We start from the raw sequence: 105,705 nt of genomic DNA on the forward strand, positions 1-105,705 counted from the left end.
CTGGTAGAGCAGCGTATCAGTGATCGGCGGGTGCTGAAACTGATTCGGCAATGGTTGAAAGCGGGTTTTGTGGAAGATGATCAGTTCCATAAGACGGAGATCGGATCACCGCAAGGGGGAGTGATTAGTCCTTTACTGGCGAATATCTACTTGAACTATTTGGACACAATCTGGGAAAAGAAGTTTACAGAAACAGGAACGCTGGTACGTTACGCCGATGACCTGGTCATCCTGTGTAAAACCAAAGAGCAAGCCCGTAGAGCGATTGATGTCCTAAAGGCAGTACTGGGAAAACTGGAACTGGAGATTAACAAGGAAAAATCGAAAGTGATCCACCTGTGGGGAGCCGAGGAAGGTTTCGATTTCCTAGGGATGCATCATCGAAAAATCCCGAAGAAGCTGAAAGGCAGCAGAGAAGTCCATGTCCTTCGCAGTTATCCAAGCCGGAAAGCGATGAAGAGAATGAGGGCGCGTGTTAAAGAAGTCACGGAGCCAAGGAGTCGTCTGTATTGGACCATGAATCAGATGATCCAAGAACTCAACCCGAAAATACAGGGTTGGAGGAACTACTACGGGTTCGATGTCTTTGCGACCAAGTTCCTGAACAAAATCGACTGGTATATCCGAAAGCGGTTGACCTTGTATTGGAATAAAAAACGAAACCGAAGTCATAAGCAGAGTCAGTCCCGACAGGCAGCAGCGATGGCTGAACGGGCAGGGCTCAAGAAACTGGCTGGATGAAGAAAAAAAAAATCCGTAATGCCGCAGGAAGAAGAACATCGGAAAGCCGTATGAGGGAAAACCTCACGTACGGTTTGATGAGGAGGGGCTGGGATTACCCAGCCTCTTACTCTACTATTTTTGCCGTTATTAATGACCAATTGGTTAATGTTTTGCTTTGACAAAACGTTGCGTAAAGCTTACCATCTAGGATAGAAAGGAGAGGTCGCCATGAATTGGCTCGGATCCTTGCAGCAGCTCGGACGAGCGGTAATGCTGCCTACAATGGTCCTGCCCGCCGCCGCAATTTTGCTCAGTGTTGGCAGTCTGCCTTGGGACGCCTGGGGATTGGGTATTGTCGGTGAAGTGTCTACTGTGGCCGGACACGGTATTTTTTATTTCTTACCGTATTTGTTCGCTGTCGGTGTAGCACTGGGACTCTCCAACCAGGCCGGACAAGCGGGACTTGCTGCTCTGGCTGGTATCGTGATATATGATCAGGTGACTCGGAACTTCGGGGATGGCACCGTTCAGCCCGCTTCCTTAATCGGAATCATACTCGGCGCGCTTGCCGGTGGGATGCATAATCGGTTTAAAAGCATTAAACTGCCTGAAATTTTACAATTTTTTGGAGGTTCAAGGTTTGTTTTGCTCATCGTCGGACTCTGTTCGGCATTGTTCTCCTGTTTTATGTTATGGCTCGCTCCGATCCTACAGCATGGATTGAACGGCATTGCTACTTGGGAATACAGTCTCGGGGGTTTTGGACTGTTCATTTACGGGGTGTTATACAGGGTGCTGGTCGCTTTCGGGCTTCATCACCTGCTTAATAATGTGTTTTGGTTCCAGTTAGGGACGTTTGAGACGCCTGATGGTAACATTGTGCAAGGGGATTTGCCCCGATTTTTTGCAGGTGATCCAACAGCAGGATTCTTTATGGCGGGTTTGTTTCCCATCATGATGTTTGCCATTCCGGCGATAGCCTTTGCTATTATTCAGGAAGCCAGGGAAGATCTGAAACCAAAAATCAAGAAAACTTTTCTGACATCGGCACTCGTTTGTTTTCTAACCGGGGTCTCGGAACAGATTGAGTTTGCTTTTTTGTTCGCGGCACCTTATCTGTTCATCGTGCATGCAGTGATGTCCGGCGTTGCCATGTGGATTAGTTACTGGCTCGATATCCGGCATGGATTTTCTTACTCCGCAGGTATTATTGATTACATACTCAATTTCCATCTATCGGAGAATGCTTGGAAGCTCATTCCGATTGGCATACTATATGGGCTGGTTTACTACTTCCTGTTCCGATGGGCGATTCGTACGTTCAAGATTCCAACACCAGGACGTGAAGAGGGCTCCATGCTGGAAGATTGGGTAGGTAACATTCCTTATCAGGCACCTTTAATCCTCGAAGCATTGGGTGGGAAGAGTAACATTGTACAGGTTGAAGCATGTATTACACGTCTTCGCCTGACTGTGCATGATGACCGCCTGATCGACACGGGTGCCATGAAGAGTATGGGGTCCGCCGGACTGATCAAGCTGGGTGGCGGTAACGTACAGGTGGTATTCGGGACCTACTCGGAATTGATTCGGGAAGAAATCGCGAAGCTGCTGGAAAGAGATCTGCAACAGGTACTGTTCTGTGCCCCCGTTCAGGGCAAAATGCTCCCGATTGAAGAGGTGCCAGATCAGATCTTTGCAGCCAAGCTTGTCGGTGATGGTGTAGCCTTTGTACCGGAAAAGGGAGAGCTGGTCTCACCCGTGTACGGAACGATTATGCACATGTACCCGACCATGCATGCCTTGGGTATTTCTACCCGTGAAGGGCTTGAGGTGTTACTGCATATCGGCATCGATACCTCTCAGTTGAAAGGCCATTTTGAAGCTTTTGTTCAGGAGGGCGATACGGTGGAGCCAGGGCAGTTGTTGATCAAATTTGATCTGGCAGTACTTCGCGATCAAGCGGCGTCACTGACAACACCCATGGTAATTACGAATCCGGATCGTATAAAATCATGGAGTTTTGCTCCATTTAAGCAAGTTAAGAAAGGTCAGGCATCCGTTATGTCCGTGGTGCTCTATGACAGGAACGTTGGAGGGGTAGAATGAAGATACAAGGCATCAACGCAGCTGCAGGCATAGCCATCGGCAAAGCATTTGTCCTGCCCAGTTGGGAATGGGATCTGCCGGATCAGAAGATGGATTCGGTGGATCTCGCCCAAGAGTTCGAACGGCTGTATGAGGGCATACGGACATCAAAGGATGAGATCGAATATATCAAAAATGAGTTCAAGGAAGTCGTTGGTCCAGAGGAGTCCAGTATCTTTGATGCACATCTGGCAATCCTGGAAGATCCGGTATTCATGAACGAGATTCGCGGCATTATCGAGCGTCAATATAAGGCAGCAGAAGTGGCGGTCAAAGAAGCCATTGATCACTTTGTCACAATGTTTGACTTGCTGGAAGACGAGTATATGAAGGAGCGGGCCATTGACATCAAGGATGTGGGTAACCGTCTGCTTAAGCATTTGCTTGGTGTACCGGAGATTACACTTCCTTCGGATACCCAGCCGTATGTACTCGTTGCCAAAGAACTGTCGCCATCTCAACTGGCGCATCTGAATCCCACCCATGTACTAGGTATTGTAACCTTGATTGGCGGGAAAACATCACATTCCGCGATTATGGCTCGTGCCCTTGGCATTCCTCTCGTTTCCGGTCTGGAAGCGAGTCTTGGCATGCCGGTAGAGACAGGGGATATGCTTGTGGTGGATGGTGACAATGGCTTGGTATTTACGGACCCGGATCGCAAGACGATTGAACGGTATACGATGCTTCGCAGCAAGCAGCTGAAGAAAAAGGAACAACTTCAAGTCCTTGCTACCGTGGATGCTGTAACCAAAGATGGGGCCGTTTTGCACTTGGCTTCCAATATCAGTTCGGTGAAGGAATTGGACCTTGCTTTGAAACAAGGAGCCAAAGGTGTGGGCTTGTTCCGAACAGAGTTTTTGTATATGGACAGGGCTACGTTCCCGGGTGAGCAAGAACAGTATGAGGTGTACCGTCTTGTGGCAGAGAAAACAGTAGGACAATCCGTTGTTATTCGTACACTGGATATCGGTGGTGACAAGCAACTCGATTACTTTGAACTGCCGGAGGAAGACAATCCGTTTCTGGGTTACCGAGCTATTCGGATTAGTCTCGACCGCAAGGATCTGTTCAAAACACAGCTTACAGCCATTCTGCGTGCCAGCGCTGCCGGAAATGTCAAAATCATGTACCCGATGATCTCTTCGGTGGAAGAACTTCAGCAGGCCAATGAGATTCTTCGTGAGGCGATGTCCGATCTGGACGAGCGGGGATTATCATACGACCCTCACATTCAGGTGGGAATTATGATTGAAGTTCCTGCAGCGGTGATGATTGCTGATCTGCTCGCAGAGGAAGCTGATTTCTTCAGTATTGGTACGAACGACCTGGTCCAATATGTACTGGCAGTAGATCGAATGAATGAGCAGATTGCTCATATGTATCACCCCTATCATCCGGCTGTTCTGCGGATGCTTCGTGCGACAGCAGATGCGGCTCATACGGCTGGAATTGATGTCAGTGTGTGCGGAGAGATGGCAGGGGACGAGCGTGCCATTCCGCTTTGGTTGGAGCTTGGCATTCGCCACTTGAGTATGTCTCCACAATCCCTGTTACGTGTGAAGCACAGAGTGCTGAACACAACAGCATCGGCTGCCAAAGAAGAAGCGCGAAAGTGCTTCACCCTTCGGACCAGCGGAGATATTGAGGAGCGACTGCAAGTCTTTAATGACTCTACGGGAAGTCCGGATGAACAAAGTGGTTCGAACGCATCGTGATTAGGGAAACTGGATATAAATACCTTTAAGTTAATATATTTACATTTGTGATAATTATTTAAGAAAAACTTGTTATATAAAACAACCCCACTGTGCATGAGAGCACAATGGGGTTGTTTTTACTTGTCAGCGAGTGCATCACAGAATGCCTTGCCATAAGGTGGAAGGTCAGGCGGACGACGTGCTGAGATGATATGTCCATCAACAACAACCGCTTCATCTTTCCAGATAGCACCTGCATTTTCCATGTCATCCCGAATGCCTGGTGTAGAGGTTACTGTAACCCCGTCCAGAATTTTGGCAGAAATCAGCACCCAGCCCGCATGACAGATCTGTCCAATCGGTTTCCGGTCTGCATTCATTTCCTTCACAAGCTCCAGTACTTTGGGATAACGACGCAGCTTGTCTGGCGCCCAGCCGCCTGGCACGAGAATGCCATCGTAATCTGCACTGTCGAGTTCATCGAAACTGTATTCGGCTTCAACAGGCACACCGTATTTGCCAATATAGGTTTTTCCTTTTTTCTCTCCAGCAAGATGCACTTCTGCACCTTCTTCACGAACCCGATGTACAGGGTACCACAATTCTAAATCCTCGAATTCTTCATCGACCAGAGCGATGACTTTTTTACCAGTTAATCTCATGTCCATCTCTCCTTTTTGCGGTGATTAGGGATGTTGCGTCTTTAATTGTAACAGATTCTCCAAGGGACTTCATGGAAGTGCATATTCAGTTTGGAGGAAGCGATTACAAGTCAGTGACTGCCTGCATTCGACAACCTTCATCTGGAGGGAGTGGTAATTTGTGCAACCTTTCGTTTATAGCAGGATTTGAGCCGAAATAGGTCGAATGGTACTTATATAGAGTATAGAACGAATGAGGTGATGGTGGTGCGCAAGTCGTGCAGATGTGGACATGTAATGGAGTTGGAATTAAGAACAGTGGTATACGCCAAAAAAGTGGAGATTCGAAACGTACCCGTATTTGCGTGTACAGACTGTGTATCATACGAAGTGCTTCCGCCGGTCAAGCCGGACTTAACAGAATGCATAAACACATTGGGTGAACAGCCCGTGAAGCAAGACGTATCTTTTGGTGAACGTAATGAATTGGCAGACCTGTTTCATGAGCTACTGCTGGCCTGGCCGGATGCGACTGATCGGGAGATGGAATATCGAATGCAGCAAGCAGTGGAGGAGCGTATCAATCTGCTGCTTGACATTATGGGTTACGCAACGAAGTCTGGTGATGCAGCGTGGATTGAGACCACGGAGCGTAGATTAAGTCAATTATCCGGATTTGTGTGGCAGGAGTACTTCTCAAATGCTGTCTAATTTTGACGTGTAAAATGCTTGTTTTCATGAAAATTGGCTTTTTCGCTCACTTTTTGTTAAGATATCGAAGAGTGAAAACGCTCAACATAGCGGTATTCTTGGTAAAGGGGGATGTATATCTAATGGCTGACATGACTAAAATGACAAGTATTGAACAGCTAAACTCCGCAGTGGAGGCTACCAAGGATCAACCCTTGCTCCTGTTTAAGCACAGCACGCGCTGTCCGATCAGCTCGAACGCTTATCAGGAGATGAACGATTATTTGCTTAACAATGCCAATGAACAAGTGAAATATGGCATTATCTATGTTGTGGAAGATCGCCCGGTATCGAATGAAGCAGCAGACAAGCTGGGTGTTAAGCACGAATCTCCACAGGCAATCCTGATCAAAAAGGGAATTCCTGTATGGCATACTTCCCATTCAGATATTACTAGCGCCACACTTACGAATGTTTTGAGTGAGTCCTAAAGCCTATTTTAATTGATTAATGCAAAAATTTGTCGTAATATAAATCTTAATGAAAATGGTATGAAAATTTACTGGTAATGGAGAGAAGTACTGTGACGGTAACCATTTATGATGTGGCACGTGAAGCTGGAGTGTCTATGGCAACGGTATCACGGGTAGTTAATAATAACCCTAATGTCAAACCGCAAACGCGGAAAAAAGTATATGAAGCCATCGAACGGTTGGGATATCGTCCGAATGCGGTAGCCAGAGGTCTGGCAAGCAAGAAGACAACCACGGTCGGGGTCGTTATTCCAGATATTTCGAATTCAACCTTCGCGGAGATTGCCCGCGGAATTGAAGATATTGCGAATATGTATCACTACAATATTATTTTGTGTAATGCAGATAAGAAGAAAGAAAAAGAAATTCGAGTTATTAACACCTTGCTCGAAAAACAAGTAGACGGACTGCTCTTCATGGGCGGAACAGTAACGGATGAACACATTCAGGCGTTCCAATCTGCGGCTGTGCCGATCGTACTTTGTGCAACGAGTGATGAGAAGGGCTCATTCCCTTCTGTGGATATTGACCATGAGGCGGCTGCGTTTGACGCCGTAAACACCTTGATTCGTCATGGACACAAGGAAATTGCGATGATCAGTGGAACACTGCAAGATCCGGCGAATGGATATGCCCGTTTCCAAGGATACAAAAAAGCACTGGAAGCAGCGGGGATTGAATACCAGGAGGATCTTGTTCGAATCGGTAACTATCGATATGAATCCGGTGTGGAAGCAATGAAATATTTCCTTGGACTCAAGAAAAAACCATCAGCTATCTTTGCTGCTACAGATGAAATGGCCATTGGTGCCATTCACAGCATTCAGGATGACGGTCTGAAAGTACCGGATGACTTCTCCATTATTAGTGTGGATAACATCCGTATGGCTTCCATGGTGCGTCCTCAGTTGACAACAGTGGCTCAGCCAATGTACGACCTTGGCGCAGTAGCTATGCGTTTGCTGACCAAGTTGATGAAGAAAGAAAATGTGGAGAACCCACGGGTTATATTGCCGCATGAAACGATTCTTCGTCTGTCTGTAAGTCACGCAGATGTAGTTTAATCGGGATTATATACAGTAAGGGAGAAGTCATTCTCTCTACATAGTGGATATGCGAAAGCTCCGGAGACGGAGCTTTTGTGCTGAATGAGGTTAAAAGTGAAAACAGGAGGTATCGGAAGATGCGTGAAACGATTGGGATTATCGGAGCGATGGATGAAGAAGTCGAGCTTTTGCTGGCAGGTATGAAGCAGCTTGAGACGGTCAAACAAACCGGGATTACATACGTTGCAGGCGAGTGGCTGGGCAAGCAAATTGTCGTGTGCAAATCCGGCGTAGGTAAAGTAAATGCAGCGGTTACGACGCAGATCTTGATTGATCGTTTTCAGGTTAATCGGATTATCTTCACAGGTGTTGCGGGTGCAGTTAACCCGGAGCTGAACATCGGAGATATGGTTATATCGTCTGTATGTGTTCAGCACGACATGGATGTAACGCCACTGGGGTTCGCACGCGGGGTTATTCCTTACCAGGAGACATCTGCATTTCCTGCCGAGGCTTCGCTTATTACACTGGCTGAAGAAGCGTGTAAAGCGCAGGGAGCCCATTACCTGATCGGTAAAGTGTTATCTGGAGACCAATTTATTGCGAATAAAGATACGGTTAACATGTTATATACCGAAATGGACGGTGCATGTGCTGAGATGGAAGGGGCAGCAGTTGCTCAGGTCTGTTACATGAATCGAGTACCATTTGTTGTCCTGCGTGGGATGTCAGATAAAGCGGATGGTTCGGCGCATGTTAACTTTGCTGAATTTACCGTGGAATCTTCTCAGCGTTCACATCGCATTGTGGAGCATATGTTAGAAAATATGTAATGGCAGTAACTTGAAAAACCGCCTTTCGATTAGCTGTTCCATGAAGTATGGAGCAACGCTGCTGGAGGCGGTTTTTGTTATGTATATCGTTTTTCGAATAGATCATCGAATTAGTACATAAACCGATGGCGGAAGCGTACACGATCAAACTGTTCTTCCGATGTGATCGGCACCTGACTTCCGATACGTACCATCAAACAGTTCGCAGGATGTGAACAGATTTCAGGGTCGTCTGTTGCATACCAGGTCATGTCGATTGTCTGCATCAGCCTCTCCATCATTTTGCGATAATCCCATACGTTTAGTCCGCTGCCCTTCAGATCCCAATGCCAATAATATTCTGTGGTGAAAATAATGTAGTTCTCCATATGTTTATCTTCCAGAGCCGTAAGCAACATTTCACGTCCAATGCCAAGCGAACGATAGTCGTCCGCAACCTCGATTGCCCCAAGCTCAATCAGATCAGTCATATTGCCCTCGGACCAGCGTTCACAATCATCTGCATAGTGAAAGGTTACATAGCCGATAATCGTTTCATTTTCGTGTGCAATGATAATTCGTCCTTCTGGCAATGCTGCGATCTCTGCGAGAGCTTCCTGCTGCTCCGTTGGGCGCCGAAAGGCATCCAGATCCGGATGGAAGGCTAGACGGGTTATCTCATCGGCCTGCACGGGACCTTCAACAGTAATTCGGTGGCCGGACTTGAAGATGGAACGCATATGATGTTCTTTGATATGTTCCATGGTTCATGCTCCTCTCTCCCCCTACTTATAGCAAAAATCCAAAAAATTGAAAAGCCATAGACGACGATTGAAAAGATTTGCTATAATTGCGTAGACAAAAAATGTTCACAATTCAATACAGTATAGTTAACATCTGTTTGGCCGAGCAAGTACATGATGAGAAGTTCTCTCTACTAATGTAAGCGCTAACTGGAAGTTCAGTCAACACAAAGGCAATGAGAAATGACCCCTAACGGGAATCAAAATGTCGAGTTGAAGGAGGCTGGCAAGCATGAGTCAAGCACATGGTGAGATGCTGCAAACGGTTGTGTCCGAATCTAACCTGGGCGATTACACGGAGGCGAGAAGCCGGTTCGATTGGGAATCGGTGGAAAGGCACTTTACGTGGCACGCCAGCGGAAAAGTGAACATGGCGCATGAAGCGATTGATCGTCATGTACTGGAAGGAAGGGGCGGAAAAACCGCTTTATTGTATAGCGATGCTTCACGTGAAGAGTCCTATACTTTCGCTGATCTGAGTGAACAGTCGAGTCGGTTCGGGAATGTTCTCCGCAAATATGGCATAGCCAAAGGGGAACGAGTATTTATTTTTATGCCTCGAAGTCCTGAGTTGTATTTTAGTCTCCTGGGTATATTGAAAGCTGGAGCCATCGCGGGCCCGTTGTTCGAAGCTTTTATGGAAACGGCTGTGAAGGATCGGCTGGAGGATAGCGGAGCAGTGGCACTCGTCACCACTCCGGAATTACTGAAACGCATCAAACGTTCCGAATTGCCCGAACTTAAACATATATTTATCGTGGGTGGGGGCGTGCAGACTGAAGAAGGACTCATCGATTTTGATGCAGAGATGTCTGCCGCTTCGGATGAGATGGAAGTAGAGTGGCTGAATCGTGAGGATGGTTTGCTTATTCATTATACCTCAGGCTCTACGGGTAAACCCAAAGGGGTGTACCATGTTCAAAATGCCATGATTCAGCACTATTATACAGGTAAGGTTGTTCTGGATTTACGTGAGGATGATGTGTACTGGTGCACTGCTGACCCAGGTTGGGTGACAGGGACTTCTTACGGTATCTTTGCTCCATGGCTCAACGGAGTGACCAATGTGATACGAGGCGGTCGTTTCAGCCCTCAAGATTGGTACAGCACCATCCAGAAGAACAAAGTCACGATCTGGTACAGTGCACCAACGGCCTTCCGTATGCTGATGGGAGCGGGTGAAGAGACCATTGCCCAGCATGATCTGAGCAGTCTGCGTCATGTCATGTCTGTCGGTGAACCGCTCAATCCGGAGGTTGTTCGTTGGGGGTGGAAAGCCTATGGTCAGCGAATTCATGATACATGGTGGATGACGGAAACAGGTGCACAGCTGATCTGTAACTATCCCGGAATGCCGATCAAGCCTGGCTCCATGGGACGTCCGTTGCCTGGCATCGAAGCAGCGATTATTGATGATCGTGGGCAGGAATTGCCGCCGTACAGTATGGGTAATCTGGCGATACGGGCACCTTGGCCATCCATGATGGCGAAGATCTGGAAACACCCTGCGAAATACGAGGAGTATTTCAGGCTTACGGGTTGGTATGTATCCGGTGACTCCGCTTATATGGATGAAGAAGGATATTTCTGGTTCCAGGGACGGATTGATGATGTGATTAATTCGTCAGGCGAGCGTATCGGCCCCTTTGAGGTGGAGAGCAAGCTTGTGGAGCATCCTGCGGTAGCAGAGGCGGGTGTAATCGGTAAACCGGATGTGACACGTGGGGAGATCATCAAGGCCTTTGTGGCGCTTCGTGAAGGATATGAGGCGACACCGGAGCTGAAAGAAGAGATCTATCGTTTTGTCAAAGAGGGCCTGTCTGCCCACGCTGCTCCGCGTGAGATTGAGTTTAAGGATAAACTGCCCAAGACACGTTCCGGCAAGATCATGCGGCGTGTCCTGAAAGCCTGGGAGCTTGATCTGCCAACAGGAGATCTATCCACCATTGAAGACTAACGCGACAGTGCTAGGATCATCAATGTGTCGGTATCGATGGTAATACAAATGACTGTGGGGAGAAGTTAATACTCTACGAAGCCAAATACAGTGACTCTACCCATTAAAAAAATGGATTGTAAAAGCCTGCTTTATGCCATTGGCATGAAGCAGGCTTTTTTAGCGGCTGCCTGCTGCACATGCAAATAAAAAGCCGCACCCTCAGATACAGTCTGAGGATGCGGCTTGTTTTGGAACGCTATGCATGAATCAGGGTTGAAAATGTAAGGCTGCAGAAGGTTCGGATTCACCCGCACTGTTGCTGGCAGATACCTTGAACCATCCACTGGTAGATGCGGGTACTCCATAATCCATCGTATTACCCGCTGTTGTTCCAATTTTGGTGTAAGGAGCCGAGCCTGTTTCGCTGTAATATACAGCATAACTATCTGCGCTTGGAGTTGACGCCCATTGTATACGCAGTCCTTGAGAGAGGGCAGATACGCTGACTTGACCAGGTGTGCCTGGGGCTGTCGTTGTTGCATTATCGGTCTGCGTTTCTCCCGGCGTAATGACTGTACCTGGAACTTCAATCGGCTCATCAATCTCTTCTTCCACAGGAGGAGCTACACCAGCACTATTTACTGTAGCGCTAGGAGCAGACTCTCTGCCGGCAACATCCACTGCGGTTACATAGAAGGAGAAGTTGCCACCTTGCGCTGCATATGCAGAGAATGATCTGGATTCACCCGTCAGGACAACTTGACCCTGGTTCTGGAATCCTCCACCGTTTACAGAACGGTACAGACGATAACCCACGACATCATTTTCAGGTGTGGCATTAAATGTAATGACTGCTCTGTCACCCGAGGTTGAGATGCGTACATTTCCTGGTGCATCAGGAGCTTTGCCGTTATCTGTTCTTGGATCAATCTGTGTTGGCATGTCTGCATCAGCATCTTCAGGAAGATAATAAGCAAGTGACTCATGTCGACTCATACGTGAGAATGCATTTTGCAATTCTTTGATGAGATCCGAGATTGGTTTTTTACGCTTAATTACTGTTTTTTCCTTCAACATGTCCGAAGGTGTTCCGTCACGCGGAATATAGTTTACACCATTGTAAGTAATGTACCTGGCTTTGGCGACACCATCATCGCTATCCTTCGGAACAAACTTGCTGTTGAAAATATCCGTAACAAATTTGTCAGTCATGGATGTTGGCAACTTGCCGCTGTAAGCCGATACCGTGCGCGTTTCGATGCCAGACGGTTTTTTGAACGAATCCGTGACGAACAGATCTTTTTGCGTATCGATCACTTCATTCAGGATTTTCGACCACAGTTGCTGCGCACGTTTTCTCTGTGATTTACTTTCCAGCGTATTCACTGGCTGTTTGTATCCAACCCACACGCCAAGTGTAACATCTGGTGTATAACCTTCAAACCAGACATCTGCGTAGTTTTGAGTGGAACCCGTTTTACCTACGATTGGCACACTCTTGGAATATTTGTAATTTTCACGTACTTTATCTGCCGTTCCTTCTGTAATAACGGTCCGCAGCATATCGGTCATCAGGTATGCTGTCTGCTCCGAGAAGGCTTGGACAGGTTCAGTATCATGTTTATAAACGATGTTTCCTTTGGAATCTACAATTTTGCTAATCATGTAAGAATCGTTATATACACCATTATTGGCGATAGCACCATAGGCACTGGTTAATTCTTCAACGGTTACACCGTATTGGAGACCTCCGAGAACACCGGTCTGAGCCTGATAGTCTTCCTTCTGAATGGTGGTAATCCCCAGTTTCTTGGCGAAGGTCCAAGCCTTCTCGATCCCTACTTCTTCATTAAACAACTTCAGAGCCGGTATATTAAGAGAATAATTCAGTGCTCTGCGGGCAGTGACCAGTCCCTGATACCGGTTGTTGGCATTCTTGGCAATGTGGTAGCCGCTCGGACCATTTTTGAGAATGATCGGTGAGTCATCAATAATTGAAGCTGGCTGAACAAGACCTTCATCTAGCGCAGGAAGATAAGCTGCAATAGGTTTCATCGTTGAACCTGGCTGACGTACCATCTGTGTTGCATAGTTCATCTGTTCATCCTGGAAATCCCGACCCTCAATCATACCTAGAATAGCACCGGTTTTGTGATTAATCAGCATAGCAGCAGTTTGTTCTTTTCCTTTGACAGGATCATCAGCTGAGAAATTGCTGTCATCTTCCGCAATGGTACGCATCGTTTTGTAGATACTTTTGTTGATGGTCGTGTATATACGATATCCACCTGTCCGCAGTTGCGTCTGAGCTTCCTCTAATAATGCACTGCTTTCCTTCTGAGGTGTGTCTGCATCCGTAGCTTTGTCTGTAGATTCAGCTGTGTCGGAATTCAACTGTTTCATCAAAATCTGTGCAGCTTGTCGTTCCGTTTCCATCATAAGATATGGATAAGTGTTGTAAGCCTTGATGGTCTTCGGAGCGAGTGAGCTTTTGATATCAAAAGCAAGGGCTTCGTCATACTCGGGCTGATTGATTTTGCCCAGTTCAAGCATACGGCGCAGTACCAGATGCTGACGGTTGATTGCGCGGTCAAAATTCTCCTCTACAAAATCACCTTTACCGTTAAAAGCGGAGTAAGAGGAGGGGAGTTGTGGCAATCCAGCAAGATAAGCAGCTTGAGCGATGTTGATTTTTTCCAGATCGTTAATATTGAACAATCCTTTGGCGGCCGCTTTGATTCCGTAAACGTTGTATCCGCTGGAACCATTACCAAAAGGAACTTTGTTCAGATAGGCTGTCATGATCTCGTCTTTGGTCAGGAAACGTTCGAGTCGGAGTGAGAGCAAAATTTCTTTCACTTTCCGATCTTCCGTGCGATCCAGATTCAAAAACACACGACGCGCCAATTGCTGAGTCAGTGTACTACCGCCGGTTTGTACTGATTCTTTCAGCACTTTCTGTTTCACGGCACGTAGGGTTCCGCTCATGTCTACACCTTTATGTTCGTAAAAATGATTGTCTTCAATCGAAATGACAGCATCAATAACCTTCTGTGGGATCTGGTCCGTAGTGACCGGACGCCTGTCTTCTTCCGTACGTAATTGACCGATCGGACTGCCGTCGGCAAAGTAAGCAAAGCCTGTGATGGAGTTTTCGCTGACTTTTTGTTCAATCAGGGCCCTTGAACGGACAGGCTCGTCTTTCACAATGGAACTGACGTATCCCATCAAAGCACCGCCTACAAATAGTGCCCCCATAAATCCAAGGACAACCATCCATTTGACGAAACTTCCCAGTCTGCGGGCAAAGCTACGTTTGCGTACAGGCTGTTCATCGGGCTTTTTCTTATTAACATCAACCATTCAGTGTCTTCCTCCTTTTAACAGCACTTATTATAGCATAAAAAGGCGGGTTTGCATGCCTGAGAAATACAAGTAATGGTCGAAATTTGCCATTCTGCCATGCATTATGCTATATATCATGCGATATTGAAGCACATTTCATGAGTTGTAAGCCAAAATAAGCAGGCCACCTCCATGCTGAGGTGCATAGGGTGGCCTGAATGATGTGTCGTATTGGAGGTCTTCTACATTAGGTTTTGAATCGTTGAATCAGCTCTAATAGTTCCTGGGTAAGATTAGCCAGTGAGGCAGATGCCGCCGTAATCTCTTCCATGGATGCGAGTTGTTCTTCAGAGGCAGAGGCTACACGAGTTGCGTGATCTGCTGTCTCATGACCAATGGTTTTGAGTTGCACTAACGTGGCATCAACCTGTTGTGATCCAGCTGACATCTGCTGCGCAATGGCTGAGACATGCTCAATCTGCTCATTAACATCTGAAATCTGTGATGAAATCGAGAGGAATAGTTCACCACTCTCATTAATCACTTCCGCTATATGGCTCACCTCGGCATTCCCATGTTCCATATTTCCAACGAGAGAAAGGACCTCTTGCTGAACGCTATGAATTAACGCTGCAATCTGCGCTGCTGATACTCTGGATTGTTCAGCCAGATTACGAATCTCAGAAGCAACAACACCGAACCCGCGCCCGTGTTCACCTGCTCGCGATGCTTCAATGGAAGCATTAAGTGCAAGTAGGTTGGTTTGACGGCTAACTTCCGTGATCATGCCTGTAATATGGCCAATCTCTTCCGAACGTTGGCGGAAATTCTCCAGTGCGGTCATCGACGTCTGCACAGAAGAAGTGGCACTATCGACCATACGCATAGCGGACTGAATCTTATCAGTTCCGATGGTTGTTCGTTCGGCTACAGTTCGCGATGAATCGGATACATCGGAGGCGGCCTTTGCAATTCTTCCGATCCCTGCAGATATTTCATTCATGGAACGGGAGGACTCTTGCAGCTCCTGCACCTGTTTACCTGCTTTATCTGCAAGTTCGACTCCTGTTAATGCAATCAGTTCGGCTGCTTTACCTGTTTCTTCGGCACCTGCGGTCAACTGTTGAGAGGTGGAGCCGACAGATAAAGCATGTTCAGATATAACCGATATGGTATGACGCAGGGTATCCATCATCTGATTCATATGACCCGCCATGATGCCAAATTCATCTTTGGATCGTACAGGTAACTTTTGTGTGAAATCTCCGCCAGCCAGCTGTCCAGCGACGATATTAACTTGATTCAACTGCCTTACAATGGAGACGATGGTGTAGGTAACCACACCTGCAAGCAGAAGTACTGCCAGTGCGGCAATCAGTATGGACCAGTTCAAGCTGTCATAGAAGGGTTGAAGGATATGGCTCTTTGGCAACGCCGATACAAGGTACCAGTTGGAATCTGTTCCTTGTAACCTGGCAGGCTCGGCAATAAATAGTTCTTCACCTACTTCAGGGTCTGTAGCGTAAAACTGAGACTCGCCAGACTGTATACGCTGAATGACTGTCTTCATTTCAGATGGAATTACGGCTCCTTCATGAGCCAACTCCGGTTTGGAGCCGTGTGCAGCAATCTGTCCTTCGCTAGTAATAAGCATGGCATAACCCTGATCCGGATTAAGTGATGCTATATTTTGCTGAAAACGATCAATGGTAAAGTCGGCCCCCACAATGCCCAGAAAAGTTTTGTTTTCATCTAATAGAGGGAGGACAATCGAAACGAGCAGTGTTTCTTTTCCACCAACCGTGTAGGTAACAGGCTCGGACCAATAGATGGATTTGGTTTTCTTTGGCTGCTGATAGTAAGTACTAGTTTCACCGCTTCCCTCATAAGTAGGCATAGGCTCAAAATGCAGGGAGTTGCCATCGCGTATAACGTATGGAACGAATCGACCCGTAGCATCATCATATTCTTTTTTGTTGATGTGCTCCGCATCGTTTCCATCAAAGGCATTCGGTTCCCAGCCCGTATAAAAGCCAAAAACTTTCTCGTCCTTCTTCAGATATTGTTCAAGGAGTCTGACGACTTCTTCACGGTTGAGTGATCCGTTCTGAGCGGCATCCAATAACGTGGTACTCATGGTGTCCAATGTGTTTTTAACCTGATTAATGTCAGTCATAAACTCATTCGTAGCCCGGTTTGCTGCCTGTCCAGCAACGGTTTCGCCGTACTGGAGGCTTTTGTCGTAAATGGATTTGGTATTAAATGCAATCAGGGCTCCAATACAACAGAGTAATACGATCCCGAGTAAAAGTCCAAGCTTAACAGCAAGCTTGCGATTGCGAAAAAAATGCATGTTTTAATCCCCCTCGATGTTATTCTTGTGATGTATATACGGATGTGTGCTTCTCCTGAAGGGAGTCTATATTTTATATCGTTATTTACGTTCCTATAATGAAGATAATTAAAAAAAAGCATAGAAAAACAGCTGCCGAGAAAATCTCGACAGCTGTTTGGAGTGAAACTTTAATGTGATTGCAACGATTAACGGTTGTAGAACTCGACGATTTGTTTTTCATCGATGTCTTGGGACAATTCAGCACGCTCAGGCAAGCGGATGAATTTACCTTCTACAGCTGCTTCGTTGTATTCAACGTATGCTGGAAGATGCGAACGGCCTTCCAAAGCTTCTTTAATGGAAGAAAGAGCGCGGCTCTTCTCACGCAAGCCGATTACATCGCCAGTGCTTACTTGGTAAGAAGCGATATCGACTTTTTTGCCGTTTACAGTTACGTGACCGTGTGCTACCAACTGACGCGCTCCAGCGCGGGAGTTAGCGAACCCAAGGCGGTAAACGAGGTTGTCAAGGCGGCACTCAAGCAAGAACATGAAGTTCTCACCGGCAATACCTTGCATTTTTTGAGCCTTAGAGAACAGTGTGCGGAATTGCTTCTCGCCCAAACCGTACATGTGGCGCAATTTTTGTTTTTCTTGCAATTGCATACCGTAGTTGCTGATTTTTCTGCGTTGGTTAGCTCCGTGCTGACCTGGAGGGAAAGGACGTTTCAATTCTTTGCCTGTTCCGCTAAGGGAAATGCCGAGGCGACGGCTCAATTTAAATTTAGGACCAGTGTAACGTGCCATGTTTAAAGTAGCTCCTTTTTAGTTAAAGTTCATATTAGGGCTCTGTTTGCGCTCCAATTTGTTGATGCGGGCTTGGCCTCGCATAGAACGATCAGGAAAGTTCAGCCGCTGTCCTGAAAGCAACAAAAAGAATGAGGGTGACACAACCGGTAATGCCCAAATTTAAAGACCCATTAGTAGTCTTCATCAACAATTTATATTACAGTTTAAGAGAAACAAAGTCAAGTGTAGAATAAAAGCAAAAAAACGTCTAAATTTGTCGATAGGTCATTGGGCCTAAAATAATGGGACAATTTTCTGAAATATGGATGCAAAAAAGGTTTAAACAGAGTAAAATAGATTGTATCTTAACTTTAAATCATCTTTATGTAGCAAGGTTATCGCAACGGATTTGCAGGTTTGCGATAACGTCTGCAGATTAATGCATCCTGGTGGATGCAAAAACGGTGCAAAGGAGCGCCTGACATGTTAGAACATCTAAGAAGTTTACCTGCCAGCTTGAATTCACGAAGTTCGGGCGATTCCGCATCTTTTGCCGCTCCTCGTTCTCATGAAGAGCATGTGTTGTGGATGCAAAAAATGGATATCACACCTTTTGATTTTTCATATTTGGGCAGCTTGCTAGAGCAGGCATACAGTGACTGGAACTCCAGAGTGGGTTCAAGGCTGGCCAGGACATCAACCTTTTACAGCGTGTGGAACACGGAAGGCGATTGCATAGGATACGATAGCGATCATGAAGCTGATCCGGGCGTAAATGCACGCAGACTGGTATTGGAATGTTTGGATAAGAGACAGGTCCTGTCCCTTAAAGGGACAAGCGAACACGGAGAATATCTTATAATAACACATCCCTTATTCTCCAGAACAAACGAGGATATGTTTGCTGTATTCACTGCTGTGATCTATGAATCCAATGGATATGAAACGTCTGAAGCTGTGGTTCAATCTGAGGCATTGCATTATCGCACCTGCTTTTACCGAAGATTTGAATACATATTTATGACGGACCTGTTACATGCTCATGAACAAACAGCCCGTGAGGAACACCGGAGGTCCATCCTCTTTCAGATTGTTCAGCGAATGCATGACAAAATGGATGTCGAGGCCATATTGGATGAGGTATTTGACAGTATGGATTACTTGTACCCGGCCACTTATATCAAATTGTATATGTCTCAGGATCAGAGCAACTCTGATCCACGGATTAAACCGTTGCTTGTCCACGAGCGAGGAGAAGATCTTTGTGTGCGTTCATTTATGGAAGGTAAGCTGATCGTTGCTCGCTCACATGATGCAGAGAACCGCATTGTAGATGTAGGGATTCCGCTGAAAGGCAAACAAGGCATATACGGTGTGTTCCATATCGAAATGAATGAAGAGATTATGGAAGAATCGGACTTGCAATTGATTACGATGATGGTAGACACTGCAGGAACGGCCTTTGAGAACGCCAAGTTGCATGAACAATCCAATATGTTAATTCAGGAACTTCGTTTAATTAATGATCTGACACAGCGGTTGAACAAAAGCCTGCATCTTTCGGAGATTTATCAACTATCCGAGCAAGAGTTAAAGGAAATATTCCAGGCTGAAACGTGTTGCATTCTTCAACTCAATGACAGTACCAATGACTTCGAAGTCATGTCATCTAACGTGAAAGATGTTTTTCACCAATCCTTTTCTGTAGACTACGGTATCGCAGGTTTGGTGTATCGAACAGAGGAACCACTTATTATAGCCAATTATGCGCAATTTGATAAAGTGTCCTCCTTTTTCATGGAAGATACGGGATCCATGTCACTGATTGCATCACCAATCAGAGTCAATGGTGAAGTGAAGGGTGCCATTTTGCTGGGACACAGTAGAGAGCACTACTTTTCATATGATAACTATAAGCTCTTACAGATGTTATCCATTCATATCGGGCTTGCCCTGTCAAATGCCACGCTGCATGCCGAGGTTCGGCGCTTGGCTAATCTGGATATGTTGACAGGTCTGTACGTGAGGCATTATCTGGATAGTGTGATTCACGAGCGACAGGCTCATGAATTCTGTGGCTCCCTCATTGTGGTGGATATTGATCAGTTCAAACAGGTGAATGATACATTCGGACACCAGACAGGGGATCAAGTACTGAAGCAAGTGAGTGAGATTGTCACCAGCTCTGTTCGCTCGGAGGATGTCTGCGCCAGATGGGGTGGAGAGGAACTGGCGATCTATATGCCACAGGTGAGTGTAAAGCAGGCGTTGGATTATGCGGAAGTGATTCGAAAGAGAGTCGCAGAAGAGACCAGACCGCCCGTTACGGTATCCAGTGGCATCGCAGAGTGGAGTTGGATGGATGAAAAGGTCAGTGTAGAGTCCTTGTTTTATCGGGCTGATATGGCTTTGTACAGCGCCAAGAATGGTGGTCGGAACAGAATCGTTGTAGAAGAACAGGATGTGACACGTTAAGAGAGAACAATTCCAGTTGCGGAGTCGTTCTCTTTTTTTTGTGCATGGGAGAATCAAGTTGTGTATAGAAGGAAGTATAAGCGTATACGGGCGGGGCAATCTATGGAGAAAGTTCACGGAAGGGTGAAGATAGACATGTTTAACCGCCATTCGGTACGTACATTATGGTTATTTGTGAGCATTGTGATTATTGGTGTTCCGGGTTGTGGATTAATCCAGCGAGATCGAACGCCTGAAGAGGTTTTTTCCTTGGCCTTATCCGGGATAGCGGGAAAAGAAACGTTGAGTTTTGAAGGAGAGGCAGGGCTTCGACGGGAGAACAGTGGGCTGTTCGAGAATCAGTTCAAATTCGAAGGCAAGCTGGAGAATCATGATCGTCTGACCCTTCAGACCCGATTACCTGGAGAAGTAACCGCTGTGGGCACAGGCATTCAAACAACTGCCGTAAAAAATAATGGACAGCCCAGTGGGTTTAGCGCCTCTTTCGAGCGGAAACAAGGACAATGGATGGCATTGTCAGCGCAGCATGAGCCGCTGCGTGGTTCTCTTTCCCGCTTTAATCCAATTGCCCAAATGGAGAAGATCGATAAGATGAACAAAACCATTCAATCCGAATATGGGGCCGGTCGTCGAACCAGAACATTACGGATTGAACTTGCACCGGAAGACGCCAAATCATGGGCTGTAACTCAGCTAAACGACGAGATGAACGCCATTCGGGCAGAATATATGCATAAGGCAGCTACGGTGAAAGGGGCGCGTAAGGAGAAGCTTGAGAAGGATCTGGAGAAAGTTTGGAAACAGGGTGAAACAACGATGCAACAGATGATGAAACAAGCGAGCGTGCAGACGGTATATCATCTCACGGTAGATCGGAAGAGCAGCCTGCCTCTTCGCTTATCCTCTGAAAGTCAGGTGAGTTACACGGACAACAACCGTAAAAGTAACAAAGAAGCTCTTGTCACCGATGTAAACTTCAAGTCATATCAATAAACGATGTGAGGGACTGCCTGCTGACGGGATGACTGTTCGCGTGCTACAATAGTATCGTAATTTACCGTTGTTCAATTCAAGTATGGCAGATGACAGGAGGATTTTACCAAGATGAAAGACCCAAGAATTCAGAAGCTTGCAGCAAACCTGGTGGGCTATTCAGTAGATGTACAGCCTGGTGAAAATGTATTGGTTGAGATGATTGGATCGGAACGTGATCTGATTAACGCCATTATTGAAGAGGTAGGCAAAAAAGGTGGTAACGTCTTTGTACAGTTGACTGATAAAACCGTACAGCGTGCGATGCTGAAAAATGCCACAGAAGAAATGATGAAAACATGGGCAGAGATTGATCTGAACCGTATGAAACAGATGGATTGTTATATCGGTATTCGTGCGGGAGAAAATGTGAATGATCTGTCCGATGTGCCGGAAGAAAAAATGAAAATGTACAATTCATTGTACTCCCACCCGGTACATAGTGAACAACGTGTCAAACGTACGAAATGGGTTGTACTTCGTTACCCTAACGCAAGTATGGCGCAACTCGCCAATACAAGTACAGAAGCGTTCGAAGATTTCTACTTCGACGTATGTAACCTGGATTACGCCAAAATGGACAAAGCGCAGGACTCGCTCGCTAACCTGATGAAGCGGACGGACAAAGTTCGTATCACCGGACCAGGAACAGAGCTGAGCTTCTCCATTAAAGATATCGGTGCAGAGAAATGTTCTGGCCAAAAAAATATCCCGGATGGCGAAGTGTACAGTGCCCCTGTGCGTAATTCCGTGAACGGAACGATTAGTTATAACTCGCCAACCCTGTACAATGGAGTGACTTTTGAAAATATCAAGTTCACGTTCAAGGATGGCAAAATTGTTGAAGCGACAAGTAACGATACAGAGCGTTTGAATGAAATCCTGAATTCGGATGAGGGTGCTCGTCATATTGGTGAATTCGCGATTGGATTTAACCCGCATATTCTGCATCCGATGAAAGATATCCTGTTTGATGAAAAAATCGCAGGCAGCTTGCACTTTACGCCAGGTCAGGCGTATGAAGAAACCGACAATGGCAACCGCTCGTCCATCCACTGGGATCTCGTATTGATCCAGCGTCCGGATTATGGCGGCGGGGAGATTTATTTTGACGATGTGCTGATTCGTAAAGACGGTATCTTTGTCATTCCTGAGCTGGAATGCTTGAATCCGGACCGTTTGAAGTAGGAACAGGATTTTGCTGTTGCTAGGAAAGCGGATTCACGGTATCATGTAGTGGTAATTAATAGATGATACCAATAGTAAAAAGACGGAGGGATTCCTATGTCGAGTAATAACGCGGCTGTAGTAGAAATTGCTCAAACAGCAGGCAAGTTTACTTCTTCAATCGTGCTTCATTCGGAGAACAAGTATATCGATGTAAAAAGTATTCTCGGATTGTTTACAACGCTGATCAGCACGCACAGCTATGAACTGCATGTTCATGGTCCAGATGCAGTTGAAGCAAAAGCAGCCATGTCAGAAGTATTTGCCAAGCATGGATTGAATGTAAGCATCGCATCTGAGTAATAGCTCTCAAGAAGCACCTTTGCCTTTTTTGGCAGGGGTGTTTTTTGGCATGGAATGCGCTGAATGCACATCTGAAGGTGACTGGAATAGGAGGATTAAGCTTCAACAAAAGGCTTAACTTTGCGGGCTTATTTTGGTCAGGTTCTTGTATTAGCTCTTCATTTCGTCTAATATTAGAGGTAGAACGTCTTTACGCGATTTTTGGGACATAGGGGGGAAAAATGCATGACTTCATCTGATCTGCAGGACCAGCTGAGTTTGAAAGCGATCAGTCTTCTTCAAGAAGATGCAGATAAAATACAGAAGCTTATTGAAGTACAGATGGAGAATCTGGCTACCCGCTACTGCCCTCTCTATGAGGAAGTATTGGATACACAGATGTATGGGTTCTCCAAAGAAGTTGATTTTGCTGTTCGTGCAGGGCTCCTTCCAGAAGGTGCAGGTAAGCAGCTGGTTAGCGCGCTTGAGCGGAATTTGGCAATTTTATATGAAGCCTTGAACAAGAAGAATGAGCAATAGCCTGCAAATGCGCGGGTCAGAATAGAAGGCATGCAGGCGTTTATGCATGCTTTTTTTGTGCATCTGAACGGGGGATGGAGATACAAGCCAGCCGGAAGGGCGTCTACAAGCAAAGAGACAGCTCCAAATGTATATTGGGGCTGCCTCCTGTGACTTGTTTATTTTAATGGTGACTACGTGAGGGCCTGGTTACACCAGGAAGAAGGATACACCGAGTATGATATATACCACGAGCAGGAGTAAACCTTCGTACCAATTCGTTGAACCATCTTGGGTAATGGACTTCGCAATAAATACGGATACGCCGATGGCGACCAGTTCAATCGTTGTAAATACGATATCCATGGTTCTGCCTGTGAAGTAGCTGACAAAAATCAGTACAGGAGCAACGAAGAGTGCGATCTGCAAGCTGCTGCCGACCGCAATTTCAACGGCGGCTCCAATTTTATTTTTCATGGCAAGCATGATGGCTGCACTGTGTTCGGCCGCATTACCGATGATGGCCACAAGGAATGCACCGACAAACAGTTCGCTAAGTCCAAATTCCGAAGTGAAGACTTCAAGCGTGCCGACCAGCCATTCACTGACGAAGGCAACCATGACTGTTGCGAGCACCAGGTAGAGAATAGATTTTTTCTTGGACCACGCCGGAGCATGCTCATGAGGTAGCTCTTCATCGCGATCCTCAGTGACGTCTGCAAGGTAGTTCTTATGCGTTACCATGGAGAATAGTAACCAGGCGATATACGCGAGAATGAGCAACCCGGCCACGATGAGACTAAGTGTATTGGTGTCTTTCTGTGTAATGGAATGTGTATTGAGAAAGACTGCCGGAATAAACAGGGCAATGATGGCAACAATCATCAGGGAACCATTCAGACCTGCGAGTGAAACATTATAATTCTGAATTTTGAACTTGAGTCCTCCGGCAAAAATACTTAACCCGAGCACTAACAGCAGATTTCCGATGATGGAACCTGTCAGACTTGCTTTGACCATGTCGAACAGCCCCTCTTTGACGAGGAAAATGGCGATGATCAATTCGGCGGCATTGCCGAAAGTCGCATTCAGGAATCCACCCAGCCGCTGTCCGGCATAGTGGGCAACATTTTCGGTGGCTTTGCCTAAAAAACCGGCCACAAAAATAACCGAAATGGCTGATATTACGAACTGTAGAATCGAATCCCATTTCATGAAGTGGGCGATGGCACTGAGTGCAAAGAACGCAATCAGCAAAATGGATGAAATCCGGTTTCTCACAACAAACACCTCGGTTATTAATTATTTTGTTTTGAATTACACTGTAAATCGCTTATGAGATTATTTCATATTTCAATATAACCAAATGGTGGTAGGTTGTAAACGCATCTTTTTGAGTTTTATTTGCTTTTTGGGGTGGAAAGGATTTAAAATACGAGTAACGAAGTGAAGGAGGATGTGGCATGGCAGAACAACTTCAACTGGAGAGCGGAAACATCCGGATTGCCGATGACGTGGTTGCAAAAATTGCCGGAATGGCTGCAATGGAAACACCCGGAATTGCCGCAATGTCTGGAGGATTGTCAGAGGGCTGGGGGAAGCGACTCAGCGGTAAAAACGTACAGAAAGGCGTGAGCGTTGAGGTCGGCCAGCTGGAAGCAGCCATTGACCTGCGCATCATCGTCCTGTACGAAACCCCGATTCATGAAGTTTCCCGTATGCTTCAGCAGAATGTAAGAGAAGCGGTAGAGACCATGACCGGATTACGCGTGGTTGAAGTCAATGTAAAGGTAGAAGGCGTATCTTTCAAAGGCGACGATCTGTAGAAATCGCAATCCGCAATGGAGGACAGAGCGATATTGACCTGTTCTTCATCTTGATAGACAGAGTTTATTCAGTACACAGAAAAAGGCTGCGCATCCATTGGGTGCACAGCCTTTTTTGTGTTGCTTTTTTTATCGAATCCGACGGATGGACTCCCGTGAACGAAGAGCAGGAGAGGTACGAGTCTGTGTCTGTACAGTCACGGACTTCGTTTTCTCTTCCTTGATCACGTCCAGATTGTTAGTACGTGAGATACTGAGCAGAATGCCCATAGCAACCATCATCACAAAGAGTGAGGTACCCCCATAACTGATAAATGGAAGCGTGACCCCCGTCACCGGAATGGTCTGAGTTACACCACCAATGTTGATAAATGCCTGAATCGCGATCAGTCCCATGATACCTATGCCAACCAATGTTCCGAATGGATCGGGACAGCGGAGAGAGACAATAATTCCGCGCCAGATGAAGTACAGGTAAACCAGCAGGAATAATGCACTTCCGATGAATCCGAGTTCTTCCCCAATTACGGAGAAAATAAAGTCATTATACGCGTTTGGCAAATAATGCAACTTCATCGTACCTTGTCCAATCCCGGAACCTGTTATGCCGCCATCACCAATGGCAACAAGGGAACGGTAAAGGTTAAGACTTCCGTCCGTGGGATCTGATAAAGGGTCCAAAAAAGCTTGAATTCGTCCGATTTTATAGTTCTGCTTGACTTCTGTAACAGAGACAGTTGAACTTGAGCTATCTGAAGGAGACATGGAAGAAAACAGGGAATTCGCTCCAAACGCCAGTGCCCCACCGAGTACAACCAGGAGAATCGAACCCAGGATATGTTTCATACTGGCTCCACCGGCATAGATCAAGAGACCACAGGTGGACACCAGAATGAAGGTGGTACCGAAGTCTGGTTGCAGCATAATCAGCCCTGCGATGAATCCAACGATGAACAAGACGGGAACGTACCCTGTCTTGAAAACCCTGAATTTCTCACCTTTTTTGGTAATAAGAGCAGAGAGATAGAGAATGATAGCAATTTTCGCGAACTCTGCAGGCTGAAGACTGAAACCAAAAATGTGAATCCAGCTTCGTGCACCGTTCAATACTGCACCTGAGATCAAAACAATCACCAGCATGACCGTAGTGAGCAGGAAAAAGGGTGCATAGAGCTTTTTGTACTTGTTGAAGCGGATATTCATGGCAAAAAACATGCCAAATAGACCGATAATCGCCCACATAAGTTGTTTTTTCGTGAAGTAAAGGGCATCATTGTTAAATTTATCGCTTGCGATTGCAATGCTGGAACTGGAGCTGAATACCATCACCAGTCCAAAGCCCACCAACAATAAAGTGAGGATTAGCAGTTGAAAATCCGGCGTGCCTCTCTTCGTTTTCGTTTGGGCCGTTTGTTGTTTCATCGTTGGCCCAGCCTATGCTTCCAGCAGTTCTTTAAGCTGCTGTAATTTTTGGGCTGCCAGCTTCACGACTGGTTGCGGAACGGAAGAGTCATAATCCAGGCCGTGAGGGAAAGTGGCTTTGCCAAGGTATACTGCTTCAACAGCAAGAACAGTATCCGGTTTTTCCAATTTGCCTTCCACAGCGCGGGTATTAATGCGTACAAAGTATTCTGAGTTGGTTAGTTCATCTTCAATTTTGTAGTCATATGTAGCACGGTAATATTCCCATTGCCACCGGACAAATCCGACTTTCTCGGCGCTCTCATCCAGGTATGCCAAGTCGCTCTTCAAGCCATCCAAGCCTGTATTCTCAAAAATCATAAGCGTTTGATCCTCCTCATAAGCTTCCGAGTATAATTTCTCGAGTATTTCTCTAGTTCATGATAGTATGTTTCCCCTTCCCGTGCAAGCTTTCCAAAGGCGTTTCGTATCGGTTTTCTTCCAATTCTGCTACAATATACAGCAATAGGTTTGAAGAGGAAGGTTCGGGCTTGATCCAAGTCCCGTTCAAGATTGAAAGGGTGGAGAGACATGACTAATAATATATGGTGGGAAGATCTGCAGATCCACATGGTGGAATGGCGGCGTCACCTTCATCGCAATCCCGAGGTTTCCTTTCATGAGGAGAAGACATCCTCTTTTGTAGCGGATATGTTGGAGAGTTTTGGCGTGGAAGTGAGGCGTCATGTTGGTGGTCACGGGGTCATCGGTACCATTCGTGGGGACAAGCCGGGTCCTGTCGTCATGCTGCGAGCTGATATGGACGCACTTCCAATTCAGGATGAGAAGAATATCGAGTATGCATCACAACAAGCAGGAGCGATGCATGCATGCGGCCACGATGGTCATATCTCAATCTTGCTCGGTACGGCATTGTATTTCAGCCGTCACAAGCAGGAGATCCAGGGCGAGATTCGCTTTTTGTTCCAGCCAGCAGAAGAACTGCTTCCGGGCGGTGCAGTTCAGGTCATTGCGGATGGTGCGCTCGAAGGCGTGGATGTCATATACGGTATTCATCTGTGGACCCCGCTACCTGTAGGAGTTGTTGCCAGTAAAGCAGGACCGATGATGGCGGCGGCGGACGATTTTTACATTGAGATCAAAGGCAAAGGTGGACATGGCGGGATGCCACAATCTACGATAGATAGTCTTATCGCGGGTTCTGCACTTGTGATGCAGCTTCAGACCGTTGTCAGTCGTTCGGTGGATCCATTGCAACCCGCGGTGCTGACCATTGGTACAATGCAGGCGGGCTCGGCTCAGAATGTAATTGCAGAGCAATGCAAAATGAGCGGTACGGTAAGAACGTTTGATGAAGAGACCCGAAACGGGATGAAAGAGCGTGTGCTTACGATGGTAGCCCAGACAGGGGCAGCTTATGGGGCAGAGACGCAAGTGAAATATATTATGGGATATCCGCCTGTGGTGAACGATGAACAGGAGACAGCACGTTTCTTCAGAGAAGCTACAGAATTATTTGGGGCAGAACGGGTGCAAGCATCCCCGATGCTGATGCCAGCGGAAGATTTTGCGTATTATCTGCAGAAGGTTCCAGGGTGCTTTATGTTTGTTGGAGCAGGCAACCTGGATAAAAATGCGATCTATCCGCATCATCATCCAATGTTTGATTTTGATGAAGACGCGATGCAGACGGCTGTAAAATTATTTATTGCGATGGCTAAGGGTTACACAGCCGAATGACTTTAGATGCAGTGGGGCATCCTGTTCATACCGAGGTATGGGCAGGATGTTTTTTTGTGGATTTTATAGATGTTGTTCAAAAAGTCCACTTTTCGGTACGGAAAAATAGACTTTTTGAACGTGCACTTAAAGTGGTTCATTTTCGGAAGCTGCCGGAACTGGACTTTTTTGTGATAGGAGGAAGGCTCGAATGGAAGGAACAGAACATGTGGTAAGGACAGATGCTTGTATCGTTCAGCGAGATTTTACAGTTTTGCTGGAAGTTGGCCACCCCGGATTCGAAAGAGCAAGAGAGCAGCTTGGGATGTATTCAGAACTGGTTAAGACACCGGCAGCGTTCCATACTTACCGGATCACTCCGTTATCGCTCTGGAATGCGGCTGCGCTGGGATGGAATGCAGATCAAGTCATCACAAGTTTGGAGCTGGTATCCCGCTGGAACGTGCCTGCTGCACTGATACAGGATGTTCGGAGAATCATGGATCAGTATGGCAAATTAAAGCTGCATTCCGAAGCAGATCACACTAGAATGCGCCTTTACAGTGAGGATGAGCGGTTGCTGGATGAATTAAGTGGATTGAAATCGATAGCTGCCTTTCGCATGGAACGCAAGGACGCTCATGAACTTCTGCTCCCAGGAGAACAGCGAGGGTTATTAAAAAGGGAATTAACACGGTTGGGTTACCCCGTACTTGATTACGTGGGGTATCGAGAGGGGACCAAGCTTTCATTTGATTGGCGGTCTAATGATCCAGGGGACCACTCTGAGCGGTTTGCGTTGCGTTCTTACCAGAGAGAAGCTGTGGATGCATTCGAAGGCAGTGAGGGCATGGGAGGAAGCGGTTTACTCGTACTTCCTTGCGGGGCAGGAAAAACGGTCATTGGCATGGCCGTGCTGGAGCGGCTTCAATGTGAATGCCTTATTTTGACGTCTAATACAACGTCTGTGCGACAGTGGATTCAGGAAATTCAAGACAAAACCACGATTACCAGCGAACAGATCGGTGAGTATTCCGGTCAGAAAAAACAGGTGAAACCTGTGACTGTAGCTACATATCAGATTCTTACACACCGGAAATCAAAGGATGCTGATTTTACCCACATCAAACTGCTCAGTGAGCGGCAATGGGGTCTGATCATATATGATGAAGTACATTTGCTGCCAGCGCCGGTGTTTCGTGCAACTGCAGATATTCAAGCTACGCGAAGACTGGGGTTAACGGCCACGTTGGTTCGAGAGGATGGCTGTGAACAGGATGTATTTTCGCTGATTGGTCCGAAGCTCTATGATATGCCGTGGAAGAAACTGGAGCAGCAAGGGTGGATTGCTGATGTACAATGTCAGGAGATACGTATCCCGTTCTCCCCGGAACTAAGATCAAATTATCTGCAAGCTGAGGTTAAGCACCAATTTCGATTGGCTGCCGAGAACCCGGCGAAGGTACGTGTAGTTAAACGTTTGCTGGAACGTCATCGAGATTTGCCTGCACTTGTGATTGGACAATATCTGGATCAGTTAGAGTTGATTGCCCGGGAAATTGAAGCACCTCTGATCTCGGGGACCATGTCACAGCAAGAGCGAATCAAGTGGTTTTCCGCTTTTCGACGAGGAGAGATTAAAACGATTGTTGTATCCAAGGTTGCCAATTTTGCTGTGGATTTGCCTGATGCTGCTGTTGCGCTTGAGATATCCGGGAGTTTCGGGTCAAGGCAGGAAGAGGCACAGCGTTTGGGGAGAATTCTAAGACCAAAAGCTGGTGAAAACAAAGCATATTTCTATGCGCTGGTATCAGAGGATAGTAAGGAACAGGAGTTTGCATTAAACCGTCAGATGTTCTTGGTGGAGCAGGGATATGAATATGCTATCGTTCATGAGAACGAATAGTCCATTTATACTCGCGAAAAGAGGAGGGATTGGGATATGTCTTCATTTGAACCAATAGATGAGCCTGTGGTACTGAACCTTGATTCATGGTCAAAGCTTGCTTTGGTCGAGCAAAAAGTGCTTGGTGCAATTTTTCACAAACATGCCGGTCAGCCCTTTTCCTCTCTCCTGCCGCGAGAACAGTGGGCCATCGAAGGACTAAGTGTCGCAGAAGCCAATTCTTCATTCGCCAGCCTTAGGCAGCAAAGATGGATTGAATCTGTATATAAGAGTTGGGGAGAGCGATTATTCTATATTCCTGCTTCGCTGATGGAGACATTGACGATTGCTTACGCACAAAGAGTGGGTATAACCGTTAAACAGATGGCACAGCATGCTCATGTATTACAGGAAGGAAAGCCGGATACTGCTGCGGAACTTCTTCATCTGATCGCGTGGATTGAAAGAGAAGGACTTCCTTTGACAGGGAAGGGCACTATACATAAGAAAAGTGTTCAAAAATTAAGTGTGATCACGGTGTTATCTTCGACAGACTTTGAAGGTCTGGGCATCCGATATGATCATTCGGATTTGTATCCGACCCACGTAGCTATCCTTCTCGATCTACTGCTCAGTCTGAATCTCGTTCAGAAGTCAGATGGCCAAATTCAGATTGTAGATCATCGATTACAAAAATGGTTGCAGCTCTCGTGGAGACAGATGCATCGGGAAATATATCAAGCGTGTATGGAAAGATACGGAGAAGCTGAACCCGCGTTGCAGCATTTCCGTTATCAATTGGCAGTGTTGGCTCCAGAAAAAAACATATGGTGCCATATAGAGAATTTGGAATTGAAACCACGGATCAGGGGCTGGCTATACGCACTGGCTGGCTGGGGTTATGGTGAAGTAGGAGAAGATCAGTCGGGAGCGCTGGCATTCCGTTGGCTGATCGAACCGCATAGCCTGTTATATCGAGAACAAGAGATGGTAAGTGAGGCGGAGCCGTGTGGATTTTACATGCAGCCTGATTTCGAAATGTTGGTGCCGCCCGAAGCAGGGCCTGATGTGATCTGGATGCTGGAGCAATGCGCAGAACGGGTGACGCGTGATCGAATGTCCATCTACCGTATGACAAGAGAGCGATTCATTTCGGCCTTAGCCAGAGGGTATGAATTACATGAAGTGATAGAGTGTCTGGATCAATATGCGCTGACAGGCATACCAGAGAATGTACGTATTGCGTTAGCAGATTGGGGCAAGGAGACGGATGCTGCACCGTTGACTGTAAATCGGAGTATGAAGGTAATGGAGGCAAGTACAGGCTCCGCAGATGATCCGAAGTTATTAGAAAAAGATGTGTTGAGCGGTGTATATTCTTCTTTCTACACTCCCGATAATCTAGGTCTGGTTGATGTCCCTGCTTCTCTGCATGGGTTGGAGCGTGATCATTCTGTCATTGAGAAGAAGTTCTCTCTGTTGGGATTTGAGGAGATACCGGAGACCTGGTACAAGGAGTGGCGTCGATATCATAGTTCAACCGCCCGACAGATTGCTGCCAAAGCCATTGAGTGGCAGACCAAGCTGGGGATACAACAGGAAAATCAAACGCAATACCTCATTCCACATCAGGTAGAGGGTCATGAACAATGGACTTTAAGCGGTTGGTGCATGTTGGATTCAAGTGAAAATACATCAGAGACGGAATGGCGTACATTCTCCCCGTCAGAGTGGGATACAATGCGTCTTATCCTGCCAGATGATGTCATAACCTGACTATTTCACGTGAATATCAGGTTGAAAGGCGAATTTTCGAGTTCCCCCTATTTCTAATTGCAGGAAAAACTCTTCTTAACTATTCATGGATATGCTATGATGAGGTAGTCTACGTTAAGTAGAACTTTATATATAGATAGGATGAATATTTCATGAGCGTAGCGGAAATGAACACGGTCGATATGGCCCAAGTGTTAACGGGCGCATATGAACTGGGCGACATGATTAACCAATCTGCCGAAGTATCGGATTATTTATATTGGAAGCAGCAAGTCGAGACTACCCCTGAGATTCAGATGGGGATTCGGAAGCTGAATGCCAAGAAGGAATTGTTTGAAGAAACACAGCGTTTCGGTCATTTTCACCCGGATTATCATGCAGCAAAAGACCAGGTGAAGGCTCTGGAACAGGAGTTGGAAAATTTCGAGGCGGTAATCCGCTTCAAACAGGCAGAGAAGTCCCTGGATGATATGTTATTCCAGATGTCAGAGACCATTGCATTTGCAGTGTCAACGACCATTAAAGTACCGAGCAATGACCCGAATCCGAAGGGCGGCTGCGGTAGTGGCGGCAAGTGTGGTTGCAGTTAAGTAATCATTATAGAAGGGCGGGGAACGATGATGTTTGCGGAAAGGACAGGATTCATTATTTGGGTCAGTGATTTGAAAGCTGCCCGTAATCTCGAAAAATATGGCACCGTGCATTATATCTCCCGCCGTATGCATTATGTAGTCATGTATGTTAATGCAGAACGGGCAGATGATACGATGAAAAATGTGAAGCGACTTTCCTATGTGCGCAAGATCGAACGCTCGTATCGTAATGAGATCAAAACCGAGTATGCCAGCAAAACGATGGACAAAACGAGCTTTTACGGAATATAGACGAGAAACTGGAGGGACCCTTTGGGGTCGCTCTTTTCTTGAATTATGCACAAATAGACTCTTATGAAAAAAAGTTAAACTTACGCCTTGAGGTTGCGGGACTAATGTTGTAATATATTTGGTAATAAATAGATAGAAAGTCCTATCTGGTGGAGAGTGATTCCCATGCGTGATAAGGTGATGCAACGTTGGAGCACCTACGAGCCGTTTTTCGTGGCTCTTGGAGACAAGAAAGTGGCTGACATCGTCATTACCCATCATGCCAAGATGCGGTATGCAGACCGTATTGAGCCTGCACGTAGTGATGATGACCATATTGCGGCATGGTTATGGGAGTGTCTGAAGCAGGACCGTATAACACCATACTACCGTAATGAACAGGACGTCTACCTGATTGATGAGGATCTGGTGGTGGTCGCCGAATTTTCCGAACTTGAAGGAGAATATGATATTGCGGGCAACCCGTTGCACAAAATGATTGTAGTTACGTTTCTGGGACGTATGTCGGAGACCATTGAATTAAGGGACCTGAAGTCATATTATTCATGGTTAAGACATTCAAGAAGAATGACGTTGGTCAAAAATAGCCGCAAGCATAAGTAAGTTGAGTAGATTCAATATGTTGAAATCATAGATTCAAGGAGTATCGCATGCAGACAAGCTGCATGCTTTTTTTGTTGCCAAGCGGGAAATCGGCTACAATGTAGAGAGTGTAATCGAAGAGGGGCGAAGATATGAATTTTCACCAATTGCATATTTTTTATACGGTAGCAGAGAAGGGGAGTTTCTCGGCTGCTGCACAAGCATTACATATGACTCAACCGGCAGTAACGATGCAGATTCAATCATTGGAGGACTATTTTGGCACCAAGTTACTGCATCGTTCCACCAAAAAAATAGAATTATCCGAGGCTGGCCGGACTTTATTACCTCATGCGAAACGGAGTGTAGAGCTGGTCAGACAGACGGACGAAGCGATGTCGGCGTTTACTCAGATGTTACAGGGCCGACTCCAGCTGGGAGCCAGCTTAACGATCGGGGAATATGTGCTTCCACGCATGCTCGGACCATTTGCACTTCAATATCCGGATATTTCAATTGTCATGAAAGTGATGAATACAACGCAAATTATGGATGATATATTGAAGCACCAGCTTAATTTTGGTCTGATTGAAGCGCCAGTGCACCACCCGGACATGATTGTGGAGCCTGTCATGCAGGATGAGCTGAAACTGATTGTACCTGCCGGGCATGATCTGGCGAAGCGTGGCAAAGTGAATCTTGAAGATGTAATGAATTATCCTTTTGTGCTGCGTGAGAAGGGTTCGGGTACTCGTCAGGTGATGGAAGACCAATTGCAAAAGAAAAAGATTGATCCGCAGGATATGAATGTTGTAATGGAACTTGGCAGTACAGGAGCGGTAAAATCGGCTGTGGAGGCAGGGGTAGGCATTACGATGTTATCTCCTTCTTCGGTGCAGCATGAACTGGCTCTGGGACTTGTTCATATTGTGGATATCCGCGGACTCGAATTCAAACGGCAGTTCTATGCCATCCATCTAAAATCGTCCTTGTTGCCTCTGTCAGCAGTCGCTTTCCTGAATTATCTGCGTCAGCAGGAGCAGCCTAAGTCGGTACATAAGACGGGGAAGGCATAATCGTTGGCAACATCAATGATAGATAAGATTAATCATAATCAATTTTACACAAAGGAGCTGTTGTTCATGGATCAGCGCCAAGGACGCTGTGATCTTCACACGCATAGTCAGGCTTCCGATGGAATGCAGCCACCTGCTGATAATGTGAAGCTTGCCAAACAAAAAGGGCTATCTGCGGTTGCCCTAACGGACCATGATACAGTAGCTGGTGTAGCCGAAGCACAACAAGCGGGAAAAGAGTACGATATTGATGTCGTTGCTGGAGTGGAGATCAGCACTCGGGCTGGTGGGAAAGATATTCATGTGCTTGGGTATTATGTGAATACAGAGGATGAGCAGTTCCTGCAACGGTTGCGCGGATTACGAGAAGCGCGAGATGAGCGGAATCATCTGATTATTGGCAAGCTGCAAGAACTCGGGCTTGATATAAGCTGGCAGGAGGTACTGGATGAGCTGGGACGGCCGTTAGAGCCGGATGAGAGTATTGGAAGACCTCATATGGCCGATGTGCTGGTGAAAAAAGGCTACGCTGTTGACATGCGGGATGCATTTGATCGATATCTTGCTGAAGGCAAGCCTGGCTTCGTGTCTGTACCCCGCGTTGCACCAGAGGATGCGTGCGAGTGGATCAGAGCCGCAGGTGGAGCCGCTGTGATTGCCCATCCGGGTCTCTATAATGATGATGAATTGGTGCGACGTATCATCGAAGACTCTCGTCCAGATGGCATTGAGGTGTTTCATTCGGACCATGGCCCGGAAGCGGAACGCAGGTATGGTGAGCTGGCCAAGGAATATGACCTCATTGAAACAGGTGGATCGGATTATCATGGCAAACGCCAAGGTGTTGTTTTCCACGGAGATCTTGGTAGCAAGACCGTAACGGTTGATGTGTTGGAAAGGCTGAAGGCAGCTGCTTCACAGCAAAAGGGAGAGTAAGCGAGACGTTGCAACGCTCTATCTGACTATAATAAATTCTGTATTACTGGATACATTCTAAGATCGAAGGAGTAAAGGACATGCAAGCATGATAGGGCTGAACCTTCATGTTTGCATGTCCTTTTTTTTGTGCTCAAAAGAGTCTACGTAATGGAATAGTTTACCCAAGCGCCACGTGTAGCCCCAAGACGCTCGAATAATTGCTGTGCCCGCTCATTGGTCACTGCTGTGATCCAGGACATATAAGCACAGCCATGATCACGCGTATACTGCTGACAGTGTGCAAATAATTTAGCTTCTGCTTCGCCTTCTCTGAATGTTTCCGTAACAAATAGGTCATTCATGATGGCGACACGCTCTGCTTTCATCGTGCTGTATGTAAAGAACAGGGTGGAAAATCCGATAAGCTTCCTGTCCTCTACTGCCACAAATTGAGCACCGATCTGCTGATTAAGCAGGTTGTTGATCAAAAGCTGGATGGATTGATCACCAGGCCAGGGGTTGTTGTAGAATCCCACCACATAGTCATGCATTAATGCCATCAGGGGTTTCAGATCATCAGGTTGAGTTTCTCTGATATGTATGGTCATGGTACACTTCCTTTAACTATAATTTTATTCATCGTAATTGAATTATTATACATATAAATGAATTAATATTCAATAAAATGATAAATAAGCTGAACTTCACCTACCACTCAAACAAATAATACAATAACTAAAATCCCCTGAACCGTTAATGCTCAGGGGATTTTTCTATTGTTACTGTTACATCTATATAAGTTGAACTAATCATTTATACGATAACGGAGAGGACAGAAAAAACCTGAAAAAGCGGAGCTAAAAGCTTTCTGCAAGAAAGCTACTTCGGAAGCATAAGCTTCGCCTTTATCACCGGATTTTCCCTTGAGAAAAGGGATCGAAAAAATCTGGGGATAACAGCGATTGGAAGGTTGTTCTGTCATCGTAGTATCAGTGTAAATAATCTTTAGTTCAACTTATATAGCCTTATCCATTTTTAATTGTGGATGGCAGACTCTTGATCAATTCATCATTTGGCGTGACAAACAACGTCTTCTGATGATCATAGATCACAAAACCGGGCTTCGCACCACTTGGTTTGCGTACATGACGGATAAACGTATAATCCACAGGTACACTGCTGGACTCCTTGGCTTGGCTGAAGTAGGCAGCAAGCTGTGCTGCTTCTTCCAATGTAGCTTCACCAAAGTCCGTACTGCGAATAACGACATGTGAACCTGGAATGTCTTTGGTATGCAGCCAAGTGTCGTTGGAAGAAGCAAGACGATTGGTTACATACTCATTTTGCAGGTTGTTTTTGCCCACAAGAATATCAATCCCCTCGGAGGAGGTGAACTGGTGTACGGTTGGACGGTCACTTTTCTTCTTCTTTTTACCCTTTTTGTTACGGTCACGAAGGTATCCTTGCTGTACAAGCTCGTCCCGTATTTCCTCAATATCGTTCATCGATGCAATAGAGAGCTGCTGTAACAGGTTATCGAGATAGTCGATCTCGTCTTTGGTTTTGCCAAGCTGCTCATGAATGACAGCCAGACTGTTCTTGTATTTGTTATACCGCTTGAAATAACGTTGTGCGTTGTCAGACGGTGTGAGCAGTGGATCAAGCTGAATGGTAATGTTGGCTTGGTCTTCATCGTAGAAGTTCACAAGCTCCACGCTCTTGTCCCCTTTGTGGACCTGATGCAGGGAGGCAAACAGCAACTCACCCCATAGTCTGAACTTGTCTGCATCGTCCGCTTCCAGCAGGTCCTTGTTCAGGTTGTCCAGCTTTTTGATGTTTTTGCTTCGCTCATTCTGCAGAAAACGGAGCAGATCACTTACTCTCTGTTTTACCGTGTCCCGTTCAGCCTTGTCTCCGTAGTAATCCTCCATGCACTTGCTCATCGTGTCATAGGTTTTCTCCAAGTCTTGAATGCTCTGAAGATGAACAGCGGAGAAAATCATTTTGCCTTTGGCGTTCATTCCGGTTACAGGCGTGTAGAGATGATCCCTGACAGGTCCCATCACGGCTTCAAAAGCGTTCCAGAGTGCACCCGCCTCAACTCGGCTCTCACCCTCAACCACAGCCTGAGTGCTCACTGTGCCTTCAGAAGCAATCCCACGGGCAGCAATCTCTCCCGCAATTAACGGGCTAAGACCGCTAAAGGAGTTCACAAGCCAGCGTGATGCCTCTTCTTCAGCGGCATGATAGCTGTCCTCGAATGCTGTACGACTCACTTCAAGCGGATTACTTTTATGTTGCTCGGGTGGGGCAGTATACGCGAATCCAGGCATAATTACCCGGTAACTGCTGATGGAAGGAGTCACATGATGAATGCCATCCAGAATCGTTCCAGTTACAGGATCAAGCAAAATAATATTACTGTGACGCCCCATCAATTCAATGATGATCCGTTTAACTGAAACATCCCCCAGCTCGTCGCGCTGGCGCACATTGATGTGGATAATACGTTCCATGCCAATCTGACGGATCTCCTCAATGATTGCACCTTCACAGTGTTTACGGAGCAGCATGCAGAACATGGGTGCTTCCGTAGGGTTAAGAAATGTCTTTTCCGTATAATGCACACGAGGATATGTCGGGCTTGCCGAAACAAGCAATTTACTATTTCCGCGCTGAGCACGCAGGGTGAGAACTACGTCATGGCCATTCGGCTGATGGATTTTGCTGATACGTCCACCAATGCAGCCTTGCAGTTCATGAACAATGGCCCGTGTTACGATGCCGTCCAATGCCATATTTTCCACTTCCTCTCTCTATCGAGCATCTGCATTTTATCATCATGACAAATGCTTCATCTATATAACTGAAATGAGCAACCAGGTTATGTAAAAAAACAAGGACTGGCTGCAGATTCTTCGTTGCTTGCCTGTTGAACGCTGGAATCGGTACTGCGCAGAACATCGCAGACTTTTATTTTAGCCTATTCTGTCCATCAGGGAAAGGATTCACCTTCCGGGTGCTAATCACAGACCTGTCCGAATACATATAGAGCAGGTAGTTTGTCCGGCATAGTGTACAGCCTGTCGACCAGCACGCCGGTGAAACATGTGAGCTTATTTTGCAGATGAAATACAGACTGGGAGGGAAACTTGAAGCATGGAACATACCAAGTGGCATCAACTTAGTGATGAAGAGCTTCGTAACACTCTTGGCGTCAGCCCGCAGGAAGGATTGACGGATGAAGCTGTAGCAGAGAAGAGGAAAGTGGTCGGTTCGAATGAACTGAGCGAGGGGAAACGCATTTCTCCAATTACATTGCTCTTGAATCAGTTTAAGGATTTTATGGTGCTGGTGTTGATGGGAGCAACGTTGGTATCCGGATTACTGGGTGAGTATCTGGATGCGGTAACGATTGTGGCTATTATCGTACTGAATGCGATTCTGGGGTTTGTACAGGAATTTCGGGCTGAACGATCTCTTCGTGCATTGAAACAGTTGTCTGCACCTCTTGCCAAAGTGCTTCGTTCAGGCCAGGAAGTACACCTTGCCGCCAAACAACTTGTCCCCGGGGATATTATCATGGTGGAGAGTGGGGACCGCATACCCGCTGATGTGCGCTGGCTGCAAACGAACAGTCTGGATGTCGAGGAGTCCGCACTTACCGGGGAATCGGTTCCTGTAAGCAAACATCGCCTTCCTATTGCGGACGAGGACGTTCCGCTGGGTGATCAGAAGAATATTGGTTTTATGGGTACCATGGTCACTCGTGGTACAGCCAAAGGTGTGGTTATCCGTACGGGGATGGAGACGGAGATGGGCAAAATCGCCGATCTGATCCAGAATACGGAGGAGCAAGAGACACCGTTACAGCACAGGCTGGAACAACTGGGCAAAATTCTGATTTTTGTCGCATTGGGATTAACCGTTATGGTTGTTGTCGCAGGGATATTGCACGGACAACCAGCCGTTGGCATGTTTCTGGCAGGGGTCAGCCTCGCGGTGGCTGCCATACCGGAGGGTCTGCCGGCCATTGTAACCATTGCACTCGCACTAGGCGTGCAGCGTATGATCAAACGTAAAGCCATTGTACGCAAACTGCCTTCTGTCGAGACCCTTGGTTGTGCATCCGTAATCTGTTCGGATAAGACTGGCACGCTCACCCAGAACAAGATGACGGTAACGGATGTGTGGCTGGAGGGGCGTAACATCAAGGTTACCGGGGATGGTTATGCACCTGAAGGGCAGATGTTGGAGAACGGTCGAATGGTGGAATTGAAGAGTGACCAGTCGCTACGCAGAATGCTTCAGATTAGCGCGCTTTGCAACAATGCCAGTATTGTGGAGAGTGTTGCAAGCGAGGTGGGGAGCAAGAAAAAGGGCAAGGATACCAAAAAGGAAAGCAAGAAAAACACGAAAAAGGATGGTTTCAAAGAAGAAACCGTTCAACGAGATAATGTATTCTGGGAGCTGAAAGGTGATCCGACGGAAGGGGCACTCGTCACGCTGGCCTCCAAAATGGGGCTTACTCCGACCGGACTCAAAGAGTTGTATGCCCGCCAGCAGGAATTCCCGTTTGATTCGGAGCGAAAACGCATGTCGGTTCTGGTTCATCATCAGGGGGGCCGCATGATTTATACCAAAGGTGCACCGGATGTGTTGATTGGACACTGCAGTTATATTTTGTGGGAAGGCAAGGTCGTGCCGTTCACTGGAACGCTGCGGCAGAAAGTGATGGCAGCCAACGAGAGCATGGCCGGAGCGGCACTGCGTGTCCTTGGAATGGCCTACCGTGAAGTGCGGCCGGAAGAAAAAGTGGCTGACGAACACGCCGCCGAAAGTCAGCTTGTATTCGTCGGGCTTGCAGGTATGATTGATCCACCGCGTCGTGAAGTGCGTGATGCGATTGCCACATGCCGCAAGGCGGGCATTCGTACCGTCATGATCACAGGTGATCATGGAACAACGGCAGAAGCCATTGCTTCTCAACTCGGGATTCTTCCACGTGGAGGTGCCTCGTTAAGTGGTCAGCAGCTGGCAGGCATGACGGACGACCAACTGGATAAACAGGTAGAGGGCATCTACGTGTTCTCAAGGGTAAGTCCTGAACATAAGCTTCGCATCGTAAAATCGTTGCAGCGCAAAGGGCATGTCGTCGCCATGACGGGCGATGGAGTAAATGATGCTCCTGCGATCAAGGCGGCTGATATCGGCATAGCGATGGGCATCACAGGCACAGATGTCACGAAGGAAGCTTCGGCGCTCATTCTGAGTGATGATAACTTCTCAACCATTGTGGCTGCGATTGAAGAAGGCCGTAATATTTATGAGAACATTCGCAAGTTTATCCGTTATTTGCTGGCATCGAACGTGGGCGAGATTCTAACAATGTTCTTTGCGATGATGATGGGGTTGCCACTGCCACTGGTACCTATACAGATTCTGTGGGTTAACCTCGTGACGGATGGTTTGCCTGCAATGGCGCTCGGGGTAGATCAGCCGGAAAAAGATTTGATGGAACACAAACCCCGTGGAGCCAAGGAAAATATTTTCGCGCGGAGACTGGGTTGGAAAATCGTCAGTCGGGGTGTATTAATTGGATTATGTACACTCGGAGCATTCTGGCTTACCCTTCAGGCTGCACCGGATAACCCGGGTCAACTGATCAAGGCACAGTCTGTGGCTTTTGCTACACTCGTATTGGCGCAGCTTATTCACGTCTTTGACTGCCGCAGTTCGCGGTCGATCTTCCACCGGAATCCACTACAGAACAAATATCTGGTTTTTGCCGTGATTTCATCGGTTGTACTGATGCTGGTTGTGATGTACGTTGAACCGTTGCAGCCGATCTTTAAAACCGTGCCACTTGGTTTGCGTGAATGGGCGCTCTCTATCGTTGCTGCAGGCATTCCAACGTTCCTTATGGGCGCAGGCAGCGTCTGGGGTGGTCGTCGTAACCGCCGCCGTATGGGTGGTACTGGCCGCTTCGTACCGAAAAGTACAAAGTTTTCGGCATAAAATCAATACCTTTTCCTTACCTATTTCGGTATGCTATCCTCAAAATGATTCAAAGCGGAAGCTTTGGCATTTTGCAGGATAGCTTTTTTGTGTAAATGCTGAATATGAATTTCTATGGTAATCCTGTAGAAGAGCAAGAATATAGCTTTGGCAGTAGACTGCCAAAAGGAGTGGGCAAGATTATGGAATTTACGAAAATGCATGGACTTGGTAACGATTTTATCGTTGTATTTGGTGAAAAGGAGCTTCCGGCAGATGCGGCAGAGTTGGCTGTGAAATGGTGCAACCGTTTCTTTGGCATCGGTGCGGACGGCCTGGTTTATATACTGCCTTCGGAGAAGGCGGACTATCAGATGCGTATCATGAATTCGGACGGTTCGGAAGCAGAGCAGTGCGGTAATGCCATTCGCTGTGTGTCCAAATATGTATACGATCATGGTCACGTGAACCAGGAGCAGATCACCATTGAAACGATTGGTGCAGGGGTACAACCTGTGAGTCTCAACATTCGTGATGGTAAAGTAGAGACGGTTCGTGTGGATATGGGCGAACCAATCCTGAATGGCCTTCAAGTGCCTACAACGGTGGATGCCAACCCAGTGGTTGATCACTACATTGAAGCAAATGGACATGCGTTCAAATTCACTGCCGTATCCATGGGTAACCCGCATGCGGTTATCTATGTAGATGACGCTGTAAATTTTGACCTCACAACTTGGGGACCCCTTCTTGAAGTGCATCCGATGTTTCCAAAAAAAATCAATGTGGAATTTGCCACAGTTCGTGACCGTGGATATGTGGACATGCGTGTATGGGAACGCGGAGCGGGTCCAACACTTGCTTGTGGAACCGGAGCTTGTGCGACACTGGTATCCTCTGTCCTGAATGGACATACAGATCGTACAGCAGTCATCAGCCTCAAGGGTGGGGATCTCCACATTGAGTGGAACGAAGCTGACAATCATGTGTACATGACTGGACCTGCTGAAGTTGTTTTTAAAGGAATCACTTCATAAGAAGTGGAAGGTTTAACCAAAGAGGCCTGCGGGCCTCTTTTTTTGTCAAAAAGGACAGGTCGTGTCTCCTGTACAGAGACATATTGGGGGCTGTATGGCAAGAACGTCCATATGAGCTGGATACTCATCAAAAACCTGTGTTTTTCTTCGTTTTATAGCGTTTTTTGTGTTACATTAGTATGTAAATGATCACAGCTAGGCGGGGGGAAATGGGATGAAGGCGGATTTGCGCAAAGTTATGCAGGAACGGGTTCTCGTTGGAGATGGGGCCATGGGAACATTTCTGTACCAAATGGGGTTCCCGGTGGGGATTTCATATGAAGAATTAAACTTGATTTCACCTGAAGTAGTGGCGGATGTACATCGCCGTTATCGGGATGCAGGTACAGAAATATTTGAAACAAATACGTATTCTGCCAATTACGACAAGTTGTCCAAGTTCGGTCTGGAGTCCAAGGTGGAGGACGTGAACCGTGCCGGTGTACGCATTGCCAAAGAGGTAGCTGGAGATACCGGTTATGTGCTTGGTGCAGTTGGTTCCATTCGAGGTGGCAAGCGGACAAACGTGTCAACGAGTGAACTGAAACGCTTTTATCAACAACAGATCTCTGCACTGCTAGATGAAGGCGTGGATGGCATTTTGCTTGAGACCTTCTATGATATCGAGGAAATGGATATTGCTCTTTTGCAAGCGCGCAAGCTAAGTGATCTGCCTGTGATTGGACAGTTCGCGGTAGAGGATGTAGGACACACACTGGACGGATATACGATGCCTGAAGCCTTCCGGATTATGCGGGAGCAGGGTGCGGATGTAATTGGTTTTAACTGTCGCTCAGGTCCTAACGGGATTATGCGTGCCATGGAAACCGTCTCGGGACGAATTGGTATTCCAATGTCCGTCTACCCGAACGCGGGTGCCGCAGATTATGTAGATGGTCAGTTCCGTTATGGTGCGACTCCGGAGTACTTTGGTCAGACGGCAGTGCAATTTGCTGAACTGGGAGCTCGTATTATCGGCGGTTGCTGTGGTACGACACCTGATCATATTACCGCTATGAAAGAGGCGCTTGCTGACTATGTGCCTTCGCCTATTCTGGAGCCTGATCCGTCAGAATCCAAACCGCGTATTGTGTTGCATGAAAATGTGGATGAGCGTTCCGGACGTGGCGGACAGCCTACGATCGTTGATCTGGTCAAGCATCGTCACACCGTTATCGTTGAACTTGACCCGCCACGTGACTTGGACATTGCCAAGTTCATGAAAGGTGCCGAGACACTGAAAGCAGCCGGAGCCGATGCCCTGACACTGGCCGATAATTCACTCGCGGTTACACGCATGAGCAACATGGCGCTGGGTCACCTCGTTCAGGATCGCACGGGCCTTCGTCCACTGGTGCATATTGCCTGCCGTGACCGGAATCTGATTGGAACACAGTCCCACATGATGGGATTTGATGCTTTGAGTATTAATCATGTACTGGCTGTAACAGGAGATCCTGCAAGGTTTGGTGATCTGCCTGGCTCGAGCTCGGTATACGATCTGACTTCTTTTGAAATCATACGCATGATCAAACAGTTGAACGATGGAGTGGCTTTCTCAGGTAAACCGCTGAAGCAAAAAGCTGGTTTTGTCATCGGAGCAGCATTTAATCCTAATGTGAAATATTTGGAGAAAGCTGTACAACGTCTGGAGAAGAAAATTGCCTCTGGCGCTGATTACATCATGACACAACCGATCTATGATCCTGAGTTGATTGTAGCAATGCACGAAGCGACCAAACATCTGGATGTGCCCATTTTTGTAGGTGTAATGCCGCTAGCGAGTGGACGGAATGCAGAGTATCTGCACAACGAGGTTCCCGGAATCCAGCTTTCGGATGAAGTGCGTTCCCGTATGGCAGGTCTGGAAGGCGAAGAAGGCCGTGCGATGGGAGTAAAAATTGCCAAAGAACTGCTGGACGTAGCAACAGCGCATTTCAAAGGCATCTATCTTATGACACCGTTTATGTTCTACGGCATGACGGCCGAACTGACTCAATACGTATGGGAGAAGTCAGAGCATCAATGTCCTACTTGTTTCAACCCTAATAATCAATTACAATAGTAAAACGGATGTGATGCCGATGTCATTCAGTATGACCGGATACGGTCAATCCGCCTTTCATTTTGGCGGCTATAAGGTACAATTAGAGATCAAATCTGTTAATCATCGTTATTGCGAAGTGATGATGCGTCTGCCAAGAGAGTGGACGTATTATGAAGACGGTTTGAGGAAGATCGTACAGAGTCGTTTGAAACGTGGGCGGATTGATGTTTATGTAATGAAAGAAAAAGAGGAAGACCAGGCTCTTCCCGCTGTTCTGAATGAACAGACGGTCAGGGCCTATCTGCAGGCTGCAGAGCAACTGGAGACCCAATATGGAATGCAGGGCAAACCAAGTATTGTGGATATGCTTGGGCTGCCGGACGTCATGGTTCATTCGGATGGGACAAGTTCCATTCCCGAAGAGCAGAAGGACGAATGGGAGCGAGTTCTGCAAGAAGGATTGAAAGAGGCTCTGTCCAGCCTTGAACAGATGCGCGCTCGCGAGGGTCTTCATCTGGCCAGTGATCTGGAACGGCGGATTACCCGTCTGGAGTCACTGCATACCGAGATGCTTGATCTTGCACCGACTGTGGTAAGTGATTACCGCAACAAGCTAAGACAAAGGCTTACGGAAATGCAGGAAGAAGGCTCTTTCCCTTTTGATGAGCATAAATTGGGTATGGAAATTGCAATGTTTGCCGATCGTTCTAACATAGAAGAGGAGCTTACGCGTCTACAGAGTCACTTTGGACAGAGCAGGGAACTGCTGAAGAGTGATGAGCCCGTAGGTCGTAAGTTGGACTTTCTAATTCAAGAGATGAATCGGGAAGTCAATACGATTGGATCAAAAGCCAACCATTTGGCTCTGGTGAATCGTGTTGTCGAGATGAAGGCGGAACTGGAGAAAATTCGTGAGCAAGCTGCGAATATCGAATGAACGGCCACATTTCGGCAAAAGAGTCGCATGTATAGGGGGAAGAACCTGATTATGGCAATCAAACTCATTAACATTGGATTCGGTAACATCGTATCGGCGAACCGGATTATATCCATCGTGAGTCCGGAATCGGCGCCGATCAAGAGAATTATACAAGAGGCAAGAGATCGTCACATGCTGATTGATGCAACTTACGGAAGACGTACTCGTGCCGTAATTATTACGGATAGCGATCATGTCATTTTGTCTGCAGTTCAGCCTGAGACGGTCGCCCATCGTCTTTCTTCGAAAGATGATGATAACGACGAATAAAATGGAGTGTAATATGTCTAAGGGATTACTGGTAGTGTTGTCCGGCCCATCTGGGGTCGGGAAGGGTACTGTATGCAGCGCTTTGCGCAAACGGGTGCCGGAATTGATCTATTCCGTATCGGCGACAACCCGTCAGCCTCGTCTGGGTGAAGAACATGGTGTGAACTATTTCTTCAGAAGTCATGAAGAGTTCTTGAACATGATTGCTGAAGATCAATTGTTGGAACATGCGGAGTATGTTGGTAATTATTACGGAACACCGCGTGATTTTGTGGAGAAAACGATTAACGAAGGCCGCGACATCATTCTGGAGATTGAGGTTCAAGGCGCGTTAAAAGTGAAAGAGAAATTCCCGGAAGGGATCTTTGTTTTCCTGCTTCCTCCTTCATTGGACGAGCTGAAAGATCGCATTCAGGGCCGTGGTACCGAAAGCCAAGCGACCATTGATCACCGGATGTCCGTGGCGGTTGATGAGATCAGTCTGCTGGAGCAGTATGATTACGCTGTTGTTAATGATGAAATTGATTTGGCGTGCAAGAGAATAGAAAGCATCATAATCGCCGAACATTGTAAGATCAATAAATAATCCCTTTTGCCGCTGCAGAGTTGCGATATAAGTGGGGCAGTTGTCATATCATATACTGAGCACTCCTTCTCGGAATGCCCGGGTGTGAAGACATGCCACATCAGTTCTGTCAGGCGGCAACTTGTGATTATACTAATGCGAAGAGGTGTTTGTTAATATGCTGTATCCTTCTATTGATGAAATGATGAACAAAGTCGACAGCAAGTATTCCCTTGTTGTTGCTGCTTCCCGCCGGGCTAGACAGCTACGTGAAGGTGAAAAAACGGATTTAAGAGGTGCGAGATCCCATAAACAAGTTGGCGTTGCACTGGAAGAAATCTATGGAGACCTGCTCGTTGTCATCAAAGGACAGGACGAAGAAGAAGAGTAAGCCGCCTGCGGCTGCTCTTCAACTGCATACGGCGCAAGCCGGATTAATTGACAACCGCGAGGTTGTTATTTTTTTACGAATCAATCAATTTCATAACTCATTAAATTATCGTTTTTGTAACTAAATATAGACAAATTGAATCGTTTTGATCTATATCTAGCCTTGATTGAAGCAACTAAAGGTATTATGATATTGATTCCAATAAGCATATTTTAACGGAATCTTCTTTAGACGTCGTATAAATATCGGGGGAAATAAACATGTTGAACGGTAAAAAAATCGTGCTTGGTGTGACTGGCGGCATAGCCGCTTACAAAGCGGCAACATTATGCAGCAGACTGGTGCAAAAGGGAGCGGATGTTCATGTGATCATGACAGCTTCCGCTACACAGTTTATTACCGAATTGACGCTGCAAACGTTGACCCGAAACACCGTATATACCGATACATTTGATGAGCGTGAGCCAGCAGTCGTATCTCATATTCATCTGGCCGATCTGGCTGATCTTGTTCTGGTTGCTCCGGCTACAGCCAATGTAATTGCCAAGATGGCGCATGGCATGGCAGATGATATGCTCTCAACAACTCTTCTTGCCACGACAGCCCCTGTCATGATTGCTCCAGCGATGAATGTACATATGTATGATCATCCAGCTGTAAAGCATAATATGAACCTGCTTGTTGAACGGGGCGCCATGATGATTGAACCGGGTGAAGGTCTGCTTGCGTGTGGATATGTGGGCAAGGGACGTCTGGAAGAACCGGAGAGCATTGTGGATGTGGTGGAACGTTTCTTTGAACAGCGCGAGTCTGCAGGCATTAGTCGGCAGGGACAAGCTCCATTGTTACAAGGCAAGAAGGTTGTTGTTACGGCTGGAGGTACGATTGAGCGCATTGATCCAGTACGATATATTACGAACGATTCATCTGGCAAAATGGGATTTGCCATAGCCGCAGCTGCGCGTGATCTGGGGGCAGATGTGAAATTGGTTATGGGCAATACCCAAGCCAAGCCACCGGAGAACGTTGAGTTGATCCCTGTACAGTCTGCCCAGGACATGTATGAAGCTGTCACACGCGAGTGGGACGATGCAGATATCGTGGTTAAGGCGGCGGCAGTTGCCGATTATCGTCCAAAGGAAGTTTACACCGAGAAGATCAAGAAGAAAGGCGACACGCTGTCGCTCGAACTGGTTAAAAATATAGATATTCTTGAAACGCTGGGCAAACAGAAAACCCATCAGTTTTTGATTGGTTTTGCTGCGGAGACTCAGTCGGTTGAGATGTATGCACGTGAGAAATTGGAACGGAAAAACTGTGATCTGATCGTAGCCAATGATGTAACCCGCACGGGTGCAGGATTTGGAACAGACACCAACGCGGTACATATCTATGACCGGGAAGGTTTGGTGGAGGAGCTTCCAGTGATAGCCAAGGACGATGTGGCTCATCGGTTGCTCCGGATTGCGGCGGAGCGCATTGCCGGGAGGAATTAGGATATGGAGATTGCCAAGGTCATAGTCGATGTTCCCGTGAAGGCAACAGACCGGCCGTTTGATTACCTGGTACCTGAATCGATGAGGGAATGGATCGAGATTGGCAGCCGGGTGGGTGTACCTTTTGGTCATCGGACGGTGCAGGGATTCGTGATTGATCTTGTGCCGCGTACCGGAGAGGAAACATTCAAGCTTAAGCAGATTCAGGAGTTACTGGACATTGTTCCCCCGTTGTCAAAGGATTTGGTTGAGTTGGCCGAATGGATGAGTGGACGTTATGCCAGTAACCGGATTTTGTCATTGCAGGTCATGGTGCCGACGGCATTGAAAGGGAAAGCAGAGCGATACATCTCGCTGGGAGATGCACTTGATGGACAGATGGCGGGTGCACAACCGGATGATGAGGTGTTATTTGTTTGGGGAGAAGAGTCTACGACTGAGAAAGTACAGCAGGATATCATCCGTTTTGTCAAAAGTCGGGGTCAGGTACCGCTGCAACAACTGAGTCGAAAATATCCCAATCATGCTGCACTAATTAAGAAATTATTGCTTGGTGGCGTGCTGCTGGAAAGTCAGGCCATCAAGGACAAGTTGAATAAAAAAACGATGAAGTCCGTTGATCTGGCTGTAGATATTGCTGCTGCTCAGGAAGCACTTGCTTCATTCCCGGCGAAAGCACAGCGGCAGAAGGAGATTCTGGCTTTTTTGCTGGAAATGAAAGAACTGCTGCCCATGCCGATGAAAGAAGTGTTATCTACACTACAGGTATCGGCCGCGACGATTAAGGGGCTTGAGGAAAAGGGACTGATCGTCACCGAGGACGTTGAGGTCTTTCGTGACCCTTACCAGGGCAGGACGTTCAAAGCGACTGAACCGCTGGTTCTGACCGATGAGCAAAAACTTGTCTACGACAATATCAATGGCCGATTGCAGGAACAACGTCATGGGGTATTTTTGTTACATGGTGTTACGGGAAGTGGCAAGACGGAAGTCTATCTTCAAACCATTCAACAATGCATCGAACAAGATCGCCAGGCTATCGTACTGGTGCCCGAGATTGCACTCACACCACAGATGGTAGAGCGTTTTAAAGGGCGATTTGGGGACCAAGTTGCTGTTATGCACAGTCGTCTGTCTGGCGGTGAACGTTATGATGAATGGCGCAAGATTCGTGAGGGTCAGGTGAAGGTTGCGATTGGGGCGCGTTCAGCCGTATTTGCTCCATTCAGTCGGCTTGGGTTGATCATTATGGATGAAGAACACGAGACTTCCTACAAACAGGAGGAAACTCCGAAATATCATGCTCGTGATGTTGCGGTAAAAAGAGCACAGCAGCATCAGGCGGTGGTTGTTCTGGGTTCAGCGACACCTTCGCTGGAAAGTTATTACGCGGCACGCTCGCAGAGTAATGATGATTTTGCACCACTGTTGCTGGAGATGCCAACACGGGCACTGGGTAACAAACTGCCTGAAGTGCGGATCGTAGATATGCGTGAAGAGTTGAAGGATGGCAACCGTTCCATGTTCAGCAGGGCTTTGCACAAAGGGCTGGAGGAGCGCTTGGAACGTGGTGAACAGACGGTACTTCTGCTGAATCGCCGTGGATATTCGACCTTTGTGATGTGCCGAAGTTGTGGATATGTGGCAGGTTGTCCCGAATGCGATATTTCATTGACGTACCATCAGCGCTCGAATAATCTCCGTTGTCATTACTGCGGGTATGCGGAAGCGGCTCCGGAAGTGTGTCCGGACTGTGGAAGTGAGCATATTCGATACTTCGGTACAGGTACACAGCGAGTCGAGGAAGAGCTTGCCAAGCTCTTTCCGGGTATTCGGGTCATTCGGATGGATGTGGATACAACAACGGAAAAAGGGGCGCACGAGAAGCTGCTGAAACAGTTTCGTGAGAAAAAGGCGGATGTATTGCTGGGCACCCAGATGGTTGCGAAGGGACTTGATTTCCCGGATGTAACCCTGGTTGGCGTGATAACAGCGGATTCAGCGTTGAATTTACCTGATTTCCGTGCTGCGGAAAAAACGTTTCAGTTATTAACACAGGTAGCTGGCCGAGCTGGTCGGCACCAATTGCCTGGTGAGGTGTTTGTTCAGTCCTATACGCCGGAGCACTACTCCATTGGCCATGCGAGTCAGCATGACTATGTATCGTTTGTACGTGAGGAACTATTGCACCGCCGCAATTTGCAATATCCGCCTTACTGTCGCCTGATTCTGGTGACCTTTTCGCATGAGCAACTTCCAGTATTGATTCGTCTTGCCGAGAACTATACGCGAATACTGAAAGAGAAGGCTAATGCGGCCGGATGGCTCGGCAGTCTGGATCGATTCAGCAATGATGCCTTTGATGTACTAGGGCCGGTAGCGTCTCCGATTCCTCGGATCAAGAATAGATACAGATTCCAATGTATGATAAAATGGCGGGGGGATGTAGACGCCATAGGACTCGCTCTGGCTACGGCCCGGCGCATGGACGATGATGTTCAGGCGCAAAAATTGCTTATTAGTCTGGATGTAGACCCGCAAATGTTAATGTAAGCATTTTGCAGCAATGCGGATGTAAACAAGCGGTATAAACATAGATTAAAATGAATACCCCAAAAATACAGATATCGTCCTGAAATTATGATGAGGATTAGGAAGGTGCTTACAACATGTCGATTCGCATTATCGTGCAAGAACCAGATGAGGTGCTCCACAAGAGAGCCAAAGAAGTAACCAAAATTACACCGAATGTACAAAAATTGCTGGATGATATGGCTGATACCATGTACGATGCGGAAGGTGTAGGTCTTGCTGCGCCGCAGGTTGGTATTTTGAAACGTCTGATTGTTATCGACGCAGGTGATGAGCAAGGGCTGATCAAGATGATTAACCCGGAGATCATTGCAAGTGAGGGAGAACAATTTGGACCTGAAGGTTGTCTGAGTATCCCTGGAATTAATGGTGATGTTCGCCGTTTCGAGACCGTTACGGTTAAAGGTCTGGATCGTGAAGGCAAAGAGCTGACTATTACGGGTAGTGGCTTGCTGTCCCGTGCATTCCAGCATGAGATTGATCATCTGGATGGTGTACTCTTTACGGATGTCGCCGAGAAAGTGTACGAAATTGCAGCCGATCAAACGGGACCGCGTCGTAATTAAGGAGTGATCGATTTGAATATTGTTTTTATGGGAACACCTGAATTTGCAGTTCCTTCTCTCGATATGCTGATGGCAGAGGGGTACAATGTGGTGGGTGTGGTGACTCAACCTGATAAACCACAGGGACGCAAAAAAATACTTACGCCAACACCGGTTAAGGCCGCGGCAGAACGCCACGGTCTGCCGGTGTTTCAACCTGTTAAATTGCGTGATCCGGAAGCGGTAGCCCGCTTGGCTGAATGGAAGCCGGATCTGATCGTGACCGCGGCCTTTGGACAGATTCTGCCCAAAGCTGTGCTGGATATGCCTGTTCGCGGCTGTGTGAACGTGCATGGCTCTCTTTTACCGAAATATCGGGGAGGAGCCCCGATTCAACGTTCCATTATTAACGGAGAATCCGTGACAGGAGTCACATTGATGTATATGGCTGAAGGCCTGGACACCGGGGATATGATCTCGCGTGTGGAACTGCCAATTACGGATGAAGATACATCAGGATCGATGTTTGATAAATTAAGTGAGGCTGGTTCCAAACTGCTTCAGGCAGAAATGCCACGATTGATTGCAGGCGAGACAATGGCGGTCCCTCAGGATGATGCCGAGGCTTCATATGCTCGCAATCTGACTCGGGATGACGAGAAAATGGACTGGAGTCGTACTTCACGCCAACTGTTCAATCAGATTCGTGGTCTTGTGCCGTTCTCCGGTGCATTTACGATGTGGGATGATCAGGTCTTCAAAGTCTGGGCAACGGCTAACCCCGATCAGGTGGATCTGGCAACTTCTTCGGATGCTGGACAAGCAGAGCCGGGAACGGTGCTGCAATTGAACAAGGCAGGGATTGAAGTCCGCACAGGCAATGGGTCTCTCTGGTTGACTGAAGTGCAGCCAGCAGGTAAAAAGGTGATGCAGGCCGCTGACTTTGCTCGCGGTGGTACACTGAAACCTGGAACGGTGCTGCGATGAGCGGTAACATACCAGGTCGTTCGTCAGGAAAAGGCCAGAAAGCTAATGGAAATTCATCCGGACGTGAAGGAAACCGTCGTCCGAATTCGGGTAAATCGGGTGGTGCATCGCGCTCCCAGCAACCCAAAACATCTGCTCGTACATTGGCAGTCAAGGTTCTGAGTGCTGTTGAGCAAGATGGAGCATACAGTAATCTGGAGTTGAACCGTCGTCTGAAAGAGGCGGATCTAAGCCCCGCAGATGCTGGACTAGCTACCGAATTGGTGTATGGAACAATCGCCAGATTGAATACACTTGATTATTTTCTGGAACGTTACGTCGCCAAAGGAGTATCCAAACTGCAGCCATGGGTTCGTAGCCTGCTGCGAATTAGCGTATATCAGATGATATACCTGGATCGTATTCCGGAGCATGCCGTGGTGAGCGAAGCGGTTAATCTGGCGAAGAAACTGGGCCATCAGGGAATCTCGGGCATGGTGAATGGTGTACTTCGCAATATGATCCGTAATCGGGAGGAACTTCGTATTCCAGAACATCTGCCCGTTGCCGAACGTATTTCACTGGAGCATTCCCACCCATTATGGATGGTTGAACGCTGGATTGCCCAGTACGGCGAGGAGACGGCAGAAGCGATCTGTCGTGCGAATAATGAGCCGCCAGCGGTGAGTGTCCGGGTCAACACAACAATGACCACACGGGAGAAACTGATGCATGAGATGACCAGTACAGGTGCAGTCGTTGAAGCTTCTCGCCTGAGTTCCGATGGAATTCTTGTACGTAGTGGCGGAAACATGGCTCTAACGTCCTGGTATCGGGACGGCCTGTTCTCTGTACAGGACGAAAGTTCCATGCTTGTCGCTGAAGCAGTTGCGCCAGAAGTAGACCAACTTGTATTGGATTGCTGCGCAGCTCCAGGTGGTAAAACAGCTCACATGGCTGAGAAAATGCAGGATCGCGGTCGTATTGTCGCGAATGATGTACATGCTCACAAGCGCCAGCTGATCCTGGATCAGGCGGAGCGTCTCGGTCTGACTTGTATCGATGCTGTAACTGGAGATGCGCTAGACCTGAATGAACGGTACCCGGAAGCGTCGTTTGACCGCATTTTGCTGGATGCACCATGTTCAGGTCTGGGTGTTATTCGCCGCAAGCCTGATGTGAAATGGACCAAAACCGTAAAAGATATCGAAGATATCGCAGGCTTGCAACGTGAATTGCTTGATCAGGTTGCGCCGTTGTTAAAACCAGGTGGTATTCTGGTGTATAGCACGTGTACGATTGAGCCTGCTGAGAATGAGGATATGGTTGCAGGCTTCTTGAATCGACATCCGGAATATAGTCCAGCAGAAGCATCCGTCTGGTCTGAATCGGAGACAGTGAACTTGAAGGTTGTGAACGGTGGTATTCAGATTTTGCCACAATACGCTCACAGCGACGGATTTTTCATCGCACGGTTGACAAAAACAGCGGAATAACAGTTTAATAGAGCACGGAAGCATGACCGCCGAGGGGAACTTCGGCGGATTTCTTTGTGATGGGACTTCGATATAATTGTCAGAGAATGTGATGACAGGGTGCGATGGCGGCATTGAGATGTTATAATGCATGAAGTACAGATATCAAGGGTATACATGGATGTAACGTGGTCTTTGTGATAGAATAGGACGAATGGAACGAAAAGAAGGAAGCCAACGAAAAGAAAAGAAGGAATAGGTGTTGACAACAAAATGAAACCTTTTATATATGATTATTCTCTGGAACAACTGCAGCAATGGGCTGTGGAGAATGGGGAGCCGGCGTTTCGCGGTGGCCAAATCTTTGACTGGATTTATGTAAAACGCGTGAATGATTTCAGTGAAATGACCAATCTGTCCAAGCCATTGCGTGAAAAGCTGACAGAGCAATTTGAATTTGTAACGCTTAAGGAAATCACCAAGTTTGAATCCAAAGATGGAACGGTTAAATTCCTCTTTGGTCTTCATGATGATCATGCCATTGAGACAGTAATCATGAAGCATAACTACGGGAACAGCATCTGTGTAACCACACAGGTTGGTTGTCGTATTGGTTGTACGTTCTGTGCATCCACATTGGGTGGACTCAAGCGTAACCTTACGGCTGGTGAGATTGTTGCCCAGGTTGTGCAGGCTCAGAAAATTTTGGATGAACGCAACGAGCGTGTCAGCAGCATTGTAATCATGGGTTCGGGTGAACCTTTCGAAAACTATGAAGCTACGATGACTTTCCTGCGCATTATGATTCATGAAAAAGGGCTGAACATCGGTCAGCGTCACATCACAGTATCCACGAGTGGAATCGTTCCGAACATCTACAAGTTTGCAGATGAAGATACACAGATTAACCTCGCCATTTCGATTCATGCACCAAATGATGCACTGCGTTCGAAATTGATGCCGGTTAACCGTCGTTTTCCTTTTGAAGATGTGATGGAGTCCCTTCGTTATTATCTGGCCAAAACAGGTCGGAGAATTACGTTCGAGTATGCACTTATTGGTGGGGTAAACGATCAGCCAGAGCATGCAGCAGAACTGGCAAGTGTGCTTAAGAACATGTTGTGCCACGTGAATCTGATCCCGGTTAACCATGTACCTGAACGCAAATACGTAAGAACATCGAGAAGCGACATTTTCAATTTTCAGAAGATTCTCTCGGAACAGGGTGTTAATGTAACCATTCGTCGTGAACAGGGACATGATATTGCTGCCGCTTGCGGTCAGCTTCGTGCAAAGCATATGGAGTTGAGGTGAGAACGTTTTGATCAAAACAGTTCATGTGAGCCATATCGGACGAGTGCGTTCGGTGAATGAAGATTCAGCCTGGATTCGTAATCTCGATACAGGATATATTCTGGGTATTGTTGCCGATGGCATGGGTGGACATCTTGCAGGGGATACGGCAAGCCGCTTGGCAGTAGAGACGTTGGTGAAAGATCTGGGAACACTGGAACCAGGTCTGTCACATGCGTCTCTGTCTGCGGCTCTCAGCGATGCTATTTTGCATGCCAACGAAGTTATCTTCCGCACGGCATCAACAGATGACAAGTATCACAACATGGGAACAACGGTGGTTGCGGCTTTATTGAACGATACGGAAGGTGTTATTGGACACATCGGTGATAGCAGAGCCTACAAAATTGCGAACAAAGCTGTGATCCAGCTAACCGAGGACCATACACTGGTGAATGAATTGTTCAAAAATGGTCAGATTAGCAAAGAGGATGTGTCCCATCATCCACGTCGCAACGTACTAACTCGTGCGCTTGGAACAGATGCCGAGGTGAAGGTAGATCTGGATACCGTCAAGCTGGAGGAAGGCGAAGTTCTTCTCCTGTGCAGTGATGGTCTCAGTAACCTGGTCAGCAATGAGCAGATTATTCAGGTTGCCGGCAATCTGGAACTGGCATTGGAAGATCGTGCAGACCGACTGCTTCAGTTGGCTTTACTTGCTGGGGGAGACGACAACATCACGCTTGCTTTGTTCGAGTTGCAGAGGGAAGGTTCCGTGGATACGGAAACGGGGTGTGAGTCATGATTGGGCACCAGCTAGGCGGACGCTATGAAGTGATTGAGCGTGTCGGCGGTGGCGGCATGGCTCTTGTGTACAAAGCCCAGGATCTTCTGTTGAACCGGAATGTAGCGATCAAAGTCCTTAGACAACAGTTTGTGCATGACGAAGAGTTTATTCGCCGTTTCCGCAGGGAAGCACAGTCGGCAGCATCGCTGTCTCATCCGAATGTAGTTAGCATTTATGACGTGGGGCAGGAAGATGACGTTCATTATATTGTCATGGAGTACGTGGAAGGCAAAAACCTGAATGAAATTATCAAAGAACGTGCCCCTCTGCAGGTGGACGAATCGGTGCGAATCGCTTCCCAGATTGCAGATGCTCTTGATCATGCACATCATAATCAAATCATTCATCGGGATATCAAACCCCACAATATATTAATTGGCCGGAATGGCCGCGTGAAAGTAACGGATTTCGGGATTGCCCGTGCGGTTACATCTACAACGATTACGCAGACCGGTTCCGTAGTTGGTTCTGTACATTACTTCTCACCGGAGCATGCCAAAGGCATCGTTACTGGTGAAAAATCGGACTTATATTCTCTTGGGATCGTACTTTACCAAATGCTTACCGGGCAACTTCCGTTTCTGGGTGAAAGTCCAATCAGTGTGGCATTGAAGCATTTGCAGGAAGAGTTCGATGAACCACGCAAATTCAATCCATTGATTCCGCAAAGTGTGGAAAATGTCATTTTAAAATCCATGCGTAAAAATCCGCAGGAACGTTATCAGTCGGCTAAAGAAATGCAGACCGATCTGGAAACTTGCCTGATGCCAGAGAGACGTAATGAAACGAAGATTGATTTTCCGGATGAGGATGATATAGACCAGACTCGCGTAATGCCAGCGATCAAGCCTGAACCGCGTGGAGTTACATCGACGGGTGCGGTGCCAGTGATGGAGTCTAACGAAGAAACTGGCAAGGGTAAGGCAAAAGCCAAGAGCTGGAAGAAGCCAGCACTACTCATCTCATTAACCGTTCTTATTCTAATCGCCATGGTGGGCGTTGTATGGTATGTCAAGGGTATGCTGGTTGTACCTGAAGTAACCGTGCCTAACGTGATCACCCAGACAGAAGAAAAAGCTCGGGAAATGCTTGAGGAGAAAGGACTCGTCGTCAGTGATGAGGTCATCCGTCTGTACCAGGAAGGTGTCGAACCCGGTATCGTCTATGAACAGAGCAGAAAAGAAGGCGATGTTGTCAAAGAAGGCTCCGAAGTGCAGATCAGTGTTGGTGCAGAAAAAGAACTGGTGAAGATGATTGATGTCAAACAAGTAACTTATGATGAGGCTGTCAAGAAGTTGACTGCGCTTGGCATTAAGGAAGATCAGATTCAGCGGAAAGATGACTTCTCCAATGATGTGGCCTCAGGTATTGTTATTTCCCAGACACCGGGTGTGAATGAGGAATTCGATCCTGTGACAGTTCAGATTGAGTTAACCGTAAGCAAAGGCACTGAAACGGTCAAAATGCCTGATCTGAAAAATCATACCCGCAGTGAAGCTGAAGAAAAACTGAAATCTGCTGGACTTGTGCTTGCTCAGGTGCAGGAAGAACAAAGTTATACGGTAGAAAAGGGCAAAGTGACGCAGCAATGGCCTGTGGAAGCGGGCGCAGATGTGAGTCCTGGCGATAAAATTACGATCTTTATCAGCACAGGGTATCCGCCTGAAGCGCTGCAATATCCTTTTGATATCAATGTATCACCCAAAGAAGAGGGCAAAAACAGTAAAATCCGTATCACATATGAAGACGCACGTGGCAAGAATCAGGAATGGGGAACTCGCACTGTAAATTCAACCCAAATGTTGACCATTCCGCTTGTGCTCGCTCCAAATGAAAATGGGGCTGTGTCCGTATATCGTGATGGACAATTCCTGGATACGTATCTTGTCTCCTACAGTGAAGCCAAAAACGGAACAGTAAACGTACCTTCCATTGACCCGGAACAAAGCACTGAGACACCGCCAGAAAATGAGCCTGATCCAGGTGAAGGTAGTGTTGATGAGGGAAGTGGAAGTGTTGATCCCAATCAGGAAGGTGAACCTGAGTCCACACCGGCAGACGGTGAGGGTGACAACGTAGATGAGGACACTTCTGCCATGAATAATGGTAAGGGGCACGGCAAGGAAAAAGAGAAGAAAAAGGAAGTCATTAACGCATCAAGCCGTCCATAAGGGCGGCTTATGCTGGCGTCTGGAGTAAATGTACCACCATCTAAAGGAGGGCGTCGGAGCTATGCCAGAAGGTATCATCGTTAAAGCGCTAAGCGGTTACTATTATGTCATGCCAGTGGAAGACAACGGGGTTCCTTCGGTTGAAGGTTCCGCCGTTCAATGTCGAGCCAGAGGTATCTTCAGAAAGCGGGGAACATCACCGCTTGTAGGTGACCGCGTCAGCTACATGTTGACTGAGAACGGAGAAGGAACGGTTGATGAAATTCGGAAGCGTGAGACGGAACTTATCCGTCCTCCTGTAGCCAATGTAAGTCTGGCTGTTCTCGTGTTTTCTGTGAAGGAACCGGATATGAACCTGAACCTGTTGGACAAGTTCCTTGTTCATATCGAGCAAGCGGGGCTGGATGCACTCATTGTGTTGACCAAACTGGATTTGGCTGATCCAGCCAAAGACACTGTTGCTGAAGTGAAAGCATTGTATGAGCAGGTTGGTTATGAAGTGATCTCCACAAGTTCACGTACCGGTGAAGGCAGTGAATTGCTCAGAGACCGACTGGCTGGTAAGATCAGCGTATTCTCCGGACAATCCGGTGTAGGCAAGTCTTCGATGTTAAATGCATTGATGCCGGGCCTGACGCTGGAGACAAATGCGATCAGCATGCGTCTAGGACGAGGGAAACACACCACCAGGCACGTGGAGCTTATTCCGTTGGATAATGGTGGATTTGTTGCAGATACGCCAGGATTCAGCCAACTGGACTTTCTGGAGATCGGTGTGGAGGAACTCTCCACTTGTTTCCGCGAATTCGCCCAGTTTGCAGATCAGTGCAAATTCCGAGGTTGTACCCATACACATGAACCAGGCTGTCGTGTGCTTGCGGCCAAGGAGGAAGGTCTGATCTCCCAAAGCCGATATCAGCACTATGTGCTGTTCCTGAACGAAATGAAAGATAAGAAGCGGAGGTATTAACATGATTAAAATTGCCCCATCGATATTATCAGCTGATTTTGCCCGCCTTGGTGCGGAAGTTGCAGAAGCCCAAGCTGCAGGAGGAGACTGGATTCATGTTGACGTTATGGACGGTCATTTCGTCCCTAATATTACGCTTGGACCTGCGATTGTGAAGGCAATCGCTCCACATACAAGCCTGCCGCTCGATGTGCATTTGATGATTGAGAATCCGGAGCGTTATGTTGAGGAATTTGCCAAAGCAGGTGCAGCGGTAATTACCGTTCATGCTGAGGCTTGTGTGCATTTGCACCGCGTTATTCATCTAATTAAGGAGCAAGGAGTGAAGGCAGGAGTTGCCCTTAATCCAGGAACGCCAGCGTCTGCCATTCTCGAAGTTCTGGATGATGTGGACATGGTTCTTGTTATGACGGTCAATCCTGGATTTGGCGGACAGGCTTTCATCTCGGGTACCATGAACAAAATCAAGCAGATTCGTACTTGGTTGAACGAAAAGGGACGCCATGATGTACATATCGAAGTAGATGGCGGAATTGCTGCCGATACAGCCCCTCTTGTGGTGGAAGCTGGAGCAGATGTGCTCGTTGCTGGGAGTGCCGTATTTGGACGTGAGGATCGTGCTGCCGCGATTACTGAAATTCGCCGTAGCTACGGAGGCTGATCTATGACCCTCAAGGAGACACTGTGGACGATGGCTGCGAGTCTCGTGACGGGACTTGTGCTTGCTTTGTTTGCGGTTATTCAATCCCCGTTTAATGCTATTACGTCATTAATCGGGGTAGGCGTTGTTATTATGTATTTCCGCAAATTTGATCGTACCGGACATCGGGTTACTTTTGTCATTTTCGGCATACTGTATTATTTACTGAGTGTTTTCATGATCGCTGCCTATCAATATATTCCTGCCCAAACGTAAATGACCTGATCTTCGGGCTTGTCATTGTGGAATAGGGATCGAAGGTTCCGCATAAATATGGTTACATGAGCAGGTTTCTCATGTAGCCTTTTTTGTCGTGTTTGAGGTAAAGAAGGCCTGAAGCATAGGATACGGCGGACGCATGAGCATGATGGGGAGGGTGAATTATGAAATTTTACACATTCAAACTGCCGAAGTTTTTGGGAGGGTTTGTAAAGGCGATTCTTAATACGTTTCAAAAGCACTGATCCGATTGATAAGGTAACAGGGAATACCGCCGCTTTGGCTCAGGCTTATCTGGAATTCGTACCTGCGAAGCGCCATGCGGCGGCCATTCACATGTTAATGAGCGTATTCAAGAATCCTTTTTTTGAATACCAAAAAAGCACCTGCAAGGAACAAGGTGCTTTTTGCTTACCCGATTTATAGTAGCTTTGCGTGATTATACGCGAGTCACTTTACCGGCTTTCAGTGCACGGGTGCTTACGTATACACGTTTTGGTTTGCCGTCAACGAGAATGCGGACCTTCTGAACGTTTACGCCCCAAGTACGACGGTTACGGTTGTTAGCGTGGGATACGTGGTTACCGGTGCCCGGTTTCTTACCTGTCACATAACATTTGCGAGACATAGATTACACCTCCTATCCTAAAATAACCAGTTGCCTTCAGAAACGAAAAGTCATTCCATAAGGACTAAATTGTTCTTCCTGATCATAAAGATCAGGTTTCAGTAGCTAATGGCGTTGTTTAAGCTGGCATGAACCGGATCATTTCCATTACTTAACCTGCATAAAACAATACTTGAATATAATATCATAATTAAAAAAGCTTCGTCAACTGATCCAAAAACTTTATTTATTTCTCCTGTCTAATATAGTACAATGTTGAGTAGTCCATAATACAGTGGTGAACAGGCTGTTGCCGCGAGGAAGTCGGAGAATAAACCGTACTTAGAGGTCGGTGGTCTGCTTTTTGGCAACGCTGTGAGCTGCGGCATTCCATCATTGGCACCAGTCTCCATGCGGCATTCATGCCGGCTCTTGATACCGGTGCATATCCGTATGCCCCGAAGTTAGGGGTGCAGAGAGTGCAGGATATTGGTAGCCCGGCCGCCCAGACCGTTAATCCGGCTGACATGTTGTATTGTATGCCTGTGCCGGACAAGGTATGGACGAAGAATAACGCAGTCCGCGTTAGCGCATGAACAGACCAGACACATCTTGGTGCAAGGTGTTCGTGTATCAAGCTAGGAAGGGGAATTCTCACTTGAGTATACGTTCTTTAAATGGAACAGATTTCACCGCAATGGTACTTGCCGGAGCGGAACAACTTGGACAGCATGCAGAGCACGTCAATTCCCTGAATGTTTTCCCTGTGCCGGATGGTGACACGGGAACGAACATGAATTTGACAATGAGTGCAGGAGTCGCAGAGATTAAAAGAAAAAGTTCTGCCTCCATCGGCGAAGCTGCCGGTATTCTATCGAAAGGCCTGCTTATGGGTGCACGGGGGAATTCAGGAGTTATTCTGTCGCAATTGTTCCGTGGTTTTAGTCGTTCAGCTGCTCCCTATGAGGAACTGAATACGCTCCAATTTGCAGCAGCCCTGCAGAACGGTGTTGACGCAGCTTACAAAGCAGTCGTAAAGCCCGTTGAAGGGACCATTCTTACCGTAGCCAAGGAAGCGGCGAAACATGCCAACTACTATGCAAGACGGACGAATGATATTACTGAATTAATGAATGAAGTTTTGTTAAAAGCAAAAGAAGCACTGGCAATGACTCCGGAATTACTGCCTGTACTGAAACAGGTTGGTGTTGTGGATTCAGGTGGTCAGGGGCTTGTATATATCTACGAGGGCTTTATGGAAGTATTGCTGCAAAGTGACGGAGGGAGTCGTACTTCGCTGAACAAAGAAGTAACCCCATCCGTGGCAGCATCTGCTTTGAAACCGGCTGCACCGACAGAAGTGGATATCAAGAAGCCTGCACAGCAGCAGGTGATTGCACCGGAGATGCCATTGTCTGCTCAGGCGAGACTGGAAACGGAAGATATTGAATTCCTGTACGATATGGAATTCTTCATTAATCGTGAGCTTGGAGAGAACGCAGGAGTGGCATTTGATGATGAAGCATTCCGGAAAGCGTTGTCAGTTAATGGAGATTCGATCATTATCATTGCCGATGATGAAGTCATCAAAGTTCATGTCCATTCCAAGACGCCAGGCGATGTATTAAACCTGGCGCTGCATTATGGTGAGATTACACAGATTCATATTCTCAATATGCGTGAACAGCATCGGGATCTCCTGACAGCAGGTATGGACATTGCTCCATCACCTGAATTGTTTGCAGAGATTCCACCTGAGGCAGCGCGCAGTATGGAAAAGGCTGTGCTTCCTGCAGATGAGATGGCACCGTATGGTTTTATTGCGGTATCCTCCGGTGACGGTATTGCAGAGATTTTCCAAAGTCTTGGCGTTGATGTTGTTCTGTCCGGTGGACAGACGATGAATCCGAGTACTGAGGATTTTGTAAAAGCCGTTCGCTCCATTGCTGCGGAGCAGGTATTTATACTCCCGAATAACTCGAATATTGTACTGGCTGCGGAGCAGGCTCGTGAATTGCTTGAAGATGAGCGCCGAATTACGGTTATTCCAAGCAAGACCATTCCACAGGGGATGGCTGCTGCCTTTGCTTTCCAGGAAGATGAGTCTGCGGAAACAAACCGTGACCAGATGCTGGAGGCCATTAGCCGGGTGCAGTCGGGTCAAGTGACTCATGCAGTTCGTGATACGCAATATGATGAACTGGATATCAAGGCGGGGCACTATATCGGTATTCATAACTCCAAAATTGTAGCGACGGATGAAACCATGCTTCAAGCATGTGAAGGTCTGCTCAAACAGATGATGGAGAGTGGAGATGAAGTGGTGACGATCCTTGAAGGGGACGAAGCTGACCCTGAGGTTACTGCTGCCCTCGCTGCATGGCTTGAAGAACAGTATCCTGATGCCGAGGTAGAGGTACATCTTGGAGGACAGCCAGTGTATTATTATTTGTTCTCCGTAGAGTCCTAATAAAGGTTGTTCAAAAAGTCTCTGGTTGACTTTTTGAACATGTACTTATAGCACTCTAGCGAAGAGGAGGAGAGTCATGAGCCACAAGGTTGCGATTGTAACAGACAGTACGGCGGATATTCCCGAAGAACTCATTCGCAAATACGGGATTCACATTGTTCCGCTGCGCCTTCTGTTCGGTGAAGAGACCTATGCAGATGGCGTTGATCTGACTTCGGAACAGTTCTACGAAAAGCTGAAGAAGGTATCTGTGTTGCCTACAACTTCACAGCCATCTCCAACCGATTTCATGAATGTGTACCAATCACTTCTTGATGAGAACCCGGAACGCCCGATTGTATCGATCCACCTGTCATCCGGCATGAGTGGTACCTATCAATCGGCCATGCTCGGCAAGTCTTTGCTGGAGCGTGAGGGTGACATCACCGTGCTGGATTCGAAGTCAGCATCTTATGGATACGGTCTAATGGTGGTACAGGCTGCTGAACTTGCCGAACAGGGCAAGTCAGCAGTCGAAATCGCTGCTGTTATTGAAGGGATGCAACAATCTCGCAAGTTGTTCTTTCTTGTAGATACTTTGGAGTATCTGCAAAAGGGCGGTCGGATTGGCAAAGCTTCAGCCATCTTGGGAACGTTGCTTAACATTAAGCCGATCCTGTCTATTGATGAAGAAGGCGTTATCTACGCAGTTGAGAAAGTCAGAGGTCATAAAAAAGCAATGGCACGCATTATTGAGCTGTTCCAGAAGGATCTTGCAGATAAACGGGTGAACCTGGCGGTAGGTCATACCGCTGACCCGGGATCAGCGATCGCTTGTGCAGAGCAGCTGCGGGGTCATTTTACACTAAACGAAGTGGTCTATACCAATATTGGAGCCGTTGTAGGCAGCCATGTTGGACCTGGTGTCATTGCGATCTTTATGTGGCCTGTTCCGGAATGAGGGATTAGACATGAAATTGGAAGAAATATCAGTTAAGCAAATTAACGGCGTGAGTGCTCTCAAAGAGGGAGAGCTTCACGCCTTTGGCATCTCTACTGTTAAAGACCTGCTTGAATATTATCCGTTCCGTTACGAGGATTATCGTCTGCGTTCACTTAGTGAAGTGAAGGATGGGGACAAGATTACGGTCCAGGGACAGGTGATGGGTATTCCTGTATTACAACGATACGGTAAAAAGTCCCGTCTTACCTGTAAGATCATGACGGAAGAGTGGATGATTACAGCCACCTGGTTCAATCGCCATTTCCTCAAAGAACAACTTACCCCCAATCGGGAGATTGTGATTACGGGAAAATGGGAACAAAAACGCATGCAGATGACAGTGACTGACTCGGAGTTCCCCGATAAAGGCGATGGGCGTTCAGGCACACTGCAACCTGTATATTCGGTAACCGGCAAGCTGACGCAACAATGGATGCGGAAAACGATCAATCAAGGATTAATTCAATTCGGAGATATGATTCCTGAGATTCTGCCTCAGTCCTTGATGAAGAAATACAGTTTGATGCCTCGTAAACAAGCGATTGCGGGAATCCATCGTCCACAGGACAACCGGGAAGGTCAGCAGGCCAGACAGCGGATGGTGTATGAAGAGCTGTTTCTGTTCCAGTTGAAAATGCAGGCTTATCGTGCGTTGAACCGGAATCGCATGGATGGCGTGGTACATACCACGGACAATACAACGATTCGTGAGTTTGTACGCAGCCTACCGTTTGAACTGACAGATGCTCAGAAAAAGGTGGAGCTTGAAATTCTGCATGATATGCGTTCGCCCTATGCAATGAATCGGTTATTGCAGGGTGATGTCGGATCGGGTAAAACGGTTATTGCGGCAATTGCGCTATACACGACTGTTCGATCTGGGTTCCAAGGGGCTCTGATGGTGCCTACGGAGATTCTGGCGGAACAGCATATGCGCTCACTGCAAAAGCTGTTTGAACCGTTTGGGGTAACCGTAGGGCTGTTAACGGGCAGTGTAAATGGACGCAAACGTAAAGATCTGATCGCCTCATTGCAAATGGGCATGATTGATATCGTGGTGGGTACACACGCCCTGATTCAGGAAGATGTTTTCTTCCGTGATCTGGGTCTTGTGGTGACGGACGAGCAGCATCGCTTCGGGGTGAATCAGCGCAGCGTTTTACGACGCAAAGGATATAATCCGGATGTGTTAACGATGACGGCTACGCCAATTCCACGGACACTTGCGATTACGGCTTTTGGGGATATTGAGGTATCCACGATCTCAGAGCGTCCGAAAGGACGGATTCCAATCTCCACGTATTGGGTCAAACACGATATGATGGAGCGGGTGCTCGGGTTTATCTCCAGAGAAGTGGATCAGGGCCGTCAGGCCTATCTGATCTGTCCGCTTATTGAAGAGTCGGAGAAACTGGATGTGCAAAATGCCATTGATCTGCATGTGCAGATGCAGCAGAACTTTCCAAAATATCGTGTAGGTCTGCTGCATGGACGGATGACGGCTGCGGAGAAAGAAGAGATGATGCGTGACTTTTACAGTAATGATATTCAGCTGCTCGTCTCTACCACCGTTGTGGAGGTTGGGGTCGATGTGCCGAATGCCACGTTAATGGTCATTATGGACGCGGACCGCTTCGGTCTTTCCCAGCTGCATCAGCTTCGTGGTCGGGTCGGTCGTGGTGCGCATGCTTCCTATTGTGTACTCATTGCTGATCCGAAGACTGAGGTTGGACAAGAACGTATGAAGGTCATGACGGAAACGGAGGATGGATTCGAGGTATCCCGGCGTGACCTGGATCTCCGGGGTCCGGGTGATTTCTTTGGTACCAAACAGAGCGGACTACCCGAGTTCCGTCTTGCCGATATGGTTGCCGATTTTGCTGTGCTGGAACAGGCCAGAGATGACGTGACCCACTTAATTGAGGATGCGACCTTCTGGACCTCTATGGACTATGCACCTCTGCGTGATTTCCTGCAGGAACAGCAAGTATTCAAGGGTGATCTGATTGACTAATGTTTGCCATAATAGCTGGTTTTTCGTATTACCTTTGTAAAAAAAGACAAGTGTACAAGCCCTCCCGACATATGAATAAGAAGTGAGTTCATTCTTTTGGGAGGTGCTATACGTTTTGGGTTATCAACAATATGGAATTAGTCCGCAGCTGGTGGAGCGGATCAAATTAAAGATGAAAAATCCCGCTGTCAAAGAGCGTATCAAAAAGTTGATTGATGGTGTGACCAAGTCTGATCTGCAAGATAAGGCCAAGGTCAGAAGGTTGGTCAAGTCTTCGGCAGTCATTATGAATGAGAATTTCTCTCCGGCGCAGGAGGAGCAGTTTGTTGCTTTTGTGCTCGCGCAGAAGATTGATCCGAACAATACGTTTCATTTGATTAAGCTGTGGGGGATGTTTAGGTAGGGATTCGATGTCATGTTGGGTTGGGTAAAGAGCGTTGTTTACACGGGGGCACTGCGATGACAGAATAACCTTCCGAGCGCTGTTATCCCCGGATTTTTTTGAATCCCTTTTCTAAAGGGTGAAATACGGGGATAAAGGCGCACGCTTCGCTTCTTTAGGTTATTTCTGTCCTCTCCGTTATTGTGTAAATTGATATATTTTACAAAACCAAATTACATCGAATGTTTATGAAGTAATTTTAGTGGGTGGGGCGTTCTATAAGTCAGGAAGATGACTTATGGAACGCTCTTTTGATTGAATAACCAGGGACAAGCCTTGTGGTAATTACTTGGTTGAATATTCGTTGTAGTTATCGAAATGACCCATGACCTTGCTTGTGTTACCGCAAAAACAAAGTTTTCATTGAGTATGTTATGTTGGTTAAATCGACCATCTTAGTACTTGCGAGCTTCAAGGAATATGGGCTGATGGAAGAAGGCTAGTACCTGCCGAATGATCGCTAAGAACCACAACAACGAAAACAAGGAACTGGGCCATCATGCATGGCCTGGTTCCTTGTTGTTTGCGGTGAAGGATTTGTGTTGCTTTCGGTATTCCTCTGGAGTCCAACCGGTCAATTTTTTAAACACCCGAAAAAAATATTTTGGATTGTCGTAACCTAACTGTTTGGCAACCCGGTAGATTTTATCGTCTGTGCTCGTTAAGAGCTGCTTGGCTTGTCTAATCCGTAGTCGGTTTACGTAATCAGTGAAGTTCTCGGATGTCTTTTCTTTAAATAAATGACTGAGGTAACTCGGGTTCAGGTAGAACAGGGACGATACCCATTCCAGCGTTAAATCCTTGGTATAGTGATTATCGATATATGTCCTGACGTTGTCGATCACTTGATCTGATGCGTAGAGGTTGTCTTCCTTAAGCAAAAAAGCTGTTCCCGTCAGCACCTTTACCATGTAATGCCTAATGCACTCCATATCAAACGAGACGTTCAGGACGGCCTCCAAGCTGGAAGAGGCGCTACTGTTACCTCCGTTCTGGATATAGTTACTCAGCAGCCGTTTGGTTTCGTTGATAATGTCTCTGCACTGCTCTTTCAGGTGGGCAAGCAAAGCGTCAGGCTGGCGTATGTAGAAAGCAAAGAAATCGGTGATGAGCTCTTCCACCTTCGGCACATTCCCGCTCTCTATAAAAAATAACAGTTCATACGTTCGAGCCCACTTCAGTTGATGTAAAGGAATTTGCTCCCGTGAAAATATGTAACATTTGCCAAAATCGGTAATGGCTCGTTCGTCCAACGCAAGGATCGTTTGATGATGAGCTTCTCGGACCCCACCAATACCTGTATGAGGCAAGCTGATCCCCACACAACAATCCGTAGTTTCGGATTTGGTCAAAATGATACTCGCAGTTTGTTCCGCCATTTTCTGCAAATCAAGCTGGCCTGAGTAATCCAGATCATGCATTAGGAAAAACAGTACCTGATCCGTTTGTGGATGAGGAATGTACAGGCCATTCGAAAAGGTAGGTAGTTGCTGTGCTGTAAGCGGTTGAGGACCATAAATCGTCAATAAAATGAACTGGTCAGATGCCATGATGGCGGCAAATTCCGCAGAGCGGAACACAGGTGTTTTGATGGATGAATGGGGAGCCAGTACATAATTCAGGAAGGCTTGCATGTCTGCATCCCTTTTCATCTGCTCCGTTTCTACTTCTCTTAGAACGACTTCCCGCTGAAGAGAGCGCTCCTGTTCGATGGCTTGGATGGCTTGGTGGAGCGTACCGTGGATCTCTTCCCGGCTAAAAGGCTTCAGCAGGTAATTTACAACTTTCGCAGAGATTGCCTCCTGCATATAATCAAAATCGGTATGTCCGCTAATGACAATTAACTTGATGCGCGGATATTGCTGGCATACTGTCCTGATCAGCAGCTTGCCGTCAACCTCAGGCATGCGCATGTCCGTAAAGATAATGTCCGGCTTGAACGACTCAATCAAAGCCAAGGCATCTGCGCCGTTATCTGCTTCGCCTAGGAGTTCAAGCGAGTGCTCAAAAGTCCCGATTTTTTTCAACAAACCTTTGCGGATCAAGGGTTCATCGTCCACAACGATATACGTGTACATCTCTTTGGTCACCTCTTTTCCCAATTGGCCGGAATTTCGAGTGTAATTCGAGTTCCTGTATTCAAATCGGTATGAAACGAAAGGCCGTAACCCTCTCCGTAATACAAAGTAATTCGTGAATGCACGTTTTTGATGCCGATGCTTTGTTTATGCCTTTGACCCATGGCGACGAATTCAGGTGGCTGCTGGAGCAATTGTCGAAGTTCTTCCGCTTGCGTTGAGGACATGCCCACGCCATCGTCCCAGATCTCGAACACGATGCTGTCCCCCTGCAACAAACCGGTAATGGTAACGGAACCCTTCCCAGGTTTGTTCTCCAACCCGTGATAGATGGCATTTTCCACGAGTGGTTGCAACAGAAGTTTCAGCATGCGACGACTCCGAATTTCCGGGTCCAAATTCAGGTTGAACGTGAACTTGTCACCATACCGAATCTGCTGGATGGCCATGTAGTTTTCTACATGCTGAATTTCTTCGCTGACCGCGACCAGCTCGCTGTCCGTTTTGATGCTGTAGCGGAACATGTCCCCGAGTGACTTTGTCATCACCACAATACTCTCAACTTCTTCGATCTCGGCAATGCTATTAATCGACTCCAGCGTATTGTAGAGGAAATGGGAGTTGATCTGTGCTTCCAATGCCTTCATCTGGGAGTCCAGCATGAGGATTTTATTCTGGTAACTCTCTCGGATATGCGTATCGATATCTTTCATCATTTTGTTGAACTCATGGTAAAGGATTCCAATCTCGTCGACTTGCCTCGTTACTTGAGGCTTGATGGTCACAAAACGATGAGATTTGGTTTTGCGCATCAGTTTGGTCAATTCGATGATGGGTTTGGTGATCAGATTGGACAAGAAAAAGGAAAGTAGAAGGAAAATGACGGCACAACTTATGGCCACGTATAACAGCAACTTTTGCGAGATGTTGTACTCCTCATACAGCCGATCCATAGAGATGTTGGCAATCACGTTCCAATTGCGGCCGGGAACCTTCTGGATTACTGTCATCGTGTTATCTTGGATGGATTTGTACTGTGAACTGTTGCCGACTTGATGCGTTGCCGCAGCCAGAGTATCGGAGAGAGGAGTGCGAACTCTACTTCCGTCGCTGGAGTACAAGATCTCGCCAGCGTCGTTCGCTAGATATAGATTGGACAAGCTTGGTGCCGGATTACGTTTTAGACCGTCAAAAATGTTCATACTGCAATCCAGCATAAACACGCCTAGGAACTCGTTATTGTTGGGATCGTAGAGAGCTCTGGAGAAGCCAATGGATTCCTTGGCGTTAATGATGTAAGGTTTGACGCCAACTTCACCAATATACAAATCGCCTTTACGCTGGATCGTATCCAGATACCACTCATCGCGAAGTGCGACATAATCGAGGCGTAGGTCAGTGCCGCTACTGCCATAACTTATCCATTTGCCATCAGGTGTGAAAAGGTACAAACCATTGATGTAATTGTAACCAAGCAGAATGTTTTCAAAGATCAATTTCAATTTGCTGCGGATCATGAAGATTTCATATTGATCGTTGGTACCGTTCAACTTGATTAGTTCATCACTCACAGTGCTGTAAGCGGTTGCATTGGAAGACTGCTGAAGGAGTGTGACGGAGATCCGGTCGATGTTCTGCAAAATTTCCTCCATGCTCTTGACCGAATTGCCTATAGTTGTCGACGTCACGAGGGAGGTCTGCTCATTCACCAGCTTCGTGTAACTGCGATAGGAACTGACAGAAACAACGATAATTGGCACGATCGATACGAGGACGAGGACCAGAAAAAGTTTAGTTTTGATGTTGAACAGAATCATACGTGCTCCTCCCGCCATTTGTCAATTCTAAAAATAGTGCACCATACGAGCCAAAGCAAATGCACTTTTGCCAACAGTATGATGAGAATGTGCACAAAGCAAGAATAAACATGAATCGGGGGAATGACAAGATGAAAAATAGAAAACGTTTGTTGCCTTTTAATTTGGTACTCCTCATGATGTTTCTGAGCGCATGCAGCTCCGGTAGTCAGGAGGGGAGCGGTACGGATACTAGCAACGGGAGTTCAGATGAATCAGGAAAGCCGATTACATTGACGATGATGCTATCGGGAAACAAGGCGTCTGATGGAGAGGATTTCGAGTTGGAAACCTTGCCGCGTCTGGTAAAAGAGAAGTTTCCGAACATTACCCTTGAAGTGCAGAAATTGCCTGATGATCAGTACAATACATCCGTACGTACCAAGCTTGCGGCTGGACAGGGGCCGGATATGTTCTTGATTTTTCCAAAGAATGCAGCTGGCGGCGTCAATGATTTCGCAAAGGCAGGATTTGCTGCCGATCTATCCGATATGAAGTTCTGGGACAACATCAGCCAAGGTGCGAAGGCAGATATGTCCTATGAGGGAAAACCTTATGGAGTGGCCAAAGGACTAGACTTCCTGGGCGTTTATTACAACAAGGAGTTGTTACAGCAGGCCGGATATTCCGAGTTTCCGAAGGATTGGCCTTCGTTCTTGGAGTTGTGCCAAAAGTTGCAGGCTGCGGGCGTAACTCCAATTGCGATGGGGGATAAGGACCCTTGGATGATCCAATTCGGTATGTACCCGATTTCGGCCAATGTTGTCTATCCAAATGAGATGGATTTTGATGTAAAACTCCAGAACGGCGAAAAATCGCTGACGGATCCAAAGTGGATTCAAACCATATCGAAATACAAAGAGCTTTATGATAACAACTACGTCGTTAAAAACTCGCTTGGCATTGGCAGTGCCCAATCTGCGCAGTTGTTTATCGACGGGAAAGCAGCCATGACCTTTACGGGAACATGGGATTATGCCTCCATGACATCCAAAGGCGCTGCCGAATTTACTCGCGGATTTGCCTCATTGCCAGGTAACGAGCCGGAACAGCCGGTGTTTGTGTCTGCTGCAACATCTGCTGGATACGCTTTGAACGCCAAATCGGCAAACCTGGATGCAGCCAAAGAAGTACTGAACTACCTGTTCGATGGTGAATCCGATCTGTTCAAAGCATTTGTGGAAGCCAACAGTTCCATCAGCGTGTATAAGGACGTAGAACTTGAGAATGAATTGTTCAAGGAAGTGAATGACAACTATCAACAAACTGGAAATTCCGTCTACTTCAGCAACCAGATGTGGCCAGCCGGAGTATCGGACGTCATGCAGGCAAAGTTTGCCGAGATTATTGCTGGACAGAAAACAACACCAGAAGATGTGGCAAACGCCATGGAAACCAAGTTCAGAGAGCTGTGGAAAAACTAGAACAAAACGATGCTGTCTGCTGTAAAGGGGAGAATGATTGTCCTTCTTCCCTTGCCGCAGGCCCTCTTGGAAAGGATGGAGGAGGATGAGCTCTACTGTAATGAAAAAGTCCATGTACTGGTTTGCTTTGCCGGCATTGATCTTCTACCTGACCTTCTGGATCTTCCCGATCCTGCGGTTGTTCCAGTACAGTATAACGGACTATAACGGGTACGCCCAAGCCTATAACTATATCGGTTTCGACAACTATAAGGAATTGTTCAAGAGCGACATCCTGGGCATTTCTTTAAAAAATACACTGATCTATACGTTCGTCACCGTCATAGCTGGCAATATCATCGGTTTGGCAATGGCATTGCTGTTAAACATGAAAATAAGAGGAACCGGGATTTACCGTTCCCTGGCGTATATTCCCACATTGTTCAGTGCGATTGTCGTCGGCTTTTTGTGGAGCTACGTCTATATGCCGGATTACGGGCTGATTTCTTCCTTTCTCGATAAAATGGGTATCGCAAATGAACTGAATTTCCTGGGTGATTACTCGACCGCACTGTATTCTATTATCTTCGTGGAGATCTGGAAGACGATCGGAACGACAATGATTATCTTCCTTGCAGGACTACAGACTGTTCCAAGCGACCTTTTGGAAGCCGGACGGATTGATGGCTGCGGCTCATGGAGATTGCTACGACATGTGAAGATTCCATTACTGGCAACAGCGATTACAATCAACGTGACGTTAAGTTTGATCAATGGACTCAAAGCGTTCGACTTCCCGTTTATCATGACGAATGGCGGTCCCGGCACGGCTACCAACACGCTGATTTATACCATATACAAGATGGCATTTACCGAACAACTCTTTGGTAAAGCTTCGGCTCTTGGTGTTATTTCCTTTGCCGTGATTATCGTCATTACCGCTGTTTTTGTCCTGAAAATGAACAAACGGGAGGTGTCGGCATGATGCTTCGTAAAGTTTTGGGGAAAGGGTCCGTTCAGGTCGTTGTGTTGTTGGTGATGGCGTTAAACCTGATTCCGTTAATTATTGCCTTTTCGACATCACTCCGAGATCCAAGCAACAACACAAATCCGCTGATCCTGTTCCGGGAGATGTCCTTTGCAAGTTACAAGGCTGCCTTCGACCGCATGCACTTTCCGGAAGCGCTATGGAACAGCGTGGTGTTAACCGGTGTATCGGTCGTGTTCGTTGTCCTGTTTGCGGCGATGGCGTCCTACCCGATGGCCCGTTTGAAGACAAAGCTAAGTAAGTTCATGTATTTGTTTTTTTTGTCCGGACTCGTGGTACCTGCGCAAATGGTATTGATACCGATCGTGCAAATGATCAATGCGCTGCATATCCCAACGAATCAATATACGCCTATTTTCATGTTTATTACGTGCAGTCTGCCGTTTTCAACTTTCCTGTATACGGGTTTCATTAGAAGCGGTGTGCCTGAGGAGGTAGAAGAAGCGGCGCACATCGACGGGGCGGGATTATTCCAACGGTTCTGGACCGTCGTGTTCCCCTTACTCATTCCGGTAACGGTTTCGGTCATTATTACACAAGGTGTCTGGATCTGGAACGATTATTTCTTCAATATGATCTTTATTTCCAGCGCAGGAGATTCACCGTTACCACTGGCCATGCTCGGATTTTTGGGCGATCAGCAAAATCCCACGCAGTGGAATGTCCTGTTTGCAGCGTGCTTTCTGTGCGCACTACCGTTGCTGCTGGCGTTCTTGTTCCTGCAAAAATATTTTATCGGTGGTATGACCGTTGGAGCGGTCAAAGGTTAAGGAGGACACTGCAATGAATGAAAAAGTGATAAACACAGCCTGGCTGGAGATGGCCCAAGGGCTGATGTCGGAGCTTTGCCAGCAAAAGGTCTATCCGGAACATATCGTGAGCGCAGTTCCGGATGCGGCGGCTTTTCAGGGATGGCGTATCGAGTCGCTTGGCCCAGCGGAGCACTTGTCCGATCAAGTGCTGTGCAAGGGAGACAGTGTTATGCTGGATTTCGGGGAGCATCTCGTCGGTTATCTGACCTTGTCGCTTCTTAACGAGCGCAGTAATGCAGATGCACCTCTCAGGTTGAAGCTCACTTTTGGAGAAATGCCCTGTGAGGTCGGTGAGGATTTTGCAGAATATTCGGGTTGGCTTAGCCGTTCATGGCTTCAGGACGAGATCGTGAATGTGGACGTGTTACCTGGCACGCTAACACTGGACCGTCGGTATGCCTTTCGGTATCTGAAAATCGAGGTTGTAGAAACGTCGATCCGTTACGATATACGAATTAACGATATATATTGCATGACGGTGACTTCAGCGGACATAGGGGCAGTACCTCAATTGCCTGAAGGTATCGACACGGAGTTGCTGGAAATAGATCGCGTGTCCGTGAAGACACTCCGGGATTGCATGCAGATGGTATTCGAAGATGGACCGAAGCGCGATCGACGTTTATGGATCGGAGATCTTCGCCTTCAGGCCCTCGTCAATTATGAAACATTCGGCTGTAATGATCTCGTCAAGCGCTGTCTGTATCTCTTTGCCGGAACGAGATTAGAGGGAGGTCAGGTAGGAGCGTGTTTGTACGAACAACCGGAACCGTACGTGGACGACATTTACCTATATGACTATGCGTTGTTCTTTATTGCGACATTATGGGACTATTTTGAAGCTACCAAGGACAGGGAAACGCTGGAAGAACTTTGGCCGGTGGTTCGAGAACAGATTGACATTGCGCTAAGTCGGCTCGATGAGCGGGGCATCGTAAGGGATGACGATACGTGGTATTGTTTTCTGGACTGGCATGAAGAATTAAATAAACAGGCGGGTGCTCAGGCAGTTCTTATCTATAGTATGAAAAGGGGAAAGAGGATTGCCAAAGAACTAGGGCTGCCGGAGTATGAGGAATGGATTAACGCACACATCAAAGAAGCTGAGCAAACAGCCCTCACATATCTGTGGGATGGTGAAAAGGGCTTTTTCGTCAGTGGTGAAAAAAGACAGATATCCTGGGTATCGCAAGTGTGGATGGTTCTGGCTGAGATCATGGATGCTCCTGCCGCTCGGCAATTACTAGATCGGTTAACGGGTAACGGAGAAGCTATTGGCATGACCACGCCGTACATGGTTCATCATTATGTTGATGCATTGCTTATGTGTGGGGAAGAGGAGAAGGCACTGGAGCAGATCCGAAGGTATTGGGGCGGCATGTTAAAGGATGGAGCGGACACTTTCTGGGAGCTCTACGACCCGGACGACAAAACGTATTCTCCTTATGGCAGCAATTTGATCAACAGTTATTGCCATGCTTGGAGCTGCACACCAAGTTATTTTATTAGGCGAATTTTTTCATGAATTTTGGACTTGAGGTCAACCAGGAACGTCTGGCTGGCCTTTTTGGATTAGTTTCAGATAGTATAAAGCCTGCCAGGGCCTATTGTTTTTATTTTTATCTGTTTTTGTTCGTACCGTTAAAAGAACGAGTGGCTATTAATGAAGCGATAAATACGAATATTAAAATAAAGTTATATGGGTTTCCTTTAAGGTTGTAGACTTGAACGATGAGTGCCAGAGTTGAGATGCTTAAGATTATTCGCAGGACAATCGCCGATGAGCGATGGGGAATAATTGGAATAACATGACAACTAATTATAACATAGGTTTTTCTGGAGTCGGATATTTCATAGAAGTTAAGGGATGAACTATAGTGTGAATGGTGTAATATAGTTGATGTATTTTCACAGGATGGACTTTGCTTTCCTCCGGGGGGAGCGGTAAACTGTTGCATACGAGCCTTATGGATTAATGTCCTGGATGTTCTTTCAAAAAGGCGTGGCTGTGTCGCTATGCATTTTATTTTCAAACAGATGTGGAGGAAGTGCGATTGGAAATGTTTACAATGCTGCTGGGTTTATTTGAACGGGCGGCGCTGTTGATTATATTTTTATTCTTTCTGTCGAGGGTGCCACGGTTTAGGCAGATTCTGCAAAAGGGGAAATTAAGGTGGCAGGAGTCTATTGCGGTTACCTTGTTATTTTGTGCTTTTGCCATTTTCGGGACATATACGGGCATTAATGTTGAAGGTTCACTGGTAAATGTGCGGATCATCGCCGTGTTATCGGGTGGTATTTTGTTCGGAGCGCCTGTGGGTATTATTACGGGTATTGTCTCCGGGGTGCATCGGTATCTGATCGATATGGATGGAGTCACAGCTATACCTTGTCTGATCACAAGTATCCTGGCAGGTCTGGTCTCTGGATATATACATAAGTACACGCCCAAGCCCAAGCGATGGATTATCGGTATTGGTGCCGGAATGATCTGTGAAGCGCTGACGATGTTATTAATCCTGCTATTTTCCTATCCCGATCCACTGGGTGCCGATATTGTCTCGCAGATTGCCTTGCCTATGATTCTGGGTGAAGTCAACATTGGGCTGATTGTGCTCTTGGTGCAGAGTGTGGAAGGGGAAAAGGAAATGATTGCAGCTCGTCAGGCGAAGCTCGCGCTGGAGATTGCAAACAAGACCTTGCCGTATTTCCGTTCGATTGATGAGGATTCTCTGCGCAAGATCTGCCGGATTATTCAGGAGGATATTCAGGCCGATGCGGTTGCAATTACGGATACCCGGAATGTACTGGCTTATGTAGGATTTGGTGAGGAACGATATCATATCGGTAATGAAATTATAAGTGAGATGACCAAGCAGACGATATCGAGTGGGGAGATTACGATCAGTAATGATGTGATTGATGAAAAAACACCCGATATCCACTCGCTGTTAATCATTCCGCTCAAAGAACGAGGAGACATTACAGGTGCGCTCAAAATCTATTATCGCAAAGCGTACAAAATTACGTATCCATTACAAACGATGGCTGTAGGTTTATCGCAGATCATCTCAACCCAGATGGAAGTATCGCGGGTAGAAGAGATCAAGGCTGCTGCCAACAAAGCAGAACTGCGTGCCTTACAGACGACCATTCATCCTCATTTTCTGTTTAATGCGCTAAATGCGATTGCATCGTCCATCCGAACCAAACCGGATCGAGCGCGGGAGCTGATTGTGAACCTATCCGGGTACATGCGTTACAATCTGGAGCTGTCGGATGAGTTAATTGATATTCATAAGGAACTGGAGCAGGTCCGTAATTATGTAGAGATTGAGAAAGCTCGCTTTGGCAGTCGACTTAACGTGATCTATGACATTGATGAGGTCGCGGTGCATATTCCGAGTCTTGTTATCCAACCGCTCGTCGAAAATGCAATTATTCATGGCATTCTCAAGGTGAAAGGACCCGGGACTGTTCGAATTCGGGTACAGGATTATCCGGAGTTTGTGCGAATCAGTGTCAGCGATACAGGTGCAGGCATCAGTGCAGATATAATTGAACGTGTTTACCATGACCGCATGCCTGGTAACCAGATCGGGCTATATAATGTGCATCGCCGGGTCAAGCTTATCTACGGACAAGGTGTAACCATTACAAGGCTGGAACAAGGAACGGATATTTTATTTGATGTGCCCAAAGGAGATGTCGTAACAAGGTGATGATGGATCAATGAGAGCTCTTATTGTGGAAGACGAGATTCTGGCGAGTGAGGAATTGAATTATTTAATCCAGGAACATAGTCAGATTGAAGTGGTGGACCGCCTTGAAGACGGGCTAGATGTACTGAAATTTTTACAGGAACAAGAAGTAGATGTCATTTTCCTTGATATCAATATTCCCTCGCTGGACGGTATGATGCTGGCCCATCATATTGGGAAATTTGCAACGAAACCCTACATTGTATTTACTACGGCGTATAAGGAACATGCAGCGGAAGCCTTTGAGTTGGAGGCGTTTGATTATATTCTGAAACCGTATGACGAGAAACGAATTGCTGCAATGCTCCAAAAGCTGGAGCTCGCATTCAAACGTGATCATGCGCCGGTGGAGCAACATGTTGAGGATGGACCAGCCACTACGGCGGACGGATCTGCTGCGCATGGTGAACTGGTACGAGAACGAGATACGAATTCCCATACAGACAGAAGAATTAATCTGCTGCGGAATGACAATATTATTGTTACGGATACGGCAGATATCTACTATGCGGAAGCACAAGAGAAAGTGACGAAGGTATATACCAAAAATGGGGAGTTCACCATGCCAGTGAGCATATCGGATTTTCACAGCCGGCTGCCACAGGATACGTTCTTTCGCTGCCACCGTTCGTACGTCGTAAATCTGTCGCAAATCCGTGAAATAGTACCTTGGTTCAACAATACGTATCTGCTCCGTCTGCGCGATTTGGAAGCTGAAGTGCCCGTGAGTCGCGGGAAGGCCAAAGAATTCAGGCAACTCATGCGCATCTAGAAGCATTTCATTCCGCATCTGATGCAACTCATGCTCAAAACGGTGTGATGAATCCCCTTTCATGTATGATTAGCTTGTGAACGCATTCATGTATATGACATCGGCAAAGGGGAGATCACGATGAAAGCAACCATTTCATCCGTTTCATCAACACCTGAATCAACATCTGCACCTACAAAAATGAACCGCTGGCTTATTGTTTTGGGGACCATCATTGTACAAATGGGTCTTGGAACCATCTATACTTGGAGTTTATTTAATCAACCGTTGTCTGACCGTTTCGGATGGGACGTCAGCTCGGTCGCGATAACTTTTTCAATTACCAGTTTTGCTTTGGCATTTGCCACATTGTTTGCAGGTCGATTGCAGGAACGTTGGGGTCTTCAGCGCCTGATCCGTGTAGCCGGGGTTGTACTGGGGCTGGGTCTTATTCTGAGTTCCCAAGTCACCTCGTTAACATTGCTGTACATTTTGGCTGGATTTGTCGTTGGTTTTGCAGATGGTACGGCGTACATTACGTCGTTGTCTAATCTGATCAAATGGTTCCCGGAGCGTAAAGGTCTGATCTCGGGGATCTCGGTCGGAGCCTTTGGTACCGGTAGTTTATTGTTCAAATATGTGAACACGGCATTGATTGGTGCCGTTGGTCCTGCTCAGGCATTTATGTATTGGGGCATTATCGTTCTGGTTCTGGTCGTTGCGGGATCATTCCTGATCCGCGAAGCGGTTGTTCGTGAACAGGCTCCGGCAAGCAAGGAAGGATCCAAACAAGTCGTAGCACGTCATGATTACACGGTGAAAGAGATGCTGCGTACAAAAGAAGCGTACATGCTGTTTGTTATTTTCTTCACGGCGTGTATGAGTGGCCTGTATCTGATCGGTATTGTCAAAGATATTGGTGTACAGCTTGCAGGTCTTGATGTAGCTACAGCTGCAAACGCAGTGGCCATGGTTGCAATCTTTAACACGGCAGGACGTATTATTCTCGGTGCGCTGTCGGATAAAGTAGGACGAATGAAGGTCATCGCTGGTGCGCTGCTAGTTACAGCCGTAGCTGTCATGACACTTAGTCTGGTTCCACTGACCTTCGGGATCTTCTTCGCCTGTGTGGCGGCCGTTGCATTCTGCTTTGGCGGTAACATTACGGTATTCCCGGCGATTGTGGCCGATTACTTCGGACTGAAAAATCAGAGCAAAAACTATGGTGTGATCTATCAGGGATTTGGATTCGGTGCTTTGGCAGGATCATTCATCAGCGCCCTGCTGGGCGGATTCCATCTAACCTTCATCGTGATTGCTGTACTCTGCGCTGTCTCGCTGTTGCTCGCACTGATCATTACCCCTCCAGGTGAAGGTCGTCGTGCTCGTCAACGTGAAAAACAGATGAACCTTAACCCTTCATCACGGGCAAGCTAAGCCAGTAAAGTGATTAATGAAACCGCGGTAAGAAGAAAAGAACAAGCACAAGATCAGCAAGGTCATGAAAAACACAGGTACAGAAAAAGAATGAGGATAATTCTTCATCTTAAAAGTAATTGAAAACAGAGCGGTCTCCAGTTGAGGCCGCTTTTTGGTATCTACAGTTGTCAGATTGCTGACTTGTTGGCCTAGCGGACCATCTGGCTGCCTGCAAGCGTGTTGCCTTGTGTGCATTCCATCATTCGCATCTGTTATACTCTAGGTGAATTCAACAAGACCAAGACAAGTTATGTACCCCAGAGGAGGCATATCATGAAGTTCATTAAATACACACAACCTGATTTTGATGATTATTATGCATTGGTTTCCAATATGGAAGTAATGAAACAGATTACAGAACGTGCACTACCTGAGCAAGAGGCGAGAACGCAATTCGAGACCATGCTGGAGTATAATGAGCGTTCCACTTGCGGACATTACCGGGTATTTAGCGAAGATGATGCCGGTGTGGCGTATGCCAAATTGATTCCGGATCAGGAGGACCCGACCAAGGCTGAGATAGGTTATATGATCCTGCCTGAACATTGGGGCAAAGGCCAAGGCACATCGATAGCGTCACGGTTGATTATTCAGGCACAAGCCGCAGGGATTGGATCACTCTATGCAGTTATCGATCCGGGTAACGCTGCTTCCCGCCGGATCTTGACCAGACAGAACTTTGTATCCACCTGGACAGGCGATTACGATGGTCTTCCCGGTGAGATTTTGGAGTTAAATCTTCAAATGAAGCGGTAAAAGAACTGTTCTGAGGGTAATCAGATAGTATAGGGCATCTTGCATGGATGCAGATGGAGCTCATTATCACCATGGGAGTTCACCCATGCACATTTCATGCAAGATGCTTGCTTATATAGAGATGTGGAGGAGATGACATATGAGCAATTCAACCATGGAACGTCTGAATGCATTACTGCCGGAGTGGCTGGAGACCAGTCGTTTGCACACCGGGCAAGGTAAGGTGGCTTCTTATATCCCGGAGCTTGTCAAAGCCTCTCAGGATGAGCTTGGTATACATATCATGGACGCCGAAGGAAACTATGTGTCAGCAGGGGATTGCGGTGTCCCATTTACGATGCAAAGTATCTCCAAAGTATTTACCCTTATTCTGGCCCTGATGGATCATGGGGAAGAAGCAGTTTTCTTTAATGTAGGAAAAGAACCGACAGGCGACGATTACGATTCGATGATCAAGCTTGAATTGGTTGAACCCGGAATCCCGTTCAATCCATTAATCAATGCGGGTGCGATTACAGTGTCCTCGCTTGTTGGAGGAGACTGTAAGGAAGAAAAATCACGCCGCATTCTGGAGTTTTTCCGCAAACTGGCGAATAATGATCAGCTGGGTTATAACGAAGAGGTATTCCAGTCCGAATCGGAGAGCGGTCATATGAATCGTTCACTTGGCTACTTTTTGAAGCACAACGGGGTCATTAAGGATGACGTTGAAGACGTGCTTGCCGTGTATTTCCGTCATTGCTCCATTGAAGTGACGTGTGCAGATCTGTCTCGAATGTCACTCGTTCTGGCCTATAATGGAACAGATCCAATTACGGGAGAAGAACTCATCCCTCGTCGCTATGTTCAGATTGCCAAAACCTTCATGACCACCTGTGGTATGTATAATGCATCAGGCGAATTTGCCATCGAGGTCGGATTGCCCGCCAAAAGTGGAGTATCCGGTGGAATTCTGACCCTTGTACCGGGACAATTCGGCATAGGTCTTGTTGGCCCGGCTCTGAATCGCAAAGGCAACAGTATTGCCGGTGTGCATTTGCTGGAGCGTCTGTCCAAGGAATTTGACTGGAGCTTTTTCTAAGAAGTTTTTCAGAAAAAAGAAGCATTACCCTTATATGTAGCCGATGAATCACATATCCGATATTTTGCTTCTTTAGAACGAAGTGAATGGTCTGGATATGTCTCGTCGGCTGCTTTTGGTATTCACCTGGAAGTGTAGGAAGACAGTCCTGCATGGCAGCGGCTATGCTGCATCTATCATGGAACATCCACAACATCGGGATGGGTATATACCCCTTCAGTCATTGGCTAGGGCCACATCTGTAATGAGGTTCATCTGAATATCCCGGGACCCATCTTCCATCAGTAGTCTGAGGGTTCGGGCAGGACGGTCCAGCCGAAGCACCTGCCCCGTGTAACGGATATCGTCATGTTCGTGAAACAACGTAATAGTGACCCTATCTCCAAGCATCATCGAGTTGCTGAGCAAACGGGACATTTCTTCCGCAGCCTGGGCATCCAGGGATGGGCGGGTACGAGGAGCAAGTTGTTCCTGATGAAGAATGTAGGCTTCCCGGTGTTCGGGGAGCATCATGCGTGAGGATTCGAAAATACCGTTTTGCTGCAATTTTTTACTCATTTATAATGACCTCCAATTTTATGAGAACGTTCATGGGCTTGCGCGGACGAGCAGAGGGAGGATGCCCGCATAATGGCGGTTTCTCCGTACCTGCGCTTGATATCATCCGTGGCACGTTCCAGTTCTCTTTTGCGTTCACGGTCATCAAACCAGGACAGCTGCACTTCGGAATCGGGTACAAGTCCGGTCAATGACACGCTGATGCGGCGGATGGGTAATCCGTCCCAATGGCGCAGGAACAGAGCTGCTGCCGCATCATATACTTCATCCGTAATGTTGGTGGGTTCATTCACCTTCATCTGGCGGGAGAAACCGGTTGGCCGATCATAATCCTGTCCGCGACATCCAACCGAGACCACATGGCCCATGAGTGATTTGTCCCGGGAACGTCGACTGACGAGTTCCGCCAGTTCAAGCAGTACCACTTTGATATCTTCCCAGGAGTCATAGTCCCGGGGCAGCGTCATCTGATGTCCGATACCCTGCTGCTGATGGGCATATGTCCCGGGTTTGACCGGGGAATCATCAATACCGCGGGCGATACGCCATAGTACCTCCCCATTCACACCCCAACGTTCTCTCAGTCGGGACAGTGGGGTCTGGGCCAGATCACCGATCGTATGGACCCCCATCTTGTAGAGATGCTGCGCCATGCGGGAACCGACCATGAACATGTCTCGCACAGGCTTCTCCCAGATGGTTGAAGGCAGATCTTTGCGAGGCAGCGTGCAGATGCCTCCAGGGACTTTTTTGGCATATAGGTCACAGGCCATCTTACTAACGACTTTGGTATCGCTGATACCGATCCGAATGTACACACCCGTCTCATCCATCACCCTCGATTGAATGCTGCGCGCAATCGTCTCGGGACTGCCGAACAGATCCAGGCTTCCGGTGACATCGAGAAACTGTTCGTCAATACTATAGGGTTCCACCAGATCGGTGTAAGACTGAAGGATGCTCGTAATATGAAGGGACACCCGAATGTACTCGGCCATCCGGGGGCGAACAACAACAACATCCGGACATTTGGCGAGCGCTTCGCCCAGTCGTTCTGCTGTCGTAATTCCATAGGACTTGGCGAGTGGACAGGCCGCAAGAATAATACCCGAACGGCGTGCCGGATCTCCCGCGACAACGAGGGGGCGGTCCTTGTATTCGGGATGTGCAGACTTCTCCACACTGGCATAGAATGACTGGCAGTCTGCCAGCATGATGACACGTCTGTCTTGGCGGGGCATAAGACTTCTCTCCTTATTCGTGATGCTAAGCTCTTATGTTAAGAAGCAATTATTTTCATTTGAACATCGACATTTAACAGTTTATTTACAGTATGGAACAAGTGTTCTTGTTTTATAAGCATATCCGACAATTCGAAATGCGGCAACCGGAATTATTTTGCAAATTGGACACAATTAGTGGTTAGCTATATTAGAGGCAGAAATTAGGAAATAAGATGTGCTTTTTTACATTTAATGTGAGAGATCCGTGACCTATGGGTGATGACCGGGCGTTCATTTAGGTTTTTGTAAAAGGGTTATAAATGGGCACAGTCCTATAGGGGGGGACTGATGTCCTTTTTTGATTTTCTGCATTTTTCAGAAAACCTTGATGTGACGCGGAATATCGCTGATGCGTTATCGGACTATAGTATCAATTTTGTAATCTTTATGGTTAATACTGTAAAAAGGTCCGCAACTTTAAATTATGACTCGCGTTTAATGGGGTATGTGTTCAAACGGCAAACGTTGCCTGTACCCGCGTTGCACATAACAATAAAGGTTCCAGAAGTGCAAGATCAGCAGGGTATCTAATCCATGCGATTCCAGCAAATATTAGCGTTTGGGAATCAGACGTATCTCAGAGGCTTCCCGGTGCTAGTTGATGGCTCTTTTTACGAATTATGGGCAGAATGTTCCATTTCATGTTTGCTTCCATCAGCCTAGATACAAATGCAGAGTCTTAGCGCTATAGTGAGAACTACACCGCTGACATCTCTACCAAGCGGACATCCGAAGCGGAATGATTCGTAAACTTCATGTTGGACCATTCGATGTTGAAGTAGGATGCATATTAGAGAGGTGAGCAATCTAAAGACATGAGCAGACAAAGACGAAGACGCTGGCTATTAACGGTATTGACAGGAGCAGTGGTGGTGACTGGTGGAATATTTGCCGGATGGCACTATATGCAACCCAAGCTCGTTACGTACACAGCGGAGAACGGCACGGAGATGAAATTCAAGACCGATGGAGACCGGTTCATGGAATACGGGCCAGATGGAACGTGGAGGGAGATGTTCGTCAAAGGTGTCAACCTGGGCGCAACTTCACCGGGGCATTACCCGGGAGAATTCCCGCTGACCAAAGAGGATTACTTGCGGTGGTTCCAGCAGATCGAGGATCTGGGAGCCAATGTAATCCGGGTATACACGGTTCACGAACCGATTTTCTACTCCGCATTAGTCGAATATAACCGCGGCCGGGAGCAACCGTTATATTTTATACAGGGCATATGGTCACCTGAAGAAGAGTTGATTGAGAAACAGGATGCCTACGCGGCCCATATTGAGCAGACGTTCAAGCAGGAGATTGAAAAGGCCGTATCTGCTGTCTATGGCGATGCGAACATTCCTGCCAAGCAGGGAGAGTCCAGCGGCAAATATAAAACAAATGCAGGAAAATACCTGATGGCCTGGCATGTGGGGACGGAATGGGACCCGGCGATGGTGGACAACACAAACGCAAAACATGCGGACGTGCCGCAGTACAAGGGAGTTCATTTCTCGGCGAGTCCAGAAGCATCACCGTTCGAGAACTGGCTCGCAGAGCTGCTGGATCATACGGCGGTCCTGGAGAAGAAGTATGGGTGGGAACATCCGATGACCTTCACCAACTGGGTAACGACCGATGTGCTGGATCATCCCGGCGAGCCGCTGTATGAAGAGGATCTCGTCAGTGTGGATGCCCGACATATTCAGCCGGAGGCGTGGCAGGGAGGTTATTTTGCAGCCTACCATGTGTACCCGTATTACCCGGATCTGTTCCATATCGATCAAACACTCCAAACCATCAAGGATGAGAACGGTGAGTACAACACGTACAAAAGTTATCTGCGCAAACTAAAAGCCGAGTTTTCCGATATGCCTGTAATGATTACAGAGTATGGCGTACCCTCTTCTCTTGGTATTTCCCATCTGGGTATGGGTGGACGGAATCAGGGTGGACATAACGAAGTAGAGCAGGGAGATATTGACGCGTCACTGACGCAGGATATCTATGATGAGGGGTATTCGGGAGCCATTGTGTTCATGTGGCAGGATGAATGGTTCAAAAAAACATGGAACACGATGCCACTGGAAATCCCGGCTGACCGCCGTGCATATTGGCTGAACGTACTGACAAACGAGAAAATGTTTGGCCTGCTTGCCATGGACCCCGGTAAACAGGAACAGTTGACCATCGACGGATCACTGGATGACTGGGATGATCTGAAGGATGAAGAGGTCAAGACCTGGCAGGGCCAAGTGGACGGTATTCAGGAAATGAAGATGACCCATGATGAAGCTTATCTGTATATTGGGCTGACCTTGGATCAACCTTTTGACCCGGAGAAGACAGTGCTGCGAATTGGGACCGATACACTTGCTGGAGGCAGTCTGCCTGACAAATTACTCCCGGGCCGGACGCTCAGTGATGGTCTTGAGACGGTGATTACACTGGGGCAGGATGAAGAATCACAGGTGGAAATTGCCAAGGATTATGACTTTAATCAGCGTTTGTACGGCAAAGAAGGATACGACATGCTGCCAGATCAGCAGTCAGACTCCGCAGATCCGTTCCACCCATGGAATCTGGCAGTCAGCCTGAGGATGACACCGCCAGATACCCGATCTGCTCAACCGTTCATGAATGAAAAGGTCGGAACATTGAAGCGAGGAACGACGGCTCCCGGCCAGCCCGATACGGATTCATTAACGGCATGGCAGTATAACGGCAATCAGGTGGAGATGCGAATTCCCTGGATGCTGCTCGGGTTCGGTGATCCGAGTTCGCTGCAAGCGATCGACTATGGACCGCTCAAGAATGGACGTGAGTTCTCCACAGTTGCTGTGGAAGGCGTTGCCCTCATTCCGTGGTTAACGGACCGCGCCACGAAGAACGTATCTTGGCCTGGGGGTGAACAGACGACCCTGGACCTGAAGACTTTGCCGGTATATAGCTGGCAGCCTTGGGAGCAGGTGCAGTATAGTGAACGGCTGAAGCTAAGCTACGAAAAAATGAAGAAGAGCTACGAAAAAATTCCTAGTTTTAAGATCGAATAAATGAGTATAAAGGAGGACCTTTTCACATGTTTCCAAGTTTGGCTTTGGCCTATCTGTTTTTGTACATCTGTATCGCACTTGTTGTTGTAGGCGTCATCGTATTGTTTGCCATGAAAATGTCCCACAATGGCAAACGACGCAAGACGGCGTTCTATGAATTGAAGCAGCGTGACTACTTCACCTATCTGCAAACGGCTTTAACCGAGAATAGTCCGCTCAGACTGCCACCAGGCAAGCTGGCTCCGCTGGAACGCAGAGTCATTCAGGACAGGCTGATTGAATGGATCGACCAGTTCAAGGGTGAATATCGCGACAAATTAATTGTACTGTGTCGTGAAGCAGGATTCGTAGAGCATGATCTGAAGGAACTGGGTCGTCTGCGTTACGGTCGCCAGATTGATGCGGCTTATCGCTTGGGTGGCATGCGTTGTCCCGAAGCCGTTCCGGGTTTGATGGAATTGCTGAAGGATGAGAAGCCGGGCCCAATGGCCATTATGATTGGTCGTTCTATCTCCAGATGTACGACTCGACAAGGTGAACTGAAAGACATGCTGGCGTTGCTATTAACCAAAGGCAATTCAATTCACCACCTGGCAGCAGACATTCTACTTGAAACGAGTCTGGATACGAGCAGAATTCTAATCGAATTGCTGGAAGACCGGAATCCTGATTTTGTCAAAGTCGGACTGGTTGCGATGTGGGGGCAAGCTGTACCTGAAGTGATGCCTGCACTCGACAGACTCGTAGGCGCAGAACATCAGGATGTACGTGCCGAAGCGGTGAAGCTGTATCTTAGCGCAAGTCCGGCACTCCGGGATGAGACCATTCTGAAGCTGATCCAGGACCCCGATCCGGAAGTTCGCGCCGAAGTGGTACAAGCGCTCGGTTCGAAGCATGCATCTGGCAGTATTCCATTGCTGCGTAAAGCGCTGCGGGATGAGGACTGGAGAGTTCGATATAACAGTGCGGAGAGTCTGAGCAAGCTCGGCGAGCCGGGATTCGAAGCACTGTGTCAGGCTGCGGTGCAAGGTACAGTTGCTGAACGCGAGATTGCGATGCAGCAGATTGAGAGTACCATGCAGCACACGAGAACCGATGACAGAGCTGTAGAGCAGATGATTGCACATAACAAAAAAAGACTGCTGTACGATCGCTATTTTGGCCCTGTACGAGAGAACAGAACCAGCAAGAAACGTACAGGTGTCGCTACGGTAGGAGGGGATTACACTGCTTAGGGATCTACTATTAATCTACGGCATGGTCGCAATCTACTATGTTGTTTTTGTAAATACGCTCTACTTTTCCATTCTGGCCTTATCGTTCCGTAACATCTGGACGATCTTCCGGCGGTCGCATTATTCCAAATACAATACATTGTCAGGCTCGGAACTGGTACCTTCGGTTTCTCTGCTGGTACCGGCATACAACGAGGAACTGACGATTATTGAAAATGTGAACTGCCTGATGACGCTGAATTATCCAACGTATGAAGTCATTGTTGTGAATGATGGCTCCAGTGATGCGACACTGAATATCCTGTTGGAAGAATATCGTCTGAAGCCAGTACCCAATACGAAGATTCGGGGCAAGATCGCCTGTCAGAAAATTCGTGGGATCTACCATAACCCGGAGTTCCCGGATCTGTATGTCATTGATAAGGAAAACGGCGGTAAGGCCGATTCCCTCAATGCCGGGATCAACCTGTCCCATTATCCGTTGATCTCTTCCATCGATGCCGATTCTTTGCTGGAGAAGGATGCCCTGATCCGCATGGCACGCATGTATATGGAGAATCCGGAAGAGACAGTAGCTATCGGTGGAGATGTAAGGATCGCCAATGGCTGCAAAATTGAAAACGGGGCGGTGCAAGATGTATCGCTGCCACGAAAAATCTGGCCCATGTTCCAGTCCATTGAATATCTCAAAGCCTTCCTGGGCGGACGGATTGGCTGGAGTCACATGAACGGTCTGATCATTGTCTCCGGTGCCTTCGGTATGTTCCGTAAGGACGCTGTTATCGCCGTAGGTGGATACCGGGATGGTTATCCTGGGGAAGACATGAACATCATCATCAAACTTCACCGTTACATGCTGGAAAACAAATTGAAGTACCGCATTGCCTTCTGTCCTGAGGCCGTATGTTGGACGCAGGCACCGGATTCCTACCGGATCTTGTCCAGTCAGCGTAAGCGCTGGGGCCGCGGGAATCTGAAGAACATGATCGAGAATCGTGGCATGTTGTTCAATCCAAAATATAAGGTTATGGGTATGGTGACCATGCCATATAACGTCCTTTTTGAAGCGCTCAACCCGTATTTCCGGATTACCGGACTTCTGGCTCTCGCTGGATATGTCCTTCTGGATATGACGCAATGGCCGATTCTGGTTCTGTTCGGACTACTGAACTTTGTGAGTGGTTATCTGCTGAGTGTAGGCGCACTTGTCCTGGAGGAGATTGCTTTCAAACGTTACAACAAACTCTCCGATCTGGTCAAAATGCTGGTCTACTCCGCGCTAAAATTCGTGGGCTACCATCAGCTCGGCGTACTGTGGAGATTGCAGGGACATGTGCAGTTCATGCAAAACAACAACTCATGGGGTACCATGACACGTCAAAGCTGGTCCGAGGATGAGAAGAAAACAAGCGAAGCCGCTTAAGTACAGAATAATCAAAGCAATTATATGTCCAACTAGACATTTACACGATAACGGAGAGGGCAGAAAAAGCCTGAAGAAGCGAAGCGTGCACCTTTATCCCCGGATTTCCCCTTGTATAAAGGAATCAAAAAATCTGGGGATAACAGTGATCGAAAGGCTGTTCTGTCATCGGAGTGTCAGTGTAAATAATATTTTTTGGACTTATATAGATAATCGAGGAGAAGGGTGGAAAAGAACATGCCAAATACGGCGACATTGCAGCGTGAGGCTGCCGTTAATGTGTACCGAAGTGTAGAACAGGGATTGAAGGAAACGGGTGCCGAAACATGCGGCTTAATGTTCATCCATTGTGCAGGAAACTCTCAACCTGAGCAGCAGGTCAGGACACATCTGGAGCAAACGAGTGAGTCTGCCTTCCAGGTCTGGAAGGATGGGGCTACCCAGGCGATTGCCGTCCTGCTGCCAGGGTTGTCACTGGATGAAGTTCATTATGAAGGACTTCGGATCAAACATGAGCTGCAAGAGACTGTACCCGGTGCCGATCCACAGATTACACTGGCCAGTTTCCCGGAAGGGGAGCGCCCTTCGAAGGCAACTATTCAGCATATGGCTGAGTCCTCGAAGCTCGTAGATTCGTCGGAAATTCATATCTACACGCTGGACAATACGGCGGACGAGCCGGAACGCATTTTGATTGTGGACAACGATCCTACGGTACGCGAATTCCTGCAATTGCGGTTGAAGATGCAGGGATACGAAACCTATGAAGCCGTAGATGGACTGGCTGCACTGGAGTTAATCGAGAAAGTCACACCTGACCTGGTGCTCACCGAGTTGAATCTGTATGGCATCGACGGTCTGCCGTTCATCCATCATATCCAGAACCTGGAGATGGAGCAGCCACCCAAAATTGTCGTGTTGACCGAGCAACGTGTCGAGCAGACGATCAGTCAATGCTTCCGCAGCGGAGTGGATGATTACATGACCAAACCGTTCTCACCTGTAGAGTTGGATGCCCGAATCAGACGCTGCCTGCACTAGAAGACGGCTTGGAACAGCTGATTGTGTGAAGTGCAAAGTAAGAACTTTTTTTACACTATGAATCAGATAGATTAGAGCAACATTTAGAGCACAGACACTCATCTATTTATATGGATTTTAAGCACCACCAAATACACTGCCCGGAGGGAATATCATGGAGAATCAACAATTCCACACATTACTGAATGCGATTGAAAATAAAGAAGCTGTACTCGGCGTCGTCGGGCTCGGTTACGTAGGACTTCCACTTGCCGTGGAAATGGTCAATCAAGGTTTCACGGTAATCGGAATTGATCTGGATGCGTCCAAAGTAGAAAGTATCTATCAAGGAGATTCCTATATTCACGATATTTCGTCCGATGAGTTGAAAAAAGTAATGCAAAGCGGCCGTTTCCAGCCAACGACAGATTACAGCATGCTGCGCGTAATCGACGCACTTAGTATCTGCGTACCGACACCGCTTAGTGAGAATCAGGACCCGGATACGTCTTACATCGAGACCGTTGTGGATCAGATTAAACTGCACATGAAACCAGGCATGCTGATTACGCTGGAGAGCACCACGTATCCAGGTACAACCGAAGAACTGATCCAGCAGCAGCTGGACAAGATCGGACAAGAAGCAGGTAAAGACTATTTCCTCTGCTTCTCACCTGAGCGTGTGGACCCGTCGAACGGACGTTTCACAACATTTAATACGCCGAAAGTAATCGGGGGCACGACGGAAGCCTGCCTGAAACTCGGAACAGCATTATATAGCAAGTATGTAGAAACCGTAGTACCGGTATCTTCACCAAAAGTGGCTGAGATGTCCAAACTGCTGGAGAACACCTTCCGCAGCGTGAACATTGCCTTTGTAAATGAAATGGCGATGATGTGCGACCGCATGGGTATCGATATCTGGGAAGTTATTGACGCGGCAGCAACGAAACCATTTGGTTTCATGCCATTCTATCCAGGCCCAGGCATCGGTGGACACTGCATCCCGCTTGATCCGATGTACCTGTCATGGAAGGCCAAAGGCTTCCGTTTCTATAGCAAATTCATTGAGCTGGCGCAATCCACCAATGACAACATGCCATATTATGTGTTGAACAAAACGTCAACGATTCTGAACGAATACGCTAAATCCGTACGTAAATCCAATATTCTGCTCCTTGGCATGTCGTACAAGCCTAATATTGCCGACCTGCGTGAATCACCAGGACTGGAAGTATATGAACTGTTTAAGGAAAGTGGAGCTAACGTTAGCTACTACGATCCACACGCGGATTCCTTCCATGATAAGCATGGGGAGACCGTACACAGCGAAGCGTTCAATCTGGAACAGTTCAAGAAGTACGATTGCATCGTGCTGATCACCAACCACAGCGATTTGCCTTACTTTGATATTGCCGAGCTGGGTGTACCGATTCTGGATACACGTAATGCGTTCCGTTCGTACACACATCCGCATATCTACAAGATTGGTCACTCGGTACAGCATCCTGTGCTTGAGCCAAGTGAAGCGTTGCTCGTCTGAGAAAATATATGAGGCAACGGGGCAAGCTGGTGGGTATGGCGAAATGGGCTATTCTGGCTGTAGTGTTGTGCCTGCTGCTTCTGTCCTGGATGTTCAAATGGTTCTCGGCAGAGGAACACAAAGCGACCTGGCTGTGGGACGCGTCCATTATTGCAGAGCAGACACCTGAGATTATTGCTTTCTCCAAAGAACAGGGCGTGGATACCATCTTCCTGCAAATCCAGGATGAGGTGCCTGACGCAACATATCGCAAATTCATTGCGGCTGCCCGGCAGGCTGAGATTGAAGTGCATGGACTTAATGGTCATGCAGACTGGGCCTATGAGGAGAAGCGGGATGAAGGGCTTGCTTTTATCGAGCGAGTACGAGCATACAATGCAGCTTCGGCCAAGAATGAACGCTTCGAAGGCATTCAACTGGATGTGGAACCGTATCAGCTGAAGCGCTGGGAGAACGAGGAGAGCAGCGTCATTGCAGAGTGGCAGAACAACATGAAGGCCTGGACGAAAGCCGGCGAGGATGCCGGACTGTACATGAGCGCTGCCATTCCGTTCTGGCTTGATGCCCGCCAGTCGGCTGAAGGTGAGGGTACATTCAGTCGCTGGGTGATCTCCCACTTCGATGCGGTGGCCATTATGGCTTACCGGGATAGTGGGCAGCAGATGTATGATCTGTCCAAGGAAGAACTGGACGAAGCGGATGATCTCGGCAAGAAAGTCTGGATCGGAGCGGAACTCGCGGATACACACGAGGGGGATCACCTGACCTTTTTCCGTAAACCGGTTAGCAATATGAATGAAGAGATGGCAAAGGTGTTTGATCTCGGTACCTCTCATTCTTCTTTTGCAGGTGTGGCTGTGCATCATTATGAAGCATGGTATGCGAAAGAGAACGGTATTCCGCTTGCGCGCAAGAATGAGGAGAAGGAATAGCGATACATCAACGTAAAAAGTTCCTAGTTTCGAGTACGTGCGTCAAGACTATAGTATAGAAAGAAGGCAAGTCCCGGGTAGATGGGGCTTGCCTTTTTTGGTGGTGGATTTCAAATGGGTTTTGCAGCACTATGCTGTGAAGGATATGAAACCCAGGAGTCCATTTTAATTTGGTAAAGGCGACAATCTTACACAATCGTACATAAGGCGTGGTGCATGAGGCATGGATTATAGGCTGGGGAGCGAAAGGTCGCTCCCTCATTCTTTCGTGCTCTCCGCTGTGCGATAGCGATTGGGCGGCAAACCGACTTGCTTTTTGAACGCTTTGGAGAAGGAGAACAAGTCCGGGTAACCTACGGAATGAGCCACTTCGGTTAAGTTTAGCGAAGTTTGCACGAGCAGACGTTTGGCCTGATTCATTTTCAATTGCTGGATATATTGCACAGGGGACAGACCATAGGCTTTGCGGAACTGTTTGGCAAAATGGGTTCGATCCACACCCGCATGAGCGGACACACCTTCCACGGAGATGCCGCCTGCAAAATGAATGTCCATGTATTCCTTGCCTTTCTGGAGCCAAGGTGTGGCTGAATCCGGTTGCAATCCTTTGGTTGCGGGGGACCGGGCAATTCGGTCGAATAGAGTTAGAAACCGGGTGAGTCGTCCCAGATCGCTCGCTCCGTCCTGCGGTTTGCGAACATCCTCCATGAATGAGCGCATGGCACTTGCAGTCTCCGGTGTCAGTACACCTGAACGGTACGGAGAGTCGGGTGTAAGTCCAATTCGGGAAAGCAGTTCGGCTGAGTATGCACCATCAAATGCAATAAATATTTTCTGCAACGTGTCCTCCGGGTCTGTCCAGTACTCATGCGTAACATGTGGAAACAGACAGAATGCATCCCTGGCTCGAAGGGCATGATGCTGTCCGTCCTGTATGAATGTACCTTCCCCCTCCAGTACAAACAGCAAATAATAATAAGGCGTAGTACGCGGGCCAATATGATAGTTGGTTTTGGCTATATTACGGCCAATGCGAATCGGCCAGGCGCCACCAGCTTTCTCGAATTCAGATGGAGTGAAGAAAATAAGTTCCAAAAACTCATGGTGGTCCTCCTTCATGCTTTCGGTCATCAGGAACACCTCTTTATTATATAAGTATCGTTTGTACATTCTAAAAGCTTCGCTTATAGATGTAGTTCAAAAAGTCCACTTTTGATTACGAATCATGCCTAGTGGCATCATCGACATCGAAGCTGAAATTCAGCGGAAATAAGCGGGAGGCTTACGAAGTATGTTTCCTTTGGAAACATTGTGGTTGCTCACGTAGTTTTCCTACGCTCCACTACTCCATTTCTAGCTTCATTCCATCTTCTCGGTACTGAAAACCAGACTTTTTGAACATGTATTTAAACCTATTATACAGGTGGGTTTTATATATATTCAAGATCAGGAAGACCTAAATCTGAGAAAAGACCACAAAATGACAAAATAAAATTGCCGCGAAATGACATTGCTCACAGACAAATCAATTGTTATGATGTCCATACCTATTAAACCAAGTTAATTAATCGGCATTTGGACACCTACTTTGAAAATGAGTTAGAAATTAGGCACACTTTAAAATAAGTTTTAAACGAGTGCAAACGTAGTGGAGGGGACGAAATCGATTCTGAAGAAACGTAGTGTTCACCTTTATCATTGAAATTTAACCTTTAAAAAGGAGAATCAAAAAAAATTCAAGGATAACAGTGATCGTAAGAACGATTCGTAACCGGAACGGACAAGTTGCAGAACAGTGATCTTATTTTTAACATGAGACTTTATTTATTCATAGAAGGGATTGACTTTTGTGAGCGAACAGGAAGAAATGAAGTTTGGATGGTTTTTGCCTACAGCAGGGGATGGTAAGTATGTAGGGGTTGCCCCGGAGCGGGAGCCAAGTTTGGATTATCTGATCGATGTGGCACAGACGGCGGAGAAGGCAGGATTCGAATTTGTACTGATTCCAACTGGGGGAGCCTGTCTGGACGCATGGGTGGTTGGCTCGGCTGTGATGAGTCACACGAAGACATTGCGTCCCCTTGTCGCCATTCGCCCGGGATTGGTTACGCCCGTACTCGCTGCACGAATGGGAGCGGCACTGGATCAGCTATCGGGTGGTCGCGCTATGATCAATGTAGTGACAGGCAGTTCTGTTCGCGATCTGGAGGAACTCGGCGATCCACTGGCACATGCGCATGATGAACGGTATGTGCGGGCGAGCGAGTATATGGAAGTCATGAAGCGTTCATGGACCCAATCGACGGGACTGAATCTGACGGAGTTTGCTGGAAATGGTTCAAAATCTGGTGCAGATGCACCCAGTGATCCCAATCCTGAATTCAACGGCCAGTATTACAACTTCAAAGGACCGGTAGGCATGCCGGAGACGGTGCAAAATCCGCATCCACCATTCTATCTGGGAGGAAGTTCTCCGATTGCCAAGAAGGTCGCTGTTGAACATGCGGATACGTTCCTTATGTGGGGCGAGCCTCATGACTGGATTCAGGAGCAGATTGAAGAGATTGAGGTCATCCGTCAGCAGGTGAAAGAGGAGACAGGACAAGATCGTCAGCTCCGTTACGGCATGCGTGCTCAGGTACTCATTCGGGATACCGAAGAAGAAGCATGGGCAGCGGCTTGGGAGATTATTAGCAAAGTACCACCAGAAGCGATCGAGAAGGCCAAAGCCGCTTTTGCCGAGACGGATGCAACCAACCAACGCAGACAGAACGAGTTACGGGAACTGTCCGAGAAGCAGCAGTTTGTCGTAGGTCCTAACCTATGGACAGGCTTGTCCGTTGTGCGTTCCGGCGGTGCGATCCTTATTGTAGGTACAGCCGAACAGGTCGCAGAACGTTTGATGGAGTATGGAGATCTCGGCGTTACGACTTTCATTCTGTCCGGTTACCCGCATCTGGAAGAAGCCGAAATCTTCGGACGTACCGTGATGCCGATCATTCGTGAGAAATGGAAAACAAGACAGAAGCAGCATCAAGTTACTACTAACTAAGTAAGTTTAACTAATCTTTTTATACGAAAACGGAGAGGACAGAAATAACGTGAAGAAGCGAAGCGTTCGCCTTTATCCCCGGATTTTTCCTTTTATAAAAAGGAATCAAATAAATCTGGGGATAACAGCGATCGGAAGGTTATTCTGTCATCGGAGTGGTCAGTATAAACATTCTTTAGTTAAAATATCAAGCATCCTCAGGAGGTCGTCTTTCATGAAAAAAAACAAAAAATTGATCCTGCCGCTTGTCAGTATGCTGGTGATGTCCATCCTGCTGTCAGCTTGCGGCGGTGGGGATAACGCGTCATCTGGAGAGAACGGCTCCTCGGGTTCAGGCAAAGTTACGATTAGCTTCATGCACTGGCGTGGAGAAGATGTGGAAGCACTGAACAAAACCATTGACGCTTTTGAGACAGCTAATCCGAACATTAAAGTGGAGATGCAGACACTGCCCTCCGATCAATATCAGTCCACCGTACAATCCAAAATCAGTGACGGTTCGGTAGGGGATGTATTTGCCTCCTTCCCGGGTGCACAGTTCGAAGCTTTCACCAAAGCCGGCTTGTTCACGGACCTGACCGGATCATCGTTTCTGTCGGCCTACAATTCAAAGCTGATTGAATCAGGACAGCACGATGGCAAGCAATATGCGATCCCGTATCAACTCGTATATAACGATCCAATCTATAACGTAAAACTGTTTGAACAATACGGATTAACGCCACCGACCGATTGGGAAGGCTTCCTGGCACTTTGCCAGAAGCTTAAAGACAATGGCATCATTCCGATTGCCTTTGCCGGAGCGGACATTGGCCCAGGGCAATTCATGAATACGATGGTGATGAACAATGCACCGAGTGACGACATTTTTACCAAAGTAGAAGCTGGCGAAGCCAAACTGACGGATGAGTTTTGGTTGAAAACGTTGACTCAAATCAAGGAATTGAACGATAAAGGTTACTTCCAGCAGGATGCACTGGGTACGAAAGACCCTGCGGCTGGCGCACTGTTTATTCAAGAGAAAGCAGCCATGCTGGCGAGCGGATCATATCAATTGGCTCAGAACAAGCAGCAGAATCCGAACCTGGAGCAAAAACTGCTTGCACCGATTACAGTAAGTGCAGATCAAGCGAAGTATGAAGGAGTGCATACTACTACGTTCATGCTCGCGGTGAACAGCAAGTCAAAACATCCGGAAGAAGCGAAGAAGTTCCTCGAATTCCTTAGCAATCCCGATGTAGCGAGTGACTATGCCAACCAAACGGGACAAAATGTAACGGTGAATGATGTGAAGTACGATACGCCTGAGCTTCAGGTAGCCGGAGAATGGGCAACCAAAAAGACCGTGTTCCAGCCACGGTTCACCATCTTGAACGGAGATAATCAAAAAGCAGTAACCAACTCCATCCAGGCTGTACTGAGCGGCACTTCTCCAGAAGAAGCAGCACAGCAGGCACAAGCGATCATTGATCAGCATATCGGGAAATAAACGATGAAAAACCGTCTTCAGCTATCCCTATTTCTGATCCCCGGGTTGCTGCTGTACGTTGGATTGTTCGTATTTCCTACATTGACGGGGCTTTTCTATTCCTTTACGGACTGGGATGGGGTATCCCCGTCGTATGCATTTGTAGGGCTGGATAATTACAAGGACAGTCTCAGCAGCATCGTATTCCGCAAAGCCTTTGGCAACAACGTGGAGTTCATGTTAACGGTTGTTATTGCACAAACCTTTATTTCACTTGTCCTGGCTCTGCTCTTGGTACGTAATACCAAGACACGCATTGTGCTTCGGGCATTGTATTTCCTGCCTGCGATTCTGTCCTCCGTATCGGTTGGATTGATTTGGGCATTTATGTATGATCCATCCATTGGATTGATCAACTATGGGTTAAATGAAGCGGGGATGAGCGGCATCGCTCGTAACTGGATTGGTGATCCGAAGATCGCCATCTATTCCATCGCTGCAGTACAGGTATGGGCACATGCCGGACAGATGATGATTGTATTCATCGCAGGTCTGCAAGGCATTCCGGCAGAACTGTATGAAGCGGCTCGTATGGACGGCGGCAGCAAATGGCAGGTATTCCGTACCGTGACTTGGCCACTTCTGGCACCTTCGGCAACGATTGTTGTGGCCTATACGACGATTCAGTCGTTCAAGGCATTTGACCTCATTTTCACAATGACGGACGGAGGCCCGAACTACGCAACTGAAATTTTGACAACATATATTTATCATACCGCCTTTGGCAGCTATTCATTTGGTCTGGCTTCTGCCGGTTCCATGATCTTCCTGGTGTTGCTGGCGCTCTTGACGCTGTTGCAGTTCAAGGCACTGCGTGCCGACCGGGTAAGTTATTGAGGTTGATGTTGGAGCATTCATCCTATAATCGAGGCAGAAGGGAGTTCACATGTTTTTAAAATGGTTCAATCGCCTGATCTTATTGGTGTACGCGCTGCTGATTCTGGTGCCGCTTTACTTTGTATTTGTATCCTCGTTCAAAACAAGCAGCAACTTCTTCACCAGTCCATTCAGCTGGCCGGACCCGTTTACATGGGATAACATCACTGGCATGTTCCGCAATCAGCCGATGTGGCAATATTTCGGGAACAGTCTGGTCGTGACGCTTGGTACGGTTGCAATTGAGTTGTTGCTGAGCAGCATGATTGCTTACGCCATTGTCCGCTGGGGCGGCAGTGTAGGCAAAATTGTATTTGCTCTGTTCGTAGCAGGGTTGATCGTTCCATCCCAGGTGAGTATGCTGCCGATCTATTCCCTTACGCGTACCCTCGGCTGGTCGGACAGTCTCACGGGCCTGATTGTCGTATCCGCGGCTATGCTGATGCCTGTCTCAGTATTTATGCTGACAGGTTTCATGCGCATGCTCAATTCGGAGATTCTGGAAGCGGGCAGTATGGATGGGGCCAGCGAATGGAGACTCTATACGCGGATTGCACTGCCACTGGCTGCACCTTCGCTGGCGGCAACGGCTACGTTCCTGCTCGTCATGGTCTGGAATGACTTGCTTATTCCGATGCTGATGCTCAGCAGTAAGTCCAAGCTCACTTTACCGCTCGCACTTATGCAGTTCCGCGGGGAATACGTGACGAACTATCCGATGATGCTTACGGGTGTGCTGGTAACGGCTATTCCGATGATTGCGTTGTTCCTTCTACTCCAGCGTTACTTTGTAGCAGGTCTGACAGCGGGTTCACTCAAGGGGTGAGGTATCGCAGAAATCGGAAGGAAAAGCTTATTTTGCATTGATTTCTGAAGCATTCTGCATAATAATGATTTAGTGTCAGAATGACTACATAGAGATCAAGGGAGCTATAAGTGATGAGCAAACTGGAAGTATTGCGGAATCCCAAGCAGCGCAAGCTGCTGTTCAGTGCCGGCATGAGCTGGCTGTTTGATGCGATGGAAGTTGGTATGATCTCCTTTATCGTGGCTGCACTCGCCAAGGAATGGAGTCTCAGTCCCGGACAAGTCGGTGTGCTTACGAGTATTAACTCCATCGGTATGGCATTAGGTGCTTTGCTTGCAGGTGCACTTGCGGACCGTTTTGGACGGAAGGCCATTCTGATGTGGACCTTGTTAATCTTTACGATTGCAAGCGGTCTGTCTGCACTGGCGACCGGATTCGCCGTATTGTGTGCACTGCGCCTGGTTGCGGGTATCGGACTTGGCGGAGAGTTGCCCGTTGCATCCACACTGGTATCGGAGTCGATGCCTACAGCGGAACGGGGACGTGCCGTTGTATTATTGGAAAGTTTCTGGGCAGGGGGCTGGATTGTATCAGCACTCATTGCGAACTTTGTCATCCCGGAGTACGGATGGAGAATTGCCTTTGCCATTGGTGCGCTTCCGGCGTTCTACGCACTGTATCTGCGTCGTGCGATTCAGGACCCGCCGCGGTACAAGAATCATACCAAGCTTCATAAAATCACGTTCCGCGAGAAAGTGGCTACCGTCTGGTCAGCACCACATCGCCGTACAACGTTGATGCTCTGGATTTTGTGGTTTACCGTCATTTTCTCTTATTATGGTATGTTCCTGTGGTTGCCTTCGGTTGTGATGGCAAAAGGCTTCACAATGGTTAAAAGTTTCCAATACGTGCTGATCATGACGATCGCACAGTTGCCAGGTTACTTCACCGCCGCGTACTTCATTGAACGTTACGGGCGCAAGTTCGTACTTGTTGTGTATCTTACCTTGACTGCATTCAGTGCGATTGCGTTTGGACTGGCAACAACGGAAGCGACAATCCTGACCGCAGGAATCTGTCTTTCCTTCTTCAATCTGGGAGCCTGGGGTGGTCTGTATGCCTACAGCCCGGAATTGTATCCGACTTCCGTTCGTTCGACAGGTGTTGGACTTGCCACATCGGTTGGCCGAATCGGTGGCGTACTTGCTCCATTAATGGTCGGTATGCTGGTTCAGCGCGAAGTGGCAATCAGCCTGATTTTCACGATTTTCTTCGTGACAATCCTCATTGGCGCAGCAGCTGTACTGTTCTGGGGCCGGGAAACGAAGGGTCAGGAACTGGCCGAGTAATTGTCAATAAATACAACGCAACTTTTGTACGGGTCTGCCTGCCTACGGAAATAACGGGTTGGACAAGCGGTATATGGTTGATAGAAGAAGGGGTATGACCATGGTGTGACCATGGGCTCATGCCTCTTTTTGTTATGTTCAGCGTCGTTTTTTCACTGCGTCATCGGTCCGATAGACTTCATTTTTTCTATATCCTATAATGACACTCGGGATGTCCAACCGTGAGGATTCAGGAGGAAGATGTGGGATCTGGATTCAGAAAAGTGGAGGTTAATGGAATGATGAAGAATAATATTGGAATGGATCAACCGAATGAAATCAATGAAAAGAATATGATAAGTGAATTAGATAGCGTGAGTGAGATGAAAGAGATGAAGGTGGGAGTGGGAAGCAATATGAACAGTAATGAACGGACTACAGTTGATAGCACGAATGAGGGGCTGGATCAATTAACGTTTGCTGACAACATGGAACCTATCACTGTCAGTCGGAAAGTCACTCATGGGAAGGGGAACATGGCTGGCAAAAGAGCAGGGCGGGTCAGCATGCTTCTCGGTGCCTGCGCATTGACGCTGGGATTGACCGTGGCAGCTCCTTCTGCGGGAGCACAGAAGCTGGAACAGGGCGTTCGTAGCGAACATGTGCTGCAATTGCAGGAGCAATTAAGCGATCTGGGCTACTTCGATGCTGGAATGACTGGATATTACGGTACCATCACCAAAGGTGCTGTACGCAAGTTCCAACAGGCGCAGGGACTAAGTGCAGATGGAGTTGCAGGTCCGGCGACACTGAACAGGCTGAATAAAAAGGCTAAAGCCGAAGGCGAGACGTTACGCCAGTTGGCGAAGCTGATCCATGGTGAAGCGCGCGGAGAATCTTTTGAAGGGCAAGTCGCTGTAGGAGCGGTTGTGTTGAATCGGGTACATTCGAGTGAATTCCCGTCGTCTATTTCGAAGGTTATTTTCCAGAAAGGGCAATTCACGGCTATAGATGATGGGCAGTTTAATACCAAGCCAACCCAGACTTCTTACAGGGCTGCTCGCAAGGCATTGAATGGCGCTGATCCGACGAACGGAGCGCTCTATTATTACAATCCGAAGATTGCCACGTCGGTGTGGAGTAAGAGCAGGCCGACGCTGCTGACCATCGGGCAGCATGATTTTACGAGATAGGATAAGTTGGTGGAGAATTAAATTCGTAGACAGTAATTGGATACCATAGTATAACCCCGGTGGGTACTGCGAGGTGCAGGCTTCATCGGGGTTAATTTAAATTTGTATAACTTATAAGACTATAACTATAGTTTTACCCTGAATCGAAAGTTAATGATGGTGCTAATAAGTCTAGACCTGTTGTTGTAGCCAAATCCCATGCTTGATTCGAAGGATTCAGCAATCATACCTTATACCTACCTCTTTTGAGAGTTTAGTGGTAAAATATTCTTACTATTTCCAAATATGATTGTTTTCTTTGAACCTATTAGACTAGATGAAATGGCTCTTGTATTGAATAGTAACGTACATAATTAGGAATAAAAGTGATTATTTGAATGGAGAAATTGTTATTAAATTATTAATTCTATTAGCAGGAGTATCTATTGTAGGTTCCAAGTATGTAACGTGTCCGAGGTGGTAGTCTACAGCAAAGACCATAAAGTAATATACAGTCTAGAATTAGTCCGACGCACTGGAGGGAACTACATTCAAATTAGAATTTCTAGTAATATTCATGTTTCACCCAGGAAAGCAGGAGCGAATTGAAAGTGAGGGAAGATTATGTACCGAATGGTGATGATCATCTTGGCTGCTATGTTGGTACTAATATTAGGGGGCTGTGCAGGTGTGAATGAGAAAAAAATAAAGGATCAAGAAATTATAAATCGGTCAGAAGCAATGGCAATTGAATATCTGAAGAATACCTATAAATTAGATGTAACGATAACACAAAAAAAAATTCTACCTAAAATGGCGATGAGTCGTGTCACTATCTATGGATATGTAACAGGACATGAAGATCAAACTTTTAGTGTTTATATAAACTATGAAACAAATAAACAAGAATCTTTCGGATATAGTAAACAACTAAAGAAGGCTCTTAATGAAAAAGGATATAATATTCAATAATATAGGATGTGATGAACATAGAACGCTTATCTAGTGAAATGATTACAGATCAAAATTACAAGGTAATGTCGCAATATTCATATGATGAAGTAGAAGTCGGACAAGAATTCACAGATATTCCTGGCTGGGAAGTGCTAGATCAGAAACATAATGTATCTGGTATGGATGCTGTTACATTCTACAATCCCGAGACGAAGCAAGCAGTAATTGCATTTCGAGGAACAGAAGGGGACGCAATTCCGGCAAGATCTGTTCCAGATTTTAGAACGGATGCTTTACATATTGGTTTCCCCGAAATCGGTGCAACCATAGAACGTGCAATAGATTGGAAACCGAAGTTCTGGAAAGATTTCTCACGTGGGGTTGAAGATGGGTCAGGCATTACAAAATTAAATGATTGGGTTGGCGATGTCAAAAAGACGGTAGATAAAAATGTGGGGAGCTTTAATCAACTCTATGAGGCAGAAAGCTATGTCAAGAGCATGACAGACCAACATAAAGACTTACAGTTTTCCCTAACGGGTCATTCTTTGGGAGGTGCTAATGCTCAATATGCAGCGGTATACACTGGATTAAATGCCGTTACTTTTAGCGCTCCTACAGTCGTAGCATCGCTTACTCCCGAGATGAGAAGGAAAGCAGAGGAGGGGGTATTTGATGGACAAGTGACTAACTTTATACATCCTGGAGATGGCATTGCAAGTGGTTTTTTTGGAGGTTATGAGCGGCATGTGGGGGCCACGTTTCTTATTGATTCTAACTATGCAGATGGAAATGAAAACTATGGCATTAACGTTTGGGCCAAGGTAGTGGATACGTTTTTTGAGGATGGTCCTAAATATCACGATATGAAGCACTATAGCTTCGATCAAGATGGATATATTGATAATTCTCTTTATGATGAAGTTACTGGAGAACGAGTAAATTTCTCTCCGCGAAAGCCTTCGGAGCATAATATACTTGATCACGCGCGCGAAGCATGGGACACATTGACCAAAGGATTCAAATCGGTGGCCAACGTGGTTGGTGGATACTCCGCAGGGACCATAGAGCTAACTCCTGAGGAATTGCAAGAGACTGCGGACAAATGGAGACGACAAGCTCAGGATATGAGTCGTACCTTTGAACGGATTCAACGGAACTTTTTCGAGTATACCGAGAGCAGCCATAGTCAGCGACTTGTACCCATCGTGTGGGATCTTCAAATGAGTATTAAGCAGCTGGATGAATGGCACCTGGAGCATACGTCGGAACTGGTGGACTACATTAATCAGAAGGCAGAAGATTTTATACAAGCAGATTCCGGAGCACAGTGAAAATTTACATAGTAGCAAACCGTGTAAAGAAACAAAGGCTTCACAAAGAAAATGCAGAAACTAGAAAGACCAAACCAAACTAAATCTAACTAATCGGAGAGTGGAAAAGTTGAAAAAAATAATGTTACCCATAATGAGTGCTGTAGTAGTCATATCGACATTGATTTCTTCCCAGGCTTCTGCCGCAACAACAACCTTCAAAGATGTACAAGCTAATCACTGGGCAAAGTCTGCTATTGAATCTGCGGTTTCCAAGGGATACTTCAAAGGATACGGTAATGGATTGTTCAAGCCCAATGCTTCGGTAACAAGAGCAGAATTTGCATCCCTAATTTCACGAGTAGCCAAAGACATGACACATCCGGAAGATGCCCAGACTGATTCATTCAAGGATCTGAAGGGACACTGGAGTAAAGCTGAGGTGGATCGGGCGGTTACTTTGGGGTTCATTAATACCAAAGACTATCCAAACGGATTTAAACCAAGTACTCCGATTACTCGCGAGGAAATGGCTAAATGGTTGAGTTCCGGATTGGTTGCTTCCAGTGATGAGTATAAAACAGCATTTGCTGAAACGAAAGGAACGTTACTTCCAGTCAAAGAGTCGTTTAAACCAGGAATCGCGCAAGACAAAATTCCTTACCTCGCGCTTGCAATGGGAACCAACCTGATGAACGGCTTTCCAGACGGATCGTTTGGAATGGATAAGACGACCACTCGTGCTGAATCTTCTGCTATTTTACTAAGACTCGAAAATGTGCTGAAAAAAGAAGCAACAAGCTTTGATGATTTGAATGAATTACGTATGGTAGGTACGGAAAAATCCAACATTGAGTTAGTTTCTAATTTAACAACGGGAAACACGTCCATTGCGGATATCTCAGGTAAGAGAAAAACGTTCAGGAACGGATCTGGCAGCCTTGTGTTTCATCGTTTAATTGGGGTGAATATTAGCGATTGGAACAAGAAAAAAAGTATCTATGCACCTTTATTCGTAGATGACTTAGATAAATCATTTTACAAAAACAGAAATGTATTCCCTGTGTTCTCGGAGCTAACTATCTATCCAAAAGCTAAAGATTTTAGCATCTCACATTATTCGAATGGTGTGATCGACATGACTGGTGGTTCGCGTATTGATAATGGTTTAGACGCTAAATTTGGTTATCAAATTCTACCGAATTTAGAAAGTGCTAAATTTTTCGCGAAATATAAAAATGGTATTAAGTTGTGGGTGGTCAACTACATCAGTCTTGATAATCCGAATAATCAATTCAATATGGATGATGGATCGTTTGCAGTCATTAAAAAGAAATGAGTGAAAAACGTATGAGAAAGATTCCGGCTATTATTTCATTTCTACTAGCCTTAGTAATAATGCTTAGTATATTCCCGATGCTGGCTGATGCTAATTTCAGTAATGGCTATCCAGATAAAGACATCGAAGTTACGCCATCGGGACTAGCAAAAGGAAAACAGACGATTAAAGTTAAAGTTACAGGAACAGCAACGCCACGTCCGAAAACAGTCTGGACTCAGGGAGATTATGACATATGGCAAGCCACACGTAATGAGGGTGATAGAGTTGAAACCCAAACATTTAGCAGTGGCGATAATGCCTTGCCGATGGAAAAAGCCGTGAAGGATAAAATAAATACTACCAACTATGTTCCAGCTTCTTTGCAAGATGAGGCGGGAAATAGATTTCAGAAAGTATTCGTTAAATCAGTTGGAATTGATGACATCAGTTATGTGGATGTTGCAACCTACACGCCAGTTGGTGCTAAACCTGATTTCGAGAAAGGAAAATTGTTCGCCATCATTGAAACGAAAACTGGATATCCAAACAAAGTTACTGAAAAACGACAATATGGCATACGTCAAGACGGAGATAAGAAGTTCCAAGCAGATTATGAAACGCCTTTAAAAATTGACTATTCCGGTTACGTAAACGAAACAAAAGAGATCCGAGTACGAGAAGACATGCAGCTGCAAGTTGACGATGTAAAATCATTGGTTGCAGAGATCCGAACTAAGGCATACAACCAAGAAGAATTCGGTAACTGGGTGAATGTCTCCAAACGTGCTGAACAAATCGAATGGAGTTCTAACCAAAAAGAAGTAGTTTACGTAGAAAAATTAACAGGGCAAATTGTTGCTAAAACGTCGGAACGGCAATCATCACGGCAAAATGGAAAAATTCCAAAGATGGACCGTATCACATTTATGAAAATGTAACGATTACAGTTGGCGACACGCCACCACCCGAAATTCCGGAAACGCCAGATGCGGCATGTGCAGAGTCACCTGTCGGAGAAATGACAGGGGAGAGAATGGACCCTAATGCAAGCGC

87 protein-coding genes are annotated in these 105,705 nt (G+C 47.1%); 71 read left to right on the forward strand and 16 right to left on the reverse strand.

Annotated elements, in window-relative coordinates:
- The 3 genes from J2Z28_RS25425 to ptsP form a co-directional block, all read left to right on the forward strand.
- Window positions 1-741: reverse transcriptase domain-containing protein (locus tag J2Z28_RS25425; RefSeq protein ID WP_244988534.1), on the forward strand; the 741-nt coding region annotated here is incomplete at its 5' end.
- 210 nt (window positions 742-951) lie between these two features.
- Entirely contained in the window at window positions 952-2,832 is a 1,881-nt protein-coding gene (locus J2Z28_RS25430) for a glucose PTS transporter subunit IIA (RefSeq protein WP_017687410.1), read from the forward strand.
- Complete coding sequence (ptsP, locus tag J2Z28_RS25435) at window positions 2,829-4,589, forward strand: phosphoenolpyruvate--protein phosphotransferase (RefSeq protein ID WP_211084789.1); 1,761 nt, start codon at window positions 2,829-2,831, stop codon at window positions 4,587-4,589. Before J2Z28_RS25430 ends, ptsP begins: the two co-directional genes overlap by 4 nt.
- Window positions 4,590-4,708: 119 nt before the next feature.
- Here the strand turns inward: ptsP and J2Z28_RS25440 are convergent, their stop codons facing one another.
- The gene (locus J2Z28_RS25440; protein WP_211084790.1) at window positions 4,709-5,233 is read right to left on the reverse strand and encodes a type 1 glutamine amidotransferase domain-containing protein; all 525 of its coding nucleotides are present in this window, start codon (window positions 5,231-5,233) and stop codon (window positions 4,709-4,711) included.
- 276 nt (window positions 5,234-5,509) lie between these two features.
- On the opposite strand from J2Z28_RS25440, the gene J2Z28_RS25445 reads away from it, so the two are divergent.
- The 4 genes from J2Z28_RS25445 (at window position 5,510) to J2Z28_RS25460 (ending at window position 8,314) form a co-directional block, all read left to right on the forward strand.
- A complete protein-coding gene (locus J2Z28_RS25445; RefSeq protein WP_017687413.1) occupies window positions 5,510-5,923 on the forward strand; it encodes a hypothetical protein in 414 nt (137 codons plus the stop codon).
- Window positions 5,924-6,045: 122 nt separating this feature from the next.
- Window positions 6,046-6,393 (forward strand): bacillithiol system redox-active protein YtxJ, encoded by a 348-nt coding sequence (gene ytxJ / locus J2Z28_RS25450; RefSeq protein ID WP_211084791.1) that lies wholly within the window; start codon window positions 6,046-6,048, stop codon window positions 6,391-6,393.
- A 92-nt stretch (window positions 6,394-6,485) separates the two neighbouring features.
- Window positions 6,486-7,499 (forward strand): catabolite control protein A, encoded by a 1,014-nt coding sequence (gene ccpA / locus J2Z28_RS25455; protein ID WP_017687415.1) that lies wholly within the window; start codon window positions 6,486-6,488, stop codon window positions 7,497-7,499.
- A 119-nt stretch (window positions 7,500-7,618) separates the two neighbouring features.
- A complete protein-coding gene (locus J2Z28_RS25460; RefSeq protein WP_017687416.1) occupies window positions 7,619-8,314 on the forward strand; it encodes a 5'-methylthioadenosine/adenosylhomocysteine nucleosidase in 696 nt (231 codons plus the stop codon).
- 110 nt (window positions 8,315-8,424) lie between these two features.
- Here J2Z28_RS25460 and J2Z28_RS25465 read toward each other — a convergent pair whose 3' ends face one another.
- Window positions 8,425-9,057, reverse strand: a complete 633-nt coding sequence (locus tag J2Z28_RS25465) for a GNAT family N-acetyltransferase (RefSeq protein ID WP_211084792.1) — start codon at window positions 9,055-9,057, stop codon at window positions 8,425-8,427.
- 271 nt (window positions 9,058-9,328) lie between these two features.
- Here J2Z28_RS25465 and acsA point away from each other — a divergent pair, with 271 nt between their 5' ends.
- The gene (gene acsA, locus J2Z28_RS25470) at window positions 9,329-11,053 is read left to right on the forward strand and encodes an acetate--CoA ligase (protein WP_211084793.1); all 1,725 of its coding nucleotides are present in this window, start codon (window positions 9,329-9,331) and stop codon (window positions 11,051-11,053) included.
- A 249-nt stretch (window positions 11,054-11,302) separates the two neighbouring features.
- Here the strand turns inward: acsA and J2Z28_RS25475 are convergent, their stop codons facing one another.
- The 3 genes from J2Z28_RS25475 to rpsD form a co-directional block, all read right to left on the reverse strand.
- Window positions 11,303-14,398: a transglycosylase domain-containing protein gene (locus J2Z28_RS25475; RefSeq protein ID WP_211084794.1), complete on the reverse strand. Its 3,096-nt coding sequence runs from the start codon at window positions 14,396-14,398 to the stop codon at window positions 11,303-11,305.
- 229 nt (window positions 14,399-14,627) lie between these two features.
- Window positions 14,628-16,733 (reverse strand): methyl-accepting chemotaxis protein, encoded by a 2,106-nt coding sequence (locus J2Z28_RS25480; protein ID WP_211084796.1) that lies wholly within the window; start codon window positions 16,731-16,733, stop codon window positions 14,628-14,630.
- 188 nt (window positions 16,734-16,921) lie between these two features.
- Window positions 16,922-17,521 (reverse strand): 30S ribosomal protein S4, encoded by a 600-nt coding sequence (gene rpsD, locus J2Z28_RS25485; RefSeq protein WP_017687421.1) that lies wholly within the window; start codon window positions 17,519-17,521, stop codon window positions 16,922-16,924.
- 465 nt (window positions 17,522-17,986) lie between these two features.
- On the opposite strand from rpsD, the gene J2Z28_RS25490 reads away from it, so the two are divergent.
- From J2Z28_RS25490 to J2Z28_RS25510, 5 genes are all read left to right on the forward strand, one after another.
- Entirely contained in the window at window positions 17,987-19,978 is a 1,992-nt protein-coding gene (locus J2Z28_RS25490) for a sensor domain-containing diguanylate cyclase (protein ID WP_211084804.1), read from the forward strand.
- Window positions 19,979-20,080: 102 nt separating this feature from the next.
- Window positions 20,081-20,971, forward strand: coding sequence for a hypothetical protein (locus J2Z28_RS25495; RefSeq protein WP_211084805.1), 891 nt, complete (start codon window positions 20,081-20,083; stop codon window positions 20,969-20,971).
- 111 nt (window positions 20,972-21,082) lie between these two features.
- Window positions 21,083-22,198, forward strand: a complete 1,116-nt coding sequence (locus J2Z28_RS25500) for an aminopeptidase (RefSeq protein WP_211084807.1) — start codon at window positions 21,083-21,085, stop codon at window positions 22,196-22,198.
- A gap of 96 nt (window positions 22,199-22,294) precedes the next feature.
- Window positions 22,295-22,540, forward strand: coding sequence for an HPr family phosphocarrier protein (locus J2Z28_RS25505; RefSeq protein WP_036614658.1), 246 nt, complete (start codon window positions 22,295-22,297; stop codon window positions 22,538-22,540).
- A 225-nt stretch (window positions 22,541-22,765) separates the two neighbouring features.
- Window positions 22,766-23,059 (forward strand): Fpa/YlaN family protein, encoded by a 294-nt coding sequence (locus J2Z28_RS25510; RefSeq protein ID WP_036614657.1) that lies wholly within the window; start codon window positions 22,766-22,768, stop codon window positions 23,057-23,059.
- A 189-nt stretch (window positions 23,060-23,248) separates the two neighbouring features.
- Here J2Z28_RS25510 and cax read toward each other — a convergent pair whose 3' ends face one another.
- Window positions 23,249-24,319, reverse strand: a complete 1,071-nt coding sequence (gene cax, locus J2Z28_RS25515) for a calcium/proton exchanger (RefSeq protein ID WP_211084809.1) — start codon at window positions 24,317-24,319, stop codon at window positions 23,249-23,251.
- A gap of 182 nt (window positions 24,320-24,501) precedes the next feature.
- On the opposite strand from cax, the gene J2Z28_RS25520 reads away from it, so the two are divergent.
- Window positions 24,502-24,864 (forward strand): Asp23/Gls24 family envelope stress response protein, encoded by a 363-nt coding sequence (locus J2Z28_RS25520; protein ID WP_211084812.1) that lies wholly within the window; start codon window positions 24,502-24,504, stop codon window positions 24,862-24,864.
- Window positions 24,865-24,993: 129 nt separating this feature from the next.
- Here J2Z28_RS25520 and ftsW read toward each other — a convergent pair whose 3' ends face one another.
- Window positions 24,994-26,286, reverse strand: coding sequence for a putative lipid II flippase FtsW (gene ftsW / locus J2Z28_RS25525; RefSeq protein ID WP_211084814.1), 1,293 nt, complete (start codon window positions 26,284-26,286; stop codon window positions 24,994-24,996).
- A 12-nt stretch (window positions 26,287-26,298) separates the two neighbouring features.
- Window positions 26,299-26,646 carry a YugN family protein gene (locus J2Z28_RS25530; RefSeq protein ID WP_036614650.1) on the reverse strand — a complete coding sequence of 116 codons (348 nt, stop codon included), beginning with the start codon at window positions 26,644-26,646 and terminating at the stop codon, window positions 26,299-26,301.
- Between the two features lie 210 nt (window positions 26,647-26,856).
- On the opposite strand from J2Z28_RS25530, the gene J2Z28_RS25535 reads away from it, so the two are divergent.
- From J2Z28_RS25535 to J2Z28_RS25570, 8 genes are all read left to right on the forward strand, one after another.
- Window positions 26,857-28,026: a M20 family metallopeptidase gene (locus tag J2Z28_RS25535; RefSeq protein ID WP_211084816.1), complete on the forward strand. Its 1,170-nt coding sequence runs from the start codon at window positions 26,857-26,859 to the stop codon at window positions 28,024-28,026.
- Between the two features lie 190 nt (window positions 28,027-28,216).
- Window positions 28,217-29,911, forward strand: coding sequence for a DNA repair helicase XPB (locus J2Z28_RS25540; protein WP_211084818.1), 1,695 nt, complete (start codon window positions 28,217-28,219; stop codon window positions 29,909-29,911).
- A 36-nt stretch (window positions 29,912-29,947) separates the two neighbouring features.
- A complete protein-coding gene (locus J2Z28_RS25545) occupies window positions 29,948-31,666 on the forward strand; it encodes a helicase-associated domain-containing protein (RefSeq protein WP_211084820.1) in 1,719 nt (572 codons plus the stop codon).
- Between the two features lie 152 nt (window positions 31,667-31,818).
- A complete protein-coding gene (locus tag J2Z28_RS25550; RefSeq protein ID WP_036614642.1) occupies window positions 31,819-32,256 on the forward strand; it encodes a YlbF/YmcA family competence regulator in 438 nt (145 codons plus the stop codon).
- A 30-nt stretch (window positions 32,257-32,286) separates the two neighbouring features.
- Window positions 32,287-32,550, forward strand: a complete 264-nt coding sequence (locus J2Z28_RS25555; RefSeq protein WP_026080981.1) for a YlbG family protein — start codon at window positions 32,287-32,289, stop codon at window positions 32,548-32,550.
- 165 nt (window positions 32,551-32,715) lie between these two features.
- Window positions 32,716-33,153: a hypothetical protein gene (locus J2Z28_RS25560; protein ID WP_017687436.1), complete on the forward strand. Its 438-nt coding sequence runs from the start codon at window positions 32,716-32,718 to the stop codon at window positions 33,151-33,153.
- A 131-nt stretch (window positions 33,154-33,284) separates the two neighbouring features.
- Window positions 33,285-34,208 carry a selenium metabolism-associated LysR family transcriptional regulator gene (locus J2Z28_RS25565; RefSeq protein WP_211084821.1) on the forward strand — a complete coding sequence of 308 codons (924 nt, stop codon included), beginning with the start codon at window positions 33,285-33,287 and terminating at the stop codon, window positions 34,206-34,208.
- Window positions 34,209-34,274: 66 nt separating this feature from the next.
- A complete protein-coding gene (locus J2Z28_RS25570) occupies window positions 34,275-35,144 on the forward strand; it encodes a PHP domain-containing protein (protein WP_211084823.1) in 870 nt (289 codons plus the stop codon).
- Window positions 35,145-35,287: 143 nt separating this feature from the next.
- Here the strand turns inward: J2Z28_RS25570 and J2Z28_RS25575 are convergent, their stop codons facing one another.
- On the reverse strand, window positions 35,288-35,734 hold the full coding sequence (locus tag J2Z28_RS25575; protein ID WP_211084825.1) for a GNAT family N-acetyltransferase: 447 nt from the start codon (window positions 35,732-35,734) through the stop codon (window positions 35,288-35,290).
- A 417-nt stretch (window positions 35,735-36,151) separates the two neighbouring features.
- Window positions 36,152-37,924 (reverse strand): Rqc2 family fibronectin-binding protein, encoded by a 1,773-nt coding sequence (locus J2Z28_RS25580; protein ID WP_211084827.1) that lies wholly within the window; start codon window positions 37,922-37,924, stop codon window positions 36,152-36,154.
- Window positions 37,925-38,285: 361 nt separating this feature from the next.
- On the opposite strand from J2Z28_RS25580, the gene J2Z28_RS25585 reads away from it, so the two are divergent.
- The 19 genes from J2Z28_RS25585 to spoVM all read left to right on the forward strand — a co-directional run bounded on the left by J2Z28_RS25585 (window position 38,286) and on the right by spoVM (window position 59,970).
- Window positions 38,286-41,144: a calcium-translocating P-type ATPase, SERCA-type gene (locus J2Z28_RS25585; protein ID WP_211084829.1), complete on the forward strand. Its 2,859-nt coding sequence runs from the start codon at window positions 38,286-38,288 to the stop codon at window positions 41,142-41,144.
- Between the two features lie 182 nt (window positions 41,145-41,326).
- Window positions 41,327-42,160 carry a diaminopimelate epimerase gene (gene dapF, locus J2Z28_RS25590; RefSeq protein ID WP_211084837.1) on the forward strand — a complete coding sequence of 278 codons (834 nt, stop codon included), beginning with the start codon at window positions 41,327-41,329 and terminating at the stop codon, window positions 42,158-42,160.
- Between the two features lie 214 nt (window positions 42,161-42,374).
- The gene (locus tag J2Z28_RS25595) at window positions 42,375-44,264 is read left to right on the forward strand and encodes a bifunctional homocysteine S-methyltransferase/methylenetetrahydrofolate reductase (RefSeq protein ID WP_211084839.1); all 1,890 of its coding nucleotides are present in this window, start codon (window positions 42,375-42,377) and stop codon (window positions 44,262-44,264) included.
- 19 nt (window positions 44,265-44,283) lie between these two features.
- The gene (locus tag J2Z28_RS25600; protein WP_076211386.1) at window positions 44,284-45,183 is read left to right on the forward strand and encodes a YicC/YloC family endoribonuclease; all 900 of its coding nucleotides are present in this window, start codon (window positions 44,284-44,286) and stop codon (window positions 45,181-45,183) included.
- A 51-nt stretch (window positions 45,184-45,234) separates the two neighbouring features.
- Window positions 45,235-45,495, forward strand: coding sequence for an extracellular matrix/biofilm regulator RemA (remA, locus tag J2Z28_RS25605; protein WP_006209218.1), 261 nt, complete (start codon window positions 45,235-45,237; stop codon window positions 45,493-45,495).
- 13 nt (window positions 45,496-45,508) lie between these two features.
- Window positions 45,509-46,081 carry a guanylate kinase gene (gene gmk, locus J2Z28_RS25610; RefSeq protein ID WP_024631121.1) on the forward strand — a complete coding sequence of 191 codons (573 nt, stop codon included), beginning with the start codon at window positions 45,509-45,511 and terminating at the stop codon, window positions 46,079-46,081.
- Between the two features lie 157 nt (window positions 46,082-46,238).
- The gene (gene rpoZ / locus J2Z28_RS25615) at window positions 46,239-46,451 is read left to right on the forward strand and encodes a DNA-directed RNA polymerase subunit omega (RefSeq protein ID WP_036614619.1); all 213 of its coding nucleotides are present in this window, start codon (window positions 46,239-46,241) and stop codon (window positions 46,449-46,451) included.
- A 260-nt stretch (window positions 46,452-46,711) separates the two neighbouring features.
- Window positions 46,712-47,947 carry a bifunctional phosphopantothenoylcysteine decarboxylase/phosphopantothenate--cysteine ligase CoaBC gene (coaBC, locus tag J2Z28_RS25620; RefSeq protein WP_211084841.1) on the forward strand — a complete coding sequence of 412 codons (1,236 nt, stop codon included), beginning with the start codon at window positions 46,712-46,714 and terminating at the stop codon, window positions 47,945-47,947.
- A 3-nt stretch (window positions 47,948-47,950) separates the two neighbouring features.
- Window positions 47,951-50,500: a primosomal protein N' gene (gene priA, locus J2Z28_RS25625; protein ID WP_211084842.1), complete on the forward strand. Its 2,550-nt coding sequence runs from the start codon at window positions 47,951-47,953 to the stop codon at window positions 50,498-50,500.
- A 116-nt stretch (window positions 50,501-50,616) separates the two neighbouring features.
- Entirely contained in the window at window positions 50,617-51,105 is a 489-nt protein-coding gene (gene def / locus J2Z28_RS25630; RefSeq protein ID WP_211084844.1) for a peptide deformylase, read from the forward strand.
- 12 nt (window positions 51,106-51,117) lie between these two features.
- On the forward strand, window positions 51,118-52,071 hold the full coding sequence (fmt, locus tag J2Z28_RS25635; protein WP_211084845.1) for a methionyl-tRNA formyltransferase: 954 nt from the start codon (window positions 51,118-51,120) through the stop codon (window positions 52,069-52,071).
- Complete coding sequence (rsmB, locus tag J2Z28_RS25640; protein ID WP_211084847.1) at window positions 52,068-53,546, forward strand: 16S rRNA (cytosine(967)-C(5))-methyltransferase RsmB; 1,479 nt, start codon at window positions 52,068-52,070, stop codon at window positions 53,544-53,546. Before fmt ends, rsmB begins: the two co-directional genes overlap by 4 nt.
- 252 nt (window positions 53,547-53,798) lie before the next feature.
- The gene (rlmN, locus tag J2Z28_RS25645; protein ID WP_017687452.1) at window positions 53,799-54,839 is read left to right on the forward strand and encodes a dual-specificity RNA methyltransferase RlmN; all 1,041 of its coding nucleotides are present in this window, start codon (window positions 53,799-53,801) and stop codon (window positions 54,837-54,839) included.
- 7 nt (window positions 54,840-54,846) lie between these two features.
- Complete coding sequence (locus J2Z28_RS25650) at window positions 54,847-55,623, forward strand: Stp1/IreP family PP2C-type Ser/Thr phosphatase (RefSeq protein ID WP_017687453.1); 777 nt, start codon at window positions 54,847-54,849, stop codon at window positions 55,621-55,623.
- Entirely contained in the window at window positions 55,620-57,836 is a 2,217-nt protein-coding gene (gene pknB / locus J2Z28_RS25655; RefSeq protein ID WP_211084849.1) for a Stk1 family PASTA domain-containing Ser/Thr kinase, read from the forward strand. The genes J2Z28_RS25650 and pknB overlap by 4 nt, the downstream gene beginning before the upstream one ends.
- Before the next feature lie 61 nt (window positions 57,837-57,897).
- The gene (gene rsgA, locus J2Z28_RS25660; RefSeq protein ID WP_211084851.1) at window positions 57,898-58,806 is read left to right on the forward strand and encodes a ribosome small subunit-dependent GTPase A; all 909 of its coding nucleotides are present in this window, start codon (window positions 57,898-57,900) and stop codon (window positions 58,804-58,806) included.
- Window position 58,807: 1 nt separating this feature from the next.
- The gene (rpe, locus tag J2Z28_RS25665; RefSeq protein ID WP_017687456.1) at window positions 58,808-59,467 is read left to right on the forward strand and encodes a ribulose-phosphate 3-epimerase; all 660 of its coding nucleotides are present in this window, start codon (window positions 58,808-58,810) and stop codon (window positions 59,465-59,467) included.
- Between the two features lie 3 nt (window positions 59,468-59,470).
- Window positions 59,471-59,722 (forward strand): hypothetical protein, encoded by a 252-nt coding sequence (locus tag J2Z28_RS25670; protein WP_047843680.1) that lies wholly within the window; start codon window positions 59,471-59,473, stop codon window positions 59,720-59,722.
- Window positions 59,723-59,889: 167 nt separating this feature from the next.
- Entirely contained in the window at window positions 59,890-59,970 is an 81-nt protein-coding gene (gene spoVM / locus J2Z28_RS25675; protein ID WP_017687458.1) for a stage V sporulation protein SpoVM, read from the forward strand.
- A gap of 194 nt (window positions 59,971-60,164) precedes the next feature.
- On the opposite strand, the gene rpmB is transcribed toward spoVM, so the two are convergent.
- Entirely contained in the window at window positions 60,165-60,353 is a 189-nt protein-coding gene (rpmB, locus tag J2Z28_RS25680; RefSeq protein WP_017687459.1) for a 50S ribosomal protein L28, read from the reverse strand.
- A 637-nt stretch (window positions 60,354-60,990) separates the two neighbouring features.
- Between rpmB and J2Z28_RS25685 the strand changes: the two genes are divergently transcribed.
- The 4 genes from J2Z28_RS25685 to J2Z28_RS25700 all read left to right on the forward strand — a co-directional run bounded on the left by J2Z28_RS25685 (window position 60,991) and on the right by J2Z28_RS25700 (window position 66,201).
- Complete coding sequence (locus tag J2Z28_RS25685) at window positions 60,991-62,802, forward strand: DAK2 domain-containing protein (protein WP_211084853.1); 1,812 nt, start codon at window positions 60,991-60,993, stop codon at window positions 62,800-62,802.
- 76 nt (window positions 62,803-62,878) lie between these two features.
- On the forward strand, window positions 62,879-63,742 hold the full coding sequence (locus tag J2Z28_RS25690) for a DegV family protein (protein WP_211084861.1): 864 nt from the start codon (window positions 62,879-62,881) through the stop codon (window positions 63,740-63,742).
- A gap of 10 nt (window positions 63,743-63,752) precedes the next feature.
- Window positions 63,753-65,798, forward strand: coding sequence for an ATP-dependent DNA helicase RecG (gene recG, locus J2Z28_RS25695; RefSeq protein WP_211084863.1), 2,046 nt, complete (start codon window positions 63,753-63,755; stop codon window positions 65,796-65,798).
- A gap of 115 nt (window positions 65,799-65,913) precedes the next feature.
- The gene (locus tag J2Z28_RS25700; protein ID WP_036614589.1) at window positions 65,914-66,201 is read left to right on the forward strand and encodes a stage VI sporulation protein F; all 288 of its coding nucleotides are present in this window, start codon (window positions 65,914-65,916) and stop codon (window positions 66,199-66,201) included.
- 536 nt (window positions 66,202-66,737) lie between these two features.
- Here J2Z28_RS25700 and J2Z28_RS25705 read toward each other — a convergent pair.
- Both J2Z28_RS25705 and J2Z28_RS25710 read right to left on the reverse strand, forming a co-directional pair.
- Complete coding sequence (locus J2Z28_RS25705) at window positions 66,738-68,318, reverse strand: response regulator transcription factor (protein WP_211084865.1); 1,581 nt, start codon at window positions 68,316-68,318, stop codon at window positions 66,738-66,740.
- Between the two features lie 8 nt (window positions 68,319-68,326).
- On the reverse strand, window positions 68,327-70,135 hold the full coding sequence (locus tag J2Z28_RS25710; protein ID WP_211084872.1) for a sensor histidine kinase: 1,809 nt from the start codon (window positions 70,133-70,135) through the stop codon (window positions 68,327-68,329).
- Window positions 70,136-70,266: 131 nt separating this feature from the next.
- On the opposite strand from J2Z28_RS25710, the gene J2Z28_RS25715 reads away from it, so the two are divergent.
- From J2Z28_RS25715 to glsA, 9 genes are all read left to right on the forward strand, one after another.
- Complete coding sequence (locus tag J2Z28_RS25715; protein ID WP_211084874.1) at window positions 70,267-71,598, forward strand: ABC transporter substrate-binding protein; 1,332 nt, start codon at window positions 70,267-70,269, stop codon at window positions 71,596-71,598.
- A gap of 85 nt (window positions 71,599-71,683) precedes the next feature.
- Window positions 71,684-72,562: a carbohydrate ABC transporter permease gene (locus tag J2Z28_RS25720; protein ID WP_211084879.1), complete on the forward strand. Its 879-nt coding sequence runs from the start codon at window positions 71,684-71,686 to the stop codon at window positions 72,560-72,562.
- The gene (locus tag J2Z28_RS25725) at window positions 72,559-73,395 is read left to right on the forward strand and encodes a carbohydrate ABC transporter permease (RefSeq protein WP_076328020.1); all 837 of its coding nucleotides are present in this window, start codon (window positions 72,559-72,561) and stop codon (window positions 73,393-73,395) included. Before J2Z28_RS25720 ends, J2Z28_RS25725 begins: the two co-directional genes overlap by 4 nt.
- A gap of 13 nt (window positions 73,396-73,408) precedes the next feature.
- Window positions 73,409-74,962: an alpha-L-rhamnosidase-related protein gene (locus tag J2Z28_RS25730; protein ID WP_211084880.1), complete on the forward strand. Its 1,554-nt coding sequence runs from the start codon at window positions 73,409-73,411 to the stop codon at window positions 74,960-74,962.
- 544 nt (window positions 74,963-75,506) lie between these two features.
- Window positions 75,507-77,159: a LytS/YhcK type 5TM receptor domain-containing protein gene (locus J2Z28_RS25735; RefSeq protein ID WP_211084913.1), complete on the forward strand. Its 1,653-nt coding sequence runs from the start codon at window positions 75,507-75,509 to the stop codon at window positions 77,157-77,159.
- Window positions 77,160-77,169: 10 nt separating this feature from the next.
- Window positions 77,170-77,970 (forward strand): LytR/AlgR family response regulator transcription factor, encoded by an 801-nt coding sequence (locus tag J2Z28_RS25740; RefSeq protein WP_211084886.1) that lies wholly within the window; start codon window positions 77,170-77,172, stop codon window positions 77,968-77,970.
- 180 nt (window positions 77,971-78,150) lie between these two features.
- Entirely contained in the window at window positions 78,151-79,386 is a 1,236-nt protein-coding gene (locus J2Z28_RS25745; protein ID WP_036675050.1) for an L-lactate MFS transporter, read from the forward strand.
- Window positions 79,387-79,701: 315 nt separating this feature from the next.
- On the forward strand, window positions 79,702-80,184 hold the full coding sequence (locus tag J2Z28_RS25750) for a GNAT family N-acetyltransferase (RefSeq protein WP_211084888.1): 483 nt from the start codon (window positions 79,702-79,704) through the stop codon (window positions 80,182-80,184).
- 139 nt (window positions 80,185-80,323) lie between these two features.
- Complete coding sequence (glsA, locus tag J2Z28_RS25755; protein ID WP_036614565.1) at window positions 80,324-81,265, forward strand: glutaminase A; 942 nt, start codon at window positions 80,324-80,326, stop codon at window positions 81,263-81,265.
- Window positions 81,266-81,481: 216 nt separating this feature from the next.
- Here glsA and J2Z28_RS25760 read toward each other — a convergent pair whose 3' ends face one another.
- Both J2Z28_RS25760 and J2Z28_RS25765 read right to left on the reverse strand, forming a co-directional pair.
- Window positions 81,482-81,823, reverse strand: coding sequence for a YolD-like family protein (locus tag J2Z28_RS25760; RefSeq protein WP_062835342.1), 342 nt, complete (start codon window positions 81,821-81,823; stop codon window positions 81,482-81,484).
- Entirely contained in the window at window positions 81,820-83,064 is a 1,245-nt protein-coding gene (locus tag J2Z28_RS25765; RefSeq protein ID WP_211084890.1) for a DNA polymerase IV, read from the reverse strand. The genes J2Z28_RS25760 and J2Z28_RS25765 overlap by 4 nt, the downstream gene beginning before the upstream one ends.
- A gap of 330 nt (window positions 83,065-83,394) precedes the next feature.
- Here J2Z28_RS25765 and J2Z28_RS25770 point away from each other — a divergent pair, with 330 nt between their 5' ends.
- From J2Z28_RS25770 to J2Z28_RS25800, 7 genes are all read left to right on the forward strand, one after another.
- Complete coding sequence (locus J2Z28_RS25770; protein WP_211084892.1) at window positions 83,395-83,637, forward strand: hypothetical protein; 243 nt, start codon at window positions 83,395-83,397, stop codon at window positions 83,635-83,637.
- Between the two features lie 284 nt (window positions 83,638-83,921).
- Window positions 83,922-86,147, forward strand: a complete 2,226-nt coding sequence (locus J2Z28_RS25775; protein WP_211084894.1) for a hypothetical protein — start codon at window positions 83,922-83,924, stop codon at window positions 86,145-86,147.
- Between the two features lie 26 nt (window positions 86,148-86,173).
- Complete coding sequence (locus tag J2Z28_RS25780; RefSeq protein ID WP_211084896.1) at window positions 86,174-87,382, forward strand: HEAT repeat domain-containing protein; 1,209 nt, start codon at window positions 86,174-86,176, stop codon at window positions 87,380-87,382.
- 22 nt (window positions 87,383-87,404) lie between these two features.
- Complete coding sequence (locus J2Z28_RS25785; RefSeq protein WP_174806433.1) at window positions 87,405-88,805, forward strand: glycosyltransferase family 2 protein; 1,401 nt, start codon at window positions 87,405-87,407, stop codon at window positions 88,803-88,805.
- A gap of 237 nt (window positions 88,806-89,042) precedes the next feature.
- Entirely contained in the window at window positions 89,043-89,846 is an 804-nt protein-coding gene (locus tag J2Z28_RS25790; protein WP_036674925.1) for a response regulator transcription factor, read from the forward strand.
- Between the two features lie 154 nt (window positions 89,847-90,000).
- Entirely contained in the window at window positions 90,001-91,368 is a 1,368-nt protein-coding gene (locus J2Z28_RS25795; protein WP_211084898.1) for a nucleotide sugar dehydrogenase, read from the forward strand.
- Between the two features lie 8 nt (window positions 91,369-91,376).
- Window positions 91,377-92,300: a hypothetical protein gene (locus J2Z28_RS25800; RefSeq protein ID WP_211084900.1), complete on the forward strand. Its 924-nt coding sequence runs from the start codon at window positions 91,377-91,379 to the stop codon at window positions 92,298-92,300.
- Between the two features lie 258 nt (window positions 92,301-92,558).
- On the opposite strand, the gene J2Z28_RS25805 is transcribed toward J2Z28_RS25800, so the two are convergent.
- Window positions 92,559-93,431 (reverse strand): helix-turn-helix transcriptional regulator, encoded by an 873-nt coding sequence (locus tag J2Z28_RS25805; protein ID WP_211084902.1) that lies wholly within the window; start codon window positions 93,429-93,431, stop codon window positions 92,559-92,561.
- Window positions 93,432-94,167: 736 nt separating this feature from the next.
- Here J2Z28_RS25805 and J2Z28_RS25810 point away from each other — a divergent pair.
- From J2Z28_RS25810 to J2Z28_RS25855, 10 genes are all read left to right on the forward strand, one after another.
- The gene (locus J2Z28_RS25810) at window positions 94,168-95,352 is read left to right on the forward strand and encodes an LLM class flavin-dependent oxidoreductase (protein WP_211084915.1); all 1,185 of its coding nucleotides are present in this window, start codon (window positions 94,168-94,170) and stop codon (window positions 95,350-95,352) included.
- A gap of 214 nt (window positions 95,353-95,566) precedes the next feature.
- Window positions 95,567-96,841 (forward strand): ABC transporter substrate-binding protein, encoded by a 1,275-nt coding sequence (locus J2Z28_RS25815; protein ID WP_211084904.1) that lies wholly within the window; start codon window positions 95,567-95,569, stop codon window positions 96,839-96,841.
- A 3-nt stretch (window positions 96,842-96,844) separates the two neighbouring features.
- On the forward strand, window positions 96,845-97,717 hold the full coding sequence (locus tag J2Z28_RS25820) for a carbohydrate ABC transporter permease (RefSeq protein WP_127545502.1): 873 nt from the start codon (window positions 96,845-96,847) through the stop codon (window positions 97,715-97,717).
- A 49-nt stretch (window positions 97,718-97,766) separates the two neighbouring features.
- On the forward strand, window positions 97,767-98,582 hold the full coding sequence (locus tag J2Z28_RS25825; protein WP_036674932.1) for a carbohydrate ABC transporter permease: 816 nt from the start codon (window positions 97,767-97,769) through the stop codon (window positions 98,580-98,582).
- A gap of 113 nt (window positions 98,583-98,695) precedes the next feature.
- Window positions 98,696-99,913, forward strand: coding sequence for an MFS transporter (locus tag J2Z28_RS25830; protein ID WP_017687489.1), 1,218 nt, complete (start codon window positions 98,696-98,698; stop codon window positions 99,911-99,913).
- Between the two features lie 278 nt (window positions 99,914-100,191).
- Window positions 100,192-101,085, forward strand: a complete 894-nt coding sequence (locus J2Z28_RS25835) for a cell wall hydrolase (protein WP_244988536.1) — start codon at window positions 100,192-100,194, stop codon at window positions 101,083-101,085.
- A gap of 603 nt (window positions 101,086-101,688) precedes the next feature.
- A complete protein-coding gene (locus J2Z28_RS25840) occupies window positions 101,689-102,036 on the forward strand; it encodes a hypothetical protein (protein ID WP_211084905.1) in 348 nt (115 codons plus the stop codon).
- 11 nt (window positions 102,037-102,047) lie between these two features.
- Window positions 102,048-103,352, forward strand: a complete 1,305-nt coding sequence (locus J2Z28_RS25845; RefSeq protein ID WP_211084907.1) for a Tle-like phospholipase domain-containing protein — start codon at window positions 102,048-102,050, stop codon at window positions 103,350-103,352.
- A gap of 100 nt (window positions 103,353-103,452) precedes the next feature.
- Window positions 103,453-104,670, forward strand: a complete 1,218-nt coding sequence (locus J2Z28_RS25850) for an S-layer homology domain-containing protein (protein WP_415841492.1) — start codon at window positions 103,453-103,455, stop codon at window positions 104,668-104,670.
- 11 nt (window positions 104,671-104,681) lie between these two features.
- Window positions 104,682-105,590, forward strand: a complete 909-nt coding sequence (locus tag J2Z28_RS25855) for a preprotein translocase subunit SecD family protein (protein ID WP_211084911.1) — start codon at window positions 104,682-104,684, stop codon at window positions 105,588-105,590.
- Window positions 105,591-105,705: the final 115 nt, after the last annotated feature.

Source organism: Paenibacillus xylanexedens (genome assembly GCF_017874615.1).
Taxonomy (GTDB): domain Bacteria; phylum Bacillota; class Bacilli; order Paenibacillales; family Paenibacillaceae; genus Paenibacillus; species Paenibacillus xylanexedens.

What these genes read in the sequence shown, in the direction of transcription:
- J2Z28_RS25430 (WP_017687410.1), top strand. Translation starts at nt 952, where the DNA reads ATGAATTGGCTCGGATCCTTGCAGCAGCTCGGACGAGCGGTAATGCTG.
- ptsP (WP_211084789.1), top strand. Translation starts at nt 2,829, where the DNA reads ATGAAGATACAAGGCATCAACGCAGCTGCAGGCATAGCCATCGGCAAA.
- J2Z28_RS25440 (WP_211084790.1), bottom strand. Translation starts at nt 5,233, where the DNA reads ATGAGATTAACTGGTAAAAAAGTCATCGCTCTGGTCGATGAAGAATTC.
- J2Z28_RS25445 (WP_017687413.1), top strand. Translation starts at nt 5,510, where the DNA reads ATGGAGTTGGAATTAAGAACAGTGGTATACGCCAAAAAAGTGGAGATT.
- ytxJ (WP_211084791.1), top strand. Translation starts at nt 6,046, where the DNA reads ATGGCTGACATGACTAAAATGACAAGTATTGAACAGCTAAACTCCGCA.
- J2Z28_RS25460 (WP_017687416.1), top strand. Translation starts at nt 7,619, where the DNA reads ATGCGTGAAACGATTGGGATTATCGGAGCGATGGATGAAGAAGTCGAG.
- J2Z28_RS25465 (WP_211084792.1), bottom strand. Translation starts at nt 9,057, where the DNA reads ATGGAACATATCAAAGAACATCATATGCGTTCCATCTTCAAGTCCGGC.
- acsA (WP_211084793.1), top strand. Translation starts at nt 9,329, where the DNA reads ATGAGTCAAGCACATGGTGAGATGCTGCAAACGGTTGTGTCCGAATCT.
- J2Z28_RS25475 (WP_211084794.1), bottom strand. Translation starts at nt 14,398, where the DNA reads ATGGTTGATGTTAATAAGAAAAAGCCCGATGAACAGCCTGTACGCAAA.
- J2Z28_RS25480 (WP_211084796.1), bottom strand. Translation starts at nt 16,733, where the DNA reads ATGCATTTTTTTCGCAATCGCAAGCTTGCTGTTAAGCTTGGACTTTTA.
- rpsD (WP_017687421.1), bottom strand. Translation starts at nt 17,521, where the DNA reads ATGGCACGTTACACTGGTCCTAAATTTAAATTGAGCCGTCGCCTCGGC.
- J2Z28_RS25490 (WP_211084804.1), top strand. Translation starts at nt 17,987, where the DNA reads ATGTTAGAACATCTAAGAAGTTTACCTGCCAGCTTGAATTCACGAAGT.
- J2Z28_RS25495 (WP_211084805.1), top strand. Translation starts at nt 20,081, where the DNA reads ATGGAGAAAGTTCACGGAAGGGTGAAGATAGACATGTTTAACCGCCAT.
- J2Z28_RS25500 (WP_211084807.1), top strand. Translation starts at nt 21,083, where the DNA reads ATGAAAGACCCAAGAATTCAGAAGCTTGCAGCAAACCTGGTGGGCTAT.
- J2Z28_RS25505 (WP_036614658.1), top strand. Translation starts at nt 22,295, where the DNA reads ATGTCGAGTAATAACGCGGCTGTAGTAGAAATTGCTCAAACAGCAGGC.
- J2Z28_RS25510 (WP_036614657.1), top strand. Translation starts at nt 22,766, where the DNA reads ATGACTTCATCTGATCTGCAGGACCAGCTGAGTTTGAAAGCGATCAGT.
- J2Z28_RS25520 (WP_211084812.1), top strand. Translation starts at nt 24,502, where the DNA reads ATGGCAGAACAACTTCAACTGGAGAGCGGAAACATCCGGATTGCCGAT.
- ftsW (WP_211084814.1), bottom strand. Translation starts at nt 26,286, where the DNA reads ATGAAACAACAAACGGCCCAAACGAAAACGAAGAGAGGCACGCCGGAT.
- J2Z28_RS25530 (WP_036614650.1), bottom strand. Translation starts at nt 26,646, where the DNA reads ATGATTTTTGAGAATACAGGCTTGGATGGCTTGAAGAGCGACTTGGCA.
- J2Z28_RS25535 (WP_211084816.1), top strand. Translation starts at nt 26,857, where the DNA reads ATGACTAATAATATATGGTGGGAAGATCTGCAGATCCACATGGTGGAA.
- J2Z28_RS25540 (WP_211084818.1), top strand. Translation starts at nt 28,217, where the DNA reads ATGGAAGGAACAGAACATGTGGTAAGGACAGATGCTTGTATCGTTCAG.
- J2Z28_RS25545 (WP_211084820.1), top strand. Translation starts at nt 29,948, where the DNA reads ATGTCTTCATTTGAACCAATAGATGAGCCTGTGGTACTGAACCTTGAT.
- J2Z28_RS25550 (WP_036614642.1), top strand. Translation starts at nt 31,819, where the DNA reads ATGAGCGTAGCGGAAATGAACACGGTCGATATGGCCCAAGTGTTAACG.
- J2Z28_RS25555 (WP_026080981.1), top strand. Translation starts at nt 32,287, where the DNA reads ATGTTTGCGGAAAGGACAGGATTCATTATTTGGGTCAGTGATTTGAAA.
- J2Z28_RS25560 (WP_017687436.1), top strand. Translation starts at nt 32,716, where the DNA reads ATGCGTGATAAGGTGATGCAACGTTGGAGCACCTACGAGCCGTTTTTC.
- J2Z28_RS25565 (WP_211084821.1), top strand. Translation starts at nt 33,285, where the DNA reads ATGAATTTTCACCAATTGCATATTTTTTATACGGTAGCAGAGAAGGGG.
- J2Z28_RS25570 (WP_211084823.1), top strand. Translation starts at nt 34,275, where the DNA reads ATGGATCAGCGCCAAGGACGCTGTGATCTTCACACGCATAGTCAGGCT.
- J2Z28_RS25575 (WP_211084825.1), bottom strand. Translation starts at nt 35,734, where the DNA reads ATGACCATACATATCAGAGAAACTCAACCTGATGATCTGAAACCCCTG.
- J2Z28_RS25580 (WP_211084827.1), bottom strand. Translation starts at nt 37,924, where the DNA reads ATGGCATTGGACGGCATCGTAACACGGGCCATTGTTCATGAACTGCAA.
- J2Z28_RS25585 (WP_211084829.1), top strand. Translation starts at nt 38,286, where the DNA reads ATGGAACATACCAAGTGGCATCAACTTAGTGATGAAGAGCTTCGTAAC.
- dapF (WP_211084837.1), top strand. Translation starts at nt 41,327, where the DNA reads ATGGAATTTACGAAAATGCATGGACTTGGTAACGATTTTATCGTTGTA.
- J2Z28_RS25595 (WP_211084839.1), top strand. Translation starts at nt 42,375, where the DNA reads ATGAAGGCGGATTTGCGCAAAGTTATGCAGGAACGGGTTCTCGTTGGA.
- J2Z28_RS25600 (WP_076211386.1), top strand. Translation starts at nt 44,284, where the DNA reads ATGTCATTCAGTATGACCGGATACGGTCAATCCGCCTTTCATTTTGGC.
- remA (WP_006209218.1), top strand. Translation starts at nt 45,235, where the DNA reads ATGGCAATCAAACTCATTAACATTGGATTCGGTAACATCGTATCGGCG.
- gmk (WP_024631121.1), top strand. Translation starts at nt 45,509, where the DNA reads ATGTCTAAGGGATTACTGGTAGTGTTGTCCGGCCCATCTGGGGTCGGG.
- rpoZ (WP_036614619.1), top strand. Translation starts at nt 46,239, where the DNA reads ATGCTGTATCCTTCTATTGATGAAATGATGAACAAAGTCGACAGCAAG.
- coaBC (WP_211084841.1), top strand. Translation starts at nt 46,712, where the DNA reads ATGTTGAACGGTAAAAAAATCGTGCTTGGTGTGACTGGCGGCATAGCC.
- priA (WP_211084842.1), top strand. Translation starts at nt 47,951, where the DNA reads ATGGAGATTGCCAAGGTCATAGTCGATGTTCCCGTGAAGGCAACAGAC.
- def (WP_211084844.1), top strand. Translation starts at nt 50,617, where the DNA reads ATGTCGATTCGCATTATCGTGCAAGAACCAGATGAGGTGCTCCACAAG.
- rsmB (WP_211084847.1), top strand. Translation starts at nt 52,068, where the DNA reads ATGAGCGGTAACATACCAGGTCGTTCGTCAGGAAAAGGCCAGAAAGCT.
- rlmN (WP_017687452.1), top strand. Translation starts at nt 53,799, where the DNA reads ATGAAACCTTTTATATATGATTATTCTCTGGAACAACTGCAGCAATGG.
- pknB (WP_211084849.1), top strand. Translation starts at nt 55,620, where the DNA reads ATGATTGGGCACCAGCTAGGCGGACGCTATGAAGTGATTGAGCGTGTC.
- rsgA (WP_211084851.1), top strand. Translation starts at nt 57,898, where the DNA reads ATGCCAGAAGGTATCATCGTTAAAGCGCTAAGCGGTTACTATTATGTC.
- rpe (WP_017687456.1), top strand. Translation starts at nt 58,808, where the DNA reads ATGATTAAAATTGCCCCATCGATATTATCAGCTGATTTTGCCCGCCTT.
- J2Z28_RS25670 (WP_047843680.1), top strand. Translation starts at nt 59,471, where the DNA reads ATGACCCTCAAGGAGACACTGTGGACGATGGCTGCGAGTCTCGTGACG.
- spoVM (WP_017687458.1), top strand. Translation starts at nt 59,890, where the DNA reads ATGAAATTTTACACATTCAAACTGCCGAAGTTTTTGGGAGGGTTTGTA.
- rpmB (WP_017687459.1), bottom strand. Translation starts at nt 60,353, where the DNA reads ATGTCTCGCAAATGTTATGTGACAGGTAAGAAACCGGGCACCGGTAAC.
- J2Z28_RS25690 (WP_211084861.1), top strand. Translation starts at nt 62,879, where the DNA reads ATGAGCCACAAGGTTGCGATTGTAACAGACAGTACGGCGGATATTCCC.
- recG (WP_211084863.1), top strand. Translation starts at nt 63,753, where the DNA reads ATGAAATTGGAAGAAATATCAGTTAAGCAAATTAACGGCGTGAGTGCT.
- J2Z28_RS25705 (WP_211084865.1), bottom strand. Translation starts at nt 68,318, where the DNA reads ATGTACACGTATATCGTTGTGGACGATGAACCCTTGATCCGCAAAGGT.
- J2Z28_RS25710 (WP_211084872.1), bottom strand. Translation starts at nt 70,135, where the DNA reads ATGATTCTGTTCAACATCAAAACTAAACTTTTTCTGGTCCTCGTCCTC.
- J2Z28_RS25715 (WP_211084874.1), top strand. Translation starts at nt 70,267, where the DNA reads ATGAAAAATAGAAAACGTTTGTTGCCTTTTAATTTGGTACTCCTCATG.
- J2Z28_RS25720 (WP_211084879.1), top strand. Translation starts at nt 71,684, where the DNA reads ATGAGCTCTACTGTAATGAAAAAGTCCATGTACTGGTTTGCTTTGCCG.
- J2Z28_RS25725 (WP_076328020.1), top strand. Translation starts at nt 72,559, where the DNA reads ATGATGCTTCGTAAAGTTTTGGGGAAAGGGTCCGTTCAGGTCGTTGTG.
- J2Z28_RS25730 (WP_211084880.1), top strand. Translation starts at nt 73,409, where the DNA reads ATGAATGAAAAAGTGATAAACACAGCCTGGCTGGAGATGGCCCAAGGG.
- J2Z28_RS25735 (WP_211084913.1), top strand. Translation starts at nt 75,507, where the DNA reads ATGCTGCTGGGTTTATTTGAACGGGCGGCGCTGTTGATTATATTTTTA.
- J2Z28_RS25740 (WP_211084886.1), top strand. Translation starts at nt 77,170, where the DNA reads ATGAGAGCTCTTATTGTGGAAGACGAGATTCTGGCGAGTGAGGAATTG.
- J2Z28_RS25745 (WP_036675050.1), top strand. Translation starts at nt 78,151, where the DNA reads ATGAACCGCTGGCTTATTGTTTTGGGGACCATCATTGTACAAATGGGT.
- J2Z28_RS25750 (WP_211084888.1), top strand. Translation starts at nt 79,702, where the DNA reads ATGAAGTTCATTAAATACACACAACCTGATTTTGATGATTATTATGCA.
- glsA (WP_036614565.1), top strand. Translation starts at nt 80,324, where the DNA reads ATGAGCAATTCAACCATGGAACGTCTGAATGCATTACTGCCGGAGTGG.
- J2Z28_RS25760 (WP_062835342.1), bottom strand. Translation starts at nt 81,823, where the DNA reads ATGAGTAAAAAATTGCAGCAAAACGGTATTTTCGAATCCTCACGCATG.
- J2Z28_RS25765 (WP_211084890.1), bottom strand. Translation starts at nt 83,064, where the DNA reads ATGCCCCGCCAAGACAGACGTGTCATCATGCTGGCAGACTGCCAGTCA.
- J2Z28_RS25770 (WP_211084892.1), top strand. Translation starts at nt 83,395, where the DNA reads ATGTCCTTTTTTGATTTTCTGCATTTTTCAGAAAACCTTGATGTGACG.
- J2Z28_RS25775 (WP_211084894.1), top strand. Translation starts at nt 83,922, where the DNA reads ATGAGCAGACAAAGACGAAGACGCTGGCTATTAACGGTATTGACAGGA.
- J2Z28_RS25780 (WP_211084896.1), top strand. Translation starts at nt 86,174, where the DNA reads ATGTTTCCAAGTTTGGCTTTGGCCTATCTGTTTTTGTACATCTGTATC.
- J2Z28_RS25785 (WP_174806433.1), top strand. Translation starts at nt 87,405, where the DNA reads ATGGTCGCAATCTACTATGTTGTTTTTGTAAATACGCTCTACTTTTCC.
- J2Z28_RS25790 (WP_036674925.1), top strand. Translation starts at nt 89,043, where the DNA reads ATGCCAAATACGGCGACATTGCAGCGTGAGGCTGCCGTTAATGTGTAC.
- J2Z28_RS25795 (WP_211084898.1), top strand. Translation starts at nt 90,001, where the DNA reads ATGGAGAATCAACAATTCCACACATTACTGAATGCGATTGAAAATAAA.
- J2Z28_RS25800 (WP_211084900.1), top strand. Translation starts at nt 91,377, where the DNA reads ATGAGGCAACGGGGCAAGCTGGTGGGTATGGCGAAATGGGCTATTCTG.
- J2Z28_RS25805 (WP_211084902.1), bottom strand. Translation starts at nt 93,431, where the DNA reads ATGACCGAAAGCATGAAGGAGGACCACCATGAGTTTTTGGAACTTATT.
- J2Z28_RS25810 (WP_211084915.1), top strand. Translation starts at nt 94,168, where the DNA reads ATGAAGTTTGGATGGTTTTTGCCTACAGCAGGGGATGGTAAGTATGTA.
- J2Z28_RS25815 (WP_211084904.1), top strand. Translation starts at nt 95,567, where the DNA reads ATGAAAAAAAACAAAAAATTGATCCTGCCGCTTGTCAGTATGCTGGTG.
- J2Z28_RS25820 (WP_127545502.1), top strand. Translation starts at nt 96,845, where the DNA reads ATGAAAAACCGTCTTCAGCTATCCCTATTTCTGATCCCCGGGTTGCTG.
- J2Z28_RS25825 (WP_036674932.1), top strand. Translation starts at nt 97,767, where the DNA reads ATGTTTTTAAAATGGTTCAATCGCCTGATCTTATTGGTGTACGCGCTG.
- J2Z28_RS25830 (WP_017687489.1), top strand. Translation starts at nt 98,696, where the DNA reads ATGAGCAAACTGGAAGTATTGCGGAATCCCAAGCAGCGCAAGCTGCTG.
- J2Z28_RS25835 (WP_244988536.1), top strand. Translation starts at nt 100,192, where the DNA reads ATGATGAAGAATAATATTGGAATGGATCAACCGAATGAAATCAATGAA.
- J2Z28_RS25840 (WP_211084905.1), top strand. Translation starts at nt 101,689, where the DNA reads ATGTACCGAATGGTGATGATCATCTTGGCTGCTATGTTGGTACTAATA.
- J2Z28_RS25845 (WP_211084907.1), top strand. Translation starts at nt 102,048, where the DNA reads ATGAACATAGAACGCTTATCTAGTGAAATGATTACAGATCAAAATTAC.
- J2Z28_RS25855 (WP_211084911.1), top strand. Translation starts at nt 104,682, where the DNA reads ATGAGAAAGATTCCGGCTATTATTTCATTTCTACTAGCCTTAGTAATA.